Source organism: Streptomyces sp. L2 (genome assembly GCF_004124325.1).
In the GTDB taxonomy this organism is placed as follows: Bacteria; Actinomycetota; Actinomycetes; order Streptomycetales; family Streptomycetaceae; genus Streptomyces.
Window position 1 is genome coordinate 2854076 of record NZ_QBDT01000001.1, and the last position, 115343, is coordinate 2969418.

Genomic DNA, 115343 nt, shown 5'->3' on the forward strand with positions numbered 1-115343 from the left:
TGTCGGTTTCGGGCTCGTAGACGCAGGGCAGGCACGACACGGCCACGCCGTCGCCGATGAGATCGCTCAGGAGTGACTCAATGGCGGGTGAGGGCTTGTCGGCGAGGTAACGCAGCGGCCAGGGCTGCTTGTTCATGAACCACCAGCCGGTGAGCTGCCCGTCGGCCTCGGCCTCGATCAGGGTGGGGCCGAGGCGTTCGGCGATGGCGCGCCGGGCCATCTCGCGGTTGACGAAGATGATGTTGTGCTGCTGCCAGCGGTCGGGAGGCATTGAGGTCCTTCGGTCGGTGGATCAAGCGAGGAGGAGGCATGCGTCCCAGGCGGACCGGGGAGGTGCGGTGGTGCTGGGCGCGAGGAGGGCCAGGGCTATGCCGGCGGCGCCGTCGAGGAGGCCCGGGCCGGTTTGTTCGTCGCTTAGGAGCGCCGTGGCCATGAGTTCGGGGTCGTTGCCCGGCGGGATGACCGCAGTCAGGAGTGCCGGGATGGCGGCGCGGAGTCTTCCCGCGGTCGAGGGGTGGGCGTCGTCGGCCGTACGCGCGGCAGCGTGGGCGAGGCCGGCGAATCCGTGGCAGAGGCCGTTGTCCGTCGTGGCCTTCAGCTGCTCCGGGTCGGTGAGGGCGGCCACAAGCGCATTCTCCGCGTCGATCTGGCGGCGGGTGTCGCCGAGGGCAAGCGCGGTGAGTTGCTGGGCGCGGGCGAGGCCGGCGGTGCCGTAGCACCAGGACGGCCGTCTGGGCGCTGGCGAGCCGAGACTCCCCCTGCGCAGCTCTGCCTGAGTGACCCAGTAGGGCCAGACCGGACCGCCGTCGGCCTTCTGCTTCCAGCGGTCCAGCCAGGCCCGGATGGTGCGCAGTGCGGCATGGTGCCCATCGGTGACGGCCCCGTTCCGAGCGGCAAGGGCCAAGAGCGCGAGGACGCCGCCGATACCGTGGGCCACACCGGTGTTGGCGTGGCCGCCGGGGAATCGGTCGTCCGAGGTGCCCGAGGGACCGGTCTCCGCCCACCAGCCCGGCAGGGTCTCGCCGTGGTGGGTGATCGGTTCGGTGAGGCGCACGCAGTAGTCGAGAACGACGCGCGTCGTGGAACTGCCGGGGTCTCGGCGCAGGAGGTAGGCGCCGTATCCGGTGAGGCCCCGAATGGCGTCGAACTCCACAAGCTGCGGCAGGCGTCCGGCGTCGATGCGGCGGTGTGCGGCGTCGAGACGGCGCTCGACGTCGACCGCGATCTGGGCGTCCATCGCGTCGAGGGCACGGTGGTAGGAGCCGGGAACGTGGTCGGCCGCACAGGACAGGGCGTGGGCGAACGCCGGCACTCCGTAGAACGGGTAGCTGTCCGGGCCGCTGGTGAGCGGCTGCCGGGAGGCGGCGGCGAGCCAGTCGTGGGCGCGCTGCCACGGGCCGAGGCCGAGCGCAGCCAGCTCGATGTGCAGGAGCGCGATTCCAGGAGGACCGTACGCAAGGTGCTGCCGGTACAGCGTTCTGAAGTCGAGGGGCATGGTCTCGGGGTCGTCGAGCTGGGCCGCGATGGCGTCGACCAGGCCGAGCGCAGGGTGGGCGGTCATGACGCCCTCCGACCAGTGCGAGCCGTCCAGGCAAGGGCGGCGGCACGCGCCAGGTAGAGGCACACCTCTTCCTCCGGGAAGTTCACGGCGACATGGCGCACGAAGTGGACGTGCAGCAGGGAGGCCAGGACGTCGTCGAGGACGATGCCCTGAGTGTCCGGGCCGGGCAGGTGCGGCCGGTACGCGGCGAGTGCCGCTTCTCGGTCGGCCCATCCCGCCACGATGGCGTGTCCGCCTGGGACCGTGCGAAGGGCCGCCCAGCCGTCACTCGGGTCGGCGAACCGCACGGCCTCTTCGAACTGCGGGCGTGGAACCGGTTCGGGGGCTGTCGGCGGGATGCGGTCGATGAGCCACCGCATCCCGGCGTCCGTACTGCCGAGGAAGGCGGAGGTGATGGCGACCATGTGGGCCGCCACCAGCGTACGCCGACCCGGACGCTGGGCCTGCGCAAGTTGCGCCAGGACGGCGCGCGAGTCCGACCGGAACACCTCCTCGGCCGCCTCCCATGCGGTGCCGGAGCCCCAGCGGCCCATCTCCCGGTAGGAGGTGGGATAGCGCACGTCCGACAGCAGGCCATTGCTTCGTAGCTCCTCGGCCCAGACGCTCACCGCTCGGGCCGTGTCGGCGAAGGCTTCCGGGTCGGGGAGGGCGATGCGTACGCGGAGATGTGGGTCCGGGTCGCGGAAGCGGATGAACCACCACGGCGGACTGCCGAGTTGTTCGAGGAGGCGGGGCAGGTGGCGGAAGAGCACGACGTCTTGGCGGCGGGGATCGACGTACAGGGCGGCCAGAAGGACCGAGGAAGCGGCAGGCGTCTGCATCTGGGTCGCGGACAGGGCACGGGCCCGGCTGGGGGCTGGCAGTGGGGGCCATGCCGACGGCCTGATTGCTTTCAGTGGCACCACGACCTCATGGGCTCGCCCACCGCACCACCCGTACGCCTCCGGTTCCGGGGCCTCGACGAGCACGGCCAGGCGCGCATGGTCGAGGTGCCGGCGCAGGAGCGCACGCTGGCCGGCCTCATCGAGGTCAAGAAAGAGGCGCCGGTCGTCCTCCACGAGGTAGACGCGTCGCGGCAGCCTCCGCCGAGTACGCCAGTCGCTGAGCGAGGCCTCCCATTCAGTCCGAGGGCAGGCACGGCCGGGCAGTTCGGGCGCCTCCAGCCGCCAGCGCGCCGGGGCCAGCACAGTCCGGCCGTACCGCAGACGCGGAAGGAACGGCATTGCTGCTGCGACGCCCCAGTCGAAGACTGTGACCTGCGCGCACTGGGCGCGGGACAGTTCGGTGAGGAACCGCACCAGTGGCGGGGTGTGGGTGCGCAGGTTCAGCGCGTGCATCCCTACGGCTTCCACGCGGTGTCCGCGCTCGGGGACAGCGAGGTACATGCGGCGACCGTCGCACGCCACAGCCAGGTCCTCCGGGGTGAGCACGGTGTCCTGCGGGGCGCGGTGCTCCTGAAGGCTGATCACGGTGGGCAGAACCTGTGGGGAGCGGGTGACGTGGGCACTCTCGGGGAGCAGGGGCGGGAAGGACAGCTGCGCGGGCACGGTGTTGCCGTCGGCGGCCGGGAGGTCGGCCAGTTCTACGATCAGGGCCTCCCGGTCGGCGGGGGCCAGCACGCTGAGGAATCGGCCCGTGGAGACGCCGGCGCCACGGGACACGCTGACGACCTCCAGCCGGAACCGCCCGCGCTGCAACTCCTCCAGGTCGCACGCGTGCACCCGCACCCCGATCTCCAAGTGCGGTGGCAGCCGAAGCTCGTCGGGGCCCACTTCCAAGGCCTCGATCTGTTCTTCCGTGAGGATCACTTCGTCGCGGCCGTCGAGCGCGGCGGCCTGTGCCAGCCGTACGAGGACGTCATCCCGAGCGGAGACGCGCGGTCTGTGTGCGCCGGCCGGAGCGCCTGGGTAGCCGTCGGGATATCCGGTGCCGCTTTCCGCCACGGCCTCTGCGAGCGGCACCATCGTGCCGATGCCGTACCTCTCGTAGAACCGCTGGTGGTACTTGTTCCAGGCGGTGGTGCCGTACGGGCGCGTGCTCAAGCGGGTCAGGATGAGAGCGGCGCGCTCGATCTCGCGGGCGACCGCTTCCGGCAGAACGAACCGCGCGTCCAGTCGGAGGTCGAGCGCGACGGGGTGGCGACGCAGGCCGGGGACGAGGTCTCGCATCCGCGTCTCGACGCTGTGCCAGCTGGCACCCGTGCCGCACTCCTCCAGGCCCGCTCGGACCGCGTGGAGTTCGCGTACGGTCCCCGCGACCGGGGCGAGGCTTCCGGCGTCGATCGTGTCGAGTTGGCCGAGCAGATGTCCGAGGGCGTCAGTCTGGGTGCCCGGAGCGTGCAGGCACGTGATCAGCACCCGTCGCCGGAGCAGCTCCGCCGGCAGTCGACGCGCCTTCTCGGGACCGGCGTCGGGAAACTCCGCCTGGAGCTCGTCCACGAGAGTGCCGAACCGGATCGGCAGTCGGCTCGCGGCAAGGACCGCGCGCACCGGTTCGGTCAGGACCACAGACGCCTCCACCGCGCGATTCCGATCGCCCTGGACGTCGTTCTGGAACGGCACGATGAGCCGGTCACCCTGGTACGTCACGGTGTTGTTGATGACGACGGGCAGCCGTTCGAGGAGGTCCGGGCACGATTCCAACCGTGCGACCAGTGCCGCCAGCCACTCTGCCCCCGCGCGGCCGACGGCCACGTGGTCTTCGCCCCAGTCCGCCCGCGCCTGCGGGCCGAACTCCGCGGTGGCCACGCCGGCGAACAGACCGAAGGGTGTCGCCCTGTGCTGGGCGCGAAGGAGGTAGCGGGCCACGGACAGCGCCGCGCGTTGCACATCCCGGCGGGCAGGGTGCTCGGCCGTGCACAGGTGCCGGACCCGCGCGGCCAGGACCGGGGAGGAGTGCCGGAGTGCCTCGGCGATGTCCCTGTCCGCCCAGACCGCGCGTAGCCACGCCACACGGGCAGACAAACCACTGGGCGAGCTGTCATCGAGGTCAGGACTTGGAGGAAATGTCAGGGCGGGCCGGGCCACGGCGCGCACGAGAGCAGTGGAACCGGCGCGGAACGCTGCGGGCGGAGCAACCACCAAGTACCTCCGTAGGTGAGGGGCGGGGGTGGTGCCGCCGCGCGGAGACGCGGCGGCACCCGGCCGGGTTACCTGGGGTCCAGGTCAGGCGACGTTGGTGGTGCAGGCGCCGCAGGTGGAGCCGCAGTTGTCGTCGGTCAGGTTGACCAGGCCCGCGGGGTCGGCGATCTCTACGAGGGAGACGTCCAGGTCGAAGCCGTCCGATGCCCCTGGGATCTGCGGGCTCATTTCGGTGCGGTCGGGAACTACTGTGCTGCGCGTCATTCGTCAACTCCTCTTGGTTGTGTCGTGTTACTGGGCGGGAGCGCCCACCAGGTGCAGTCACGGAAGCGGTTGCTGACAGCTGCTTCACGGACGGGCCCCTGGCCACCCGGCACGAAGGGGCGGGCTGCGCGCAGGAGGTTCCTCGCGGGCCGCCTGCCTCATACCGGGAAGTCGTGTTCCGGAAGTCCGATTGCCTCTCTCAGGCGGTCGGGTTGGTTCGATCCGGCGACCTGGCATTGGGGAGCACAGGCCCAGAGCTGGAACAGAAAGCCCCGGTGGCGTACCTCGCCCAGCCTCCGACCACTCGCTCCCAGGCGGCGGGCGCAGAGGGCGCAGTCCATGGCCATCTGCTGGCGCGGCCTGAGGCGCGCCAGCTCCGGAAGGGGCGAGGGGGCCGCGGCCAGGAATTTCACTTGCCACCCTCGGTACGGAGTTCCGCCCAGACCTCTTTGCCCCAAGGACGTCTGTCCGAGCCGTGCAGGTCGTAGCCCCAGCGCTCGGCGACGGCGTCGACGACGAACAGCCCGCGACCAGACTCGTCGTCGTCAGCCGCGCGGCTGAGTGCGGGAAGTCGCGACGGTTCCCGGTCCACGACCCCGACACGCAGTCGAGTCGCACTCGGTCTGCCAACCGTGAGCCGAATCTCCGGGCACGGAGTGTGCCTGGAGGCGTTGGCGATCAGCTCAGTCACGATCAGCGCCGCACGGTCGGCGAGGCCGTCGAGACGCCACACACCGAGAACGCCTCGGACGAGTTCGCGGCCGAGCTCGGCCGTGGACGGCTCGCACGGGAAGGTCTGGCTGTACGTGGGGCAGCCGGCGGCGAAAACCTCAACTGGTGTTTCAGGAGTCGTCATTGGCGTGGAACCTTCATCTCGTCTCGGCGCCCGTACCACCCCGGTCGGGGGAACCTCAGGGGCGGATCGGGCCGTCAACAGCCACCCGCCCATGGGGCGCGGCGGGCGATCAGTACCTAGCCAACTCCCTTGCTGGCCAGGTTGGTTAGGGTGTTCAGGCGCTCAGTCGAGGGGCCGATCTAGGGTGTTTTGACCCCTGCTTTGCCTCGCGGGTGAGGATCGCGCGCGCTACCGTGCCCGCATGGACACCACCCGCAACAGCGTTCTTGAGGCGTGGATGACCGAACACGGCTACAGCTCCAACGGCCTCGCCGAGGCCGTGAACAGAGCCATCGAGCAGCTGACCGGACGCCCTGGTGGACTCGACGGATCGTCGGTCCGCGCATGGAAGGCGGGCCGGGTCACGTGGCCAAAGTCAGCTGCACGCAAGGCGCTTGAGGATGTCACCGGACTGCCCGCCATCGCCTTGGGGTTCGTGCCACGGAGTCGACCTCCGTCCACCCCGGACCCGCAGCAGGAGGAGCCCAACATGAAGCGCCGCACCCTCGTCGGCAGCATCGCTGCGGCTGCCGCAGCAGCAGCCGCACCCGGCGCATCGCCGCGCCGCATCGGCATGAGCGACGTCAACCGCCTCAACAAGCGCTTTGCCGAGATCGTCGCCAGCGACCACCGCCACGGCGGACAACTCGGCATCGAGCAGCGGGCCGCCGCCCTCGCCGACGAGGCACTCAACCTCCAGAACGCCGGCAACGCCACCCAGCGCGTACGAAGCAACCTCTACGCGTCCGCAGCCGCCTTCCGCTCCTCCGCGATGTGGGCCGCCATCGACGGCCGGCGCTACGACGTCGCCAAGGCCCACATGCGCGAAGCCCAGGCCCTCGCCGAGATGTCCGGCGACCAGGCGATCAAGTTCCGCATCTGGAGTCACGCGGGGACCATGTATCGCCACATGGGACGACCGGCGGACGCGGTCGCCGCCAACGACGTCGCCCGCAATCTGCACATCACGCGCCGTGACCCGCTGTTCGCTTCCCTCGGTCTGGCCCGACAAGGTGCCATCCACGGCGCAGCTCAGGAGCGCACCTGCACTCGCCGCGCGTTCGAGCAAGCTCAGGACGCCATGCTGCGCGCCGACCCTGCCGACCACCGGCCTGTGTGGATGCTCGCCTTCTACGACCAAGCCGAGTTGGACTCTCTGGCCCTCGCCGCACACTCGGCGCTCGGCGACTACTCGACCGCGGAGTACCACGCCCACCGTTGCCTGTCCGCGCTCCGGCCCCACATGGTCAGGTCCCGCGCCATCACCACCACCCGGCTCGCCCACGCACAGCTGGCCCAGGGCGCCCCCGACGCCGCCACGGCCACAGCGATGAAGGTCCCCTCCGAAGCCGCCACCCAACACGCCCGGGTCACGCGCATGTTGCAGGAGTTCGGGGCCGCACTGCGCGCCACCGCGCCGGGCAGTTCCATCGTGCAGACCTGGACCGAGCACACCGCCACCTGGAGGACAGCCGCATGACCACGGCTCCCGCCATCGAACTGCGCACCTTCACCACCCTCGACACCATCCGCGGCGACCTCCTCGACGTGTACGCCGACGTACGCGCCCCCCTCCTTCACCTGCCGAACTACGCCGTCACCTCATTCGGCGAACGCCTCGACCGCCACGGCGTCGAACCGGGCTTCACGGCGGTGCTCGCATACGCAGACGGTCACCCGGTCGGCTACGCCTACGCCAACGCCATCGAGCACGGTGACCGCTACTGGCAGCGCACCAGCCCGACGCCGGCCGAAAAGTACACCGAGCGCTCGGCCATGGCCCTGAAGGAGATCGGCGTCCGGCCGGCCTGGCGCAAGACCGGCACGGCCCGCCGCATCCACGACGCTCTCCTGGCCACCCGCGACGAGCCCTACGTGACGCTCATGGTCAACCCGGCCGCCGGAGACGGAAAGGTCCACGCGCTCTACAAGTCGTGGGGATACGAGGACATCGGACAGAGCCAGCCGTCACCGACCTCACCGGTCCTCGCCGTGATGATCCGCGCTAGTGACTTCGGCTCGTCGGGGTGAAATCGGGCGCCTTGGTCTGGGCGCGGGTGTGTGCCGTGCTGTGTAACTAGAATTGCCCCGCGTGACAGTCACCGGGATGGATATCACGCAGGAACTCGTCCGGGGTCTGCTGTGGGAGCAGTGTGCGGACCTGGCGGATCGGCCGTTGAGGCTCGGCGCGGTCGGGTGGGACAACCAGGTGTGGCGGCTCGGGGACGACCTCGCGGTCCGGCTGCCGTGGGCCACGGAGTCCGCGGATGCCTTGCTGCGCAAGGAGTTCGCCTGGGTGCCCCGTCTCGCTCCGCACCTGCCGCTGCCGGTCCCCGTGCCGATGCGCCTCGGTGAGCCTTCCGGACGGTTTCCGCGGCCCTGGCTCGTCACCACCTGGGTGCCGGGCGAGCCCGCCGACCGTGCGCCCGCGACGCGCCCCGAGGAGGCGGCCGTCGCACTGGCCGGTTTCCTGACCGCCCTGCACCGCCCGGCTCCTGACGAGGCGCCGGTGGGACGGGACCGGGGCGGACCGCTGAGTGACACCGCAGAGGCGTTCGCCCGGGGGCTGGCCTCCGCCACCGAACTGGGGCTCGTCGGCGACCCCGACGCGGTCCGTGCCGTCTGGGAAGACGCCGCCGCCGCGCCGGGCTGGTCAGGACCCCGTCTCTGGCTCCACGGCGACCTGCACCCGGCCAACGTCCTGACGGCGAACGGCGCCTTCTGCGGAGTGATCGACTTCGGTGACCTCTTCGCCGGAGACCCGGCCTGTGACCTCGCCGCCGCGTGGATCCTGCTGCCCGACGGCGCCGTCGACCGCTTCCACGCGGCCTACCGGCCCGCCCCGGACCCCGCGACCCTGCGCCGCGCACGCGGCTGGGCGGTACTGCGTGCCCTGTCCTGCCTCCACATCGGACACGCCGGTGTCCACGGCCGCCCCGGAGGGAAGGCGACCTGGGGCCCGCCTGCCCACGACTCCCTGCGACGCCTGACCGCATGACCTCAGGGGAGGACTCTGCACAGCGCCTCCAGGGTGGCGGGCCAGGTGCTGTCCGGTGGGGTGGCGTAGCCGACCACCAGGGCGTCGGAGTGGGGGGTTCGGGAGTGGGGGTGGCGGTGGAGGGAGAGGCCATGGAGGGCCAGGCCCTGCCAGGTGGCTGCTTGGACCACTGACTGTTCGGTGCCGGGGGGCAGGCGGAGGACGGCGTGGAGGCCGGCGGCGATGCCCGTCACCGTGACGGACGGGGCGGTGTCGGCCACGGCCGCCGTGAGGGCGTCCCGGCGACGGCGGTAGCGCAGGCGGGAGGCGCGGACGTGGCGGTCGTAGGCGCCGGACGTCAGGAACTCGGCCAGGGTGAGCTGGTCCAGGACGCCGCACGTGTCGATGCGGCCCTTCGCCGCGAGCGCCTCCTCGGCCAGGGACGGCGGCAGCACCATCCAGCCCAGGCGCAGGCCCGGCGCGAGGGACTTGCTGGCGGTGCCGAGGTAGACCACCCGGTCGGGGTCCAGGCCCTGGAGCGCGCCGACGGGCTGGCGGTCGTAGCGGAACTCGCCGTCGTAGTCGTCCTCCAGGACCAGTCCGCCGGTGCGCCGCGCCCAGTCGACGACGGCCGCCCGCCGGTCGGGGTGGAGCGGGGTGCCCATGGGGAACTGGTGGGCGGGGGTGAGGAGGACCGCCGCGGCCGTGTCGTCCAACGGGCGGGTATCGGTGCCCAGTTCGTCGTACGGCAGGGGTGGCGTGCGCAGGCCCGCCTCGCGGAGGAGTGACCAGTGCACGTCCAGGCCGTACGACTCGACCGCCACCGTCCGCGCCCCGCGCGCCCGCAGCACCGTGCCGAGGATGCGCAGGGCGTGCGCGAAACCGGCGGTGATCACGATCGTCGCGGGGTCGGCGCGGACGCCCCGGGCGCGCGCGAGGTAGCCGGCGAGGGCGGTGCGCAGTTCGGGCCGGCCGCGCGGATCGCCGTAGCCGAGGGCGTGGAAGGGGGCCGTGGCCAGGGCTCGGCGGGCGGCCTTGAGCCACTCGGTGCGGGGGAAGGCCGCCAGGTCGGGGGTGCCGGGGATGAGGTCGAGGGTGGGGCGGGCGGGCTCCCGCTGCCGGGGGGCGCCGGCCTCCGGGGGGACCACGGCCCGCTCCGGCACCCGGGTGCCCGAGCCCTGGCGGGCGGTGAGCCAGCCCTCGGCGACCAGGTCGGCATAGGCCTCGGCGACCGTGTTGCGGGCGATGCCCAGGTCGACGGCGAGGGCGCGGGAGGACGGCAGCCGGGTGCCGGGGGCGAGCCGGCCGGTGCGGACCGCGTCCCGCAGCGCGTCGGTGAGGCCGCGGCGCACCCCACCCGCGGCGGACGGTTCGAGATGCAGGTCGATGCCCAAAGTGGCCCATGATTCCACCATGGGAATGGACCATACTCCTGGGCAGCCTGGCTCGTAGGGTCGAGAGCATGAGCATGGACGAAACGGTCGAGTACGCCCCCGAGCACGCCCCCCGCCTGCAGTGGGCCCAGCACGCCCCCGAGGTCTACAAGGCGATGATCAGGCTGGAGGCGGCGGTCCGGAAGGGCCAGGACCCCAAGCTGTACGAGCTGGTGAAGATCCGCGCCTCGCAGCTCAACCACTGCGCCTTCTGCCTGGACATGCACACCAAGGACGCGCTCGCGGCCGGTGAGAGCGTGGAGCGGATCGTGCAGCTCAGCGCGTGGCAGGAGTCCCGGCACTTCTACACGGAGAAGGAACTGGCCGCCATCGAGCTGACCGAGGCGGTCACCGTCCTGACTGGGGGCACCTCCCGGACGGAGTCTGGGGGAGGCTTCGTGCCGGACGAGGTGTACGAGCGGGCCGCCAAGCTGTTCGAGGAGGCCGAGCTGGCCCGGCTGATCGCCGCGATCACGGTGATCAACGCCTGGAACCGGTTCGGCGTGACCACCCGGATGACGCCGGGCCACTACCAGCCGGGGCAGCACGCGTGAGCGAGGTGGACGTCTTCCGCGCGCTGCACCTGGGGCGCGCTCCCGGCGATCCCCTCGTGCTGCCCGGCCCGTGGGACGCGGCCAGTGCCCGTACCTTCGTCGAGGCGGGGTTCCCCGCGCTGGCCACGCCCAGCGCGGGCGTGGCCGCCGCCCTCGGGTACGCGGACGGGTCGACGCCGGCCGACGAGATGTTCGCGGCGGTCGCCCGGATCGTACGAGCGGTGGACGTGCCGGTGTCGGCGGATGTGGAGGGCGGCTACGGCCTCCCCGCGAAGGAGCTCGTCGAGCGGCTGCTGGAGGCGGGGGCCGTGGGGTGCAATCTGGAGGACTCGGGTGCGGGGGGTGTCCTGAAGGACCCGCGTGAGCAGGCCGAGTTCCTCGCGGAGGTGCGGGCGGTGGCCGGTGACCGGCTGTTCGTCAACGCCCGTGTCGATGTGTTCGTGCACGGTGACGGGGATGCCGGGAAGGCGATCGAGCGGGCCGCGGCGTATGTGGCGGCCGGGGCCGACTGCGTGTATCCGATCTTCGCTCCGGCGGAGGTGCTGCCGGTGCTGCGGGAGGGGATCCCGGGGCCGCTGAACATGCTGGCGCGGGTGGGGGGTGAGGGCCCCGGGCTCGCCGTGCTGGGCGAACTCGGGGCTACTCGGGTCACGTTCGGGCCTGCGCTTCAGCGGGGGGCGCTGGCCGCTTTGAGGGAGCTTTGCCTGGGGCTCCTCTGACAGTGGCCTGTGGTGTCGTTCCTCGGCGGCGGCGCCGTCGTGGCTGGTCGCGCCCACGCGGCGGAGCCGCATATGAACACAGCCCCGCGCCCCTTTGGGGCGCGTCCAGGGCGCTGCCCCTCGCCGGAGTCATGACTCGACGGGGTTACGCCTCGCGGTGGGCGGTCCTCGGGCGGAAGCGGCGGTAGAGGACCGCTCCTGCTGTGAGGGAGGCGAGGCTTGCGGCGGCGGGGATCCACGGGTTGTCCGCGCCGGTGTGGGCGAGCATGGGGCCCGTCCGCTCCCGTACGACGGTGGTCCGGTGGGCCTTGGTGGTGTGGTGGGCCCGCGACTTGGTGGGCTGGTCGGCGGGGCCGTTGACGGACTCGTTGCCGAAGACCGGGTTGCCGACGCCCACCGCGTTCACGCTGTTGCCGCTGAGGTTCACGGGCAGGTGGACGGGGAGCTGGAGGCCGTTGCCGGAGAGGATGCCCGGAGAGTCCTCGGTGACGCCGGAGGCCGAGGCCCCGCCCGACGTGGAGGAATTGCCGTCCCTGGACGTCGGGGAGCCGTGGTGCCCGGACGAGCCATGGTGCCGGTCCCGCGAGGGGCCCTGGTGCCCCGTGGCCGAGGACGCCTTGTCCCCGCCGGAGTCGCCGCCGTGGTTGGCGCAGCTGTTGCCCATCGCGGGGTTGAGCAGACCGACCACGTCCACGGTGTTCCCGCACACGTTGACGGGGACGTCCAGCGGCACCTGGACACTGTTGCCGGAGAGGACCCCGGGCGAGCCGCTCGCGGAGCCGTCCGCGGCGGAGTCGGCGTAGGCCGACCCCGCGACCGCCATCGCACCGGAGGCGACGGCCATGGCGATCACACTGTTTCGGGTAGCCCGTTTCATGGGTTCCCTGCCCTTCCAGACGTGGCGCGGGCACTCACCCGCGCCAGGTCAAACGCAAAAGAAACGAAAAAGTGGTGGTTTGTCAGCCGGTGAGGTCAGAAGGCCCCGTTGTTGCAGCCCATGTCGGAGCCGAGGTGGCTCTGCTGGGCGCCCGGGTTGCCCTCGCCGTTCAGCACGTTGCCCGCGAGGCCGGTGAGGGCGCCGACGCTGCCGAGGACCTCGATGTTCATGTCGTGCGAGCGGCACTCGGTGCCCTGCGTGACGTCGATGTCGTGACCCGGCTCTCCGTGGGCGAGGGCGGTGCCGGCGCCGAAGGAGCAGACACTGCCGAGGACGGCGCCCACGAGGACTGCCTTGTGGAGCTTGCGCATTGGTTCTCCGTTGGTCTAGCGGTTGGTCGAAAAGGGGATGCGGGCGGAGCGGGGGGTTGCGGGGCCCCGGTCAGCCGAGTCGGGGCAGGCCCAGCTGGCCGACGGGAGGCGCCGCGATCTGGCCGAGGCCGACCGGGGAGAGCTGCGGCACGCTCGGCTGGCCCAGCACCGGGTTGATGAGCGGGTTCACCTGCGGGTTCAGCTGGGGGTTGACCTGCGGGGTGACCTGCGTCGGGCCCGACTGGGGGGCGAGGCCGGGGGGCATGGCCACCTGCGGGGCGACCTGCGGCATGACCTGGGGTACGACCTGCGGCACGACCTGCGTCGGCGCGGCCTGCGGCTGGCCGTAGGCGGGGGCCGGCTGCTGGTACTGCGGAGCCGGCGCCATCTGCTGCTGCGGGTACGGCGACGTGGTGGCCTGGGCGGTGCCCTGCGAGGAGGCCGAGGCGGCGGCGTACCCGGTCTGCTGCGGGTACTGCGGCGCGGGGGCGTACTGGGGCGCGGGCTGCTGGTACTGCGGCGCGGGGGCGGGCTGCTGGTACTGGGGTGCGGGCTGCTGGTACTGCGGGGCCGGCGCGGCCTGCGGCTGGCCGTAGGCGGGGGCCGGCTGCTGGTACTGCGGCGCGGGCTGCTGGTAGACGGGGGCGGCCGTGGCCCGGGCCGTGCCCTGCGAGGAGCCGGCGGCGTAGGCGGCCTGCTGGGGAGCGGGCGCCTGGGGTGCGGCCAGGGGAGCCGGCTGCTCCGGAGCCGGCGCCGGCGCGGGACCGCCATATCCCACGGGGGCGTCGGCCTGGCTGACGCCGGCGCCGATGGCGGACAGACCACTGGCCGCTGCCAGCACGATCGCGGCCTTGTGAAGCTTGCGCATGGAACCCTCGGCCCTTCAGTACCTGAATGAGGAAGTCGACTGGGAGCCGACAGCGTCCGCTTCACTTACCGCAGGTCCGCGTCCACTGCCCTCTCCCCGCTGAAACGAGGATTGTCCGGCCGGGGTCACGGCCGCCCAAACGTGCGTCACCCGTTTGCCGCCCCCGGAGCGCGTGTCGCCGCCCGTACGGCGTGCGGCAAACGGGTGACCACGGCGCGGCGGCCGTATCCGAGTCCGCGCGAATGTCGTTCCCCCACGGGGCGAGGACGATGGTCCGTCGCGGCCTTTCACTGTCATTGCCATTCAGGGCCACGGCGACAGCACCACCCGCGCTGCCTCATAAGTCATTTCATCAGTTTCCCTGCACAGGTCAATGAAGGGCCGAGGATTCCATGCGCAAGCTTCAGAAAGTCGCGCTCATCGTCGCAGCAGCCGGTGGTCTGGCCGGAGTTGGCGCCGGTCCCGGCTCCGCCGCCCCGCTCTATCCCGGCACCGCGCCAACTCCCCTCTCGCAGCAGGACGCCCAGGCGGCCTCGGCCACCAACGCGCAGGCGAGCGTGCAGTCGTACGGCACGCCGGCCCCGGAGCAGTCGCGCGGCACCGAGGTCGCGCCGCAGGTGAACCCCCAGCTGAACCCGCAGATCAGCCCCCAGATCTCCTCGCCCGCCCCGGCGCAGCAGACGGCGCAGAACGGGCCCGTCGGCCAGGCCAACCTGTTCCGCCCCTACCAGGAGTGCAGCCCGCAGACGCTGCTCGGCGCCAACGTCCCGGTGGCCCTGCTCGCCGCCGCCGAGACCCGGGGTGTCGACTGCACGCAGGCGAACAGCCAGTCCAACTCCTTCGCCAGCGCGCAGTCGCAGACGCAGTACCAGGGCTGACGGCCCCAATTCGCCGTCGTGCACGGGCCTTTCGGCAGGCATGGCCGAGAGGCCCGTTCGCTGTGCGATACGACATTGGGGTGTTTTTGACGCGCCGTCGACCGAGCGGCGTGCCGCTGCCCGTTTTTGGCGTATTTCCTACTAATCTCCCGTGTCTGTAAAACATCGATCTGTCACAGATCGCACCACTCACTCCCCCGGAGATGACATGCGCAAGCTTCGCAACGTCGCCGTCCTCGTCGCCACCCTCGGCACGATCGGGCTCGCCAGCGGTACCGCCTACGCGGGCGGCATGGGCGGCGAGCACGGCGGCGACCACGGCGACCGCTTCAACATCACCCAGAGCTCCCAGTGCCGGTCGCACGACCTGAACCTGGACGTCCTCGGTGAGGTCGGCCTGCTGAACGGTGTTCTGGGCAACGCCCTGAACGGCGAGGGCAACCCGGGCGCCCAGGCCACCAACCTCGGTTCGACCATGGGCTGCAACAACAGCGCGTTCTGAGACCTTGTCCGGCGCTGCGGCGCGGGACGGTGAATGGTCCCGGCACCGGGCCTGCGGCCGGGTGCCGGGACCATTTGTGTGCGCCGGAATAGCCGAACCCGTCAAACGCAGTGAAAAACAATCGATTTCGGCGCGTCGCACGATATTTTCGAGAATTTCGTATCAGCCTTTATGGCACAGCTGGCGATTTCGCAAAGATCGCACCCACCTCATTCCACCGGAGATCACATGCACAAGCTCCGCACCACCGCCGTTCTCCTGGCCGCGTTCGGAAGCCTCGGCCTCCTGGGCGCCGGAACCGCCTATGCCGGCCAGGGCGGGGGCCACGGTGACGAATTCCAGATCACGCAGAGCAGCACCTGCCGGTCGCACGACAGCAACGTCGACATCCTCGGCGAGGTCGGCATCCTCAACGGCCTGGGCGGCAACCTGCTGAACGGCGAGGGCAACGCGGGTGCGCAGCAGTCGTCCCTGGGTTCGAGCATGGGCTGCAACAACTCGTTCAAGTAGGACGAGCGCGGCACACAGGGCCGAAGAACGACGGTCCCCGGTGCTCCGACCACTGGTCGGGACACCGGGGACCGTCGTCTGTGCGGGCGGTCCGCGGGGGTGCTCACCACTCGATGTGCGGCTTCTTGAAGCCCTTGGGCAGCTTGGCCGTGTTGGAGCAGTCGATGTGCTCGCCGACGCTGGTGGAGCCGCCGTCCGTCAGCCGGTCGTCGGGGAACACCACGCGCGGGCGGTCGGACGTGGAGCAGTCCTGCGCCTGCCTGATGATGTGCTTGCCGTCCTTGTCCTGCCGGGTCTCGCTCTTGTGCACGCAGACCGTGCCGCCCTGCGCGGTGGTCTCGCAGCCGTCCGTGGGCCCGGCGGCGTACGCGTGTCCGGCGCCGACGCAGAACGCGGCGAGGCTGCCGACGAGCCCGGTGACCGTGGCGATCTTCCGTGTAGTGAACATGAGTTGTCTTCCTTCGCGGCGAGAGTTGCTTCGGGAGTTACGTGGGGTGTGACGTCGGGAGTACGAGGGAGCCCGGGCGCGCGTACCGTCGCCGGCCGTGCGCCCGGGCCGCAGAGGTCCGGACAGCGCCGCGGCCCGGACGCCCGCCCCCGACAGGGTCGACGTGCGTCCGGGCCGCCTTGGGTGCGTGCTTACTGGTCACCCTGGTTCTGCTCGTAACCGCCCTGCTCCGGACCGGCGTTGCCCTGCACCTGCGGCTGCGCCTCGGGCTGGGCCTGCTGCTCCTGGGGCTGGGCCTGCTGCTCCTCGGGCTGCATCTCCGGCTGGGGCGCCGGCATGTTGTAGAGGTAGTCGCCGCCGGTGGCCACGGCGTTGGCCGTCGAGTTGGCCACAGCGGTGATCTGCGGGGGCGCGTCCTCGCCGCCGGCGGCGGAGCTGACCCCGGCACCGAGGAAGGAGATCCCCGCGACGGCCGCCGCTACGACTGCAACGCGCTGAAACTTACGCATGGAAAGACCCTTTCGTGTCCGGGCGAACGCCCGGCCTGACTACTTAGTGTGAGCATATACACACAATCCGTAGTTACCGAGGATCTGGCCACGCTCATGCGGCGCGTATGCCCCGTCTGCCGTACCGGAGTTACGGTGCCCCGACCCGAGTCAGGGTGCCTCCACCGGAAGGATCCGGCCCATGGGGCGCATCGCCGCGTCTCCGGCCCAGCCCGGCTCGTCGGCCCTGAGCGGCGCCACACCCATCGTGGGCTGCGCCGGGGCGACTCCCATCGTGGGCTGCGTGGGAGAGACCCCCACCGTCGAGGGGTTGCAGGTCACCGTGGGGCCGTACAGCTCCGAGCCGTTGCCCAGGACGGCGGGCACCCGCACCGGCTGCTGCTGCTTGCAGGTGTCCTGGTGCGGCAGGCTGCCGCCCTCGGGAACCTCGCCCTTGATCCGCTGCGTACAGCTGAGGTTGCCCAGGAGGTCGCGCGTACAGGTTCCCGGGTCTGCGGCGGCGTGCGCCGCGGTGAGGCCGAGGCAGGACGCGGCGAGGCCGCCGACGAGTCCCGAGACGGCCGCGATCTTCTTCCTGCTGAACATCTGGGTGCGCTTTCCTTGGTAGGGATGCCCGGACGACGCGGCCGGACTCAGCCGCCGAAGGCGTTGTTGTACTGGCCGCAGGTGGTGTCCAAGGTGTCGGAGAGGCCGAGGACGGCGAGCGGGACGTCGTTCTCGGACACCGTCTGCGGGCTGCACTCCTGGTAGGGGCGGTACTGGTCGGACACCTGCGGCTCACTGCCGTAGGCGTCGGCCATGGCGGGGGCGGCGCCCACGGCGGACAGTCCGCCTGCGACCGCCACTGCTGCGATCACGACCTGCTGAAGCTTGCGCATGGAACCCTCGGTCCTTTGCTCATACGGCGAATTGATGGCCCAGTGCGGCTGCACGCGCACTGGCGGTGGTGGTGAAACCCGCTTCGTACGGACTATCCGTCACAAGTGGGATGTGGTTACCCGGAATCACCCGTTGGGTGTCAACTGGCCTCAACCAGCCACATCAGATGACGAATCATCCGGCGGCGGCCGAGCGGCGGGAACGGGCGTCAGGACAGCGCCGGCTCCGCGAGCAGCGGGCGCTCGGGGGCGGGCACGGAGAGGATCAGGTCGCGCAGCCTTTCGACGTACCGCCGTACGTTCTTGTACGCGATGTCGGTGTCCGGGTAGCGGCAGGCGAACCACAGGCCCTCGTTGAGCCGGTTGACCCAGGCGCACAGCTGGTCGCCGTACGACACCCGGATCAGCCCGTACGCCTTCTGCTCGGCCCAGTCGGCGGCGCCGGGGATCAGCCGGGCGTCCACGTACGAGATGATCGAGTACATGTCGGGCGAGGTCGGCCGGAAGTCCGCGCCGAGCAGCCGCAGGACGCGCGCCAGCGGAATGCGCGCCAGCGTCCGGTTGGCCCGCAGCTCGGCACGGACGGTGCTGAGCGCGGTCTGCAGGTCCGGCGCCGCGGGCACCTCGATCGGCGCTCCGCCGACGTACCAGCCGACCGAGTCCGACCACGCGGACTTCAGCCGGGTGTGGAACGGCACGACGGTGCGGTAGACCGGCTGCCCGCCGAGCTCGTGGACGATCAGGCTGGTCGCGGCGAGGATGCCGACGAGGCTGCCGCCGTAGGGCCGGCAGTACGCCTCGAACGCGGCGGCGGCGTCCGCGTCGACGAGCGGCTCGCACACCAGCTTCTGGGTGGGCAGCTCCCCGCCCGGCCGCAGACCGAGGTCGACGGGGAACTCCGGGAGCCGGCCGTCGCAGCGGGCGATGAACTCCCGCCAGCGCGCGACGATCGCGTGGGTGTCGTCGATGCCGTCCGCGTTCGCCCGCTCCTGCTCGCAGAAGTCGACGTAACTGCCCACGGACGGGCTGCTGACGGGCACGCCGGTGACGTCCGCCGTGTACAGCGCGGTGATCTCCTCCGGGATGCGGTGGATCGAGTAGGCGTCGACGTTGGTGTGGTCGAAGGCCAGGTACACGCTGGTGGTGTCGTCGCGAACGACCGCCGCGTAGATGAGGTTGGGCCAGCCGAGCGCGTCCGCGGTGGCGTCGAACCGGTCCTGGAGATAGCGGACCAGCGCGGCCGGGTCGGTGAAGTCGCCGACCTCCTCGCGGTGCAGGGACACGTCGTTCTCGTCCAGCGTGAACCGCTGCATCTCGTCCCCGGCCCACCTGAAGCCGCTGCGCAGCGTCTCGTGCCGCAGCGTCCAGCCGCGCAACGCCCGTTCCAGGGCGTCGAGGTCGGCCCGGCCGGGCAGGTCGAAGGCCGCGCCGAGCCAGGTCGGTACGAACAGTCCGTCCTCCCGTACCGACCGGGCGGTCCTGATGTGCGACTCCTGGATGTACGCCGGCGGCCGCGGATCCGGTGGCAGCGCCGCCGCGGCCGCGATGGTCGCCGGGCTGAACCTCCACTCGACGAGCCGTCCTGGCCGGACCTCGCAGCGCTGGATGTCAGAAATTCGCACGGTGGCGTCTCCTTCGCAGAAGACACCAGCTTGCTGAAGGGCGGGCCGTACGCGCGCCACGGGCGCGGTGGAGGCCCGCTTTTCAGCGGGATGTGTGATACCTCGAACGAGGAAGCGAGGCACCACGCCCGTGCCGCACGGTTCAGGACAGCGGAATCAAGACAGCCACTTCTTCCAGACGGACGGGTGGCTGTCCACCCACTTCTTCGCCGCGTCCGCCGGTTTCATCTTCTTCTCGGCGATCATCAGCGAGACCTCGTTCTGGTCCTGGGTCGTCCACTTGAACTTCTTCAGGAACTGGGCCGCCTTCCCGCCCGACTTGGCGAAACCGGCGTTGAGGTACTTCTGCAGCGGGGTGCGCGGGTAGGCACAGGCGACCTTCGCCGGGTCGGCGTCGCAGCCCTCCTTGTACGGCGGCAGCTTCACCTCCGTCATCGGCACCTTCTCGAACAGCCACTGCGGGGCGTACCAGTACGACAGGAACGGCTTCTTCTCCTTGGCGAACTGCTTGATCTGGGTGATCTGCGCCGCCTCGGAACCGGCGAAGACTACCTGGTAGTTCAGCTTCAGGTTCTTCACCAGCGCCTTGTCGTTGGTGACGTACGACGGGGAGCCGTCCATCAGCTGGCCCTTGCCGCCGCTCTCCGCGGTGCGGAAGAGGGAGGCGTACTTGTTCAGGTTCTTCCAGTTCGTGATGTCGGGGTGCTGCTTGACCAGGTAGGTCGGGACGTACCAGCCGATGTGCCCGGTGACCCCGAGGCCGCCGGCGGGCGCGATCGTCTTCTTGTCCTCGACGTACCGCTTCTCCTGGTCGGGGTGGCCCCAGTCCTCCAGGATGGCGTCGACACGGCCCTGACTGAGCGCGTCCCAGGCGGGCACCTCGTCGACCTGGACGGTGTCGACGCGGTAGCCGAGCTTGTGCTCCAGGATGTACTGGGCGACGGCCACGTTGGACTGGGCGCCGACCCAGGACTGCACCGACAGGGTGACGGTCTTCGAACCCCGCGCGTTGGCGAACGGCGAGGCCTGCTTGGTCATGTCGGCGGCGCCGCAGCCGGTGAGCAGCGTCAGCGCGGACGCGGCGGCGACGGCCACCGGGACGGTCGTACGGATGTGGGTGCGCGTACGCATGTCAGGCTCCCTTCCTCGCGCGGCGTTCCGTCGGCTGCGTCACCCGGTCGAGCATCAGGCCGAGGCAGACGATGGCGGCACCGGCGACCAGGCCGGTCGCCAGGTCGCCCTGGGCCAGGCCGAAGACGACCTGGTAGCCGAGCGCGCCACCGCCGACCAGGCCGCCGATGATGACGACGGCGAGGACGAGGACCACACCCTGGTTGACGGCGAGCAGCAACGAGCGGCGGGCCAGCGGGAGTTGCACCTGCCAGAGCTGCTGGCGGCTGGTCGCGCCGAGCGAACGCGCGGACTCCAGCGCGGCCGGGTCGACCTGCCTGAGGCCCTGCGCGGTGATCCGGACGACGGCCGGCAGCGCGTACACGACGGCCGCCGCGGCGGCGGGCGCGCGGCCCACGCCGAACAGGGCGACGACCGGGATCAGGTACACGAACTGCGGCATCGTCTGGAAGACGTCCAGGACCGGGCGCAGCGCGCGGTCGACGCGGTCGCTGCGGGCGGCGGCGATACCGGCCGCGAAGCCCAGGACGAGGGTGACGGCGACGGCGGCCAGCACCTGCGACAGCGTGTCCAGGGACGGCCTCCACACGCCGAGCACGCCGATCGCGGCCATCGCGAGCACGGCCGTCAGAGCGGTGCGCCAGGTGCCGATCAGCCAGGCCAGCGCGGCGACGACCAGCAGCACCGCCCACCAGGGCAGCCCCTGCAGGCCGGAGCGGACCGGGTTCAGGACCCAGGTGGTGAAGTGGCCCGCCCAGTCGGCGGTGCCGCCGACGACCGGGACACCGGAGTAGAGGTGGGAGGTCATCCAGTCGACGGCCCGGTCGACGGGCGAGGCGATGTCCACGGTCCAGGAGGCGGGCCAGTCGGGCCGGCCCAGGAGCCGGGCGGCGAGCGCGACGGCGACGGTGCCGCCGAGGACCGCGGCGAGGGCCACGGCACGGGCGTACGGCCCCCCGAGCGGGCCGGGCTGCTCGTGGCTGGACCGCCCACGGCCGGACTGCTCGCGGCCGGCGCCGGCCGCGCCGGTCACGCGGTCCAGGACCACCGCCAGCAGCACGATCGGGATGCCGGCGGCGAGGGCCGCACCCACGTCGACGGAGGCGAGGGCCTGGTAGACGCGGTCACCGAGGCCGGCGGCGCCGATGACGGAGGCGATGACGGCCATGGACAGCGCCATCATGATCGTCTGGTTGAGGCCGAGCAGGAGTTCCTTGCGGGCCAGCGGGATGCGGGCGGTCAGCAGCCGCTGGCGGGCGGTGGTGCCGAGCGACTCCACGGCCTCCAGGACCTCGGGGTCGGCGCCGCGCAGGCCGAGCGCGGTGAGGCGGGCCATCGGCGGGGCGGCGTACACGACGGTGGCGAGGACGGCCGCGGGGACGCCGATGCCGAAGACCAGGACGACGGGGAGGAGGTACGCGAACGCCGGGAGCACCTGCATGGTGTCCAGCACCGGGCGCAGGGCGCGGTCCATCCGGTCGGAGAGACCGGAGGCGAGGCCGAGGAGCGCGCCGACGGCCACGGAGACGAGGACGGCTACGACCATGAGGGCGAGGGTCTGCATCGTGGGCACCCACATGCCGAGCGCGCCGCAGGTGAGGAAGGCGGCGGCCGTGCCTGTGGCGAGCTTGATGCCGCCCAGGCGCCAGGCGAGGAGGGCGCCGAAGGCGGTGACGCCGGCCCAGCCCGCGGCGAGGAGGGTGAGGTAGACGGCGCGGACGGCTATGACGACGGCGTTGCTGATGTAGCCGAAGAAGTAGAGGAAGAGGGGGTGGCTGTCGCGGTTGTCGATGATCCAGTCGTTGACCTTGCCGAGGGGGTGGGAGAGGTCGACGGTGAGGGCGTGCGGCCAGGCGCCGCTGCCCCAGTGGGTGTTGAGGATCGGGGCGAGGATCGCTGCGGCTAGGGCTAGGACGAGGAGTTTGCGGGTGGCCCGGGATTTCAGGAGGGCCGGGGTTCTCGTACTGGACGTCGTCGCTGTGAGCGTTGCCATCAGACGGCCTCCGGGGTGCTCGGGCCCGGGGGTTGGGTCGCTTCCCGGCGCTGTGCGGGTGCCGCTGCGCCCACCCGTGCCGCCCCAGCGGCACGACTGCCCGCAGCTACGTCGGCGGCGGCGTCCGCGTCCGCTGCAGGGTGGGCTGCCGCCCCAGCGGCACGACTGCCCGCGGCTACGCCGGCCACTACTCCGAGCAGTTGCTCGTGGTCTACCACTCCCAGGCATCGGCCCTCGGTCATTACTCGGGCCGGGGTGCCGGTGCGGGCTACTGCTTCTATGGCTTCGGAGACTGTGGTGTCGGGGGTGACGGCGGGGCCGTCGGTGGTTTCGGCGGGGGTGGCGGGGCGCATCGCGGTGCGGCAGGTGAGGACCTGTTCGCGCGGGACGTCGCGGACGAACTCGCGAACGTAGTCGTCGGCCGGGGAACCGACGATCTCCTCCGGGGTGCCGAGCTGGACGACCTGGCCGTCACGCATCAGGGCGATGCGGTCGCCGAGTTTGAGGGCCTCGGAGAGGTCGTGCGTGATGAAGACCATGGTGCGGCCCTCCTCGCGGTGGAGGCGGGTCACCTCGTCCTGCATGTCGCGGCGGATCAGCGGGTCGAGGGCGCTGAACGGCTCGTCGAAGAGGAGCACCTCGGGGTCGACGGCGAGGGCGCGGGCGAGGCCGACGCGCTGGCGCTGGCCGCCGGAGAGCTGGCCGGGGCGGCGCTTCTCCATGCCCTCCAGGCCGACCTTGGCGACGACCTCGGCGGCCCGTGCGCGCCGCTCGGCCTTGCGGACGCCCTGGACCTCAAGGCCGTACGCCACGTTGTCGAGGACCGTGCGGTGCGGGAGCAGGCCGAAGTGCTGGAAGACCATAGCGGCCCGGTGGCGGCGCAGTTCGCGCAGCCGGGAGCGGTCCATGGCGCGGACGTCCTCGCCGTCGATGGCGATCGTGCCGGCCGTCGGCTCGATGAGGCGGGTCAGACAGCGGACGAGGGTGGACTTGCCGGAGCCGGACAGGCCCATGACGACGAACACCTCGCCCTTGCGGACGTCGAACGAGACGTCCCGGACGGCGGCCGTGCAGCCGGTGCGGGTGCGCAGCTCGGCGGGGTCCAGGGCGGCCAGTTCGGGGTCGGCGGGGACGCGGTCGGCCTTGGGACCGAACACCTTCCACAGGCCGTCGACGGAGAAGACGGGCGTGCCGGACGCGTCGTCGGTGGGGGGCTTGCGGGTGGGGACCGTGAGCGCCATCAGGCGTCACCTCCTATCAGGTCGACGGCCTTCTCCCCGACCATGAGGACGCCGATCATCGGGTTGACGGCGGGCATGGTGGGGAAGACGGACGCGTCGGCGATGCGGATGCCGTCGAGGCCTCGGATCTTCAACTGCGGGTCGACGACGGCGAGTTCGTCGTCGGCGGCGCCCATCTTGCAGGTGCCGGCGGGGTGGTAGACGGTGTGGGCGACCTTGCGGGCGTACTCGCTGAGTTCGGCGTCGCCGAGGATCTCCGGGCCGGGGCAGACCTCGCGCTTGAGCCAGCCGGCGAGCGGTTCGGACCTGGCGATCTCGCGGGCGATGCGGATGCCGTCGACGAGGGTCCGCGCGTCGTAGTCGTCCTCGTCGGTGAAGTAGCGGAAGTCCAGGGCGGGCTTCACCGCCGGGTCGGCGCTGGTGAGGTAGAGCCGGCCGCGGGACTTGGGCTTGGGGATGTTCGGTGTCATGGAGACGCCGAACTCGGGCCGCTGGTAGCCCAGTCGCTCGGGGTTGTCGGTGAACGGGATCTGGTAGAAGTGGAACATCAGGTCGGGGCCGGCGTGGCCGGGGTCGCGGCGCACGAAGAGGCCCGCGTCGGAGTCCATCGCGGAGTTGTCGGGGATCGGCCCGTTCGTCTCCCAGACGATGACCGACTCGGGGTGGTCGAGCAGGTTCTCGCCGACGCCGGGCAGGTCGTGGACGACGGGGATGCCGAGCGCTTCGAGGTCCTGGCGGGGCCCGATGCCCGAGTGCAGCAGCAGACGCGGGGAGTCGACGGCGCCCGCACACAGGACGACCTCGCCGCGGGCCCGTATCAGCAGGTCCTCGCCGTCCTTGGTGCGCACGTGCACGCCCTCGGCGCGGGTGCCGTCCAGCTCCAGCCGGTGCGCCCAGGTCTCCAGGAACAGGTGCAGGTTGGGGCGTTCGTCCATGACCGGGTGCAGGTACGCCACCGACGCCGAGGACCGCTTGTTGTCCTCGGGGTGGTAGGCGAGGTCGAAGAATCCGACGCCCTCGCTGAAGGGTTTCCGGTTGAAGCCCTCGACGCGGGGTACCCCGAGTGCCGTCTGGGCGGCGTCGACGAAGTCGCGGGCGATGGCGTTCCGGTCCTTCTCGTCGACGGGGACGATGTTGTTCTTCAGGCGGGCGTAGTACGCCTCCATGGGCACCGCGCCCCAGCCCTTGGCGCCGGCGGCCTCCCACTCGTCGAAGTCGGAGGGCAGGGGCTTGAAGGCGATGAGGGTGTTGTGCGAGGAGCAGCCGCCGAGGACGCGGGCGCGGCTGTGCCGGATGTGGGAGTTGCCGCGTGGCTGCTCGGTGGTCGGGTAGTCGTAGTCGAGGTCGCCGCCGAGGAGGCCCATCCAGCGGCGCAGGGTGAGGACGTCGTCGCGGCCGACGTCGCTGGGGCCGCCCTCGATGACGGCGACGGTGACGTCGGGGTCCTCGGTGAGGCGGGAGGCGATGACGGAGCCCGCCGTGCCGCCGCCGATGACGACGTAGTCGTAGACGTGGGGGGTCTCGGACATGAGGGTGTTACTCCAGAGAGGCCTGAGGGGTCAGAGAGGTCGGTCGGAGAAGAGGGAGGGCGGGTGGGCTCAGCCGGCGAACCAGCGCACGGGCTCGGGCGCGAGGTTCTCGTACACGTGCTTGGTCTCGCGGTACTCGGCGAGCCCGGCGGGGCCCAGTTCGCGGCCGGTGCCGCTCTTGCCGAAGCCGCCCCACTCCGCCTGCGGCAGGTAGGGGTGGAAGTCGTTGATCCAGACGGTGCCGTGGCGCAGGCGGGCGGCGACGCGGCGGGCGCGGGCGGTGTCGGCGCTCCAGACGGCGCCGGCGAGGCCGTACTCGGTGTCGTTGGCGAGGAACACGGCCTCGTCCTCGGTGCGGAAGGTCTCCACGGTGAGGACGGGCCCGAAGACCTCCTCGCGTACGGCCTTCATCTCGCGGTGGCAGCCGTCGAGGACGGTCGGCTCGTAGAAGTAGCCGGTGGCGGGGCGTTCCGCGGAGGGCTCGGGCCGCTTGCCGCCGCAGCGCAGCAGGGCGCCCTCGGCGAGCGCGGAGGCGACGTACGCCTCGGTCTTGGCCCGCTGCTGCTCGGAGACGAGGGGCCCGCACTCGACGCCGGTCTCGGTGCCCCGGCCGAGCCTGATCCTCTGGGCGCGGCGGGCGAGTTCGGTGACGAAGCGGTCGCGGACGGACTCCTCGACGATGAGGCGGGCGCCGGCCGAGCAGACCTGGCCGCTGTGGATGAACGCGGCGTTGAGGGCCTGGTCGACGGCGGTGTCGAAGCCGTCGTCGGTGGCGCAGGCGTCGGCGAAGACCACGTTCGGGTTCTTGCCGCCGAGTTCGAGGGCGACCTTCTTGACGGTGGGCGCGGCGGCCTGGGCGACCTTGACGCCGCTGACCAGGCCGCCGGTGAAGGAGACGAGATCGACGTCGGGGTGTTCGGCGAGGCGGGCGCCGACGGTGTGGCCGGGGCCGGTGACGAGGTTGGCGACGCCTGCGGGCAGGCCCGCCTCCGCCAGCAGCCCGATCAGCGCGATGGTGGTCATCGGGGTGATCTCGCTGGGCTTGACGACGAAGGTGTTGCCGGCGGCGAGGGCCGGAGCGATCTTCCAACTGGCCTGGAGGAGCGGATAGTTCCAGGGCGTGATGAGGGCGCACACGCCGACGGGTTCGTGCACGACGACGCTGTGGATGCCGGGCGAGCCCGCGTCGACGACCCGGCCGGGCGCCTCGGCGGCGACCAGGTCGGCGAAGTAGCGGAAGGCGTCGGCGACGCAGTCGATGTCGACGCGGCCCTCCTCGACGGTCTTGCCCGCGTCGCGGCTCTCCAGCAGGCCGAGTTCCTCGCGGTCGCGGACGAGGAGGTCCGCGACGCGGCGCAGCAGTGCGGCGCGTTCGGCGACGGGTGTGCGCGGCCAGGGGCCGGTGTCGAAGGCCTGCCGGGCGGCGGCCACCGCCCGTTCCGCGTCCTTCTCGTCGCCCTCGGCGACGACGGCGAACGGCAGGGCGTCCGCCGGGTCGACGATCTCGCGCGTGGCGCCGGAGACCGCGTCCAGCCAGTCCCCGGCGACGTGGACCGTCGCCCGGGTGTCTCGTTCCGTTCTGTCCGCCATCATCCGTATTGCCTTCCGTTCCAGTTCCGTACCCCTCTGTCACACACGTGACCCACTCGGGGACCGTGACCGCCTGCCCGGCCACCCGAATCGCATGCGCGATCGGTGACCGAAAGTGCGGGGGGTCACTACTAGTTCGGAAGAAATATGATGAAACCGGACATTTCGTCGACGCTGAGAGGGGTCCAGCTCCTCAGACCTGGAAGCCGGCGGGCGGGTCCTCCCCCACCCGCCCGTCCACACCCTCCCTGAGCAGATCGGCGTGGCCGGCGTGCCGGCCGTACTCCTCGATCATGTCGACGAGCAGCCGCCGCAGGCTCGGCGACTCCCCGGTGCGCGAGACGTACGCGGCCCGGTACCCGGCACCACCGTCGGCGACGGCCTCGGCCACATGCTCGCGGGAGCGGGCGACGGCGTCCCGCCACAGCCCGCACAGCGCCTCCGGGCTGTCCGTGGCGGCCGACCGCCACTCCCAGTCCGGCTCGGCGTCCCAGTCCACCGCGTCCCACGGCGCGGGCATCGGCCGCCCGAGCAGCCGCCGGGTAAGGTACTCGTCCTCGACGAGCGCGAGGTGCTTGAGCAGCCCGCCCAGCGTCAGCGAGGACGTGGACAGCCTCGCGCCCAGCCCGGCCGCGTCCAGGTCGGCGCACTTCCAGGCGAACGTCCGCCGCAGCCGCTCCAGGGACCCTATGAGCGTGTCGGTCTCGGTGCCGGCCACGGGGGGTTCGTACAAGGGGAGTTCGGTCATGGGCGCGACAGTACGCCGCGCCCAGCTCCCGGGTCAGCGGCCGTTGGTCAGTTCGGCTACGCCGGCGCCCGCGAACTTCTCGTCCAGGTCGCCGGAGGGGGCACCCGCGACACCGATGCCCGCGATCGGGGTCTTCCCGGCGTCCACGGGTGCGCCGCCGGCCAGGAAGAGGGTGCCGGGGATGTCCTTGAGGTTGGGGGCCTGCGCCAGGCGCTCGGCCAGTTCGGAGGTGGGGGCGTTCCAGGCGACGGCGGTGTAGGCCTTCTTGACCGCCGACTCGTACGACTGCGGGCCGGCGCCGTCGCCGCGCAGGGTGACGACGGTGTTGCCGTCGCGGTCCACGACGGCGACGGTGACGTGCTGGTTCTCCTTCTCGGCGGCGTCCAGCGCGGCCTGCGCGGCGTCGGTGGCTGCCTCGATCGTGAGGCGCGTGGAGGTGGTCGTGGTCTTGGCCTTCAGGGCGGCCGAGGAGACGGGGGCGGCCTGGGTCGCCTGGGCGGCCGTCTGAGGTTCCGCGGAGGCGGAGACCGCGCCGCCGATGGCCACGCCGGCGACCGCGAGGGCCGCGGTCGCGGTGACGGTGACGAGCTTGGCGCGGGTGGAGGACTTCTCGGCCTTGTGCTGCATGGTGTGCGACGTCCTGTCGTGTGGTCGGTGCATCGTGGCGGGCTGCCCGGCCGGGTGGCCGGACGGACCCCGGGGCACGTGGTGCGCCCTGCCTCCACCCTCCGGCCGCGACCCCCTCACTCCCGTCGGCACACCGGCTCGTCCCGGCGCGCGGGACGGACGACACGAGGGTCATCCGATCGGTTGACCCACCCGCGCTCGGCGCCGCGCCGCCGAGCGTCCGCCCACCCCGCCGCGCTGACCTGTTCCGACCCACCGGGCCCGCCCGCTACGGCAGCAGCCTCTGCTCCTTCGCGACGGCGACCGCGCCGGACCGGGTCTCCACGCCGAGCTTGGCGTAGATGCGGCCCAGGTGGGTCTTGACCGTGGCCTCGCTGATGAACAGGGCGCGGGCGATCTCGCGGTTGCCGAGTCCCTGGGCGAGCTGGGCCAGGATGTCGCGCTCACGGTCGGTCAGGGTGGGGCGGCCCGCACCGCGCATGCGGTCCATGACACGGCCGGCGACCGGCGCCGACAGGGCCGTACGCCCCTGGGCCGCCGCGTGGATCGCGGCGAAGAGCTCCTCGGGGCGCTCCGCCTTCAGCAGATAGCCGGTGGCGCCGGCCTCGATGGCGCGGGTGATGTCGGCGTCGGTGTCGTACGTCGTCAGCACCAGGACGTGGACGTCCGGCGTGGCGATCCGCCGGGTGGCCTCGACGCCGTCGATGCCGGGGCCCAGCTGGAGGTCCATCAGCACGACGTCCGGCTTCAGCTTCGCGGCCGTCGCGACCGCCTCCTCGCCGCGGCCGGCCTCGCCGACGACCTCGATCCCGTCGGCGCTGCCGAGCAGGGCGAGCAGTCCGGCGCGGACGACGGCGTGGTCGTCGCAGAGCAGGATCCGTACGGTCACTCTTCGTCCTCCTCCTGGGGCCCTTGAGTCCGATGGGCCTCCCGGGTCTCCCGTACCTCTTGGCCCGTCAAGGGGATCGCGGCGGACACGACCGTGCCCTCCCCCGGCCCGGACTCGATTGTGAGGGTGCCGCCGAGCCGGCGTACCCGGGCGCGCATGGCGGGCAGTCCGTGCCCGCGCCCGTCCGCCGTCCGGGCGTGGCCCGGCTCGAAGCCGCTGCCGTCGTCGGCGACGTCGAGGACGATCTGGTCGCCGAGGTAGGTGAGGGTGAGCGCGGCGGACCGTGCGGCGGCGTGCTCGCGGACGTTGGCCAGCGCGCCCTGGGCGATCCGCAGCAGCGCCGACTGCACCCCGTCCGGCACTGGGACGGGGCTGCCGTCGACCCGGAAGCCGGCCGACTCGCGGTCGGCGAGCAGCCGTAGCGCCTCCGTCAGGCTGCCGCCCTCGGCGAGATCCGCGGGCGCGAGGTCGTGCACGAAGCGGCGGGCCTCGGCGAGGTTGTGCTCGGCGATGGACTCGGCGGTGCGTACGTGCCGGCGTGCGGTTCCCGGGTCGCTGTCCCAGGTGCGGTCGGCGGCCTGGAGCAGCATCCGCTGGCTGGACAGGCCCTGGGCGAGGCTGTCGTGGATCTCCATGGAGAGCCGCTGCCGCTCGGCGAGGGTGCCCTCACGGCGCTCGGTGTCGGCCAGTTCACGGCGGGTCCTGATCAGGTCGTCGATCAGGGCGCGCTGCCGGCCGGCCTGCCGCTCGGCGTGCACGTACACCGCCGTCGCGAGTGCGGCCACCGCGGGTGGCGCGACCAGCAGGTTCGGGTCCCAGCCGCCGTGCGACAGCTTGACCTGCGCGGCCACCACGAACACGGTCAACAGGGCGACGAGGACGAGCGCGGCGCGTGGCCGGAGGGTGCGCAGGCCGGTGTAGAACAGCGGTACGGCGCACCAGGCGAAACTCGGGGCCAGCACGACCAGGACCGCCCATACCGCGACGACCGTGACCAGCCAGGCGATCCTGCGCGGGGCCGCGAGGGTACCGAGGGCCGGCCCGAGGACGTACAACGCGGCCAGCGCGGCGGACAGGACGATGATCCAGGGGCTGCGGCCCTGCCAGGGGTGCCGCAGCAGGAAGCGGAGCAGCGAGGCGCCGAGCAGCAGGAAGAACGCGAGGTGCATGACGCGCGCCAGCCACCGGGCGTCCGGGTCCCGCTCCATCCTTCGTCCTCCGCAGCACATCCGACCTGGTCGTACGGCTCCATGGTGGCCCCTGCGGACGACGGCGGCATCAGCCGATCGGTCGACCCCCGGGGGATGCGCGCCCGGACCTCACCGGCTCGCCGAACGCACCGGTTCGCGTTCCGTGCCGGCGGTGACCAGCCGCGACCGGCGACCGCCGCCGTAGCCGAGGACCACGAGTGCCGTGGCCGCCAGGACGATCAGGGCGACGACGCGCAGGGAGGGGCCCATGCCGTGGGTGAGGTCGGTGTGGGTGGACAGGATCGTGCCGGTGACGGCGACGCCCAGCGCGGCGCCGGTCTCCCGGGCGGTGGTGCCGAGGCCGGAGCCGAGGCCCGCCTGGTGGGGCGGGAGGGAGGTGACGACGCCGAGGGTGAGGGCGGGCATGGACAGGCCGGTGCCGGCGGAGATGACGAGCAGCCAGCAGGCGTAGCCCCAGTAGGGGGTGCCCGCGTCGGCGGTGGAGGCGCCGAGCAGGCCGAGACCGATCAGGCCGAGCCCGCTGCCGATGACCGCGCGGGGACGGCCGGACCAGCGTGCGGCGAACCGGGGCACGAGGAACATGCCGATGGTCAGCGGCATGATCGCGACCCCGGTGAGGGCCGCGCCGTAGCCCTTCACGCCTTGCAGGTACTGCGAGTTGAGGAAGAAGAGGGAGAACAGGCCGAAGAACCCGGTGGCCGTGCCGAGGCAGGTGGCGCGCAGCCGGGGCGAGGCGAAGACGCGGGGGTCGAAGAGGGGGGCGGGCGAACGCAGGGCGTGGACGGTGAAGGCGCAGATCAGTACGGCGCCTGCCACGAACGCGCCGAGGATGCGGGCGGAGGTCCAGCCGTACGACTGGCTCTCGATGATGCCGAACAGGACGGCGGCCAGACCGCCGGTGAGCAGGAGGGTGCCGAGCGGGTCGGGGTGGCTGTGCGCGGAGCGTTCGGTGCGCGGGGTGGTGACGGCGACGGCGGCCGCGAGGAGCACGGCGAGCGGGACCATGACGGCGAACAGGGCGCGCCAGGACAGGAACTGGCCGACGAGGCCGCCGCCGATGTTGCCGGCGGCGCCGCCCAGGCCGAGCGCGAGTGTCCAGGCGGCCATCGCGCGGGCCCGGTGTTCCGGCGTGGTCAGCTGCATGATGATCGAGAGGGTGGCCGGGGTGATCAGGGCCGCTCCGGCGCCGGACAGGCCCCGGCCCGCGATGAGGACGGCCGGGGTGGTGGCGAGGGCGCTGGTGGCGGCGCCGGCCGCGAACAGGGCGAGGCCGGTGAGCAGGGCGCCCTTGCGGCCGTTGCGGTCGCCGAGCGCGCCGGCGGGGACGAGGAGGCCGGCGAAGACGATGACGTACGCGTCGACGGTCCACAGGATCTCGCTGTGCGAGGGGTGCAGGGAGGACGAACTCAGTTCCGGGATCAGCAGGTTGATGGCGGCGACCATGCCCTGCGCGACCATGACGCAGGCGCACAGGGCGAGCAGGGTGGAGCGTTTCAGGGCGTGCGGGGGCACGGCTCCTCCTGGAAGCTAGGCGGTTGGTGTGGGATGCCCACGGGACACTCGCGGGCTGTCCGTGGGCTGCCCTGTCACCGTAGGCTCGGCAATGACCTGCTTTCCAGTGCAACCTTTGCAAGGGATACTTGCGCGTGACGCAATCCAATGAGGAGCCCGGTGCGGCGGCGGACGCCGGGGCCGTCGACCTGAATCTGCTGCTCGCCCTGGACGTGCTCCTGGAGGAGCAGAGTGTGCGCGGTGCCGCCCGCCGGCTGCATCTGTCGGAGCCCGCCATGAGCCGCACGCTCGGCCGGGTCCGCAAGGCGCTCGGCGACCCGGTACTGGTGCGCGCCGGACGCCGGATGGTGCCGACGCCGCGCGCGCTGGCGGTGCGGGCCGAGGTGAGCGCGGTGGTGGAGCGGGCCCGTGCCCTGTTCGCCGCCGGTCAGGACGCCGATCTGCGCACGGTGAGCCGGACGTTCACGATCATCGGCCACGACACCATCGCCGCCGCGCTCGGCGCCGCGCTCTTCGCCCGCGCCGCCCGCGACGCGCCCGGCATCCGGCTCCGCTTCCTGTCCGAGAGCCATGTCGACGGGCCGTTCCTGCGGCAGGGCACCGCCGACCTGGAGGTCGGGGTGATCGACGCGGTCTCGCCCGAGGTGCGCGTGGAGCGCCTGCACGAGGACCGGATGCTGGGCGTCGTACGGCCCGGACACCCGTTGCTGGACGGCGAGTTGACGCCCGAGCGGTTCGCCACCGTCGCCGAGCACCTCATCGTGTCCCGGCGCGGCCGGCTGCGCGGTCCCATCGACGACGCGCTCGCCGGACACGGGCTGGAGCGCCAGGTGACGGGCAGCGTCGGCACCTTCCCGGGCTCACTGTTCGTGCTGCGCGAGACCGACCTGATCGGCCTCATCAGCTCCTGGTTCCGCCCCCTGGCCATCACGCTCGGCCTGGCCGTCTTCGAACTCCCTCTCCGACTCCCCGCGATCGAGGTCGGTCTGGCCTGGCACCCACGCCACGACGCCGACCCGGCGCACGCCTGGCTGCGCTCCTGCGTGCGGGAGCTGATGGCCCAGTGGTCAGCCGGCGACCCCGGTTCCGGCACCCTCGCCTGACAGCCGCTTCTCGAACCAGTGCCCGGCGTACGGGTTGTCGTCGTAACGCGGGATCTCGGTGTACCCGCACGCCCGGTACATCGCCTGCGCCTCGGTGAGCACGGCGTGCGTGTCCAGCCGTACGACGTCCAGACCGCGCTCCCGGGCCTGTCCCTCCAGCCCGTCCAGCAGCCGCCGGGCCAGGCCCAGCCGGCGGGCGCCCGCACTCACCCACACGTGCCGGATCTCGCCGACGCCAGGCTCCAGCCGGCGCAGCGCCCCGCAGCCGACGGGCCGCCCCTCCTCGTACGCCACGAGGAAGGCACCGGCGTCCCCGGACACCTCCTCGGGACGGACGAGCGCGGCCTTGTCGAAGCCCTCCGGGAAGCGGGCGTCGAGATCGGCGGCGTAGGCGTCCAGGCAGGCCAGCGCGTCGGGGGCGCCGCCCTCGACGACCTCCACCCGGATCCCGGCCAGCCGCAGCAGGCGCTCCGCCGTCGCCATCGCCCCGGTCAGCTCGGCCCGCTGCGCCGGCGTGAGCCCTCCGAGCAGCCCGGCGACCAGGGCGTCGGACCTCCGGTTCTGCTCACCTATCTCGACCCGCCCGGCCGGCGTCGGCTCGATCGTCCGCTGCCGGTTGTCGTGCGCGGCCACCCCGACCCGGACCAGGTCCTGCGCCTGCAACGCCTTCGCCATCCGGCTCAGATACCCCGCGTCCAGCCCGAGCCGCCCGCGCAGCTCCCGCAGGGACACCCCGGCCCCCTCCCCGATCTCGAACAGCAGCCGCGCCTCCCCGAGCGGCCGGTCCTGGCCGAGGTAGTGCTCGTCCAGGGCCCCGATGCGCCGCGTGAAGTACCGGTTGAAGCGACGAAAGGCGGCGACCTGCTCCGCCGGGACTGGTTCGGTCATTCTTTGACTTTAGTCAAAGAACAGTGACTGAGCTAGGCGGCGCAGGACGCGTTCGTCGGGCAGAAGGAGGACAGGGCGGTGGTGAGGGGGGTGCGGATCTGGTCGGCGGGGAGGTCTTCCGGGCCGCTGGAGCGGATCGCGTAGAGCGTGCCGTCGGGTGCCTGGAAGCGGTGGTCGATGACCTGCCGGGCGCCCTTGTCCTCGTCGTCGTAGCGGTACGACAACTCCGCCCAGGTGTCCCCCGAGTCGCTGCCCCGGGCCTGGAAGCCGGGCTCGTGGGCGTAGCCGTAGCCGGGGTCGTTCTCGGCGAGGTCCAGGGACTCGGACGGGGTGGACTCGGACAGCTCGAAGATCTGCAGCTGGCGTCCGTCGGACGGGGAGTCGTAGTACACGACGGCCGCCTTCTCCCCCTGCTTCTGCCGCCGCGTCCAGCCCTCCGGGACGGCGAGGGTGTAGCCGACGGGGTCGGTGGTGAGGCGGTATCCGGCGGGGGTGGTGGGGGCGCCCGATGTCGTGGGGGCGCCCGGCGTGGTGGGGGTGGCTCCGGGGGTGGGGGTGCCGGCCGGCTCGCTGTCCGGTGCGGTGGTGGCCGTGACGGCGGTCGGCGGGGCGGAGGCACCGGTGGTGCCGCTGCCGCCGCCGTGGTCCCGGCCGACGTACCAGACCCCGAGCCCGGAACCGAGGCCTACGACGACCATGGCGACGAGGAGCGCCGTAAGGCGGGCGTTGGCTCGGGCGCGGGTGGGAGTGGGGGCGGGGGCTGGCGCGCCGGGCTGGGGCGGGGCGTATGCCGGCGGTGGGGGCGGGGGTGGGCCGACGTAGGTGTTGGCCGTGGACCAGCCGGGTGGGGGCAGGGGCGGAGCGTTGACCACGGTCGGGTCCGGCGCGGGGGGTGGCGGGTCGCCTCGGCGACGGTCGGCTTCGGCCGGGGTCGGCGTACGGGGCTGGTGCAAGGGCGGGGGCGGGATGTTGGTCAGGGGGCTGGTCGCCTTCGTCGTCTCCGTCTGGGGTGCCCTCTCCGCCTTCTCCTTGTCCTCCTCGGTGGGGGCGTGGCTGTCGACGACCGCCTCACCTGGCCGTTCCTGTCGGTCCCCGTCGTTTGCGTCATTCCCGTCGCTCATCGCGAACCCCCCGAATCACCGTTCCTGTGCTGCTTTTCGACGGTAGCGGCGAAATCGGGCGGGGGACCCTTCGGGGACGAAACCGGAGCGGACCGTTCGCGGGCGGGGCTGGAGTGAAGTGGGGTGGGGGTGCGGGAACTTGGGGGGTGATTACCCATCCCGGCCGGGTGCGCCGATGACATGGTTCAGGGCGTGAGCGAGCAGCGGACAGCCCTGAAGAGCGCGCCGTCACCGGCCGGCGTCGGACCGGTGGTGGTGGAGGACCCGGCCGGACTCCGGGACGTCGTCCTCGACGCGGTGCCCGAGGAGCCCTCGGCGCCGGACCCGGCCGACACCGGCACCCTGCGCCAACTGGCCTACCCCTTCCGCTCGCTCATCGCGGAGGCGGGATCCCTCGTGTGCCGACGGCCGCCCGCGGACCCCGGGGTCGATCTCGACGCGGTGTGGGCGGGCGTCGCGGGCGGTCTCGCCGAGCGGCTGGCCGATCTCGCCGGCCGGGTGCTGGTGCGGGAACTGGACGAGGCCCGTGCGGCGGGGCGGCTGCGCGGGCGCACCGCACGGGAGCGGTACCTCGACTTCCTCGGCGGTCTCGGTGGTCGCACCGCGCTCACCCGCCTCTTCGCCAGCTACCCGGTGCTGCCCGGCCTGCTCGCGCGGGAGGCGTACGGCACCGCGCAGGCCCTGGCCGAGCTGCTGGACCGGCTGCGTGCGGACCGGGCGGTGCTGGAGCACGGGCTGCTTCCCGACGCCGGCACCGCGCGGCTGACGGGGGTGGACCTCGGTGCCGGGGACCGGCACGGGGGCGGCCGTTCGGTGGCGGTACTGCGGTTCTCCGACGGGCGGCGCCTGGTCTACAAGCCGCGTCCGCTCGGACTGCACCAGTGCTGGAACGGCCTGCTGGACTGGTTCCGTACGGCCCTGCCGGACCTCGCGCCGCGCGGCGTGACCGTCCTGCCCCGGGGCGACTACGGCTGGGCCGAGTTCGTGACGCCCGCGCCCTGCGCCGACGAGGCCGAGGTGGCGCTGTTCTACCGGCGTCAGGGTGCGCTGCTGGCACTGTGCCACGCCATCGACGCGACCGATCTGCACGCGGAGAACGTCATCGCCTGCGGCGCGCACCCCGTCGTCGTCGATGTGGAGACGCTGTTCCATCCGGCCTGGCAGCCCCGTACCGACGTCGGTGACGATCCGGCGCCGGCCGCCCTGGACGACTCGGTCGCGCGGACCGGGCTGCTGCCGTGGCTGCTGTCGACGGACGCCGGGGACGTGGACGTGTCCGCGTTCGGCGGGGGCGGCCCGGACGCTGCCGCGCTGAGCGTGCGGGACTGGGCCGGGCTCGGCACGGACACCCTGCGCCTGGTACGGCGGCCCGCTCCCGCTCCCGGCGGCGCCAACCGGCCCACACTGCACGGCCGTACCGTCGAACCACTGGACCACGGCGACAGCCTGCGCGCCGGCTTCGCGCTGGGCTACCGCGCGGTGCTGGCCGGCGCCGAGGAACTGACCGGTGCGGACGGCGTACTCGCACGCTTCGCCGGGCAGCCGACGCGCGTCGTGATGCGCCCTTCGCACGTCTACGCCACGATGCTGGCCGAGTCCGTCGCCCCGGAACACCTCGCCTCCCGCGAGGCCCACGTCGCCGCCTTCGCCGGCCTCACCGCCGAGACCGGGCTCCCCCACCTGCGGGAACTGGAGCCGTACGAGCGTGCCGACCTCCTCGGCGGCGACCTGCCCCTCTTCACCGGCCGCACCGACGGCCGCCTCCTCACCACCTCCCGCGGCGAGCCCCTCCCCTTCACCCCGGCCGCCTCCGGCCTCGAAGCCGCCCACGCCAAGATCGCCCGCATGTCCCCGTCCGACCTCGCCCAACAGGACTGGGTGATCGCGGCGACCTTGGCGACAAAGGGGGACAGGGAGTGCCGGCGCCTGACAACCCTGGCCAAGGACAACTTCCCTAGGGGCGCGGGGCAAGACATCATGCGGCTCCGCCGCGCGGGCGCGACCAGCCACGACGGCGCCGCGGCTACCCGGCACACCCCAGCCCAAGACGCCCTGGTCCTAGCCCGCCAACTCGCCGAAGGCCTCCTCACCCGGGCCGAACACAACGCGACCCGCACCAACTGGATCGGGCTGGAGACCCTGGACGACGGCGCCTCCTGGACCGTCGCCCAGCTCGGCGGCGGACTCGCCGACGGCTACACCGGCACCGCCCTCTTCCTGGCCCAACTCGGCGCGCTCACCGGCGTAGAGCGGTACAGCGCCGTCGCCGCGCACGCCGCACGGGCGCTGCCGGACCTGGTCGGCGCGCTGGCCCGGTACCCGGTGCTGGCCCAAGGGGTCGGCCCCGGCGGCTACTTCGGGCTGGGCGGTATCTGCTACGGCCTCGTCCGGCTGGCCGGACTCCTGGACGACGACGCCCTGCGCGCGGCGCTCCGGCCGGCCCTGGCCGCCCTGGCCGCGGCGGCCGACGCCCCCGACCAGGATCTCGGTGTGGGCAATGGTCTGGCCGGCGGACTCGCCGCGCTGCACGCCGTGCACACCGAGACCGGTGATCCCGAAGCCGCCCGCCTCGCGGACAAGTTCGCCGCTCGGCTGGCCGAGGCCGTGGACGCCGGGCAGGGTGACGGGGAGCCCGGCTTCCTCAGCGGCGCCGCGGGGGTGCGGTGGGCGCTGGGGCTGCGGGAGGGGGGCGGGATACGTCCCGGCGGCGGGCGCGGAGCTTCCCGCGCCGGCGCCGGGACACCGTCGGCCGCGTTCACTCGTCCGGGGGGCGACCCGGACGAGTGGGCGGCCGACGGCGGGGGCTCGGGGGAGCTGGGCTGGTGCCGGGGGCGGGCGGGCGCGGTGCTCGCCCTGGGCGGCGAGGCGGCGGGTACGCCCCTGGCCCACCGGTTCCTCGGCGCGGTCGCCGACCGGCCTCCCCTGGCCGACCAGTCGCTCTGCCACGGTGAACTCGGCGTGGTGGAGGCTCTGATCGAGCTGGAGCAGTCCGGCCGGCCGGGCGCGCGACGGCTCCGTCTGGCAACCGGCGGGCGCCTGATCGAGGCGGTCGAGCGGGACGGCGCGCGCTGCGCCACCCCGGACCACGTTGCCACGCCCGGCCTGCTGTACGGCACGGCGGGCATCGGCTACGGCCTGCTCCGGCTGTACGACCCCGGGGAGGTCCCCTCGGTCCTCCTGCTGCGCCCCGGCCGCCCCCACTGACGTACCGACAACTACCAGCACACGGACAACACACGCACATAAAACCGGAAGGAATCGCCATGGACGAGAACATGATGAACGAGTCGGAGTACACCCCGGCCGAGGAGTCCCTCGACGAGGCCGAGGCGGGGAACGGTGCCGGGACAGAGGCCGCGGCGCGCAGGCGGCGGTCGAGAATCCTGGCCGGGCTGACCGTGGGGGCGTGCGTGCTCGGCGCGAGCGCGGCCGGCTTCCCGACCCCGACGATCGTCAGCATCCGCTGAAAGGGCTCAGCACCACTGAGAAGCTTCGGCAGCCGCTGAGGAGTTCCAGTAAGCCGTTGAGCGCCACGCAGCCGCTGAAGAGTCCCAGCATCCGCTGAAGACGCGGCAGCGGCACACGCACGGCACCGCGAAAGGCCCCGGCAGGTCCGGTCTCCACGGAGGCGGGACCGCCGGGGCCTTCGCCAACCCCGGGAATTGTGGCGGACGTTACAATCCGCGCATGCGTACCCGTGCAGCCGTCCTGGTGGGACGGTCGAGTGAACTCGCGACACTGGGCACGTATGTGGACGACGCCCGGCGGAGCAGGGGCGGTGCCGTGTTCCTCGCGGGCGAGCCCGGTATCGGCAAGTCCCGTCTGCTGCGGGAGGCGCTGGACTCGGCGTCGGCCGCCGGGATGCCGGTGCTGCGGGGCCGGGGCAGCAGTACGGGGCCGGCCGTGCCGTTCCGGCCGCTGGCCGAGGCCCTGCTGTCGGCCACCCGGGGCGGCCTGGACCCGGCCCGGTGGGCGGACCTCGGCCCGTACCGTCCCGTTCTCGGCAGGCTCGTACCGGAGTGGGCCGAGCGGGAGGAACCGCGCGGTGACGCCTCGCTGGTGGTGCTGGCGGAGGGAATCCTGCGCCTGACCACCCTGGCGGGCCGGGAGCACGGCTGTGTGCTGGCCCTGGAGGATCTGCACGAGGCGGACCCGGAGACCCTCGCCGTCGTCGAGTACCTGGCCGGGAACCTCGCCGGGCAGCCGGTGCTGCTGCTGGCCACGCTGCGCTCCGGGGCGGGCGGCGCGGCGGTGCTGGCCGACGAGCTGACCCGGCGCGGCGACGGCACCGTACTGACGCTTCCCCGGCTGGACCGGCCGCAGGTGCACGCGTTGATGGCCACCTGTCTGGAGACGCGCCCGGAGTGCCTGTCCGACGGGGCGTCGGAGCGGGTGTGGCAGGACAGCGGCGGCAACCCGCTCATGGTCGAGGAACTGCTGCACAGCATGATCACCTCGGGTGACCTGGTGGACGACGAGGGGGTGTGGCGGCCGGCCGGGACCGCCGTGGCCGCCGTGCCACCGACGCTGCTGCGGGTGATCGGCGCCCGCGCCGACCGGCTCGGGGACGAGGTCACCCGCCTGCTGTCGGTGGCCGCCCTGCTGGGCCGGCGGTTTCCGCTCACGCTGGTCCGCCGCGTCCTGGGCCTGCCGGACCACGCGCTGCTCGGTGAGGTCCGCTCGGCGGTCGAGGCGCAGTTGCTCGTGCGGGACGAACACCAGCCGGGCTGGTACGCGTTCGCGCACCCGCTCGCCCTGGAGGCGCTGCGCGGCCGGCTCGCCGCGGACGAACTGACCGCGCTGGCACGGCGGGCGGCCGAGGAGACGGAAGCCGCGCATCCCGGCCTGCCGGGCGAGTGGTGCCAGTTGGCGGCCCGGTTGCGGGAGTTCGCGGGTGAGCCGGTGGAGGCGGCGCGGCTGTACGTCGAGTGCGGGCGCCGGGCGACCGCGGATGGGGCACCGGGTTCGGCGACGGCGGTGCTGCGGCGGGCCCGGGCCACCCTCGCGCAAGCTCGCGGCGGCAGCGCGCACCACGAGGTGCGGCGCGATCTGCTGGAGGCGCTGCTGCACGCGCTCGCCGAGGACGGCCAGTTCGAGCAGGCGGTGGGTGTGGTCGACGAGCTGACGCTGTACGCGCCGGGCGACCGCGCCCGGCGGATCGACCGGCACATCCGGCTGGCCTGGGCGGCACAGGTCTCCGGGCACTGGGCGGAGGGGCACGCGCAGGTGACGGCGGCCCGCGAGCTGGCCCCCGGGGTGGCCGGCCCGGAGCAGCTGGCCGCGCTGGACGCGGTCGCCGCCTACCTGGCGATCCTGAGTCCGGCGCCCGACCGGCTCGACCAGTGCGACCGGCTGGCGCGCAGCGCGGTGGAGCTGGCGGCGGGCGTTCCGCTGCCGTCGGTGATCTGCCAGGGCTGGTACGCCATCGGGTACGCCGCCCGGGAGCGGGACCTGGCCGAGTCGGACGCGTGTTTCCGGCGGGCGCTGGAAGCGGCGGTGGCACACCGGCTGCCGATGTGGCGCAACTACGCGCTGACCGGTCTCGGCGGGAACGCCTGGCTGGCCGAGGGGGACGCCGGGCCGTTGCGGCACGCGCACGCCGAGATGCTGCGCTGCGGTGCCATCGGGCTCGCCCAGAACGCGGCGGCGGTGCTGGGCCTGAGCGCCGTCCTGGCCGGTGAGTTCGAGCGCGCCGAGCGGGAGCTGGCCGCGTGCCTGGCGGAGAGCCGGCGGCTGCAGCTGGTCGCGGTGACCCACTACGTGCTGACCTCGCGGGTGGTCCTGGCGGCGCACCGGGGGCGGCGGGAGGAGATGCGGGCGGCGCTCGACGAGTTCACCGCGCTCGCCGGGGACGAGTCGGCGGAGGCGTCGCAGGTGCACGGGCTCGGCGCCGCGTTCTGCGCCCTGCTGGAGGAGGACCGGCCGGCGGCGGAGCAGGAGCTGGCCCGGGTGACGGCCGAGCGGAGCCGCCGGCAGACCCCGTTCCACCTCGACGGACAGCACGGCCTCGGGGTCCTGCTCGACGTGCTCGCCGGGCGGGCCGGCGAGGAGCGGGTGCGGTCCGTCGCGGCCACCAACAGCGGCCGGATGCGGTGGAACCGGCACTTCCTGGCGCTGGCGGAGGCGGTGCTGGCCGGCCGGGGCGGGCAGGCGGAGGCGGTGACGGCGGCGATGGCCCGCGCCGGCGCGGCGGGCCGGGTGTTCGGCATGGCGCGCTGCCTGGGGCTGCGGCTGGTCGCCGAACCGGCGGCGGTCGAGGGCTGGGGCGAGCCGAAGGCATGGCTGCGGGAGGCCGAGGAGCACTTCCACCAGGCCGGCGTGGGCCCGGTGGCCGCCGCCTGCCGCACCCTGCTGCGCCGGCTCGGCGAACCGGTACGGCAGCGCCGGTCCGGCACCGAACGCATCCCCGAGCCGTTGCGCCAACGGGGTTTGACGGCACGGGAGTACGAGGTGCTGGAGCTCATGCCGGAACGCCTCGGCAACAAGGCGCTGGCCGCCCGTCTGCACATCTCCCCGCGTACGGCGGAGAAGCACGTGGCCAGTCTCCTGCAGAAGACCGGCCTCCCGGACCGGGACACCCTCTTCGACCGGGCCCGCGAACTGCTCTCGCGCGGGGTGCCGGGGGCCTCTTGAGGACCTGCTGACCACGGCGGCCCGAATCTGGGGCCAGTTCCCCCATGTTTCGGGGGGCGGTGCGCCGGAGGATGGACGCGTCCGAAGCGCAGGGACGGGCAGGGACGCGTAGGAGGGGGCTGTCGTGGCACTCGGCGAGACGGTGGGGTTGTGGCCGGGCAGGCGGGGACTGAGGGGGGCGCGGCCGGGCACGCTCGCGGCGCCGCCGTTCCCCGATGTCCGCGATTTCCGGCCGCGGACCGCGCCCCCGGCCCACCGGGCGGCCGTGGTGGACCTCGCGCTGTGGACCGTGGGCGCCGGCCGGGACGCGGTGGCGCCGAGCGTCGCCGGCCGCGCTGTGCCGGGGGCGCTCCCCGACCCCGCCGGCCGCGTCGGCCACGCTCTGCCGGGGGCGCTTCCCGGCCCCGCAAACCCCGCCCATCCCGCATGCCCCGCCCATCCCGCATGCCCCGCCCATCCCGCATGCCCTGGCGCCCCGCTCGACGCGGCCCGGGAGGCGTTGCGGCGGGGCCGGTACGCCGAGGCCGCCGCGTCGGCACGGCGGGCGCTGTGGACCGGGCGGGAGCCGGAACGGGCCGAGGCGCTGTGGACCGGGCGGGAGCCGGAACGGGCCGAGGCGCTGCGGATCCTGGCCGTCGCCCTGTGGCAGGGCCCCGAGCCGGTGTCGGCCGCCGTGTTCCGGCTCAGGACCCTGTGGGCGGAGCACGCCGACGGCCGGCCGGCGGCCCGACTGGTCCTCGCCGGCCCACTGGCGATACTGCACGCCATGCGGGAACGCGGACCCGAAGCGCGGGCCGCGCTGGCCGAGGCCCGCGCCGCCGCGGCGGAGGTCGACTGCGCGGGCGGAGCCGTCCTGCTGCCGCTCCTGACGGCCGAGGTCGAATCGCTGGCCGGCCACCACGACCGCTCCCTCCACCTGCTGGAGGAGGCGGCGCAGGCAGCGGCCCCGCTCGGCCTCGAACGCCTGCGGCAAGCGGTGGACCGTGCGGTCGTACGACGGCGGGGGGAGCTGTACCCGGAGGGCGTACGGCGGGTGGAGGACACGGCCCCGGCAGGCGTACAGCGGCGGCCTGTGGACGTGGCCTCCGTGGGCGTACGACAGTGGGACGCGGACCCGGCCGGCGGACGGCAGCCGGTGGAGATGGACCCGGGAGGTGTACGGCGGCTCGGGGACGGCTGCCGGCCCGGGGAAACCGGTGGGGCCGAGCGTGAGGTGGGCCGGGGTCGGCTCGCGGAGGCGGTCGCGGCGGCGGACCGGGCCGTGGCCGAGGCGGTGGTGACCGATTCCCCGGTCGCGGAAGCGCTGGCCCGGCTGGACCGGGCGGAGGCGCTGCGGTGGGCCGGCCGCCCGGAGGACGCGCGCCGGGAGGTGTGCCTGGCCGGTCTGTGTTTCGCCCGCAAGGGCCACGTTCCCGGGGTGAGCCGGGCGGCGGCGCGGCACGCGGCACTGGCGTCCGCCTGACCGGCTGACCGTATTCACACCTACCTACGCACGCTTGAGGGGCAGGAGGCCTGTCGGCCCTCCTGCCCCTCAGTGTTCGTCGCCCCCCGGTGGCGCCCCGTCGGCTAGACGCTGACGGTCGCCACGGTGCCGGTGCACGTCGTGGTGACGTACGAGAAGATCGAGGTCGTCGGCAGTTCCCGCTCCGCAGAGGCCGCGAGTTCCGCGACGTCCACGAAGTACCGGTAGCCCTCGATGAGTTCCTGCTCGCTCACGACTTCTCCTCGAACTCCGTGTGGTGGTCGGTCAGCAGGTGTGCTCGGCGGTGAGCGAGACGCTGACGCCGCTGATGAAGCTGAGGCTGAGGCCGATGCTCAGGGACGCCTCCTCCTTGGTCACCGTGGTCGCCTGCGCGGCCAGCTCCTCGACGTCGGTGTAGGCGGCGAAACCGTTCATCAGGTCCTGAGCAGACATGCGAGTCTCCTTCGTAGTGTCGGAATGCCCGTCGCCCGGGCACATCTCATTTCTACGGGCATGACAATCAAGAGTCAAGAGCCATGACAACATCTGTCAGATTCTCTATACCGGCCGACCTCCCGGGAACGCCAAGCAGGGGCAGAGAGCCTGATGGCTTCCTGCCCCTGCTGAGGGAATGCGCTGGATCGAGCACTCACATGACGGCGCCGGCTAGTTGCTGATCGTCGGGGTCGCGGTCGTGGGATAGCTGATCGTGAAGATGGTGGTCGTCGGGAGGTACTCCCCCGCCGGAGACGCCGCGAGTTCCTCGGCGTCGGCGAAGGTGCGGTACCCCTCGACCAGATCGTGTGCGGTCATGGCTCAGGCCTCCTGGTGCGGGCGGCGGGCTCAGCAGCCGGTGTCGTAGGTGTGCACCACGCTGATCGTCACGAGAGTGATCGCGAGCGACATCGACTGCTCCTCCTTGGTCACCGTCGTCGGCTGGGCGGCCAGCTCCTCGGCGTCGGTGTAGGCGTCGAAACCGTTCATCAGGTTCTGGGCGGACATGGGTGTCTCCTTCTGACGTCGGAACAGTGGTGAGGACCCGGCCCCCGGCAACCCCGGCGGGCCGTGCACCACTTTTTTACGCCCCATGACATCTCAGAGTCAAGTTTCGTGACTATATTTGTCATCACAATGCGAACCGGAGGGCTGGCGTGGCCGTCGTCGCCGTAAGCTGGCTCCCACTCCTTGACACGGACGCGGAATGGACGGCGCATGGAACTGTTGGGCCAACCGGAGTTCGGCCGGCTGCTGCGCAGGCTGCGGGTCGAGCGGGGCTTGTCACAGGCGGACCTCGTGGGCCCCAAGGTGTCCGCCAGCTACGTCTCGCGGCTGGAGTCGGGCGGCCGGGCCGTCACGCCGCAGGCGGCCGCGCATCTGGCGGAGCGGCTGGGGATCGCGGTGGACGTCTTCCGCATCTCGCCCGGCACGGCGGCCACCGACCGGGCGCCCGCCCTGCTCGCGGCCGCGGTCGCCGCGCTCGACGACGGCGCGCCCGCCGAGGCCGTACGGCTGCTCACCACATGCGCCGCCCTGCCCGACGTCTCCCCCGCCTACGCCTGGCAGGTCCTCTGGCACCTGGCCCGCGCCCACGAACGGCTCGGTGACGTGCCCGCGCGACGGGACGCCCTGGAGCGGCTGCGGCCGGTCGTCCAGGAGGCGGGGATCACGCATCTGCGGGTCCGGGTGCTGGCGGCGCTGTCCGGTTGCGACCGTGTGCTCGGCGACACGGAGGCGGCCGTCGCTGAGGGCCGCGAGGCGCTAGCGTCCGCGCAGGGCGCGACGGCGGCGGACCAGGCCGAGGCGCTGGCCGCGCTCGCGGCTGCGGAGGTCGAGGCGGGACGGCTCGGCGAGGCGGACGAACACGCCGGCCTGCTGCTGGAACACGTCGAGGGGGCGTCCGGGGGGCGCAGGGTGCGCGCGCTGTGGACGGCGGCGACGGTCCACGCGGCGCGGGACGCGCACGACAGGGCGCTGCCGCTGCTGGAGGAGGCGCTGCGGGCCGCTGACGCCCGCGCCGACCTGCTGCTGTGGGCGCGGCTGCGGCTGGCCGCGGTGTCCGCGCACCTCGAGGTGCGCGGGGAGGTGACGGCGGAGGCGGAGGGCTGGTGCCGGGAGGCGGAGACGGCGCTCGCGATGATGGACGGGGCGGCCGGGCATCCGGCGGAACTGCGGGCCGTTCAGGCGCGGATCGCCTTCCGGCGGGGTGATGTGGCCGGCGCGGCCGGACTGTGCCGGGAAGCGCTCGCGGAGCCAGGGACCATGAGCCACCACGACCGCGTCCGCACCGAGATCCTGCTGCACGAGGCCGAACTGGCCGCGGGCGCGGGGGAACCGGCGGCGGCGGAGCTGCGCCGCATCGCCGAGGAGGCGACCCGCTCCGGCAACCTCGACGTCGCCGCCCGCGCGTGGAAGGCGCTCGCGGAGGCAACGGTGAAGGGGGCCTAGCCGGCCTGAGCGGATGAAAAAGGCCTGCCTGTGCGGCACTTGCCGAGCGTTCAGCGGTCGGACTCGACGGCCACGCGGAGCGGATGCAAGGGGCCTTGTCTGGAGGGCACTTGCCGAACGTTCAGCGGACCGGCGTCGACGGCCCCGCGGAGCGGATGCAAGAGGCCCTGCCTGGACGGAACTTGCCCAGCGCTCAGCGGACCGGCGTCGACGGCCCCGCGCACACGCGCACGGCGTCCCAGGCGCTCCGGGTTTCCGGTTTCCCGGTCGTCTCCTCGGCGGCGTCCATGGCCTCTGCCACGAGGTCGAGGTAGACGAGCAGTTGCTCGTGCCAGACGACGTACGAGGCGAAGTCGTGGGCGTGGGTGAGGCTGCGGATGACGAGGGCGCGGTGGGCGGCGACTGGGGAGGGCTGGGCGCCGTAGCCCTCCAGCAGGGCGCGCGCCAGCGCCGGGTAGTCGGCGGGGCCGCACACTCCCCAGCGTGCGCCCGCGGCCATCTCGGCGATCTCGGCGAGCTGCCAGGCGAGGTCGAACTCCCAGCAGCCGAGGGTGAGTTCCTCGCCGGTGAAGAGCGCCGGGCGCCCGGAGCCCGTCGGCAGGACCAGGTTGCCGAAGGCGGGGCCGCCGTGCAGCAGGACGCGTGGTCCCGGTCCGTGCGCGGCTTGCTCGCTCCACTCGGCGATCAGCCGCAACCGCCGGTCCCCCAGGCGGGACCGGGCCGTGGCGTGCAGACGCGGTGCCTCGCCGGGGCCGGTTCCGGTGCGCAGCCACCGGGCGAGCCGGGCGGGGGCCGGCGGCACGCCGGGCGCCTCGGGCTCCGCCCCGGGCGGCGGGCTCGCGTGCAGCAGCCGCAGGGTCGCACCCAGTCCGCGTACGGCATCCCGTACGGCCCGCTGGGCGTCCGGGTCCCGCTGGTCCTCCCGGAGCACCGTGGCGACCGACCGCGTTCCAGGCGCCCGATACCGCAGGACGCCTTCCTGTACGGCATCGGGGGCGGCCAGCGCGAGCCCCACCGGCGCCGCCGCGGACACCGCCCGCACCCGCCCCGCCCAACTCTCACCGGGCAACCCCAACGGCGCCTCCCGCGCCGCCCCGGGCCGACGCGCCCACACATACCCACCCCCGGGCACTGCCACAACAGCCGTGACGACACGCCGAGTCCCCAACTCCCGCACCAGCCGCTCCCCCACCCCGACCCGCACCCCGCTACCGGGAGCGACCTGAGGCGTGGCCGCGCCGGGCCGCACCGGGGCGGGGTCAGCGACGACGGCCGCCGAGCCGGACAGCGCCGGGCCAGGGGCGGGGGCGGCAGCCGCCGGGCCGGACCTCGGCGAACAGGAGTCGGAGGCCACCGCTGGGCCGGGCCGGGTCGAACCACGGGCCGACGCACGCGCGAGTGGCACGGGGCCGGCCGGCGCCGTACCAAGAGCGGGCGCGGACGCCGCCGCACCGGACCGCGCCGGGCCAGGGGCGCCAGCCGCCGGGGCGGCGGGCTGCGAAGTGGGGACGGGAGGGTCAGGCTGCACCGGCATGGGCTGGGTCCTTCAGGGGGTGGGGGCGGGGGTGGTGGGTGGTGATGAGGTCCCAGAGGGTGGAGAGGGGGGCGGCCACCGAGGCGTCGTCGCGGCCTGTGGAGGCGCTGCGGCCGGGGTGCGGGGGTGCGATCAGGACGTTGTCGTACCGGCTCAGTGTCTGGAGGTGGGCGCGGTAGGCGGGGTTCGCCTCGGCACCCGGGGGCAGCGCGGGGGCGATGCCGATGACCGCCCGGGTGCACTGGAGTGCCATCAGGACGGGTGTGTCGGCGAGGCCCTGGGCGAACCGGCCGATGAAGTTCAGGCCCGCCGGGTGGACGGCCACCGCGTCGGGCCACTGGGCCAGTTCGACGTGGTCCACGGGCGGGGTCGCGGCGTCGGCCGTGGTGCCCGGCCAGGCGTCCAGCAGCACCTCGCGGCCCAGGATCGCCGTGAGCGCGGGCCTGCTGACGAAGCGTTCGGCGCTGCGGGTGACCGCCACGCGGACCTCGGTGTCCGGGTGGGCGATGCGCAGCCAGTTCAGCCAGTACGGCAGGAACGCCACGCTCAGCGCCCCGGTGCCGAACAGCAGCAGCCGGGCGGGCGCGGAGGGCACGTCATCCGACGGCCCGGCCCCCGGTTCCGGCCCGGCGGCGGCCGGCGGCCTCGGCTCGGGGACGTGCCCCGGGGGAACGGCGGCCGGCCTCGGCTCGGGGGTGTGCTCCGAGGGAACGGCGGCGGGCCTCGGCTCGGGGGCGTGTTCCGGGGGGACGGCGGACGGTCCTCGCCCCCGCCCCGGGCCGGTGCCGGCTGCCGTCCGGGCCGTACCCTCCCGGGGTTTGCCGGCGGCTCCCTTGCGGGCGGTTCGCGGCTCAGCCATGGAGTTCCTCCACCGCGGTGAAGACGTCCTCCAGGTCCCTGATGGCCTCCTCGGGGCTGTGGACGAAGTGGACGCCGCCGACGTTGAGGATCAGCTCGTCGATGCCGGCCGCGCGGTACCGGGCGAGTTCGCGGGCGATGTGCGCGGGACTGCCGTAGACGAACACGCCCTTCTCGACGAGCTGTTTGGCCTTGGCCAGCAGGTCGTCCTCGCGGCGCACGTTCAGTCCCGCACGGCGCAGCATGTCGAGGTAGTGCGGGGCGGTGAGGTGTCCGGCGGACATCTTCGCGGCGAGGGCGGCCGGGTCGCGTCCGGGTCGGTCGACGGCCAGGTGGACGACGGTCGCCACGCGCGGCGGCCGGCGGTCCCCGGCTCCCTCCTCCAGCGCGGGCAGGAGGACGTCGCTGACGTATTCGGTCGGGGTGAGCCAGGTGATGGCGACGTCGGCCACGCCGGCGGCGGACCTCGCCATGGCGGGGCGCAGCACTCCCGCGCCGACCTCCACGAGCGGGTGCGGCCGGGTCGGCGGCAGCTCGACGCGCATGCGGAAGTATGCGCCGGGCTCGGTGGTACCGCCGTCGAGCAGGGTGCGGGCGGCCGTGAGGAACTCCGTGGCGGCGGCGCGCGGGCTGGCGTACGGGGCCCCGTTGATGGAGGCCACGAAGCCGGGGGTGGCGGGGCCGTAGCCCATGACGACGGGCCGGCCGGTGATGTGCGCGAGGGAGCGGGCCTGCAGCGCGGCGTCGAACGGGGTGCGCAGCGCCGTCAGGGACACGCCCGTGCCGACCGGGACGCGCAGCCCGCGGCCGGCGAAGTGCGCGAAGAGCTGGAGGCTGTCGATGTGCAGCGACTGCCCGGTCCACAGGCGGCGGGCGTGTCGGCGGACGGCGAGTTCGGCGTAGGGCAGGACGTCGTCGACGCCCTCCGGCTGGTAGGGGATCATCACGGCGGGCGTGGCCCGCTGGGGCATGGCCATGGCTTGGGTCCAATCGGGGGTCAGCGCCCGGCGGCGGCGAACGGCTGCGGCAGGCCGGTGAGCAGGGGCGGCGCGACATCGTCGTACGGCCGGGTGCGGGTGGCGGCGGTCGCCGGCGGCGGCAGGATGCTGCGCGGCGAGGTGGCGTTGTGGGCGGGATCGGCGGGGTCGATGCCGGCGTCGCGCAGGCTGTCGTGGACGGCCTGGTGGAGGCTGCGGGCCGTGGGGTCCTCGGCGTGGGCGACGAGGCCGGAGGCGACCGCCGCGGCCCGGTGCTCGCCGAAGCTGACCCGCCGCATGCCGGGGCGGTCGTCGGCGGGTTCCCAGGCGGCGCCGACACCGGGGGCGAGTTCGCGTACGAAGTCGGAGACGGTGCCGCCGAGTCCGGGCAGGCCGCGGGCGGTGTCCGCGAGGAGTTCGGCGGCGCCCCAGCTCTCGGGGCCCAGGTAGACCACGCAGGCGTCCTGCCGGGGGTAGCCGTTCCGGGAGGAGGCGATCTTGGCGCGGTACGGCAGCTGTTCGGCTTCCAGCAGGCCGAGTACGGCGGACCAGACGGCGGGCGCGGCGTCGGGGCCGGTGACGTGCAGGTAGACGCGGAGGGTGCCGGTGGAGCGGCCGCGCGCGGGGACGGTGCCCTCGCAGAGGAAGAAGCCGGGGGACACCGCCGGGCGGGCGGCGTCCAGGTGCACCCGGAGTCGGCCGTCGGTCCGGATGCGGGTGGTGTCGACGCGTTCGCGGTCCATCGACACCCGCACTCCGTCGAGTACGACGGGGACGTGCCGGTCGTCGCCCTCACCGGCCTGCTCCACGACCCGGGTGAGCCTGCGGTGCGGCATGGCGTCGAGCAGCCGCGCCTCCAGGGCGGTGTCGCGCAGTTCGCGGGGGGCGGTCGGCTCCTCGTCGGTGCGGCCCATGTGGTGGCGGCGGTAGAGCTCCGAGGCGAGGGCGGCGCGCAGCGCGCGCGGGTCGTCGGCGGTCACGTCCCGGCCGCCGGCCACGGCTGCCGTCGCGCCGGGGGCGACGGTCGTGTCGGCGAGGATGCGGAGGATGCCGGGGGCCAGGAGGGCGGGGTGGGGCGCCGCCGGTGCGGTCGTGAGCGCCGCGGTTTCGGTGGCGGCGGTCGCTGTGGCTGTAGTTGGGGCTGTCACTTTGGCTGTGGTTGGGGCTGTGGTCGTCGTTGGTGCTGCGGCTGCGGCTGTAGCTGTGGTGGCGGCGGCTGCGGCTGTGGTGCCTGCGGCTGCGGCCGTAGCTGTGGTCGCGGTGTTCATGCCTGGGTTCCCTCCCAGCCGAGTACGGAGACGAAGGCCGCCGGGGAGAGCAGGGCGGTGCGGCCGATGCCGGCGGCGGCGCGCTCGGCGGCGGAGAGGCGTGCGCTGTGCTCGGCGGAGGCGAGGAGCCGGTCCAGCAGGTGCCAGCCGGCGAACGCGGTGGCGCGGGCCAGCAGGCCGGGGTCCAGGGCGGCGGCGCCGGGGCGCACCTGGCCGTAGCCGCGGTGGAAGGCGCCGATCAGGGGGGTCACCCGGGCCAGTTCGGCGGTGCCGGTGGCGACGACCTCCGCGTGGGAGACGGGGACGCCGGGCGCCTGGGCGAGGCCGGAGGGCACCTTCAGCACCGCGCGGTAGAGCCAGTCGCCGGCGAACGCGCCCAGGTCGCGGGCCGGGTCGCCGTGGCGGAACTCCTCCCAGTCGGTGAGCAGCATCGGGCTCCCGGGCGCGGTGAGGAACTGGTCCAGGCGGAGGTCGCCGTGGACGGGGGTGCGGGGGGCGCGGGACTCGGCGGCCCGCAGGTCGTGCAGCGCCTGGTGCAGCGCGCTGTCGCCCTGCAGCAGCCGCCAGGCCTCCAGGGCCCCGGCGCTGGCCCGGACGTACGCGGCCCAGGGCAGGGCGCGCAGGTGTCCGAGCGGTGGGAGCGGCGCGGGCGTGTCCTCGATGCCGGTGCCGTCGGCGGGGCGCAGCGCGTGCAAGGCGCCGACGATCCGGCCGGCCTCGTGGGCGAGGGTCTCGTCGAACTCGTCCCGGCTCGCCAGGTCGCTGCCGGAGACGGAGTCGGCGACCAGTTCGAAGGCGAGGAGCCGGGTCGCCTCGTCCGAGCCGATGAGCTTCGGGCGGGGCATCGGCACGCCGTCGGCCCGTTCGTCGGCCGCGGCGGCGGCCCGCTCGAAGGCGAGCACGCGGCGGAACCGGCGCAGGGACTCCTCGGCGGGTCCGCCGATGTGCTTGACGAAGACCGAGCGGTCGCGGGTGGTGGGGCCGGCCCAGTTGTCGTTGCGGCCGGGGAAGGCCTGCAGCGCTTCCTCGGTGAAGTCGCCCAGGTCCAGCCGGTGCAGGAGCGCCGGTACGGCGGGGAAGTCGGACAGATCCGCTGGGGCGAGCCGGCGGCGGGTGCGCTCGTCCGGCGGCGCCATGGTGTCAACCGTCATGACTCAGGACCGTAGCCGCGCACCGGACTACCTTGTCAAGAGAAATGACAAAGCTGACATGAGACTTGACATGACTGCCGCGTGGCCGGTTATCTCGGTTCCCGTACCGGCCACGCGTTCGCCGTGGCGGCAGCCGACCCCGAGGAGCAGCCATGCCGGCCGAACAGATGCGCTCGAAACCGCCGCGACCCCGTCTGCGTGTGCTGCGTCAGGTGGTAATGGACGGCCGGAACACCGTCCCGGCCGTGCTGCTCGCGCTGGCCGCCACCGGCGCGACGCTCGCGGTGCCGCTGGTCGTGCGCCGGGTCGTCAACGGCTTCGCGGAGCACCGGGCCGTGACAGGATCTGTCATGCTGATGACCACCCTGGCGCTGTTCGGCGCGGTGGCCTCCGCCCTGTCCTCGTTCCTGCTGGCGCGGGCCGGCGAGAGCATGGTGCTGAGTGTCCGGCAGCGGGTGGTGGCCCACGCCCTGCGGCTGCCGCTGCCCGGCGCCCGCCGCCTCGGCTCCGGTGAGCTCGTCGCCCGGGTCACCTCGGACTCCTCCCAACTGCGCTCAGTGGTCGACATCGGGGTGACCCAGCTGCCGATGGCCGCCCTCACGGTCACCGCGACACTGATCATCATGGGCCTGCTCGACTGGGTCCTGCTGCTCATCGTGGTGGGCACGTTCGCGGTCGCGGGGCTGGCGATCGCGGTGTTCATCAAGGGCATCCGGCACAGTACGGCCGCCCAGCAGGAGGCCATCGGCGAGCTGGCCCAGCGCTTCACCTCCGCGCTCGGCGCCCTCGCCACGGTGAAGGCGTGCCGCGCGGAGACGCAGGTCACCGACGCCATCGCCGGGGACGCCACGAACGCCGCCGGTTCCGCGGTGAGCGCCGCCCGGCGGCAGGCGTTCGTCACCCCGATCATGGGACTCGGCCAGCAACTGGCCCTCATCGGCGTGGTCCTGGGCAGCGGGGCCCGGCTGGCCTCGGGCGCGCTCAGCGTCGCCGGGTTCGCCGCGTTCCTGCTGTACCTGCTCCAGCTCGTCGCCCCGCTCACCCTGGTCGCCAACGGCGTGTCCCGGCTCCAGCTCGGGTTCGCGGCACAGTCGCGCATCGAGGAGGTGCTGGCGGAGGAGCGGGAGGACGCGGTGTCCTCGCCGGAGGGGGAGGCGGAGGCCACCGGTGCGGCGTGTCCGGCCGTACCCACCGGACCCACGCAACTCACCGGGCCCGCCGTCGAGTTCGACCAGGTCGTCTTCAGTCACGACGGCGAACGCCGGGCCGCCGACGCGCTGTCCTTCACCGTGCCCCGGCGCGGCGTCACCGCCCTGGTCGGCCCGTCCGGCGCCGGGAAGACCACGGCACTGAACCTGGTCGAACGGTTCCTCGTGCCCGGCGGCGGTGCCGTACGGGTCCTCGGCCGCGAGACCGGCCGCTGGCCCCTGCACGAACTGCGGGCCCACGTCGCCTACCTGGACCAGGCGTTCACCCTGCTCGAAGGCACCGTACGGGAGAACCTGCTGCTCGGCCGGGCCACGTCCGTCGACGACGACGCGCTGTGGACGGCGCTGGCGGCGGTGGGGATCGACGAGGCCGTGGAGCGGCTGCCCCAGGGCCTGGACACCACCGTCGGGCGGGGCGACGACCTCTCCGGCGGCCAGCGGCAGCGGCTGGCGCTGGCCCGCGTGCTGCTGACCGACGCGTCCGTGGTGCTGCTGGACGAGCCGACCTCCCAGCTCGACAGCATCAATGAGAACCGGCTGCGCGAGGTGGTCGACCGGCTGTCCCGGGACCGTGCGGTGGTGGTCGTCGCGCACCGCATCTCGACCGTGCGCCAGGCCCACCGGATCGTCGTCCTGGACGAGGGACGCTGCCTGGACGCGGGTACGCACGACGAACTCCTCGACCGCTGCGGTACGTACGCCGAACTGGTACGCGGCCAGCGTCTGGGACTGCGGGTGACGGCGGGTGTCTGAACGGACGGCGGCAGGCGGGGGCGGGGGCACGGCAACGGCGCCCCCCGCCGGGTCGGGGGCGCCGGCAGCCGCCCCGCTCTCCCGCTTCACCCTGCACAACGGTCTCCGCGTGGTCCTCGCGCCCGAACGCGGCACCGGGGTGTGCGCGGTCGGCGTGCACTACGGTGCGGGGTTCCGGGCGGATCCGCCCGGCCGGGCCGGGCTCGCGCACCTGCTGGAGCACCTGATGTTCCGGCGGCGCACCGGGCCCGGCGGGACCACGGGCGGCGCGCCGGCCGGGGGCTACGCCAACGCGGCGACCAGGGCGGACTCCACCGACTTCCACCAGGTGATCCCGGCGACGCTGCTGTCCGACGCGCTCGCCGCCGAACGCGACAGGATGGCCGGGCCGCGCCCGACGGCCGCCGACCTCGCGGCGGAGTTGGACGTCGTGGCCGAGGAGATCCGGCGCAACGTGACCGGCCGGCCGTACGGCGGCTTCCCCAAGGTCCCGCTGCCCCCGCTGCTCTACGGCGACTACGCCAACACCCACGACGGGTACGGGGACCCCGACGTACTGCGCCGGGTCGGGCCCGAGGAGTGCCGGGACTTCTTCGACCGGCACCACGCGCCCGGCAACGCCGTGCTCACCGTCGTCGGTGACGTGTCCCCCGAGGCGGCCCGGGGGCTGATCGAGAGGCGGTTCGGCGACCTGCCCGCGCGGCCGTTCACGCCCACGCCGGTGCGGGACGAACCGGCGCCGGACAGCGACCGGTACGGCCGGCACACCGACCCCCTCGCCCCGCTGCCGGCGGTCAGCGTCGGCTACCGGCTGCCCGACCCCGCCGTCGACCTGCCCGGCTACCTCGCGCACGTCCTGCTCGCCGCGCTGCTCGAACACCGGCTGCGCGCACGGCTGGTGACGCGGGAGCGGGCGGCGGTGGCGGTGACCGCGGACTGCGGCCTGGTCGGCGGCCCCTTCGCCGCCCGGCACCCGGTGACCTTCGCCTGCACCGTCACCCACCCGGAGACGACCCGCACCGAGACTGCCGTGGACGCCCTGGACCTTGAACTGCACGCACTCGCGTCCGAAGGCCTCGATCCCGGGGAACTCCGCCTGGTCGCACGCCGATGGATCAGCGGGCTGCTGCGCGGCCACGACGCCCCGCACGCCCGCGTGCGCTCCCTCGGCGCCTTCGAACTGCTCCATGGCGACGCGTCCCTCCACCACCGAATCCCCGCCCTGCTCGCCGCCACGACCCCCACGGACACCGCCCAAGCCGCCCACCACCTGCGCAACACCCACCGCGCGATCCTCACCCTGACCCCGGCCCGCCACGCCACCTCCCACCCGACGGAGGCCCGTCCATGAGGCCCCCCGCTGCCACACCCCGCCCACGCCAAGCGAGCCACGACGAAAGCCGACTCCGTCCACCCCGCCCCGAACGGCCGGCCCGTCCGCACGCCACCCGCCCGGAGGCCCGCCCATGAGACCCCTCGCAGCCGCACTCCGCCCGCACGAAGCGAGCCACGACGCGGGGCGCCCCCGCCCGCGCACCGCCCAGCCGAGGGCGCACGCACCCGACGAGAACCGCCCCCGACGGCCGGCCCGGCCACACTCCACCCGCCCGGAGGCCCGCCCATGACGTCCGTCGACCCGGCCACCGACTCGCTCCCGGCCTGCGCGGACGTCCGGTTGGCCGGTGGGCTGCGAGTCACGGCGGTGCGGCTGCCGACGGTGCCGCGGGTGGAGGTGCGGCTCACCGTGCCGCTCGGCACCGCCACAGCCACCGCCACCAGCCCCGGCGCCGGTCCCGCCACCAGCCCCACCGCGGGTTCCGCCGCCGACCCCGCGATGCACGCGACGGCGGCCGTGCTCGCCGCGTGTGTGCTGCGCGGCACCACCGGCGCGGACGGCACCCCGGTCGATCAGGCGCTCGGCACGGCCGGCGGTGACGTCGTGCCGCTCGCCGGGGCCGGGCACCTGGTGTTGCGCGGCGGGGTGCTCGCCGACGGTCTGGGCCCCCTGCTGCGGATCCTCGCCGGTGCGGTGGCCACGGCCGCGTACACCGACGACGACGTGGCCGCCGCGCGCACCGTGCTGGGCGGGCAGACCGCGGTGGCCCGGATGACGCCCGCCGTGGCCGCGCACGCCCTGCTGGAGCGGCACGCCCCCGGCTGGACGGCCGGGCCGCAGGAGCCGCCGGCACCCGAGGACATCGCCGGGGTCACCCCCGAGCGCGTACGCGCCCTGCACGCCGGGGCGCTCCTGCCGTCGTACGCCAGACTCGTCCTGGTCGGCGACCTGGACCCGGACGCGGCGACGGCGGCGGCACGTGCGGCGTTCGCCGGGTGGACCGGGGCCGGGGCACCCCGGCCGCAGGCCCTCTCCCCCGCCCGGCCCCTCCGGTTCACCCCGGGCGTCCTCGCGCTCCACCCCGCCGTACGGCCCGGCACTGCGCAGATCCGGCTCTGCGCCGTACGGGACGGCGAACCGCTCGGGCCGGCGACGCGGCTGGCGGCCCTGGTGCTCGGGGGGTACCCCGGGTCACGGCTCGGCACCCGGCTGCGGGAGCGGCACGGGTACACCTACTCCGTGCGGGCCTGGGCGGAGGAACGGCCGTGGCGGCAGCCGTACGGCGACGGCGGCGGGCGCGAGGAGGGGCACCGGCTGCTCGTGGAGGTGGACACCGCCCCGGAGAAGGCCGCCGCCCTGCTGGACGCGCTCGGCGACGAGCTGGCGCGGATGGCGGACGAGCCGCCCTCGGCCGGTGAGGTGGCCGCGGCCCGCGCCCACTTCGCCGGGGCCTCGCTGATCGCCTGGTCCACGCAGTCCGGCCTCGCGGACGCGCTGGCCGACCCCTCGCCCGGGGCTCCCGGCAGCCCCGCCGAGCTGCGCGAGCCCGTGGACGCGCTGCTCCGTACGTCCGCCGCGGCCGTCGCCGACGCGGCGCGCACCGCCTGCGCCCCTGGCGGGTTCGCCGGGGTGGTCCTCGGCGCGGCGGGCGACCCGCGCCCGGCCCACTGGACGGTCGTACCCCCGGCCGTACCCCCGCTCGCGGCTCCGCTCGCGTCCCCGCTTCCGGCGGCCGTGTGACGCGACGGCCCCGGGCGGTCGGAACCGCCTGGGGCCGGGGGACGCGGGTGTACGGGCCCGAGGCGGGCCCGCGTTCACATCAGGGGATCAGATGAGGCCGAGACCGCGAACCGCCTCGCGCTCCTCCGACAGCTCCTTGACGGAGGCGTCGATGCGGGCGCGGGAGAAGTCGTTGATCTCCAGGCCCTGGACGATCTCGTAGGCGCCGTCCTTCGTGGTGACCGGGAAGGAGGAGATGATGCCCTCCGGCACGCCGTAGGAGCCGTCCGACGGGACGCCCATGGAGGTCCAGTCGCCCTCGGCCGTGCCGTTGACCCACGTGTACACGTGGTCGATGGCGGCGTTGGCGGCGGACGCGGCCGACGAGGCGCCACGGGCCTCGATGATCGCGGCGCCACGCTTGGCGACGGTCGGGATGAAGTCCTCGGCCAGCCACTTCTCGTCGTTCACGGTCTCGGCGGCGTTCTTGCCGGCGACCGTGGCGTGGAAGATGTCCGGGTACTGGGTGGCGGAGTGGTTGCCCCAGATCGTCAGGCGCTTGATGTCGGCGACCGTGGTGCCCGTCTTCTTCGCGAGCTGGGTCAGCGCGCGGTTGTGGTCGAGGCGGGTCATCGCGGTGAAGCGCTCCGCCGGTACGTCCGGGGCGGCGGCCTGCGCGATGAGGGCGTTGGTGTTGGCCGGGTTGCCGACGACGAGGACCTTGATGTCGTCCGCGGCGTGGTCGTTGATGGCCTTGCCCTGGGGCTTGAAGATGCCGCCGTTGGCCTCCAGCAGGTCACCGCGCTCCATGCCCTTGGTACGCGGGCGGGCGCCGACGAGGAGGGCGACGTTGGCGCCGTCGAAGGCCACGTTCGGGTCGTCCGAGATCTCGATGCCCTGCAGCAGCGGGAACGCGCAGTCGTCCAGCTCCATGGCCGTGCCCTCGGCCGCCTTCAGCGCCGGGGTGATCTCCAGCAGGCGCAGCTTGACCGGCACGTCCGCGCCGAGCAGCTGGCCGGAGGCGATGCGGAAGAGCAGGGCGTAACCGATCTGGCCGGCCGCGCCGGTGACGGTGACGTTCACGGGAGTGCGGGTCATGGCGTTCTCCGTATGACAGCTGGCGGTGGGGCGTCCCCGCCCCGTGCGGTTTGATCGATCTCTTGGCATCAAGAGATCTCCACACGTCAGGCTATCGCGCATCCGGGATACGAGATGTCCCGGGCTGTGTGGCTCAGCCCACAAGGCCGCCGGATGGGAACCCGCACCGGAGCGGGCCGGGGCCGGGGAGGGCAGCAAGCGGCGGCCGCCCGTCCGGGAGAGGGGGGACGAGGACGGCCGCCGGTCGGGGATACCGTTTCCGGACTCCCGTGGGGGTACGTTTCGCGTGCCCGGTATCAGGGCGGGCATGCACGAGCGGACGGGATTTCCCGGATTACCTACGAGGGCGCCTACGAGTTCCTACGTGTGCCTCCCACGGCCCCCGACCCCCGCCCCCGTTACCTGGTGCAGCCCGTCCGGCCCGAGGCGAGCGTCGCGCAGGCCTTGGCCTGGGCCGCGCTGCCGACGGCCACCATCGGGGTGTACGCGATCGTGTCCCCGGGCGCGGTGATGTCGCCGCTCTGCCGCGTCTTCCCGCCCGTCAGCACCCGCACCCGGTCGCCCTGGGCGGCGCCGGTGATCCGGGCCCAGGCCGTGCCGCAGGTCTTGCTGTAGCGGACCTCCAGGATGGTGGTGCCGACGGCGACGGACTTGACGGTGGTCACCAGGTCGCCGCTGCACCCCATGGCCTCGGCGTCCTTGCCGGTGCAGCGGGAGCCGGCGCATTTGACGCCGGCGGGCAGGTCCGGGCGGCTGTCGGCGCTCGGGGAGGTGGAGGCGGCGGTGTCCTTGCCGTGCGCACCACCACCCGCACGAGTGAAGAAGAAGACGGCGCCGATGACGACGAGCACGCCGACGACCCCGGCGAGGAACATCGTCAGCCGCTGCCGGCCCGGTCCTCCGAGGCCTCCAGCGCCTACGGCCCCTTCGTCACCCGGGCGCCGGTCCTCCGGGGTTGGACCATACGGAGCGGGGACGGAGGCCTGAGTCCACCCCGGCCCGTCCGGAACGGCAGCCCCGGACGCCCCGGACGCCCCGGACGCCCGCGAAGGCGAAGACGAGGACGCAGGGGATGCGCCCGACGGCGAAGGCCCCCGGTATCCGGCCATCCGCCATGAGTTGCCCGCGGCACCACCGCCACCCCCGCTTCCCCCACCCTGCCCGCCGCCACCCCCGCTTCCCTCACCCTGCCCGTCACCCCCGCTCTCGACGTGCCCCTGCTCCTGCAAGGCCGCGCGCGCCTCCGAGACGCGGTTCGCCTCCATCGTCCGGTCGTGCCGCGTCTCCGTGCGGTGCCAGGCGCGTTCGGCCAGCTCCCAGAAGGTGGTGAGGTGGGCCGGATGGACGCCGGTGACCTCGGCGAGCGCGACGACCGCGCCCTTGGGCGCGAGGAGCCGTCCGCCCAGGTACCGCTCCCAGGACGTCTTGCCGTAGCCCGTGCGGTCGGCCAGCGCCGCGACGCTCAGGCCGCTGCGGTCCACGAGCCGCCGCAACTGGCCGATGAACTCCCTGATCTGCGGATCCAGTTCGTCCGGCAGCGCGTTCCACTTCGGCATCGCCACCCCCCGGCTTCCACCTTAGGGATGTTTGTCCGAACTGTCAGCGTCTCGGCAGCGCTACGGCGCCGGGCTGGGCCCTGTGGCAGGGCGCGGACACCGTAGCGGAACGGTCACTTCCGTGCCACAGCGCACGGACAGGCGTTGAACAGGCGGTTCCTGGCACGGAACGCTGGTTCCCGGCGGCGGTCCGCCCCTCCTCGGGGGAGGGGGCGGGCCGCCGTCACACCTCTCCCCGCTCCCCACGCACCCTCGCGCCTCAGCTGCCCTCGAACCCGCCCCCGCCCCCACCCGGTACGACCAGTCCCGTCTCGTAGGCGATCACCACCGCCTGCGCCCGGCTGCCCAGGTCGAGCTTGGTCATCGTGCGGTTGAGGTGGGTCTTGACGGTGGCCTCGCTGATGTAGAGGCGTTCGGCGATCTCCAGGTTGGACAGGCCGCGGGCGGTGAGTTCGAGGACCTCGACCTCGCGGGAGGTGAGGACGCCGAGGTCGGGCGGGGCCCCGCCGTCCGAGGCGGGCGCCTGCCGGAGGGCGAAGGCCTCGACCAGGCGCCGGGTGACGCTGGGCGCGAACAGGGCGTCGCCGCCGTCGACGGCGGCCACCGCGGCGAGCAGCCGTTCCGGCCCGGAGTCCTTGAGCAGGAACCCGGCGGCTCCGGCGCGCAGGGCGCCGTAGACGTACTCGTCGAGGTCGAAGGTGGTCAGCACGAGCACCCGGGGCGGGCGTCCGCCGGCCTGGGCGAGGATGCGTTCGGTGGCCTCGATGCCGTTCATGCCGGGCATCCGGATGTCCATCAGGATCACGTCGGGCAGGGTTTCGGCGGCGAGCCGCACCGCTTCCTCGCCGTCACCGGCCTCGCCCACGACCTCGAAGCCGGGCGCGGCCTGAAGCAGGCCGACGAGTCCGGCGCGGATGAGGAACTGGTCGTCGACGACGAGCACTCTGGTCATCTCGTACGGTCGTCCCCCCGCCGTGCGTCGGACGCGGAGGTGGGCAGGGTCAGATGGACCTGGTAGCCGCCCTCGGCGCGTGGGCCGACGCTGATCGTCCCGCCGTAGAGCTTGGCCCGTTCGCGCATGCCAATCAAGCCATGACCGGTGCCCGTCGGCACTCTGTCCGGATTCACCCCCTCTCCGTCGTCGGTGACGCGGACGCTCAACTCGTGTGCGCCATAGCGGAGTTCCACGTGGGCGTGGGCCGGTCCCGCGTGTTTGAGGGCGTTGGTGAGGGCCTCCTGGACGACGCGGTAGGCGCACAGTTCGACGCCGGGCGGCAGCGGGCGTCCGGTGCCCTCGACGGTGAGGTCGACGGGCAGGCCGCCGGCCCGGACCCGGTCGAGGAGGTCGGTGAGCCGGGCCAGGGTGGGCATGGGGGCGCGTTCGGGAGCGGACGGGTCCTCCTCGCGCAGCACCTGGAGCATGCGCCGCAGCTCCTCCAGGGCCTCGCCGCTGGTGTCCGCGATGGTGCCGAGCGCGCCGCGCGCCTTGCCGGGGTCGGAGTCGAAGACGAACCGGGCGAGGCCCGACTGCACGGAGATCACCGACATGTGGTGGGCGACCACGTCGTGCAGTTCGCGCGCGATCCGGCCGCGTTCCTCGGCGACCGCCCGGCGGGCCCGTTCGGCCTGCTCGGCGCGGAGCCTGCGGGTGAGTTCGGCGGAGCGGCGGGCCAGCTGGCCGAACCACACCAGCACCGAGGTGTAGAGCAGCGCCTGCCCCACGACGGACGCCATGGACGGACTGTCGCTGACCACACCGGCGTACACCCAGACACCCGCCATGCAGGCCGCGCAGACGAGGGCGGTGCGCGGTGGGCGGACCGAGGCGACGGTGTAGAGGGCGAGCATGGAGCCGAAGGTGGACACCACCGGCCAGTAGCCGAGGCTGACGTAGACGACGGCGGCCGCCTCGACGGCGCCGAAGACGGCGAGCGGCCACCGGCCACGCAGGGCGACCGGGAGGTGCGCGAGAGCGACCAGGACGTAGGCGCGGGCGTCGAGTTCCGGCCAGCCCTGGGACCGTGACTCCCGGCTCAGGAGTACGGCGACCACCGCCATGGCGACCGCGATCAGCGTGTCGACGGCGAGCGGGCGGGGGGTCCTCAGTCGCATCGCCGCAGGGTAACGCCGGAACCGGAGTGACGGAGTCAACCCTGCGCGGTACCGCGGAAGTTGCAGGGCGCGACGGGCAACCACCCGTGGCGGTAGGGCGGTTCCGCCCGGGGTGGGACGCGCGGGCGGGCGTACGGCCGTACCGTCGTCGGCGCCGGGGGGTACGGCCGGTGGCCCGCGCCCCCGGGGGAGACGCGGGCCACCGGCCGTTCGGTTGCACCACTCGCCGAGCTGCTTGCCGGCGGCTGTCTGGCGGATGTCTGGCGGCTACTTGGTGAGTGTGAAGTGGAGGGTGTCCTTCAGCACAGGGACCTCCAGCAGCGGTTTGGGCTGGGCCATCAGCGCGAGCAGGACGATGGCCAGGCCGAGGATGCCGTAGGTGACGATGTCCGTGAAGCGCGAGCGGACGGCGAGCATGCCGACGCGGGGCAGGACCCAGCGCATCACCGCACCGGCCAGCAGGGCGGCGCCGATCAGCACCATGCCGTAGCGGAACACGCCGAGCGCGGTCAGCAGCAGGCCGAGCGCGACGGTGGACAGCACGAGGAGGATCGGCCACTGCCGGGCCGGCGCGGGGGCGTCGCCGGGGGCCGCCCGGCCGCCGCCCTCGGGCCGCGCGGTGTCCCGCGTGCTGTGTCTTCCGGGGGGTGCCCCCCCAGACCCCCCGCGCGGGAAACGGCGGGTGGTGCGACGCGGGCGCCCCTGCGCGTCGGGGGCGCTGACGGCGTCGCGGGCGGTGGGCGGCTCGGCACCGGTCTCGGCGGAGGCGGAAACCTGGGAGTGGTCGCCGTCGACCGCACCGTCGACCGCACCACCGGCCGGCACCGTGCCGTGAGCCCCGCCGGGCCGTCCAGCCTCGGCCGGCTTATCGCTGGGCACCGCGTTCCGCCGCCTCGACGACGTTGACCAGCAGCTGCGCCCGGGTCATCGGGCCCACGCCGCCGGGGTTCGGGGAGATCCAGCCGGCCACCTCGGTCACGTCCGGGTGGACGTCGCCGACGATCTTCCCCTCGGCGTTGCGGGAGACGCCGACGTCGAGGATGGCGGCGCCCGGCTTCACGTCCTCCGCGCGGATCAGGTGCGGGGAGCCGGCGGCGGCGATGATGATGTCGGCCCGCTTGAGGTGGGCGGACAGGTCGCGGGTGCCGGTGTGGCACTGGGTCACGGTGGCGTTCTCGCTGCGCCGGGTGAGCAGCAGCGGCATGGGCCGGCCGATGGTGACACCGCGTCCGACGACCACGACCTCGGCGCCCTTGATCTCCACGCCGTGGGCGCGCAGCAGGCTGAGGATGCCGTTGGGGGTGCAGGGCAGCGGGGCGGGCTCGTTCAGCACCAGTCGCCCGAGGTTCATGGGGTGGAGGCCGTCCGCGTCCTTGTCCGGGTCCATCAGCTCCAGGACGCGGTTCTCGTCGATGCCCTTGGGGAGGGGCAACTGGACGATGTACCCGGTGCAGGCCGGGTCCTCGTTCAGCTCGCGGACGACGGCCTCGATCTCGTCCTGGGTCGCCGTGGCCGGCAGCTCCCGCTGGATCGAGGCGATGCCGACCTGCGCGCAGTCGCGGTGCTTGCCGGCGACGTACTTCTGGCTGCCGGGGTCGTCCCCGACGAGGATCGTGCCGAGGCCGGGCGTGACGCCCTTCTCCTTCAGCGCCGCCACGCGGGCGGTCAGATCGGACTTGATCGCGGCTGCGGTGGCCTTGCCATCGAGAATCTGGGCGGTCATGACCCCATACTCCCGGATGACCGCCCCCCGATTCCAATCCGGGGGCCCACCGTCCGGCACCTGGAATCCACCGGACCCCCTCGCCAGGCCGCCCCGGATGTCCGGTCATGATCGATGATGTTGCACTTGCACAACACATGCCGAATGCGACTGGACAAGAACTTGCCTCTCCAACGACGATGAACGGCGCAGTCTCGCGGTTCGGGTGGGGGGCAAACCGCTCAATTCCTGACGTTCCTCCGTGCCTTCCGCGTCCGTCCCCGCAGGTACAACGGAGGAAACACGCCATGAGTTTCGGCGACCCGAACAATCCTTACGGTCAGCCGCAGGGCCAGCAGCCCGGTTACGGCTACCCCCAGCAGCCCGGCTACCAGCAGGCCCCCCAGGGCGTCCCGCAGCAGGGCTACGGCTACCCGCAGCAGCCCGACTACCGCGGTTACCCGCAGCAGGGCTACGGCATGGAGCCGTCGTACGCCAACTGGGGCCAGCGCTTCCTGGGCACCCTGGTCGACGGCCTGATCTTCCTGGTGCCGTACATCCTGATCTTCGTGGGCAAGGACGTCGTGGCGCTGTCGCTGGTCGGCTTCCTCGCCCTGCTCGGCATCGCGATCTGGCAGCTGATCCAGGAGGGCCGCACCGGCCAGACGGTCGGCAAGAAGGCTCTCGGCATCCGCCTGATCAAGGAGGACACCGGCCAGCCGATCGGCGTCGGCATGGCCTTCGTCCGCCGCGTCGCCCACTTCATCGACAGCGTGGCCTGCTACATCGGGTGGCTCTGGCCGGCCTGGGACGCCAAGCGCCAGACGTTCGCCGACAAGGTCTGCGGCACGATCGTGATCCGCACCCAGTAACCCGCGACCCGCTCACCCGAACACCGAGGGCGCGCCCCCCTTCCCGGGAGGCGCGCCCTCGCGGCGTCCGGAGAACGGCTCAGCCGGGGACCGGCCATTCGGAAGCGGCCCGGGACCGACTGGCGGCGCACGGCGTCACCTTGCCGTCGCCCGGGACGGGAACCGCACTGCGGCGACTGCCCGGACGCCGGCGGAGGTGTTGCGGCGCATCGTGGGCGGGGGCGTGCGGCTGGAGTTGTCCGGTCCCGATCCTTGCGCATGGCTCGTACGGCGAAGCCCCGGTCCGGATGAGGCGTCCGGCCGGGGCCTGCTGGTGGTCGGGGCCGTGGCCCGGCGGTGGGGTGTGGAGCGCCGGGGCGGTGGCGAGACCGTGTGGTGCGAGGTGGGCGCCGGGGCGCCCCGCCTCAGTGGAAGAAGTGGCGGGTGCCCGTGAAGTACATCGTGACGCCGGCCTTCTGGGCCGCCTCGACGACGAGTTCGTCGCGGATGGAGCCGCCCGGCTGGACGATGGCCTTCACGCCGGCGGCGATGAGGATCTCGGGGCCGTCGGGGAAGGGGAAGAACGCGTCGGAGGCGGCGTAGGCGCCACGGGCGCGCTCCTCGCCGGCGCGTTCGACGGCCAGCTTGCAGGAGTCGACGCGGTTGACCTGGCCCATGCCGACGCCGACCGAGGCGCCGTCCTTGGCGAGCAGGATCGCGTTGGACTTGACCGCGCGGCACGCCTTCCAGGCGAACGCCAGCTCGGCCAGCTCCTCGGCGGAGAGCGCCTCGCCGGTGGCCAGCGTCCAGTTGGCGGGGTCGTCGCCCTCGGCCTGGAGGCGGTCGGCCTCCTGGAGGAGGACGCCGCCGTCGATCGCCTTGACCTCGACCGGGTTGGCCGGGCCGTTCGCGGCCTTCAGGACGCGGATGTTCTTCTTCTTGGTGAGGGCCTCCAGCGCCCCCTCCTCGTAGTCCGGCGCCACGATGACCTCGGTGAAGATCTCCGCGACCTGCTCGGCCATCTCCTTGCTGACCGGCCGGTTCACGGCGATGACACCGCCGTACGCGGAGACCGGGTCGCAGGCGTGCGCCTTGCGGTGCACCTCGGCGACGTCCGAACCGACCGCGATGCCGCACGGGTTGGCGTGCTTGATGATCGCGACGCAGGGCTCGTCGTGGTCGTACGCGGCACGGCGGGCGGCGTCCGTGTCCGTGTAGTTGTTGTACGACATCTCCTTGCCGTGGAGCTGCTCGGCCTGGGCCAGGCCGGCGCCCTCGGCGTCGACGTACAGCGCGGCAGGCTGGTGCGGGTTCTCTCCGTAGCGCAGGGTGTGGGCGCGCTGCCAGGTCGAGCCGAGGAAGTCGGGGAACCGCGAGTCGTCGGCGGGCGCGTAGGAGGACGCGAACCAGCTCGCCACGGCCACGTCGTACGACGCCGTGTGCTGGAAGGCCTCGGCGGCCAGCCGCTTGCGGGTGGTCAGGTCGAAGCCCCCGGCCTGGACGGCGGCGAGGACGTCGGCGTAGCGCGCGGGGCTGGTGACGACCGCGACGGAGGGGTGGTTCTTGGCGGCCGCGCGGACCATCGACGGGCCGCCGATGTCGATCTGCTCCACGCACTCGTCCTCCGAGGCGCCGGAGGCGACGGTCTCGCGGAACGGGTAGAGGTTGACGACGACCAGGTCGAACGGCTCGACACCCAGCTCGGCGAGCTGGCGCCGGTGGTCCTCCAGGCGCAGGTCGGCGAGGATGCCCGCGTGGACCTTGGGGTGCAGGGTCTTGACCCGGCCGTCCAGGCACTCGGGGAAGCCGGTCAGCTCCTCGACCTTGGTGACGGGGACGCCGGCGGCGGCGATCCGGCCGGCCGTCGACCCGGTGGAGACCAGCTCGACACCGGCCTCGTGCAGGCCGCGCGCGAGGTCTTCCAGCCCGGTCTTGTCGTAGACGCTGACGAGCGCCCGGCGAATGGGGCGCTTCGTGCTCTCGGCGGTGGCGGTCACTGGATAACTACCTTTCGTCCCTCAATGCGATAGCCGTTGCGGGCGAGCCGCCCCACGACCTCGACGAGCAGCCTTCGCTCGACTTCCTTGATGCGCTCGTGCAGCGCGCTCTCGTCGTCCTCGTCCCGGATCTCGACCACGCCCTGGGCGATGATCGGGCCGGTGTCGACGCCGTCGTCGACGAAGTGGACGGTGCAGCCGGTAACCCTGGCGCCGTAGGCGAGCGCGTCGCGGACGCCGTGGGCCCCGGGAAAACTGGGCAGCAGGGCAGGGTGGGTGTTCACGAACCGGCCGCCGAAGCGGGCCAGGAACTCCTTGCCGACGATCTTCATGAAACCCGCGGAGACCACGAGGTCGGGCTCGTGGGCGGCCACCGCCCCGGCGAGGGCCGCGTCCCACTCCTCCCGGGTGGCGTGGTCCTTCACCCGGCACACGAACGTCGGCAGACCGGCCCGCTCGGCGCGGGCGAGCCCCTCGATGCCGGTGCGGTCGGCCCCTACGGCGACGATCTCGGCGCCGTACGCCTCCGTGCCGGTGCGCTTGATCTCGTCCAGGAGCGCCTGCAGGTTGGTGCCGGATCCGGAGACCAGCACGACGAGGCGCTTGACCGCTGGGCCAGCGGGGGTGGCGGCCACAGTGGGGCCCTTTCTCGGAGAAGCGGTGTGAAGCGATGAAGCGATGTGAAGCGGTGTGTTCAGGCTGCTGGTTTTGTACAGTCGTACGAATGCTTCGCGCCCCGGTATACGGGGAAGTCTACGAAGCGGCCGACCGCCAGCAACGATACCGGCACTCCGGACGGCCCCCACGGGACGGGTGCGTGGCCGGAAGGTAGCGTTCGGGAGGAACCGAGACGTGCGACCGCGTGCGGCCTCGGGAACGCGTGCGGAGTGCGGTGCGTTTCCTGAGTGGAAGCCGATGTGGAAGCCGATGTGGAAGCCCGTGCGGACGCTCGTGTCGGACGGCCGCACTCACCTAGGGGAAGACGCTCTTTTGATGCCGGACCGCAGCCTGCGACTGCTCACGTTCCCGACGCGCTCGGACCTCGGCGGCGAGCGGGGAGGGGAGCGTGGCGCCGTGCTGCTGCGGGAGCGGCCGTCCTCCCCGCCGCCCGAGGCGCCCCCGGGCGGGCAGGGTCGGCAGGACGGACAGGACCGGCCCGGTGGCGCCGGCGCCTCCGGCGGCGGGGAGCAGGACCACAACCCGTTCGCGCCGCCGCCCGAGGGGACTCCGGACCGCCCGTGGCAGCCGCGGCGGCCCAAGGGTGCCGGGGGCTCTGGTGGCTCTGGTGGCTCTGGTGGCTCTGGTGGCTCTGGTGGCTCAGGGGATGCCGACGGCTCGCGCGGTGATTCGCCGTGGGGCAGTCAGTGGAGCGACCGGCAGCCCGGCCGCTCCCCCGGCGGCTTCGGCGAGCGGCCCGGCGTCGGCCCCGGTGGGCCCGGCGGACCGAACGGCTCCCCTGGCCCCGGCGGCGCCGGCGGTTCCGGCATGCGCTGGGATCCGACGGACCCGGCCCAGCGCCGCGCGCGGTACGCCCTGCTGTCCGGCATGTGGGCCGTCTTCTTCGCCCTGTTCACCTGGCCGTACGTGGCGCTGCTGCTGGGTGCGCTGGCCCTGTACTGGTCGATCAGCTCGCTGCGCGCCAAGCCGCGCGGCGGCCAGGACCCCGACAGCCCCGCGCCCGCGCAGCCGCAAGGCCGGCCCCAGACCACGGCGGCGGTCGGCGGCCTGGTCACCGCGTCGCTGGCGCTGGCGCTGGTGGCGGCGAGCTTCACGGTCCAGTTGGTGTACCGGGACTACTACACGTGCGTGGACGATGCGCTGACGCATGAGGCGAAGCAGACGTGCCAGCAGTTGCTGCCGCATGAGCTGCGGGGGGTGCTGGGGGCGGCCAACGAGTAGGTCCAGTGGACGGCGTTGGGTGGGCACCCGGCGTTGGTCGCTGTGCCCACCCTCCCCCATCGCCCTGCGGAACGCCTGCCCACAGCGTGGGAGGGCACGTCGTGCGGCTCAGGGCGTGGGGTCTTCTGGGTCCTTCGAGGCTTCTCTTAGGGCTGCCCAGCGGGATTCTCGGGAGAGGTCGTCGTGCCAGGGGAGGGTGGTCTCGGGGTCTGCCGGGAGGAAGTCGTACAGCTCGTCCTCGGAGCGTGGGCCACTCGTCGGGCCGGGTTCGCTTGTAGCCGCCTTCGCAGGTGAGGCGGGCGCCGGGTGGTTCGGCTGGTCGGGCTTGCCCTTAGCCTCCTCCTTGCCCTTGTCCTTCGCCTTGCGCGTCCATGGCTTCCACCATCGACTGGCCGGTGTCGGCTCCGGCAGCCCTGGCTGCGGCTTCGGCTCCGGCTTCTCGTCGGCCTTCTTTCCCGTGTCCGGCGTGCCGGCCGCCTGGAGCGGGATCGCGCGGGCCGCCTTGCGCCGGCCCCGCAGTCGCCAGGCCCGGACGCACACCGCGACGGGCAGCGCGAAGACCACCGTCCACACGAACGCCGCCCCGCCGGTCTGCCACCACACCGGGCCGAAGTGCGCCAGTGCCGCCACTCCCAGGGCCCCGGCCGCCGCGCCGGCGAGTACGGCGAGGAGCAGGGCGAGGACCGCCGCCGCCAGTACGACGACTCCCGCCGTCCGGCCCACCGACCAGCGCACCACGGGCGCCACCGGGACCACGGGCTTCCGCTGCTCGGGTCCTTCACCCCGCTTGTCGCGCCGCTGGCGCCGTACCGCCGCCCGTGCCACGAACCAGCCCACCGTCGCCCCGGCCGCCACCGGGACCGCACCGGCGGCCCAGTTGAGCGGGGTGCCGGGGCCCGGGTCCGGGACCGCCGCCAGGAGGGGGAAGGGGGGCAGCAGCGGCGCGGGGTCGGAGGCGAAGGCGTTGACGGCGTGGCCGGCGCCGAGGGTGAAGCCGGGGCCGAGGGCGTAGGAGGCCGACCACAGGGCCGCGTTCGGGATCAGCGCGATGCCGACGAGCAGCACGGCGAACCGGCCGCTCCAGCCCTCCGTCAGCTGCAGGAAGGATGTTCGCGCCGTGTCCCCGTGCCACACCAGGGAGACCGCGAGGAGCAGCGCTCCGCCGCCGAGGAGCACGGCCGTACCGGCACCGGCGGCGCGTATGGCCGTACCCAGCCGGGCGCGTGCGTCCGTTCCGCTCAGCCGCCGTAGCCGCGCCGGGACCGCACGGACCAGGGGGTCGCGCGGACGGCCGTAGCCCGACCAGACGCCGGCTGCGGCCGAGCAGGCCGTGACGAGCGGCAGGCACAGGACCACGGTGGTCCATTCGGGGCGGAGTTCACCGCCGGAGCAGTAGAGCGCGGCGGCGGTGCCGACGGCGAGGTAGCCGAGGACGACGCCCGTCCAGGCCGTACGGGCCCGCACCGGCGGGGGGCCGTCGGGGTCGGCGGAGGCGTCGGTCGCGTCCCGGGCCGCCCGGTACAGCAGCCAGACGGGGAGGGCGAGCAGCAGCAGGGGCGTCACGTGGACCGGCATGGGCGCGCCGGACAGCGTCTCGGTGCGGACCAGTCCGGCGCCGTGCGCCAACAGCCACAGCGCGGCGGCGATGTGCAGGGCGCCGGCCGGTCCGCTGTCGGGGTACGGCGAGCTGATCCACAGGCCCAGCACGAGTACGGCGAGGGCGCCGAGCCCGAGGCCGGCGGCCAGGGCGCCGCTCAGGAGGCTCGCGCCGAGGCCGGGTGAGCGGTCGCGCAGCCGGGTGAGCAGGGGCGACGACGACGGTCGGCGGGCGGTCATCTGGGTCACGCGGCCATGCTCCCAACGACACGCGCTTTCCCGTCGTAACAGGCGAACCCCGGAAGTGTCGCTCAATATACGTTTATGTTCTTTTTCGTACAGAGGGGTGAACTGTGACGCAGGTACCGGAGACAGTCGCCTCGGCCGTCCGCCCGCCCGTCGGCCCGTCAGTCGGCCCGGGGAAGCAAGTGCCGCCGTCGCCGTCCTCCCTGACGCCCGCTCAGGCATTCGACGCGCTCTACGCCTTCTGCGCGCCCGCCCTCGTACGCCAGACCTATCTGCTCTGCGGGCGCCGCGAGCTGGCCCGGGAGGCCGTGGAGCGGGCGTTCCAACTCGCGTGGCAGCGCTGGCCGGAGGTGGCCCGGGACCGGGATCCGGCGGGGTGGGTGCGGGCGGCGGCGTACGACTGCGCGCTCTCCCCGTGGCACCGGTTCCGGCCGCGCTACCGGCATCCGGAGCCGCCGCCGGCCGACGCGGGCCACCGGGCGCTGCTGAGCGTCCTGCTGACGCTGCCTCCGTCGTACCGGCGCACGCTCGTCCTCTACGACGGTGTCGGGCTCGACCTGCCCGAGACGGCGGCGGAGACGGAGGCGAGCACTCCGGCGGCGGCGCGGCGGCTCACCCATGCGCGTGAGGCGCTGGCCGCGCGGCTGCCGGAACTGGCCGATCCGTCGGCACTGCACGCGCGGTTGCTGGAACTGGCGTCCACGGAGCGGTTGCAGGCGGCGAAGCCGCCGGTGGTACGGACCGGTGGGGAGCGGCGCAGCATCTTCTGGACGCGGGCCGCCATCGCGTTCACCGTCGCGATCATCGGGGCGACGGCGCTGACGCTGCGGACGGCGCCGACGCACTACTCGGCGCCGATCGGGCCGGCCCAGGCGGTGCAGGGCGTGCCGCCGCCGGCCGCGCTCGGCCCCCTCTCGCGAGAGGAACAGACCCTCCGCGACAAACTCCGCTCCGCGGAGGCGAGTGGCCCGGAAAGGTTGTCGCCGGGGGCCTGGTGACGCCCTGTCCGGCGCCCCGCCGTGGGGCTGGGGGTCCGACCCCGGCTGCGGACCGTCGTGGCTTGTCGCGCAGTTCCCCGCGCCCTTACGGGGCACGTCCTCACGTAGCTGCGGGCAGCGAGCGGCAGACGGCCGCGCGCCGAGCCCACCCACGTAGCTGCGGGCATGCGTGCCGCTTGGGGCGGCACGGGTGGGCGCGGCGGCACCCCGCAAGCGCTGGTGAGTGGAACGGCGGTAGGCCCGTCCCCGGGTGGGGGGCGGGCCTACCGGTGATGCAGTGAGCCTCGCTCAGCCGGCCAGGATCTCGCGGGCGAGCTTGGCCGTCTCGGTCGGGGTCTTGCCGACCTTGACGCCCGCGGCCTCCAGGGCCTCCTTCTTGGCCTGGGCCGTACCGGAGGAACCGGAGACGATGGCGCCGGCGTGGCCCATCGTCTTGCCCTCGGGCGCGGTGAAGCCCGCGACGTAGCCGACGACCGGCTTGGTCACGTTCTTCGCGATGAAGTCCGCGGCCCGCTCCTCGGCGTCGCCACCGATCTCACCGATCATCACGATCAGGTCGGTGTCGGCGTCGGCCTCGAATGCGGCGAGCGCGTCGATGTGCGTCGTACCGATGATCGGGTCGCCACCGATGCCGACGGCCGTCGAGAAGCCGATGTCACGCAGCTCGTACATCATCTGGTACGTCAGCGTGCCGGACTTCGAGACCAGGCCGATGCGGCCCGGCTTGGTGATGTCGCCCGGGATGATGCCGACGTTCGACTGGCCCGGCGTGATGATCCCGGGGCAGTTCGGGCCGATGATCCGGGTCTTGTTGCCCTTCTTGCCGGCGTACGCCCAGAACGACGCCGAGTCGTGCACGGCGATGCCCTCGGTGATCACGACGGCCAGCGGGATCTCGGCGTCGATGGCCTCGACGACCGCGTCCTTGGTGAACTTCTCCGGCACGAAGATGACGGAGACGTTCGCGCCGGTCTTCTCGATGGCCTCCTTGACGGTGCCGAAGACCGGTACCTCGGTGCCGTCGAAGTCCACGGTCTGACCCGCCTTGCGCGGGTTCACGCCGCCCACGACGTTGGTGCCGTCACCCAGCATGAGCTTGGTGTGCTTCATGCCGGTGGCGCCGGTCATGCCCTGGACGATGACCTTGCTGTCCTTGTTGAGCCAGATAGCCATGGTGTGTTCTGTCCTCGTCCTGAGTGCTTACTTGGCGGCGTGGGCCAGCTCGGCGGCCTTGTCGGCCGCGCCGTCCATGGTGTCGACGCGCTGCACCAGCGGGTGGTTGGCGTCGGTGAGGATCTTCCGGCCCAGCTCGGCGTTGTTGCCGTCGAGGCGGACGACGAGCGGCTTGGTGACGTTCTCGCCGCGGTCCTCCAGGAGCTTCAGGGCCTGCACGATGCCGTTGGCGACCTCGTCGCAGGCGGTGATGCCACCGAAGACGTTGACGAACACGGACTTGACGTCCGGGTCGCCGAGGATGATCTCCAGGCCGTTCGCCATGACCTGGGCGGAGGCGCCACCGCCGATGTCCAGGAAGTTGGCGGGCTTGACGCCGCCGTGGTTCTCACCGGCGTACGCGACGACGTCCAGGGTCGACATGACCAGGCCCGCGCCGTTGCCGATGATGCCGACCTGGCCGTCGAGCTTGACGTAGTTGAGGTTCTTCTCCTTGGCGGCGGCCTCGAGCGGGTTGGCCGCGGCCTTGTCGTGGAGCTCCTCGAAGTCCGGGTGGCGGAATTCGGCGTTGTCGTCCAGCGACACCTTGCCGTCGAGGGCGAGGACGTCACCGGAGGCGACCTTGGCCAGCGGGTTGACCTCGACCAGGAGGGCGTCCTCCTTGATGAAGGTGTCCCACAGCTTGACCAGGACGTTCACGACCTTGTCGGCGACCTCGGCCGGGAACTTCGCCGCCTCGACGATCTCGCGCGCCTTCTGAGGCGTCACACCGTCGATCGCGTCGATCGGGGTCTTGGCGACGGCCTCCGGACGGGTGGCCGCCACCTCCTCGATCTCCATGCCGCCCTCGACGGACGCGATGGAGAGGAAGGTGCGGTTGGCACGGTCGAGGAGGAAGGAGACGTAGTACTCCTCCAGGATCTCCGGAGCGGTCTCGGCGATCATCACCTTGTGGACCGTGTGGCCCTTGATGTCCATGCCGAGGATGTCCGTCGCGCGGGCGACGGCCTCGTCCGGGGTGGCGGCGAGCTTCACGCCACCGGCCTTGCCGCGCCCGCCGACCTTCACCTGGGCCTTGACGACGGACTTGCCACCGAGGCGCTCGGTGGCTGCGCGGGCCGCCTCAGGCGTGTCGATGACTTCACCGGCCAGCACCGGTACATCGTGCTTGGCGAAGAGGTCCCTCGCCTGGTACTCGAACAGGTCCACGCGCTTCCGTCCCTATCAGTGATCTCGCGGTTCGTTGGATGCGTGGGCGTGCCGCGAAGGGCAACGTGACGACCGCTGTGTGTCACAAGGGAGGCGCACACGGTGTCCGAGCGCGCGGCATGTCCGTCTCGCAGGTTATCGCCGCTCGCGGGGGCTCCCTAAATCGAGGGTCACACCTGAGCGGTGATACCTGTCACATGATGCCCGAATTCGGGGTGCCAGGTGGCACCGCGTGCCGGGGTATGGGCGGGCTGCGGCCGGTGTGCGAGGCCTCACCGGGCTGGGGTTGACCCGGTGAGGCCCTGAGCGGCCCCTGCGAGGGGCCTGGGCGGTTGATCCCCACCCCAATGGGGACCACCCGCCCGTGCCGCGGGTCACAGCCGGACCGGCCGACGGCGTTCGGCCGTCCGGGTCCGTCCACCCCGCGGAGCCGGTCGCGGCCGGCGGCCTTGCGCGCAGGGCGGGGGCAGGGGCGGGCAGAGCGGACAGGGGCAGGACCGACCGCGGGTCACCGCCGGCGCGCCGACCGAGGGAGAGCAGGATCCTCGCACGGCCCGCCCGCGGTAGCGCAAGCCCCGTGTTACCGATGGGTAGTCATGTCCCTTTTGCAGCCCCTTTCCGGCGCCATTTCGTGGTCCGGCGCCATTTCGTGGTCCGGCGGCATTTCGTGGTCCGGCGGCATTTCGTGGTCCGACGGCTCGCGACGTGCCCGGTCCGGTGTCACGCCGGGTCCGGTATCGGCAGCGGCCGCTTCTCGATCGCCGCCGCCATCACCTCCGGGAACAGGTCCGGCGTGCAGGCGAAGGCCGGCGCCCCGAGAGCGGCGAGCGCGGCCGCGTGCTCCCGGTCGTACGCGGGCGCGCCCTCGTCCGAGAGCGCGAGCAGCGCCACGAACTGCACCCCGGACGCCTTCATGGCCGCGACCCGCTTGAGCATCTCGTCGCGTATGCCGCCCTCGTACAGGTCGCTGATCAGCACGACCACCGTCTCGGCGGGCCGGCTGATGTGCGCCTGGCAGTAGGCGAGGGCCCGGTTGATGTCGGTGCCGCCGCCGAGCTGGGTGCCGAACAGGACGTCGACCGGGTCGTCCAGCTGGTCGGTGAGGTCCACGACCGCCGTGTCGAAGACGATCAGCCGCGTGTCGATCGACCGCATGGAGGCGAGCACCGCCCCGAACACGGACGCGTAGACCACGGACGCCGCCATCGACCCCGACTGGTCGATGCAGAGGACGACCTCCTTCTTCACCGACTGCGCCGCCCGCCCGTACCCGATGAGCCGTTCCGGCACGATCGTGCGGTACTCGGGCAGGTAGTGCTTGAGGTTGGCCGCGATCGTGCGGTTCCAGTCGATGTCGTGGTGGCGCGGCCGGCTGACCCGCGCGCTGCGGTCGAGAGCACCGCTGAGGGTGGCCCGGGTACGGGTGGCGAGCCGCTTCTCCAGGTCTTCGACCACCTTGCGGACGACGGCCCGCGCCGTCTCCTTGGTCGTCTCCGGCATCGCCTTGTTCAGCGACAGCAACGTGCCCACCAGGTGGACGTCGGCCTCCACCGCCTCCAGCATCTCCGGCTCCAGCAGGAGGGAGGCGAGCCCCAGCCGCTCGATCGCGTCCCGCTGCATGACCTGGACGACGGAGGAGGGGAAGTAGGTGCGGATGTCGCCGAGCCAGCGGGCCACGGAGGGCGCCGACGCGCCGAGTCCCGCCGACCGGTCGCGCCCCGGCTGCGATCGGTCACCGCCCTTGCCGTAGAGCGCGGCGAGCGTGGCGTCCATCGCGGCGTCCCGCCCGGACAGCGCGCATCCGGTGCCGTCGGCCTGGTCCCCGCCGAGCACGAGCCGCCAGCGCCTGAGCCGCTCCCGCGCGGGATCGGTTGCCGGGGTGGGAGCGATTCCGGCTGTTGCCTCGGTTCCCACGGCTGCGTCGATCGTCATCCGCGTGCCTCCTCGTACGGCAGCTCGCGCCGCTCCCGGCGCTCCCAGAGGGGGATCACCGGAATGGTTGTTTGGTGGCCTTCCGTCCAGAGCCCCTGCACCGGCCCGGCGTCCCTGTCCCGGGCCCTCTCCCTCTGGTCCCGCAGCGTGTCCGTTGTCATGGCGTCACTCCCACCAGTTCCTGGCACGCGTCCTCGTCCGCGTCGTCGAGCCCCAGCAGCAGCCCCAGGACGGGCAGTACGGCGTCGGCGCGACCGGCGTCCGGGTCGGAGGCGAAGCCGGGGGGCTGGGAGCCGGTCGCCGCCCGGTCCGGCCGCTCCCCCGGACCGCGCCGGACCCGTTCGCCGAGTGTTCTGCGCACGCCCGGCTCGTACGCCGAAAATGTGCGCCTGAGCAGCGGCAGTACGTCCGTGAACGCCTCCACCGGCACGCCCGTCAGCCAGGTGTCGACCAGGCCCAGCAGCCGCTCGTCGTGGACGAGGAGCATGCCGCCCCCGCCGCCGACGAAGCCCTCGATCCAGGCGGCCCCGTCGGCCGGCGGTGTCCCCCGGGACAGGACCAGGCCCATCAGCCGGGCGGCCTCGTCGGGCCCGAGTTCGCCCTCGTCCAGCAGCAGGCGCACGGCCCGGCCCCGGAGCACCCCGGGCACGGTGTCCCTCAGCGACAGGTTGCGCAGCACCGCACGCCAGCGACCACGCAGGCCGGGCGGCCCGAAGGAGCCGCCGGAATGGTCGGAGCCGTCGGAGCCGTCGGAGTCGGCAGAGCGGTCGGCGTCGGTCCGGTGGTCTCCGTGGGGGCCGGTCTCCGGCAGGAGCCCCACCGCCGTGTGAACCGCGTCCACATGGCCCCGCATCTCCTCCGCCGCATCCGCGTCCAGCGTGGCGCAGGCCGGCGGGAGGCCGACGAAGACGCGCTCGGCGAGGCCCGCCGCGAGGTCGGCGAGGGCGTGGGTGTCGGTGCCGCGTACGTCGCCGTACCGCAGGGAGCGGACCAGGGCGGGCAGGGCCTGGGCGAGCCGGCCGACGTCCGCGTCCAGTGCCGCCCGGTCCGCGAGCGCCTGGAGGACCACGGGCAGCGCGTCCGGCAGCCCGGCGAGCAGGCAGTGTTCGGCGAGCGCGGTGACCTCGGCGAGGGTCTTCGCCGCCGTCGCGTCCGCCTCGGCCCGTGCGGTGGCCGCGGCGAGCACGGTCGTCCCCCACACCCCCGCCTCGGCGACCCGCACCGACAGCTCGGGCTCCCAGCGCAGCCGCCAGGTCTCCCGGAAGGTGCCCGTACTCCCCCGCGACTCGGCCGGCTCCCCCCAGCGGACGCCGAGCAGCCGCAGCCGGTGCAGGAGTCCGCTCCGGGCGGCGTCGGTGTCCTTGCGCAGGTCGAGTTCCAGCTCCCGCTCCAGCGCCTCCGGCTTGAGTCGCAGCCGGCGCTGCTCCCGGACCAGGTCGCGCTGCAGCGGCACCGCCGGCGAGGCCTCCGGGACCTCGCCCAGCACGTCCCCGACCACGAGCCGGTCGTGCACCAGCGCCAGCGGCACGTCCGAGCCGTCGCACATCACCGCACGCACGGCATCCGTGGTCTCCCCCAGGCCCGGCAGCGGGCGTCCGCGCATCGCGGCCAGGGTCTCGGCGAGCCGTACCGCCTCGATGACGTGCGCCGAGGACACGATGCGCCCCTCCTCGCGCAACAGGCCCGCCACCTTCGTCAGCCACCGCTCGACGGGCCGGTCCGACGACCGGAACAGATGCCCGTACCAGCCGGGTGACTCGATCCCGGCGCCGTACCCGCTCGTGCGGGCCAGCCTGCGGTGCGTCCACGGCACCCACGTCAGGTCCGCCTTGACCTTGGGCAGGCCCTTCAGCAGGGCGCGGTCGGCGGCGACGGTGGTCTTCTGCCGCAGGGCCGGCACGTGCCAGGCACCGCAGACCACGGCCACCGCGTCCCCGCACTCCCGCCGGGCCGCGCGCACTTGGAGCCGCATCTGCGCCTCACGCACCAGGTCCCGCGACCGCCCCCCGACGCCGTATCGCTCCCGCAGCGCGGCCATGGCCTCCGCCAGGGCGTCGAACGGCGCGAACGGGTCCCCCTTCCCGGCCCCCCGGTGCTCGACGGCGTCCTCCCACCACCGCTCGGGGTCGTCGTACCCGGCGGTCTCGGCCAGCACGGCGAGGGGGTCGATCCGGACCTGGTCCTCGGCCCCCTCCGGCGGCTCCTCGCCCGGCCCCTCCCAGGCCAGGGTGTGCGTGGCCGGGAGGTCGATGAAGCGGGCCGGGACCCGGTGTTCCAGGGCCCAGCGGATCGCCACCCACTCGGGGCTGAACTCGGCGAACGGCCAGAAGGCCGAGCGGCCGGGCTCGTCCACCGCGTGGGCGAGCAGCGCCACCGGGGGCCGCATGGCGGGGTCGGCCGCCAGCGGGACGAGCGCGTCGGCCTCGGGCGGCCCCTCGATCAGGACGACGCCGGGCCGGGCGGCGTCCAGGGCAGCCCGCACCGCGCGGGCCGAGCCGGGCCCGTGGTGCCGTACGCCGAGGAGCAGTGGCCCCGCGTCGAACGCCCCGGGCCGGACGGAGTCGTCGGTCATACGCTCACCTCCCGGCAGGCGCGGTAGAAGTCCTTCCAGCCGTCGCGCTCGCGGACCACCGTCTCCAGGTACTCCTGCCAGATCACCCGGTCGGCCGCCGGGTCGCGGACGACGGCGCCGAGGATGCCGGCGGCGACGTCCCCCGGGCGCAGCACGCCGTCGCCGAAGTGGGCGGCCAGGGCCAGGCCGTTGGTGACGACGGAGATCGCCTCCGCGGTGGAGAGCGTGCCGCTGGGCGACTTCAGCTTCGTACGTCCGTCGGCGGTGACGCCGTCGCGCAGTTCGCGGAAGACGGTCACCACGCGCTGGATCTCCTCGATGCCGTCGGGTGCGGCGGGCAGGTCGAGGGAGCGGCCGATCTGGTCGACACGCCGGGTGACGATGTCGACCTCGGCGTCGGCGCTCTCCGGCAGGGGCAGCACGACGGTGTTGAAGCGGCGGCGCAGGGCGCTGGAGAGGTCGTTGACGCCGCGGTCGCGGTCGTTGGCGGTGGCGATGAGGTTGAAGCCGCGGACCGCCTGCACCTCCTGGCCCAGTTCCGGTATCGGCAGGGTCTTCTCGGACAGGATCGTGATCAGCGTGTCCTGGACGTCGGCCGGGATGCGGGTCAGTTCCTCGACGCGGGCGGTCATGCCCTCGGCCATGGCGCGCATGACGGGGCTGGGCACGAGGGCGTCGCGGCTGGGTCCGTGGGCGAGGAGCCGCGCGTAGTTCCAGCCGTAGCGGATCGCCTCTTCCGGCGTTCCGGCGGTGCCCTGGACGAGCAGCGTGGAGTCGCCGCTGACGGCCGCCGCCAGGTGTTCCGACACCCACGTCTTGGCGGTGCCGGGAACGCCGAGCAGGAGCAGGGCGCGGTCGGTGGCGAGCGTGGTCACCGCGACCTCGACGATGCGGCGCGGGCCCACGTACTTCGGTGTGATCACCGTGCCGTCCGCGAGGGTGCCGCCGAGCAGGTAGGTCGCCACCGCCCAGGGCGACAGCTTCCAGCGGGCCGGCCGCGGGCGGTCGTCCTGGGCGGCCAGCGCGGCGAGTTCGGCGGCGAAGGCGTGCTCGGCGTGCGGCCGCAGCGTGGCCCCGTCCGGCGCACGGGACGCCGGCGCCACGGAGTTCGGGTCCCCGGACACGGAGTTCGGGTCGACCGACGCGAGGTCGACGGACTCGGAGTCGGCGAACTCGGAGTCGACGGACCCGGAGTCGACGGACTTCGGGTCTACGGACGTCGGTTCCACGGACACAGTCATGGCTGAGGCCCCCTCCAGCTCGGCCGGTTCGGATCTGGTGTCCACCGTGCACCACGCCACTGACAATCGCTCTGACCTGCACAAACGTGCGCACCGGGGTGATTGTCAGTGGTGGGATCTACCGTCGTTGGCATGACTGAGCACGGGGTGCGCTGGACCACGGAGCAGGTGCTGGCACTGGCGCCTGACGCTGCGTCACGCAAGGCGGGGAGCAAGCTGGGCGCCGCCGGGCCGTGGTCCGGGGCGGGCGGCAGCGGCGAGGGCACGGTGTGGGGGCTGTGCAAGGGCAGCGGCAGCAGGCCGTACCAGACGGTGGTGGACCTCGCGGACGCCGCGGGGCCCGCGTACAAGTGCAGTTGCCCGAGCCGGAAGTTCCCGTGCAAGCACGCGCTCGGGCTGCTGCTGTTGTGGGCGGGCGGCGCCGACGCGGTGCCGGTGGCGGAGCAGGCGCCGGACTGGGCCGAGCAGTGGCTGACGGGCAGACGCGAGCGCGCACAGGCCAAACAGGATGGAAACGGGGGAAGTTCCCTGGCCGCTGACCCCGAGGCGGCGCGCCGCCGGGCGGAGCGGCGGGCCGAACGGGTCACGGCGGGGGCGACCGAGCTGGAGCAGCGCCTGGCCGACCTGCTGCGCGGCGGCCTGGCCGCGGCGGAACAGGCCGGATACGGGCTGTGGGAGGAGACGGCGGCTCGCATGGTCGACGCACAGGCGCCCGGACTCGCCTCGCGAGTGCGGGACTTGGGCTCCATACCCGGCTCCGGGCCGGGCTGGCCGGTGCGGCTGCTGGAGGAGTGCGCGCTGCTGCACCTCCTCGACCAGGGCTGGCTGCGCCGCGACCGGCTCCCGGCCGGCCTCGCGGCCACGGTCCGGTCCCGCGTCGGCGTGCCGGCCCAGGCCGACGGTCCGCCGGTGAGCGACCGCTGGCTGGTCCTCGCCCAGTACGACACGGCCGACCCGAAACTGACGACGCGCCGGATCTGGCTGTACGGCGCCGAGTCCGGCCACACCCGGCTGCTCCTCTCCTACGGCGCGGCCGGCCGGGCACCCGAACTGTCCCTGCCGGTAGGCTTGGCCCTGGACGCCGAGCTGTCCGTGTTCCCCGGCACCGGCCAGTCCCGGGCGGCCCTGGGCGAGCGGTTCGCCGCGCCCGCGCCGGCTGCCGTACGCCCACCGGGGCTGAGCCCGGCCGAGGCGGCGGCCCGCTACGGCGAGGCGCTGGGCGAGGATCCGTGGCTGGAGTCGGTGCCGGTCACCCTGGCCTCGGTCATACCGACCCCGGACGGCGACACCTGGCAACTCGCCGACCCCGCCACCGAGTCGGCGCTCCCGCTCACCCCGGCCGCCCGCAGCCGCCCCGGTCTGTGGCGCCTGGTCGCCCTGTCCGGCGGTGGCCCGGTCACGGTCTTCGGAGAGTGCGGCCACCACGGCTTCACCCCGCTGACGGCCTGGCCCGAGGGCCCCGGCGAACCGGTGACGCTGTGCTGAGGGCGCGCTCTCACCGGGGCTCCGTGGCGTTGTCCCCGGGGCCGAAGACCACACCCTGTTCGGTTCACCTCCGCCGAGCCACATCCGCCAACCCACATCCGCTGGACCACATCCGACAGAAGGGAACCTCATGGGCGGCACCTCGGCAGCCGTACGGAACCCGGCGCTCGTGACACCGACGGGCGCCCCGGACCAGCGCACGTCACCGGATGGCGCACACGCACCGGCGGCGCCCCGGCCGGCCGCTTTCGCCTCCACCGCCTGGGAAGACCTCGTCACCACCGCGCTCCTCGGCACCGACCGGCGCCCGCCTGGGCGGACCGGGGCCGGACGAGCGGCGCCCGTGGCACTGCTGGACGCCGCCGCCGTGGCGACCGTACGGCGGCGGGCCGGGCTGCGGGCCGGTCGGGCCGCGCGCCGGCCGGAACCCGCGCCCGCGGACCCGCGCCCGGCACTGCCCGGCGCGGCCGCTCGACGGCTGGCGCTGCTGCTCGCCGACCGGGCTGGGGGTGCGGGCGGCGGCCGCCGGGGCAGTTCGCCGGACCTCATGGAGCTGTTGCCGCAGTGGCTCGCGGCAGCGAACGCACGCGGCTACGCGGCGCCTCCGCAGACGCTGCCCGCACTGCTCGACGCCGCACGCGGGCGCACCGACCTGCGCCCGGCGGCGCTGGCGTTCGCGGGCCCGCGGGCGTTGTGGCTGGCCCATCTGAACCCGGACTGGCGGTTCGCGCTGCGGGCCGCGCCGGGCGGCGCCTCGGCCCTGCCCGATCCCGAGGACGGTGAGGGGCTGCGACGCCTGTGGGATGAGGGGCTGTTCGCCGAGCGGGTCACGCTGCTTACCGCACTGCGGTCCCGTACACCCTCCGCGGCCCGGGAGTTGCTGACGTCGACCTGGCCGACGGAGCGGGCGGAGGACCGGCTGATGTTCCTCGACTCGCTGCGCACGGGGCTGGCCGCCGAGGACGAGCCGTTCCTGGAACAGGCCCTCAGCGACCGCAGCCGCAACGTCCGGGCGACCGCGGCCGAACTGCTGTCCGCCCTGCCGGACTCGGCGCTCGCCGCACGGATGGCGGTGCGGGCCGCTGTGTGTGTCGCCGTCGACCGCACCGGCGAGCGGCCCGGACTCGTCGTGGAGGCACCGCACGAGTGCGACCCGGGCATGGAGCGGGACGGCATCGCGGCCAAGCCCCCCACAGGACGCGGGGAACGGTCCTGGTGGCTGGGCCAGCTGGTCGAGGCGGCCCCGCTCACCGCCTGGCCGGACCGGCTCGGCGGCCGTACACCGGAGCAGATCGTGGCTTTGCCGGTCGCCGACGGCTGGCAGGGCGAGCTGCACGCGGCCTGGTGCCGGGCGGCGGTACGGCAGCGGGACGCGCGGTGGTCCCGGGCGCTGCTCGGGTCGCCGTCGGCTCCGGAGGCGGGTGGACCGGGCGCGGTGTCCCTGGCGGAGCGGGCCAAGTTGCTCGCCACGCTGGACTCCGCCGAACGGGCCGAGTGGGTGGCGGGGTTCATCGCGACGCACGGCCTGTCGGAGGCGTTCCAGCTGCTCGGGATGTGCGCGGTGCCGTGGGCTCCGCCCCTGGGCCGGGCGGTCGTGGACGCCCTCGACATCGCCCGGGACGCGGGCAGCTACCCGTGGAGCTTCAGCGGGGTGATGGGTCTGGCCGAGCGCTGCCTGGACACGGCGGAGGCGTCACGGCTGGACGCGCTGCTGGCGATACCCGACGAACGGGAGGACGCGTCGCCGGGGGCGGGCGGGTACTGGGCGGAGGCGTTCCAGCGGCTCGTCAGCACGTTGCGCTTGCGCGCGGCTATGGCCGAGGAGCTTTCGTAGCGGGGCCGCGCTGGAAACTGCGCTGGCTGTGGTGGCCGGACCTGGGGGCTGCCGCCCCCAGACCCCCGCTTCGGCCTGCGGCCTCGTCCTCAAACGCCGGACGAGCTGGACGGTGTGCGGACGGGCTGTTCAACAAGGGCCGTACTACGCCCCCGCCGGCTGCCGCACGTTGCTCCGGACCCACTCCACGATGGACGCGGTCGTGGCGCCCGGGGTGAAGATCTCGGCGACGCCCTTCTCCTTCAGGGGCGGGATGTCCTCCTCCGGGATGATCCCGCCGCCGAAGACGAGGATGTCCGCGGCGTCGCGCTCCTTGAGCAGCTCTATGACGGCGGCGAACAGCGTGTTGTGGGCGCCGGAGAGGATGGACAGGCCGATGGCGTCGGCGTCCTCCTGGATGGCGGTGCCGACGATCTGTTCCGGCGTCTGGTGGAGCCCGGTGTAGATGACCTCCATGCCGGCGTCGCGCAGCGCCCGCGCGATGACCTTGGCCCCGCGATCGTGACCGTCGAGCCCCGGCTTGGCGACCACCACGCGGATCGGACCGGCTGCCACACCCATCACTGCCTCCATGAAGCGACTACAGAAGGACTACAGAAGCGACTGCTTCCGCCCGTATCGACAAGTACCGCATATTCCGGGCGGCCCGTCACCGTCGCGAAGTGAACGAACGTTATCTCCAGCATCCCGCAACCGGCAGTTTTACGGTGCGGACCGAGGGGGAAATCACATGGTGGGACATGAGGGCACACGGGGGACGGAGCCGTCCTCCCGTGCGCCGACAGGAGGTCGGCCATGAGGGTCACCGGTGCATTGCCGCTTTTCCTCCCGCTCTACCACCGCCTGTGGCCCGGCAGACTCGCCGGTCTGTCGGTGGCCCTTCTGAAGGCCACCGCCCTGGAGGCGGCGATCCTGGCCGGTCACATGCTGCTGTACCCCACCGGTCTGCTGCAGGAGAGCCGGGCCCGCGCACTCCCGGCGCGGGAGGGTACCGCCCGGCTGCCCGTCGAGTCCCGTCCGCCGGTCGTCCTGCTGCACGGCTTCATCGACAACCGCTCGGTCTTCGTCCTGCTGCGCCGCAGCCTCGCCCAGCAGGGCAGACAGCGCGTCGAGTCCCTCAACTACTCTCCGCTCACCTGTGACGTCCGCACCGCGGCCGAACTGCTCGGACGGCACATCGAGGAGATCTGCGAGCGCACCGGAAGCGACCGCGTCGACATCGTCGGCCACAGCCTGGGCGGCCTGATCGCCCGCTATTACGTGCAGTGCCTCGGCGGCGACCTGCGGGTGCGCACCCTCGTCACCCTCGGTACGCCGCACTCGGGCACCCGTGCGGTGCCGCTGGCCAACGCTCACCCGATCGTGCGGCAGATGCGCCCCGACTCGGCGGTCATCGAGGAGCTGACCAGGCCCGCGCCCGGTTGCCGTACCCGTTTCGTCGGCTTCTGGAGCGATCTGGACTCGGTGATGGACCCGCTGGACACGGCCTGCGTCGACCACCCCGACCTGATCGCGCAGAACGTCCGGGTGACCGGGATCGGCCACCTCGCCCTGCCCGTGCACCCCGCCGTCGCGGCCGGGATACGGGACGCCCTCGCCACCCCCCACCCCGCGGACCGGGTCACCGGCGGTCTGACGGTCGCCTGACGCCACTCACAGGCGCGACGCACAGGTGACGCACAGTCACTGCACATCGAACGGCATTCGAACGCAAAGCCAAACTCGCGTCGGGCGTCCCCCGAAAGACGGGCGAATGCCCGTTTCCGGCCAACGCGAAACCAGCCGAAGATTGTCGCGCCCGTGTACTGCCGGGTACAGTCGCCGCACTGCTCTGGCAGCCCCTGTTGTCGAGGCGAAAGAGAAGTTGGTGAACGACCGTCACCCGTCGGGGAGCGCAACCGCCCCGGCCCCGGCTTCCGACGTCTCCGCCGCGCACTACGCGCCCTACGGCGGGCAGGAAGCCCAGTACGGCGACTTCACCACGTACGGCGACTACGCCGCCACCGGTTTTCCCGCCCCGGCCACGTCCGCCACGGCCTTCGACAACGACCCCCTCTTCGGCAGCCTCCCGGGCACCGGACACGCCACCGCCGCCTACGACACCGGCCAGTGGCAGACGGACGGCGTCGGCCACGGCTTCGCCCACGACCCGTACGCCGCCCAGCAGCACGCCCAGCACACCGGCTACGGCTCCGGTGCCTACGACACCACCGCCTGGACCGTCCCCGCGCAGGCCACCGGCAACGACGTCAGCGGCCAGTGGGACGCGAGCGCCTGGCTCCAGCCGGAGCCGGCCGCGAACGCCGACGCCACCCAGCAGTGGGCGTGGGGCACCCAGGCGTTCGACACGGGTGCGTACGACGCCACCCAGTGGAACTCCGCCGGCTCCGTGGCCACGGAGTCCGCACCGCAGTCCGGAGAACCGTTCGACGAACCGTTCGACCAGCAGGCCACCGCGACGTTCGGGCACGTGGCGTACGAAGAGGCCGGCGCCGAGCACGCGTACGCCGAGTACGGAGCGACGCCGGACGGGTTCGGTGAACGTGACGGTGACGGCGGCGAGTTGGCCGCCACCGGTGAGCTGCCCGCCGTACCGGACCTGTTGGACGACCGGGAAGAGGCCGTCCCCGTCCCCTCTCCCCGCGCGGGCGGTTCCCGCAGCACCGGCCGGTCCCGTCGCCGTACGCCCCCCAAGCGGTCCGCGCTGCTGACCATCGCGGTGCCGTCGGCGTGCGTCATGGGTGTCGCCGGGATCGCGGCCGCCTCGGTCGGCAATCTCACCGACGACGGCGCGGACACCACCGCCTCCGCCTCGGACGCGCACGCGGTGAAGCCGTCCGTCGCCAACAACAAGCTGGACACGCAGCTGCGCAGCCTCTCCGCCGGCGCCGACGACTTCGCCGACCGGGCCAGCCGGACGCAGGAGCGGATCGACCTCAAGACCCAGCAGGCGGAGGAGAAGAAGAAGGCGGCGGCGGAGGCCGCGCTCAAGGAGCGGCTGCGTCCCAAGTTCGTCCTCCCCGTCACGCAGAAGGGGCTCAGCGCCTACTTCGGCCAGGCCGGCGTCAACTGGATGTCCGTGCACACGGGCATCGACTTCCCGGTGTCGTACGGCACCACGGTGATGGCCGCGACCGACGGCGTCGTGTCCACGAAGTGGAACAGCGCCTACGGCAACATGATGATGGTGACGGCGAAGGACGGCACCCAGACCTGGTACTGCCACCTCTCCCACTACCGGGTCGCCCCCGGCACGACGGTCAAGGCCGGCGAGCCGATCGCCTACTCCGGCAACTCGGGCAACTCCACCGGCCCGCACCTCCACTTCGAGGTGCGCCCGGGCGGCGGCGCGGCCATCGACCCGCTGCCGTGGCTCCGCAGCCACGGCCTGGACCCGACGTAGCGCTGACCGCTGGCTGAGCCCGCGTCTACAACTGCCCCGCCGGCTACAGCTTCTCCACCGGTGCGTACCGCAGCAGCAGCCGCTTCGGCTTGTCGTCGCCGAAGTCGATCGTCGCCTCCGCGTTCCCGCCGGTGCCCTTGACGGCGACGACCGTACCGAGGCCGAACTGGTCGTGCGTCACCCGGTCACCGACGGCCAGGGCGACCACCGGCTTCTCGGCGGTGCGCCGCGTCGCGAAGCCGGACGCGCCCGAGGCCGAGGACCGCGAGCGGGTCGAGGACAGCGAGGCCGCGATCCCGGACGCGGGCCCGGAGGACGCCGGCGCCGTAGCTCCCGTCCGCTTCCACTCCACGTGGGTGGCCGGGATCTCCTCCAGGAAACGGGACGGCGGGTTGTACGACGGCTGCCCCCAGGCGCTGCGCATCGCGGACCGCGTCAGGTACAGCCGCTCCCGCGCGCGCGTGATGCCGACGTACGCCAGGCGCCGCTCCTCCTCCAGCTCCTTGGCCTGGCCGAGGGCGCGCATGTGCGGGAAGACGCCGTCCTCCATGCCGGTCAGGAACACCACCGGGAACTCCAGGCCCTTGGCGGTGTGCAGGGTCATCAGCGTGATGACACCGTCGCCGTCCTCCTCGTCGGGGATCTGGTCGGAGTCGGCGACCAGGGCGACCTGCTCCAGGAAGTCGGAGAGGGTGCCCTGCTCGCCCTCGGCACGCTCCTGCTCGAACTCCAGGGCGACTGCGGCGAGTTCCTGGAGGTTCTCGATGCGGGTCTCGTCCTGGGGGTCGGTGGAGTTCTGCAACTCGGCCAGGTAGCCGGTGCGTTCCAGTATGGCTTCCAGGACGGTCGCCGGTCCGGCACCGGACTCGACGATCGTGCGCAGGTCTTCCATCAGGGTGTTGAACCGCTTGACCGCGTTGGCGGACCGCGCGGCCATGCCGTACGCATCGTCGACCCGCTTGAGCGCCTGCGGGAAGCTGATCTTCTCGCGCTGGGCGAGGGCGTCGATCATCGCCTCGGCGCGGTCGCCGATGCCCCGCTTGGGCACGTTCAGGATGCGGCGCAGCGGCACCGAGTCCTCGGGGTTGGCGAGGACCCGCAGGTAGGCCAGGACGTCCCGGACCTCCTTGCGCTCGTAGAAGCGGACGCCGCCGACGACCTTGTAGGGCAGGCCGACGCGGATGAAGATCTCCTCGAAGACACGGGACTGGGCGTTGGTGCGGTAGAAGACGGCGACGTCTCCCGCGCGCGCGTCGCCCGCGTCGGTGAGGCGGTCTATCTCCTCGGCGACGAACTGCGCCTCGTCGTGCTCGGTGTCGGCGACGTAGCCGGTGATCCGCGCGCCCGTGCCCGCGTTGGTCCACAGGTTCTTCGGGCGGCGGGACTCGTTGCGCTCGATGACCGCGTTGGCGGCGGACAGGATGGTCTGCGTGGAGCGGTAGTTCTGCTCCAGGAGGATCGTCGTCGCGTCCGGGTAGTCCTCCTCGAACTGGAGGATGTTGCGGATGGTCGCGCCGCGGAAGGCGTAGATCGACTGGTCGGCGTCGCCCACCACGCAGAGTTCGGCGGGCGGGAGGTCGTCCGGTCCGGGCGGTACGTCCTCGTCGTGCGCGCCGGTGCCGACCAGTTCCCGCACGAGCGCGTACTGCGCGTGGTTCGTGTCCTGGTACTCGTCCACCAGGACGTGCCGGAAGCGGCGGCGGTAGTGCTCGGCGACGTCCGGGAAGGCGCGCAGCAGGTTGACCGTGGTCATGATGAGGTCGTCGAAGTCGAGCGCGTTGGCCTCGCGCAGCCGCGACTGGTACAGGGCGTACGCCTGCGCGAGGGTCTTCTCGAAACCTCCCCCAGACTCCGTCTGGGAGGTGCCCCCAGTCGCCTGGGCCGCGAAGTCCTCCTCGTCGATCAGCTCGTTCTTCAGATTGCTGATCTTGGCGCTGAAGGACTTGGGCGGGAAGCGCTTGGGGTCGAGGTCCAGGTCACGGCAGACCAGGGCCATCAGGCGCTTGCTGTCGGCGGCGTCGTAGATCGAGAACGAGGAGGTGAAGCCGAGCTTCTTCGACTCCCGGCGCAGGATGCGCACGCACGCGCTGTGGAAGGTCATCACCCACATCGCGTTCGCGCGCGGGCCCACGAGGTGCTCGACGCGCTCCTTCATCTCGCCGGCGGCCTTGTTGGTGAAGGTGATCGCGAGGATCTGGCCCGGGTGCACGTGCCGCTCGGCGAGCAGGTGCGCGATGCGGTGGGTGAGCACACGGGTCTTGCCGGAGCCGGCGCCGGCGACGATGAGCAGGGGCGAGCCGGCGTGCACGACCGCGGCGCGCTGGTTGTCGTTCAGCCCCTCCAGCAGCGCGGCGGTGTCGATGGCGGGGCGCGGGGCGCCGTCGCGGTAGTACGCGTCCCGGTCCGGGGGTACGTCGAACTTCCCGCTGAACAGATCGCCCGGAAGCGGCTCCGGAGCGTGATCGTCCTCGGGCGGTGGCGGGGGTTCCTCCTCGTGCCCACGGGGGGGCTGGAGGGCCGCCAGGAAGCTGTCGTCAAAGAGGCTGCTCATCGCTCTCCGAGTCTAGGGCGCCCCACTGACAACCGGTCGCCGACCCGGGAACATGGCCGGATTCCCGAAGAGTTGATCTACCCGCCTCGCGGGCCGTTCATTCCCTCACGCTGCGAACGTGCCTGCTGGACGGTGTGTGACCGCCGCGCGGGGCAAGCGCGTTCATCCTCAGAGGTAACGAAAATGTATCGGACATATCACGCATCGACCTTCACAGAAGTCACACGAGTTGGCTAGGTTGCGTTCGGGCCGCACGACCCCTTCCGGTGAACCTCGCCGGGCCGGGCGGCCCCCGCCGAGTCCGGCAGCCCCCGTACAGCGGGGCCCGGAGCCGGGGACCCACCGATCCTGGGGTGAATCGCCCTGTCCCGTCCGGGCCAGGGCCGTAGGGCAGCCTTCCGAACCATCCGCCCGAACCCGACAGCTAACCCGGTAGGCGGCACATTGGAAGGAGTCGCCACCCTTGGCGTCGCACCGCAAGCCGCGCCCCGCGGGGGCGCGCGGAGCAGGTCTCCGCACCCCCGCACTCGCCACCGCCGCGCTCACCTCCGTGGCCGTGCTGTCCCAGACGGCCGACGCCGCGCCCGCCGCCTCCGACGACGGCAGGCCGAGCCGGGAGGAGATCGAGAAGAAGGTCGACGACCTGTACCGGCACGCCGAGTCGGCGACCGAGAAGTACGCGGAGAGGCAAGCGGAGAAATACGCCGAGAAGTACGCGGGGACGTACGACGCGCCGAAGTACAACGCGGCCAGGGAACGTGACGGCCGGCAGCGCAGCAGCCTCGACGCACTGCGCGAGGAGGTGGCCCGGCGCTCGGGCCGCCTCAACAAGCCCCGCGCGGACCAGGTTTCGCCCGCCGACGACTCCGCGCCCGTCCGGAGGCGGCTGGACGCCACCCCCGCGGTCGACTCGCCGGCCACGTCGCAGAACGACCTCCAGACCGCCAAGTCCGCCGTCCAGCACAAACTCGCCACCGCGCGCGGGATGCTGTCCCGGCTGACCGAACAGGGGACGGCGCGGCCGGCGGCAGCCGAACGGCACGGCTGGCAACAGACCTGGCACAACCCCGGCCCGGCGCCGACCCTGCAGCCCGACACCACGACACCGAGCGCAGGGTTGCCCGGGAACGTCGAGCCGGCAGGGTTGCCCGGGGTGGTCGAGGCCGGCGGGTTGACCGGATCGGTGCAGTCGGCCGGCCTTCCCGAGGCAATGGGGTCGGCCGGACTGCCGGGGCCGTTCGAGTCGGCCGCCTTGCCCGGGATGGTGGCGTCGGCCCTGCCGGGTTCGGTCGAGCCGGCCGGGCTGCCCGATGGAACGGGGTCGGCCGGGCTGCACGGTGTGCTGGAGTCGGGCGGGTTGCCCGGGGTGGTCGAGGCCGGCGGCGCTCTTGGGGCGGGGGGATGGGCCGGGCCGGGCGGGTCGCGGGTCACCAAGGCCGAGAAGGCGCTCGCCTTCGCCCGCGCGCAGATCGGCAAGCCGTGCGTGTGGGGTGCCTCGGGACCGGGCTCGTACGACTGCTCCGGCCTCACCCAGGCCGCCTGGAAGGCCGCCGGAGTCGCGCTGCCCCGCGCCACCCGGGACCAGGTCCACGCGGGCAGGAGGGTCGCCCTGGCCGACGCCCGCCCCGGTGACCTGGTCTTCTTCCACGGCGATGCCGGACACGTGGGCCTCTGGCTGGGCGACGGCATGATGATCCACGCCCCCAAGCCCGGCACGTACGTCCGCGAGGAGTCGGTCCACTACGGCGGCGAATCCATGATCCACAGCGTGGTACGACCGGCCTGACGGACGCGGCTACGGCGCCGTACCGCGGCTTCTCCCGGCCGCGCCGGACTTTTCCGGCCGCCACGCGCGCGTGCCCCGCGCCCACGGCTCGCGCCGCTCCCTAGCATCGGGCGCATGCCCCCTCTCTCCGCCCTGCTCGTCTGGTGGGCGTCGCGGCCGCCCGCCGCCGGGGCCGCCGTGATGGCGACCGGCATCCTGTCGATGGCGCTGCACCTGACGGGCCGCGAGACGCTGTCGCTCGTCGTGCTCGCCATGGCCTGCGTCGGCTGGGTGGCCCTGGCCGCCGACTTCGTCCTACGGCTGCTCCGGGAGCGCCGGCGCTGGGTGGCCGAGGCGGAGACGCCGGGCGCGCTGACGGCCGTGGCGGCGACGACGGTGCTGGGGTCCCGGTTCGCGGCGCTCGGCTGGCCGGACCTCTCCAACGCGCTGCTGGCCCTGGCTGCGCTGCTCTGGCCCGTGCTGCTCGTGCTCGTCGTACGGCACTGGGGGCGGCGCATGCCGGGCGCGGTGTTCCTGTGCTGCGTGGCCACCGAGGGGCTCGCCGTCCTGTCCGCCACGATGGCGGCGGCGGAGACGGCGGCGTGGCTCGCGCGCGTGGGCCTGGTGTTCTTCTGGCTGGGCCTGGCCCTCTACGCGCTGGCCCTGACCCACTTCGACCCCCGGCAGCTGGCCCAGGGCGCCGGGGACCACTGGATCTCGGCCGGCGCGCTCGCCATCTCGGCGCTGGCCGGGGCGAAGCTGCTGCTCGCCGACAGCGCGCGCCTGTACCTGTGGAACAACGACGACCGGGATGTCCTGCGGACCGTGACGGTCGTGCTGCTCGCCATCGTCCTGGCCGCGTGGCTCGTGCTGATCGTCACCGAGGTGGTGTGGCCTCGGTTCCACTACGACGTGCGGCGGTGGTCGACGGTGTTCCCGCTGGGGATGACGGCGGCCGCGACGCTGTCGGCCTCGTCCGCCGTCGGCATCCCGTGGCTGAAAGATCTGGGCCGGGCGCTGGTGTGGGTGGCGGCGGCGGCCTGGCTCGTGGTGGCCCTCGGCGCGGTACTCGCGGCCCGCGCCGAGTTCAGGAAGAGCAGCTGAGGACGCCGGGAGCGGAGCGCTCAGGGGGCTCCGGGCCTCCCCTGGGGGTCACGGCCTCGGGTCACGGCCTCCGGGTCACAGCCTCGGGTCACGGCCTCCGGGTTGCGGCCTCCTGGTCACGACCACAGCACCGCGATGAAGATGTTCGCCATGGTCAGCCCGCCGACCAGGGCGAACAGGCCCTTGTCGATCCGCTCCTCGTCGCGCTTCGCGTAGACCAGTCCGAGGATCACGATCAGCACGGCCAGCTTCACGCCCATCTTGACGGCGTTGACGTGGTGGTCGTCGGCCTGGTTGAGGCCGATCAGGGCTACGCCGGTGACCAGCATGGTCAGCGCGCCGTGCAGCATCCCGGGGACGAACCGGGCGGTGCCCTGGCCCATCGCCTTCATCTGGGTGAGGAAGCCGCCGAGGAGCGCGGCGATGCCGATGATGTGCAGGCCGACGAAGAGATGGATGAGTACGTCCATGAGCCCGGAGCCTAATCAGTGGGCTTCGGACCACTTGTCACCGGACCCATAGCACCGCAGGGCTCCCGCTCGCCCCAGGTCGGTCGCTTCGGTCAGCACGCCGCGTGAAGGGAAGCACTCCCGTCACGCCATGCGGTCACATGCGGTCACCCGGCGGTCCAGGACAGCCAGTTCCGTACACGCGTTACCAAGCCGTCACCATTCGGCCTAGCGTCCTGCTCCAGATGACCGGGCCTCGGTCGTCCCAGCCGTACGGAAGGACGTGACGGTCCAGGTGGCAGCGCACCGCAAGCCCCGACAGCGCTCGCTCAGCGGCACGACGGTCCGGACGGCCGCCACGATAGCCCTGGCGGGCGCGGCCACCGCGACGGCGTTCGACGGGACCGGGCAGGCCGCGCCGCAGCTGACACCGGCGCAGGTGAAGGCCAAGGTGGACAAGCTGTACCGGGAGGCGGAGACCGCCACCGAGAAGTACGACGGGGCCAAGGAGCAGGCCGACAAGGCTCAGCGGCGGCTGAGCTCGCTGCAGGACGAGGCTGCCCGCCGCCGGCTGAAGCTGAACTCGGCGCGGGACGCGCTGGGTCTGGTCGCGGCCGCCCAGTACCGCGACGGCGGCATCGACCCCGCCTGGCAGCTCGCTCTGTCGAGCGATCCGGACCGGTACCTGGACAACGCCTCGTTCGCGGAACGCGCCGGCCATCGGCAGGCCGGGCAGGTGGCCCGGGTGCGCCGTCAGCTGCGGGAGATCGAGCAGTTGCGGGGCGCCGCCCGCATCGAACTGACCTCGCTCCGGTCGCGGCAGGCCGAGCTGAAGCGGCAGAAGAAGACCATCAACGGCAAGCTGGACGAGGCCCGGCGGCTGCTGGCGCGGCTCAGTCCGCAGCAGCGGGCGCAGGTCACCGGCGCCGGCGCGGGGACCGACCGCGCCTCCCGGTCCGCCGCGGACGCCCGCACCGCCCTGGAGGGGGCCGGTTCCGCCACCGCCCCGAACTCCCGTGCCGCGGCGGCCGTCGCCTACGCCTACAGCAAGCTCGGCAGCCCCTATGTGTGGGGCGCGACCGGCCCCGACGCCTTCGACTGCTCGGGGCTGGCCCAGGCCGCCTACCGCTCGGCCGGTGTCTCCCTCCCCCGCACCACCTACGCCCAGATCAACGCGGGCCGCCGCGTCTCCCGCTCCGAACTCCAGCCGGGGGACCTGGTGTTCTTCTACTCCGGCATCAGCCACGTCGGGATCTACGTCGGCAACGGCCAGATGATCCACGCGCCGAACCCCTCGGCCCCGGTCCGGCTGGCCCCGATCGATTTGATGCCGTTCGCGGGGGCGACCCGGGTGGCGTGAGGGGTCGCCCGTGAGGGTCGCGACCGCGCGTGCCGCCGGGTTCAGACCAGGCGGCGTGCCGTCGCCCAGCGGGTCAGCTCGTGCCGGTTGGACAGCTGGAGCTTGCGGAGCACCGCCGACACATGGGACTCGACCGTCTTCACCGAGATGAACAGCTGCTTGGCGATCTCCTTGTACGCGTAGCCGCGGGCGATCAGGCGCAGCACCTCCCGTTCCCGCTGGGTGAGCCGGTCGAGGTCCTCGTCGACGGGCGGGGCGTCGGTCGAGGCGAAGGCGTCGAGGACGAACCCGGCGAGGCGCGGGGAGAAGACGGCGTCGCCCTCCTGGACCCGGAAGACCGAGTCGACCAGGTCGGTGCCGGTGATGGTCTTGGTGACGTAGCCGCGGGCGCCGCCGCGGATCACGCCGATCACGTCCTCGGCGGCGTCCGAGACGGACAGCGCCAGGAAGCGGACGGGCCGCTCGGCGTCCGCCATCAGCGGGGCACAGCGGCGCAGGACCTCCACCCCGCCGCCGCCGGGCAGGTGCACGTCGAGGAGGACCACCTCGGGCCGGGTGGCGGTGATGACCGTGACCGCCTGGTCGACGTCGGCGGCCTCGCCGACGACCTCGACACCGGTCCGGTCGGTCTGGCCGATCTCGGCCTGGACGCCGGTGCGGAACATACGGTGGTCGTCGACGAGCACCACACGCACCCGGCGCCCGCCCTCGCCCTCGCCCACGGGCAGGCCGGACCCGGCCGCCTCCGCGGCCCCCGCCGCCGTGCCGCTCGCCTCGGTCGCGTCGCTCATGACGTCTTCTCCGCCCTCTCCATCTCCAGCTCGACCTCCGTGCCACCGCCCGGCACTGCCCGCAGCCGGGCCGTGCCGCCGTTGCGTTCCATACGGCCGATGATCGATTCTCTGACGCCCATGCGGTCGGCGGGTATCGAATCCAGGTCGAACCCGGGGCCGCGGTCGCGGACGGACACGAAGACCGTCCTTCCCTCGACCTCGGCGTAGACCTGTACGGCGCCGCCCTCGCCACCGTACTTGGCGGCGTTGACCATCGCCTCGCGCGCGGCCTGCATCTGCGCCGCGGTCCGCTCGTCGAGGGGGCAGTCGCCGACCACGACGACCTCGATGGGCGCCCCGTGCTTGTCCTCGACCTCGGCGGCGTTGCGGCGCACCGCCTCGGCGACCGTGTCCGGCTCGTCGGCCTCGTCCTTGCCCGTGCCCTCGGGCTTGTACAGCCAGGTGCGCAGGTCGCGCTCCTGGGCGCGGGCGAGGCGCCGGACCTCTCCGGCGTTGTCGGCGTTGCGCTGGATCAGGGTGAGGGTGTGCAGCACGGAGTCGTGCACGTGCGCGGCGACCTCGGCCCGCTCCTGGGCGCGGATGCGCATCAGACGCTCCTCGGACAGGTCCTGCGTCATCCGCACCAGGTAGGGGCCGGCGAGCAGCGTGATGCCGACCAGGACGGCGAGCGCGGCCTGGAGGACCGCGCCGAGGTGGGCGGCCGAGCCCTGCATGACGAAGATGGCGGAGACGCCGGCCGTGACCAGCAGGACGCCGCCGCCGGCCCGCAGGAGGCTCAGGGTGCGGCGCCGGCGGCCGGCTTCGACCCAGCGCGCCCGCCGGGCGTTGTCCGCCTGGCGCCAGACGAGGGCGACACCGGCCGCGACCAGCACGGCGGGGACGAGGTACGCCTTGGCAGCGCTGCCCAGGTTGACACTGCTGACGAAGACCATGGACACGATGACCATGAGCAGCAGGGCGGCCAGCTGTCCCTTGTCCGGCTTGCGGGCCACGAGCCTGCGGCGGCCGTCCGGCGCGGTCTCGGTGCCGACGAGCGAGGGCGGCTTGTGGTCGCCGACGCCTCCGACACCGAGCGGGACGAAGAACCAGAACGCGGCGTAGAGCAGCGCGCCGAGTCCGTTGGCCATGAACAGGCCGACGAACACGAGCCGGACCCAGACGACGGGCAGCCCGAGATGCCCGGCGAGGCCCCGCGCCACTCCGCCCAGCCAGCGACCGTCGCTGCTGCGGTAGAGCTTGCGCGGCGGCCGCGGGTCGTCGAGGGGTGTCGCTGCGGCTTCCGGCATGCCATCGATGTTCACATGGCCGCCGGATCCGAGGCATCAGGGTCGACCCCCGAGACTCCCCTGATCTTCGATTCGACGGCGGTGATCGAACATCTCCCTCGGCCGTCTCAGGGCCGATTTCAGGGTTCGCCCAGGGTCGTCCCGGCTCCCGTCACGGCTGCCGGGCCGTCACCATGGACGCATGACGGATCACGAGCACGCCGCGACGGGTCCGGGACCCGGCACCGGCCCGCGCCCGGCCCCGGGCTCCGGACCGACGGATGCCGCGCCCGCCGCGACGGACAGGACGGGAGCGCCAGGCGCCTACGCGGAGAAGCGGAACAACCGAGCGGGCGCGAAGAAGGGGACGGGCGCGGGCAAGGAGACGGGCACAGACAGAGGAACGGGCACGAGCAGGGGAACGGGCGCCGGCAAGGCGACCGGTGATCCGGGCGACGGAACGGGCGGAATAGGAACAGGCGGAACCGGCGGCATCGGCGGAACCGGCCGTCCGGGGCGCGGCGCCGGAGAAACCGGCGCTCCCGCCGACCCCGGTGGTCCGGGCGGCCCGGGCGGCCCCGGCGGTCCGGGCGGCCCCGGCGGTTCCGAGCCGGACGCCTCCGGCTCCCCTCAGCCCTTCCTGCGTGACCACCGGCACCGGGTGATCGCGGGCGTGTGCGCGGGGCTGGGGCGGCGGACCGACCTGGATCCGGTGATCTTCCGCATCACCCTGGCCGTGCTGGCCGCGACCGGCGGGATCGGCCTCATCTTCTACGGGTTCGCCTGGCTCCTCGTGCCGTACGAGGGCGAGGAGGAGAACGAGGTCCGCAAGCTCCTGACGGGCCGGGTCGACGGCCAGGCGCTGGCCGCCGTGCTGTTCGCACTGGTCGGCTGCGGGGTGCTGCTGACCATGATCAAGAACGGCGGGGTGCTCGCCTTCGCCGTGGTGCTGTCCGTGCTGCTCGCCGGCGCCGGGTACTGGTCGCAGCGGCGCGGTGCGCCCGACCCGGACCCGGTGGCCGCGCAGGCCGCGGCCGACGCTCCGCCGGAGGCCCAGGCGCCGCCGGTGGTCACCAGCTATCCGTCCTGGTGGCGGGACCCGATCGTCAAGGACGGCACCCATGTCGGCGGCACCGGCTATCTGTGGGGTCCCGGTGACGCCCGCGACCGGGAGGTGGCGCCGGTGATCGACGCGGCTCTCGCCACCCCGTGGACGCACTCCGGCACCCTGGGCGCCACGCGGCCGGAGCCGCCGAGACCGCGGGCCCCGCGCGGTCCGCGCTGGATCGGGGGCTGGGTGTTCCTGCTCGCCCTGCTGGCCCTCGGCCTGGGAACCGGGCTGACCTGGGACACGCGTCCGCTCGGCACGAGCCTGCAGATCGGGCTGGCCTGCGCGCTCGGGGTCTTCGGGCTGGGCATCACCGCCAGCTCGTTCCTGGGGCGTACGGGCGCGGGGTCGGTGTTCCTCGCGGTACTGACGGCGGCGCTGCTGGCCGGGGCGTCGGCGCTGCCCAAGGACATCACGACGCACTGGAGACACACGGTGTGGCGGCCGGCCGCCACGGCGGACCTGCACCGCACGTACGACCAGGGCACCGGCGTCGGCACCCTCGACCTCAGCCGGATGCACCTGGCCAAGGGACAGAGCGCGGGAACGGACGCCCATGTGGGCGCGGGGCGGCTGAGAGTGATCGTCCCGGCGGACGCGACCGTGCGGATGAGCATCGACGTGGGAGTGGGCGACATCCAGTTGCCCGGGGAAGGGAAGGGCGACGTGGACGTGCAGCCTGGCAGGCACAAGGACGTGACCCTGTCGCCGGTCAAGGGCGGCAAGGACACCGGAACTCTGCGGCTCGACCTCCGGGTCGGGGTCGGACAGGTGGAGGTCAGCCGTGCTGCGTCATGAGTTCCAGCCCGGGAAGCTGGTCGCCGGGCTCTTCCTCACCGCCACCGGAGCGCTGTTCGCCGGGGACGCGGCCGGCCGGTGGGAGACCCCGTGGTTCGCGGTCGTCCCGTTGATCGTGGGCGGCCTGGTGCTGGCCGGCGTCACCGCCGCCCTGACCCGGGGCATACGCCGGCGGCGTGGCACCGCCGGCGCCGCTCCCCGCTAGGGCCTCACCGGCCGGTCACCGGTAGCCGGCCGCCCGTTGCCGGCGTCGGGCCCGCCAGGCCGCGTCCACGGAGAGGTAGGGGGCACCGGCGAGGACGAGGGGCAGCCAGGCCATCAGGTAGGCGAGGTCGTTGCCGTAGTAGTAGGGCGTGGAGGCCCAGCTCACGGTCAGCCACAGGCTGAGCGAGATCAGCGCGCCGCCGAGGGCGGCCAGCCGGCCGAGGACACCGAGCAGGGTGCCGATGCCGACGGCCAGTTCCCCGAGGGCGATGGCGTACCCGAAGCCGACCGGGCTCTTCAGGGCCAGATCGACCAGGGCCGGGATGGCGGCGGAGCCGCGCACCGAGTTCATCGTGTCACCGATGGAGCCGGCTCCTCCGGCCTTCAGGAACGAGCTGTCGGTGAGTTTGTCCAGGCCGGCGTAGATGAAGGTGACGCCGAGGAAGATGCGGAGCGGAAGGAGGGCGTAATGACCAGCGGTGTCCCGCCAGGTGCGGCCGCCACTCAGATGGGAGGTGTGCGTGTCGGTCCGAATGCCATGAGTCATCGCTACTGGCCGCCTCTCGCCCGCTGTCTGGAGACCGTCACCCGACGATACGTACGACACCCGTTCCCGGTTCAATCCCGTCGCTGCTGTTTTTCCGGGTTTCGTCCGCTGTTCTCCCTCTTCGCACCGTTCTCCCTGTTCTCCCTCTGCTCCCCCTTCTCACGGCTCTCCTGGTCCTCACGGCTCACGCCGCTCTCGCCGCCCTCACTCCGTGATCTGGACGATGCAGCGGTTGGTGGCCACGCCGGCCGCGGTCACCACCTGGATCTCCACGGAGCCGGGCTCCACCTCGGCGGGCACGGGGACGGTCAGCACCGTGTCCGTGGGGTTGCTGAAGCCGCCGGTGACGGGGACCAGCGGGACGTGGACGTCGACCGGGCCGATGCGGACGACCATCCGGGCCAGCCGGTCGGCGCTCCGCGCCCCGGGCGGGACGAAGCCGGTGCCGCGGATCTCGATGTCGTCGCCGGTGCGGATCGGCCCGTCCAGGTCCCCGGGCTCGCGGCTGCGGACCACGGAGAAGATCACGGCACGGCTGCCCTCGGCGTACTTGCCGGCCAGGTAGGTCGCGGCCGAGACGAGCACCAGCACCGCCAGGCCCCAGGGCAGGTCGGGCAGCCGGTCCGGGCGGCGGGCCAGCCGTACGGCGGTGAACAGCAGCGCGGCGGCGTGCAGGGCGACGTACTGGAGGTCGGCGAAGGCACCCCGGCCGGCGTCGTCCGTCAACAGGTCGGCGGCGTACGGCCGGTGGGCCGGGACCTTCTGCAGCCGCTGGGTGAGGACGCGCAGTCCGACGACCCGGCGGACCAGCACGGCGACGCCGCAGACCACGGCGAGGACGGTCACCAGGCCCGCCCCGCGCGCGAGGCCGAGCCCGGCGAGCAGCGCGTCGCGTTCGGCGGGGTCGGAGGCGACGGCCAGCCGGGCCGCCAGCAGCAGGACCGTGTAACCGGCGAACAGCGCCCAGCACGCGGCGACCGTACGGGAGGTGGACATCCGGTTGTCCTCGCCGATCACCGGCGCCAGTGCCCCGCCACGGGCCCGGTGGAACCAGGACGCGGCGGTCAGGGCGGCGCCGGTGACGAGGGCGGCGAGCAGCGCGGCGGTGCGCGCGTGGCTCCAGCCCGCGCCGATCGCGGTGAGGGCCTCGCTGATCAGCAGGACGACGACGGCACCCCAGACCGCGCAGGCCGTGCGCGGCCACAGCCGGGCGAGCCACGCCTCGCCCTCGGTCCGGCCGCGCTCCGCGACCGCGTCCGCCCGCTGGGTCAGTTCCTCCGAGACCCACTGCCGGGACGCGGAGGCCGAGTGCGCGACGGCCGCCGGCAGGCCCTGTCCGGCCGCGAACTCGTCGCGCCGGCGCAGGAACGCGGCGACGGCCCGCCGATGCCCCTCCCGGGCCCCGTGCGGACAGTCCCCGCAGGTGCAGCCGCCCTTGTGGGTCCGCTCGGCACCTGTCGCCGCATCCTGTCTCGCCTCCTGCACCGCCACGCCCGACGCCCGCCTTCCCCTCGACCCGAGTCACGGCGGGCGACCCGTTCGGCGGGCCGCCTCAGCGCCGTGCAACTCCCCTGTGACGAGAGCGCATTGTGCCCTACACCGGGGTGCCCGGAACGGCCGGTCCGGGTCAGGGCGGGTGAAGGCCGGGCCGGCGTGTTGACCCGGCTGGGAGAATTCCCGTATGGCCGAGATCATCCAGCGGGACGGGACCTGGGCCTTCGACGGCAGCACGATCCGGATCGCTCCAGGACTCCACCGCTCCGTCCCGCTGTTGCGGCAGACGTACGGGGAGATCGCCGTGCCCCTGGAAGCGGTGTCGGCCGTCTGCTTCGAACCGGAGCGCAAACGCGGCCGGCTGCGGATGCGGCTGCGCGAGGGCGCCGACCCGCTGTTGCAGGCGACGGGCGGCCGGTTGCCGGAGGCCGCCGACCCCTACCGGCTGACGGTGGACGCGGACCGCTCCGGGGTCGCGGAGTACGTCGCGGAGGAGATCCGGCACGCGCTGTTCCTCGACCAGGTGCCCAAGGAGCCCACGGCGGGCTATCTGTTGCCGGGCCCGCCGGTGCCGGTCTCGGTGCGGTCCTCCGACGGCACGGTCTCCTTCGACGGCACCCAGGTGCGCATCGACTGGGCGGACACCTCCGACCGGGTCAAACGCGCGACCGGCCCGCGGATCATCGGCCTCGGCGACCTGGTGCAGGTCGAGTGGCTGCCCAACTCCGGCTACGAGGACGGGTTCCTGCGGTTCGTGACCCGCGAGACGATGTTCTCGAAGCTGCCGCCCGAGCGGGACCCCTTCACCCTGGACCTGTGGGGCAGCGTCCGGCGCGATCTGCTGACGGCCCTGGTGGCGGCGGCCGTCACCCACCGGCTGCCGCACCCCTCCACCCGTACCGGCGAGGCGTACGCCGTCCCGGACCGCCCCCAGACCCCCGTGCCCGGGCCGTGCGGGCAGGCTGGGCTGTGCGGGCCGGCAGGGCCGTGCGCGGACCATGACGTGCTGCTGCGCCGGCTGCGGGAGCTGGGCGAGCTGCGCCGGGACGGAGTGCTCACGGACGACGAGTTCGCGCTGGCCAAGGCGGCCGTGCTCAAGGGGTTCGGCTGAAGGCCTGATGGCCGGACGGGTCAGCTGAGCAGGTCGGGTTCGCCGCGGCTGATGTCCTGCCAGAGCGGCTGGTAGTTGATCCAGGCCACCAGGTCGCCGCCGAGCTGCTCCCGGGTGGCGACGGCCTGCCGGTGGTCGATGAGGACCGGGCGGCCGGCGGCCCTGGCCAGCAACTGCACCTGGCAGGACCGTTCCAGGGACAGGAACCACCAGGCGGCCGCGTCCACCGAGTCCCCGACGGTCAGCAGCCCGTGGTTGCGCAGCACGAGCGCCTTGCGGGAGCCGAGCGCGCCCGCGATGCGACGGCCCTCGCCGGCGTCGACGGTGACGCCGCTGTAGGCGTCGTACAGCGCGAGGTCCTCGTAGAAGGCGCAGCTCTCCTGGGTGATGGGGTCGATCAACTCGCCGAGGGCGGCCAGGGCGCGGCCGTGCACGGAGTGGCAGTGGGCGACGGCGACGACGTCGGGGCGGGCGGCGTGGACCTGGGCGTGCACGGTGAACGCGGCCTGGTTGACGTGGTAGCGGCCCTCGACGACCTGTCCGTCCTGGTTGGCGAGGACGAGATCGCCGACGGTGACGTGCCGGAACGGCATGCCGAACGGGTTGACCCAGAAGCAGTCGGTGAATTCGGGGTCCCGGGCGGTGATGTGCCCGGACACGCCGTCCTCGAAGCCGGCCCGGCCGAAGATCCGCAGGGCGCCTGCGAGGCGTTCCTTGCGGTGGCGGCGTTCGTCGTCGACCGAGTCGTGCATCGGCGGCATGGCGAACTGCAGCTGGTCGGTGGGCAGCGGCAGCGGTGGGGTCGGCCCGTGCATCGGTCCTCCAGCACTGGGTTTGCTGTACGGTCCGGAAGTTACCGTCGGTCAGCCCAAATGGGCAGGGCTGTGGTGTGAAGAAAGAGGTGGAACCGCCGTAGCCGTTCCACCTCTGTGCACCCGTTCTCGTCGCCGAGGGGGCGCGCGCCTCAGGCGGGCCGGGCCCGCCCGAGGGTCACTCCCACTCGATGGTGCCCGGGGGCTTGGAGGTCACGTCGAGGACGACGCGGTTGACGTCCCGGACCTCGTTGGTGATGCGGGTGGAGATCTTCGCCAGCACCTCGTGCGGCAGCCGGGACCAGTCGGCGGTCATGGCGTCCTCGGAGGAGACCGGGCGCAGGACGATGGGGTGGCCGTAGGTGCGGCCGTCGCCCTGGACGCCGACCGAGCGGACGTCGGCGAGGAGGACCACCGGGCACTGCCAGATGTCCCGGTCCAGGCCGGCCGCGGTCAGTTCCTCGCGGGCGATGGCGTCGGCCTCGCGGAGGAGGTCCAGGCGCTCCTTGGTGACCTCGCCGACGATGCGGATGCCGAGGCCGGGGCCCGGGAAGGGCTGGCGCTGGACGATCTCCTCGGGCAGGCCCAGCTCCTGGCCGACCATGCGGACCTCGTCCTTGAACAGCTTGCGCAGCGGCTCGATGAGCTGGAACTCGAGGTCCTCGGGGAGGCCGCCCACGTTGTGGTGGGACTTGATGTTGGCGGTGCCGGTGCCGCCGCCGGACTCGACGACGTCCGGGTACAGGGTGCCCTGGACGAGGAACTCGACGGCCGGGCCGGCGTCGGCGATGATCTCGGCCTGCGCCTGCTCGAAAACGCGGATGAACTCGCGGCCGATGATCTTCCGCTTCTCCTCGGGGTCGGAGACCCCCTTGAGGGCGGTGAGGAAGCGCTCCTCGGCGTCGACGACCTTCAGCTGGACACCGGTCGCGGCGACGAAGTCCTTCTCGACCTGCTCGGTCTCGCCCTTGCGCATCAGGCCGTGGTCGACGTACACGCAGGTCAGCTGGGAGCCGATGGCCTTCTGGACGAGGGCGGCGGCGACGGCGGAGTCCACGCCGCCGGACAGGCCGCAGATGGCGCGCTTGTCGCCGACCTGCTCGCGGATCGCGGCGACCTGCTCGTCGATGACGTTGCCGGTCGTCCAGTCCGGCTTGAGGCCGGCACCGCGGTACAGGAAGTGCTCCAGGACCTGCTGGCCGTGCGTGGAGTGCATGACCTCCGGGTGGTGCTGGACGCCGTACAGCTTCTTCTCGTCGTTTTCGAAGGCGGCGACCGGGACGACGTCGGTGGAGGCGGTGACGGAGAAGCCCTCGGGGGCGGCGGAGCAGGCGTCGCCGTGCGACATCCACACGGCCTGCTCGGCGGGGGTGCCCTCGAAGAGGGTGGAGGAGGTCCGGGAGACGTGCAGGTCGGTGCGGCCGTACTCGCGGGCGCCGGTGTTGTCCACCGTGCCGCCCAGGGTCTGTGCCATCAGCTGGAAGCCGTAGCACATGCCGAAGACGGGGACGCCGGCCTCGAAGAGGGCGCGGTCCAGGCGGGGGGCGCCTTCCTCGTAGACCGAGGAGGGGCCTCCGGAGAGGATGATCGCCGCGGGGTTCTTGGCGAGCATCTCGGCGACCGGCATGGTGCTCGGCACGATCTCGCTGTAGACCCGCGCCTCGCGGACGCGACGGGCGATGAGCTGGGCGTACTGCGCGCCGAAGTCGACGACCAGGACGGTGTCGGGAGTGGCGGCAGCGGGGGTCGATGACACGGGGTGCCTGGCCTTCCGGCGGTCTGGGCGGGGTCTGTGTCTCCGATTCTAACGGGCCGGGCGGGCCGCCCATGCTGCGGCGTCGTGGCATACTGTGCGCCATGCTCACGCACTCGACCTTCCTCTTTACCTATGGCAACCGGCTCGCCGGCTGCCATGGTCGAGCTGCTTGAGCGAACGCCAAGCGACTTCCCAGGCGCCCCGGGCCGACAAGGTCCGGGGCGCCTGGCGTTTCCGGGCTCTGTCGCTTCGGGGCAGCCGTCAGCCGTACTCACCAGGAGGCCCCGACATGACCACGACCACGGAAGACATCACCGAAGGCAGCACGGAGGACATCAGGGCCGGCGCGTCCATCGCGGACGCCCGCGCGCGGATCGACGCGCTCGACGACCGGATCATCGGCCTGATCCAGGAACGGATGGCCGTCTCGGCCGTCATCCAGGAGACCCGTATCGCCTCCGGTGGCCGGCGGGTGAGCCTGTCGCGGGAGATGGAGGTGCTCGGCCACTTCCGGGACGCCCTGGGCAAGCCGGGTACGGCGCTGGCGATGACCCTGCTGGAGCTGTGCCGGGGTCGTATCTGAGTTCGGGACCGCTCTCACCCGTACGGCGCCGTGACCGGCCGGCGCACCCCTTCGTTGAGCCAGGTGTCCGTGCCAGCCAGGGGCGGGCCCGACAGAACCACGCGTGGCTCGCTGGGGCGATGAGGCGTACGGGTCGTGCCGTACGCCGTGGGACCTCGCTCCAGGACGTGACCGGACGGCAGGGGACAGCAGCCCGGTCATCCAAGAGAACGGCCGGCTCCGGGGACGCCCGGGGCCGGCCGGCGGAACCGTTCAGCACCGATGCGCAGCAGCTCCCCGAGTCCCCGCGCAGACGGATCGAGCCCCTCCACGACGCCCACCGTACGACGCCCACGAACCCCGCACGACCCCGGCACGACCACCCACGACCATCCACGCGGCGCACCTCCCCCCGGCGCCGCTCCCCGGGCACCGGCGCACCCCGACGCCGGTGCTGACGAAAGAAGGGCCCCGCGGCCGGCACTGCCGCGGGGCCCTTCGTCGTGCGCAGGCGAGGCGTATGTGACGCGGGACACACGAAGAGGTGTCGGAGGCCGTGCAACCTTCCTGTGTTCTCGCTGATCAAACCTGCTACCGGATCACAAAAACGGTAAGACCGAGGGACCTGCGTTCGGAGGGGGACGCAGGTCCCTCGTCGTGGCCCTTCACGCGCCGACGGCCGGCCTCCCGCACCCGTGGCCCCATGCCCATTCCGGCCCCTACGCCCCCGCCGGTCTACTCCTTGGGCGGCACCGTCGGCATCCCCAGGAAGGGCAGGCGCAGCGCGCCGAACGCCTCCGCCGGGACCGCCGGCCGCAGCGGCTCGACCGGCTTCAGCCGCTCGTACGCCGCCCCCGGCGCCGGACGCGGGTCCTCCTCGCCCTTGTTCGGCCAGTACGACATCGCCCGCTCGGCCTGCGCCGTGATCGTCAGCGACGGGTTGACGCCCAGGTTCGCCGACACCGCCGCACCGTCCACCACCGAGATGCCGGGGTGGCCGTACAGCCGGTGGTACGGGTCGATCACGCCGGTCTCGGCACAGTCGCCGATGGGGCAGCCGCCGAGGAAGTGCGCGGTCAGCGGGGTGCCCATCAGCTCGCCGACGTTGCTGCCGGCGAAGCCGTTGATCTCGTCGGCGAGGACCGTGGCGGCCTCGGAGGCGGCCTTGATCTGCTTGGGGTTGGGGGCGCCGTGCCCCTGCCGCGCGGTGAGCAGGCCCTTGCCGACGCCGCCGGGCTTCAGGTAGGTCGTCAGCGAGTTGTCCAGCGACTGCATCACCAGGCCGATGATCGTCCGCTCCGACCAGCGCCGGTTGGACAGCGAGCGGGCGACCAGCATCGGGTGCCGGGCCGCGTTCGCCAGCCAGCCGAGCACCCGTGAGGAGCCCTCGGCGTACGGCACCTGGAGGATCGACAGGCCGCCCATCGAGTTGGAGCCCTTGCCGTACCGGACCGGCTCGATGTGGGTGTTCTCATCGGGGTGGACGGAGGAGGTGATGGCGACGCCGCGCGTGAAGTCGGCCCTCGGCGCGCCGGTCGCCTTGCGGTAGCGGCGGTTGTCGGTCTGCGCGCCGACCAGGGCCTCGGAGTTCGTGCGGGTCAGGTCGCCGAGCCGGGCGGAGACGTACGGCAGCTGGCCGCCCGCCTTCATCCGGTGCAGCAGGGTCTGCGTGCCGTAGGTGCCGGCCGCGATGACGACCTTGCGGGCGGTGAGGATGCGGTCCTTGCCCTTCTTCTTCTGGTCCGTGGGCAGGGTCGCGACCGCGAAGCCGCCGCGGGAGTCGTCGGTGACCGACACGACGGTCGTCATGGGGTGGACCACCGCGCCCGCCTTCTCGGCGAGGTAGAGGTAGTTCTCGTTGAGGGTGTTCTTCGCGCCGTGCCGGCAGCCCGTCATGCACTCCCCGCACTCGGTGCACGCCTTGCGGGACGGCCCGGCGCCGCCGAAGTACGGGTCGTTCACCTCGCCGCCCGGCCTGGCCTTCGCCTTGCCGTCGGCGTCCTTGCCGTCGCCGAAGAACACGCCGACGGGTGCCATGTGGAAGGTGTCGCCGACGCCCATCCGCTGCGCCGCGGCCTTCAGGTGCACGTCGGAGGGGGTCATGGTGGGGTTGAGCCGGACGCCGAGCATGCGCTGGGCCTGGTCGTAGTACGGCTTCAGCTCCTCCTGCCAGTCGGTGATGCCCCGCCACTGGGGGTCGTCGAAGAAGGCCTTCGGCGGGACGTAGAGGGTGTTGGCGTAGTTGAGCGAGCCGCCGCCGACGCCCGCGCCGGCCAGCACCATGACGTTGCCGAGCAGGTGGATGCGCTGGATGCCGAACATGCCGAGCCTGGGGGCCCACAGGTAGTTCTTCAGGTCCCAGGAGTTCTTGGGCAGGGTGTCGCGGGTGTAGCGGCGGCCGGCCTCCAGGACGCCCACCCTGTAGCCCTTCTCGGTCAGGCGCAGGGCGGACACGGAGCCGCCGAATCCCGATCCGACCACGATGACGTCATAGTCGTACCCATCGTCGTACGCGTCCTCGTCCCGGGTCTGGACGGACTTCTCCTGCGACACGTGCTCTCCTCGTCGGGACGGGGGCCGGCCACCGGACGGTGACCCGGTTGGTGGCTAGCGGAACCGGAGTGCCTTCATGGCCCTCAGGCTCGTGCTCATGAAGCGGGCGTACCCCTCGTCCGACATGCCCAGGGAGGGCGCCATCGGCAGCAGGCGCTGGTGGGCGATGGTCTGGGCCTCGGTGTACTTGAGGATGCCCTCGGAGCCGTGGCGGCGGCCGAGGCCGGAGTCCTTCATGCCGCCCATCGGGGACTGGACGCTGCCGTAGGCCGGTGCGTAGCCCTCGTTGACGTTGACGGTGCCGGTGCGCAGGCGGGAGGCGACGTCGCGGGCGCGGCGGGCGCTGCTCGTCCACACGGACGCGTTCAGTCCGTACGGCGTGGCGTTGGCGCGCTCGACGGCCTCGTCGTCGCTGCCGAATCGGTAGACGGAGACGACCGGTCCGAAGGTCTCCTCCTCGCAGACGGCCATGGAGTCCTCGACGCCGTCGAGGACCGTGGGCTCGAAGAAGTAGGGGCCGATGTCGGGCCGGGCGGTGCCGCCGGCGAGCACCTTGGCGCCCTTGGCGACGGCCTCCTCGACGTGCCGTTCGACGGTCTTCAGCTGCCGTTCCCCGACGAGCGAGCCCATGTCGGCGCCGTAGGCGAGGGAGTTGCCGAGCCGCATGGCCCGGGTGCGGGCGGCGAAGCGCTCCAGGAAGGCGTCGGCGACCGACTCGTGGACGTACAGCCGCTCGATGGAGATGCACAGTTGGCCGGCGGAGGAGAAGCAGGCCCGGACCGCGCCCGCGGCGGCCTTCTCGATGTCGGCGTCGTCGAGGACCAGCATGGCGTTCTTGCCGCCGAGTTCGAGGGAGACGCCGACCAGGCGGGAGGCGGCGCCGACGGCGACCTCGCGGCCGGTGCGGGTGGAGCCGGTGAAGGAGACGTAGTCGGCGTGCCGGACCAGTTCGGGGCCGACGACCGGGCCCTCGCCGAGGACGACCTGGAAGACGTCGGCCGGCAGGCCCGCCTCGACGAGCAGGTCGCGGGCCCACAGGGCGGTGAGGCAGGTCTCGGTGTCCGGCTTCATCACGACGGCGTTGCCGGAGACGAAGGCGGGCAGCGCGTCGCCGACGGACAGTTCGAGCGGGTAGTTCCAGGGGGCGATCTGGCCGACGACACCGCGCGGATGGCGCAGTTCGGTGACCTTGGTGAGGGTCGGGATCGCGCCGGTGTGCCGCTTGGGCCGCAGGTAGGCGGCGGCGCGGCGGCCGTAGTGCCGGGCGGCGACGGCGACGGCCTGCACCTCCTCGTGCGCGTGCAGGCGGGCCTTGCCGGTCTCCAGCTGCACGAGGTCGAGCACCTCGGCCTGCCGCTCCAGCAGCAGGTCGTGGAAGCGGAGGAGGACGGCGGCCCGCTGCCGTACCGGCGTCTTCGCCCACACGGACTGGGCGGCGCGCGCGGCCTCGAAGGCCCGCTGGACGTCCTCGGGGGTGGACTCGGGCAGGTCGGCCAGTTTCTCGCCGGTGAACGGCGTGTGACTGGCGGTACGGCCGGAGCCGACGACGCCCTTGGTGAGCTGCGCCACCAGCTCGGGCGTGACCACGTCGGCGGCGGTACGGGCGCCTTCCGGCGCGGGCGCGAGGGGGTTGCTGCCGGTGCCCGTCTTCTCCGGGGCCTGCGAGTCCGTCATGAGGCGCAGGGTATGCCGCGACGGCCCGTTTGTGTACCCGTCGGTAACAGGGATTCACCGACTGCACACACAACGCCAGTGATCACTGGCAGCGAATGCGCTGATCAGCGGGTTGTCGAGGGACGATCACTCGCTCCGGGTTTTCTCGCGGAGAGCGGGTGGGGAGCGGAGAAGGCGGTACGAGGTTCCGGTCCGTCGTGCTCTGATATGCGGTGCGGGTGTGGAACCGGGGCCCCGGTACTATGCACCCCATACCAGAGGCGCTCCCGTCCGCGGCCTGTACTACCCGACCGACTTGACGGCGCGGTTCGGACGGGGTCATTGCCGAGGCGTCCACGCACACATGTGCTCGCACTGTCGTCACGCGAAGCGTGCGGTACACGAGTGACTCGGCTAACGTGCGCTGGCTTGGAGTTCACAGGCACGTTGAAGAAGGGCGTTGCTCATGGCGCAGTCTCTCGCCGATCTCGCGTCGGCCAGGGTACGGGGGATCCTGCGGTTCTTTCCCGAAAGCTCGCAGGACGAGCGCGAGGAGTTGCGTGCCGCGGCGAGGGAGCTGCTCGACACCCATGGCGAGGGGGCGCTCACTGACCTCCCTCCGCTCGAGCGCGTCATATGGCATCTCGCCGCCGAGGGGCGTGCTGAGGATCTTGTCGAGGTGGTCCGGTACCAGCGCAGGAACCCGAACGCCTTCGTCGTGGCAGGCGCCCGGCACCCCCGGCTGACACTGCCGGGACTGCCTCGCCTGACGCTGCCTGAACGGATAGCCGCGCTCACCCCTCCCGACCTGCCGGTGACGGCGCAGCTCACCTCGGTCGGCTGGCGCGGCGACGATCTGGTGTGGGAAGGCTACGCGTTTGTCGCGAACCTGCCGCGTCCCTCGGGCCGCATCGTCGGCCGGTTCGCGGTACTGGAGGACGGCGAGACCGGCCGGCGCGTCAAGCTCCGCATGCGACGCACGCGCAGCGAGCAAGCCACCGTCGCCTCCGGGCAGGCCCTGCACTGCTACGACCGCACGGGTTTCGAAGTCGTCGTCTCCGCCCGTCGACTGCGCGAGCTCGCCGAGCAAGGTGCCGGCCAGTGGTTCCTGTACATCGGGATCCCGGGACCGGGCGGGCCCTACGGCGCGCGGGTGCGCCAGCGGGACGCGGGCAGCGCCGGTCACAACCAGGTGCGCCATCTCGCGGACGGTTCACGTCTCGTGATCGGCTTCACCCAGAACGCCGTGAGCATCACGGTGCAGGAGCCCTCTGTCGAGGTAGAGTCCTGCACCGTCGCGGACGGCGAGCTGCGCCTGGTCACGAGGGCACGGAGCGGCGCCAAGGCCCCCACGGCCGTGAGCATCGGCGAAGGCGAAGCCAGACTCGACAGCCCACTCACTCCCCTGTCCGGTTCCCCTGACGCGTTCCGGCGCTACGAGTCGGTCTTCGATCTCGCCCAGGTGACCGCCGACGACCTGCCGGGAACCAGGACCCGGCAGCTCAAGGTGGCCTTGAGGGGAGCCGACGGCCGGGGCCAGGCGGCTCTGCTCGCCGAGGGCTTCACGACCAGCAGGCACGTGATTTCCTCCGGTCGCGAGCTGGCCGTCCACCGCGACGGGCCCGGCAAGCTCCAGCTCGCAACGCGCGCCGTCCGACCCGTGGTGGATGCGATGACCGTGACGGAGTCGGGGGAGCTTGTACTCGAGGGGACGTATCCCGGAGAGGAAGCGGCCGGGAAGAAGGTCATCCTGCGCCACGGGGTCCGCTTCGAGGAGAAGGAGCTGCCGGTCGAGCTCGTCGACGGGCGATTCACGGTCCGAGTCGACCCCGAGGCGGCCCCGCAGGCGAACGGCCCCGAGCTACCCCTGTGCCCCGGCCGCTGGTACCTGTTCTTCCGCGACGCGGACGCCTGGGACAAGTCCGCGGACGTACCGGTCACCTTGCGTCCGGAGCAGGTGCAGGAACTACCCCTGACCTTCAGCAGCCCGCAGCGCACTTTCACCGTCGACCGCCGCTACTTCGACCGCCTCTTCATCGAGCCGGAACGACTGCTCGGCCCCGATGAGCACGGCGCCTACCGGCAGCGCATGCTGCGCGAGATCTACTTCAACGAGCAGCGCAAGCTCCCCCTGCGCGACGCCGTGGTCTACATGAGCCTCGAGGGCAGGCAGTTCTCGGACTCCCCGCGGGCGGTCTACGAGGAGCTGGTACGCCGGGGGGTCGAGGTCGAGCACGTCTGGACCCAGGACGGGGGCCTGCCCGAGATGCCGGCGGGAGCGCATGCGGTGAGCATGGGCAGCCGCGAGTGGTACGAGGCACTGGCGCGCAGCCGCTACGTCGTCGTCAACACGATGATCGGCGACTGGTTCCTCACCCGCCCCGGGCAGCGGGTCGTGCAGACCTGGCACGGCACGCCGCTGAAGAAGATCGGCAAGGACCTCCTCGGTACGGCGCAGTCGAGTCCCGCCTACATCGCCGGACTGCCGCACAGCTACCGGCAGTTCGACTTCGTGGTGTCGCCGAACGCGTACACCACGGAGATCATGCGCAGGGCGTACAGCATCGAAGGCGACATGCTCGAAAGCGGCTATCCGCGCAACGACGCCTTCCACGCCGCTGACCGTGACGCACGGGCCGCGCGGGTCAGGGAGCAACTCGGCCTGCCCGAGGGCAAGAAGGTGGTGCTCTACGCCCCGACCTGGCGGGAGGACCAGCGGCACGCGAGCAAGCTGTACAAACTCGATCTGCGCATCGACCTGGCCGCGGCCCAGGCCGAACTCGGTCACGACCATGTGCTGCTCGTCCGCAAGCACCCGAGGGTCCACGACAACGTACCGGGCGCCGGCCAGGGCTTCGTGTGGGACGTCACCCGCTACCCCGACATCGCCGACCTTTACCTCGTGACCGATGTCCTGGTCACCGACTATTCCTCGGCGCTCTTCGACTTCGCGCACTCGGGCAAGCCGATGCTGTTCTTCACCTATGACCTGGAGCACTACCGGGACTCACTGCGCGGCTTGTACTTCGACTTCACCACCCGAGCACCCGGTCCACTGCTGGAGACCTCCGAGGACCTGGTCAAGGCGCTGCGCGACGTCAATGCCGTCGAAGCGGAGTACCGGGAGAAGTACGCCCAGTTCGTGCGGGACTTCTGCGAGCCCGGGGACGGCCTCGCGACAGCGCGAGTCGTAGACCGCATGCTCGCCGACGGACCGCACGCCACACCGTGACCGACGGCTGACCTCGCCGCGCAGGGCCGGATGACACCGGCTCTGCGCGGGTTTGACGTGCGGCGCGAGGGCAGGAGACGTTCGTTGAACGGGACGCTGGATCTTGGCGGACGCGTCTCGGCTCAGTGAAGCTGTGTGTTCGCCATGTCGCTGAACTGGGGTTGCACAGACCGCCCGAAAAGCCACCATTATGAAATGAGTGGGTCGACCAGACTTCCCTCTGGGTGGTCTTGCAGGTCGAGGCGTATTGCTGGTCGAGACCGTCCGCAGGGCCAGCTTGGCCACGGCGATATCAACGGCGCTGACGCACGCGGAGGAAGGCTCGGGCGGCACACGATCCGGGCAAGATCCTGCTAAACCTGGCCCTGGCTGTCGCACTGGATGGAGACCGAGCTGACCCCAGTCTGATGGAGTCCCTGAAGCAGTCTTTATGGTCCCGACGTCGGTCGTCGGCTGCGTGACGAGCGACCCTGGAATTCTACGGAGTGCCGCCGATCGTGGACTCCGCAGCCACGCGATAGCGCGGGTGAACCGGTCGCAGAGACTGGCGGCAAAATCCGACGACCCCTGGGGCGCTGAACTCGCCGGCGGCGTTCTGAACGGCTACCAGTTACCCCGAGGACTTGCGGCTCATCACCAGGAAGAAACGGCCGCACCCCGAAACCAGTTGCGGCTCCGCTCGCCACCAACACCATGGCGGGCCGATCGCCGAGCTTGAGCTACCCCACCGGTTACGGACCGGGCCGAGAACCGCATCCACCGCCCGGACCACTTCGACTTGCCGGCTTGGATTCCGATACTCGCTTTGACTGGAAAAGCCAGGGTCTGAGAGCACCGTCGACTACAACTAAAAATTGCTCTGACAGCTGAAGCGGCCCGCCATCATTCAATGGCGAGCCGTTCCGAAAGACTAGAGATAAGCCGCCCTCATGCCACGCCAACGGGCTAGAGGAGCTCACTTCCACCAGTTCAAGGGCGTGACACCGTCCTTCTCGTCATAGACATTCCCGTAATACCATTCGACACCAGAGTGGTCTTCTGTCACTGAATTCAAAACTCTTTCCAATTCCGTGAATCCACCTGCTGCGGAGATAGTGAAGATCCAGAGGCCGGACTTGTGACCATCTAGCCACCCACCAAGCGTCTCAATTTTCGAGAGCAGGGAATCAGCAGCCGCCTGAGAGCCGTAGAACTGGATGGAAACGTTCCCACCACGAGAAAGGATCTCGAACGTACCCGAGCCTTCATCCACTCTCAGGCGGTCCCCTGCCGCGACACCCAGTACGAGCCCTGGCGTAGCAAGCACTCTGAACTCGTTGCATCCGTCAGGAGCATCACCCAGAACACTCTCGAAGACCGGCTCTCCGGAAGTCTTCTTCCCTGCCAGTAGGCGGACGGTCCGCCGATTCCTTGATTCCACTAGGAGGACACTCCTAATCACTTCTCCCATACGGTGCGCCGCAGCTTCCTCGCTCGGCACATGACCTACCCGGTTTGGCACCACCGCGATTGTTTGCACTGAGGTTACAAGCGGCACCTTCTAGGCAGACGTTGTCGTCCGCAAGATTTCCACCGCGCGACGTCGGAACATTCTTGTGCCCGAGATGCATATTGCCTGGATTGCTTGTACGCATCCCGCACCTCCAGCATTGATAATCTCCGTCTGCTGCATCTAGTAGCTCTTGCCTCTTGTCGGCCTGCCCGACTCGGGTCCCCCCGCCGGGCGTGCTGTTTGCTATTTGTGCAGCAGAAGAGGTCTCACCGTCTTTGAGTACGAAGAGCGGCAGTTGGCACGCATCACCGTTGGCATTATGAACGAGGACTGACGTAGGCCCCGCCAGCACATAGTACGTGTGCAGCTCACTGATCGTGAGGTTGTGCACCGTCGCTGTCAGGACCGTCCAGCGGGTGACCGCGGTGATCTGGACCCGTGTGCCGGCGCTCGTGCGCAGCCACTCGCCGGACTTGAGGTCCGTAGCGCGGAGCCAGGCGTGGAGTGCCGGGACCCAGAACGGGTGGCCGTCGGTCGCGGTGACCGACGCCGTCTTGGATCCCTTCTTGCCGTCGGTGTCGACGGTGACCTTGACCAGGTGCTTGAGGCCGGTGCCCTTGATCTCGGCAGTGACGGTCTCGGTCTTGGTTTTCCCGGTCTCGGGGTCGGTGGCCAGGACCTTGTCGCCGATCCTGATGTCCGCGATCTTCTTTTTGGACCCGTCGGCCATCAGCACCAGAGTTTCTGGTGTGAAGCTGTTGGCCTCCTTGCATCCCTTGGCCGCCTCTTCCAGAGCCTTCGCTTCCTTGCGGCTCTTGCGCCAGTCCTTGAAGGCGCCTATCAGGTCCTTGCCGAGGTTCACGATGCGCTTGGCCAGGGCTGCTGCCTTGTCCCAGCGGAAGAGGTACTTCTTGGCCAGTTTGGCAAGCGGGCCGCCACCGAGGAACGAGGACGCGACGTTGATGGCCGTGTTGCCGCATGCCCCCAGGGCGCCTGTGGTGAAGCAGTCCAGGGCGTCCGTGATGCCGAGTTCGTCGGCGACGATCTTGCCGAGTTCCTTGGCGACCGCGATCGCCTTCTCCTTGGCGCTGTACTCGTCGAACTTGGCGGCGTCGGCCTGGGCCTGCGCCGGCGTGTACGTCGTGCTGCCGCCTGAACCGCTGTCGTCGAAGCCGGCCGTGTTGTCAACCCACTCGCCCCGGTGCTTCGACTTCCCAGGCCCGCACTGGTACCAGCCGCCGTGGCAGTTCGCCGCCCGCAGACCCGACGCGTCGTTGTACGTCACGGGGCTGTTGTTGGCGTAGGCGTAGCCGTTGATCTGCTGCGGGTCGGTGTAGTCGACGATCGGGTCGGCCGAGATGAAGCGGCCCGTGTCCGCGTCGTACTCGCGTGCGCCGAGGGTGATCAGGCCGGTGGACGCCTCGATGGTGCCGCCGACGAAACCCTTGTCGTTGACCCAGCCGGAACCGGAGGACGAGGACTCGTCCCGCGCGTTGCCGAACGGGTCGGAGCGGCGGCGGGTGGTCGCGCCCGTCTTGGCGTCGACGGCCAGATCGGCCGTGCCCTGGTGGTCCGAGGCGAGGAAGTGAACGCCGTCCGCCTCCCGCATCGCCACCGTGGTGTCGCCGAAGCTGTAGTAGCGCGTCGCCGTCACCTTGGACGTGGACTTGTCCAGGTCCAGTTCCATGCCCGGCAGGTAGAACGTCTTCCCGGTCGGGGTGTCCCGGAGGATCCGGGTGCCCGCGGCGTCGTACTGGTACGTCGTCACCGAGTCGTCGGCGTTGGTGACCGTGGTCAGCTCACCCTGCTTGTCCCAGGCCAGCGACTGGGTGTCGCCGTCCAGGACGCGCTTGATGGTGTTGCCGGTGGCGTCGTAGCCGTAGGTGTCCTGGGAGGTGACCTCCGGGGTGGTGGCCGTGGCGTCCGTCTTCTGGACGATCGACGACACGGTGTGCGGACCGGAGTCCTGGCCGTTTGGTCCCGAGCCCTTGCCGTACGCGTACGTGCGGCTGGAGGTCGGGGTGCCGTTCAATCCGTGCCGGACCTCGCTGGTGCGGTTGCCTATCGAGTCGTAGCCGTAGTCCGTCCAGTAAGGCGTGACGCCCCCCACCGTGGACGGCGAGGCGCCCGACGCGCAGGACGTGTCCGTGCTGCCCGTGCCCTTCGCGTCGTTGGACGCCACGGAGGACGTCCAGGACGAGGACATGCGTCCGAGACCGTCGTACGCGAAGCACTGCACGTCACTCGTGCCACCGGTCGGGGTGTCGCCGATGGAGAGGATGTCACCGGCGTCGTCGTAGGTGTAGTTCGCGTCGTAGGCGACGCTCGACGCGCCCTCGACATCCACCCGCGAGTTGGTCAGCCGGTCGGTGCCCGCCTCGAACGAGTTCGTGATCCACGTCTTCGGAGCCCCCGAGATACCGGTGGACAGCTCCAGCTGCTCCAAGTTCGAGGTGGGCGAGTAGGACGCGTCGGTGACGTAGCTCCCGCCTGCGAGCGAGGTGTTCACGCCGGTCAGGCGCTGCAGGCCGTCATAGACGTACGAGAGTGCCTCGGCGGGCAGGTCGCCCGCGGCCGGAAGTCCCTCGCCCTGGACCGTGCCGTCCCGGTTGTACTGGTTGGTGTACTGGTAGGTGCCGCCCAGCTGTGGTTCGGCCGTCGTGGACAGGTAGTACTTGGTCGAGATCGGCTTGTAGTCGTTGTTCGGGTCGAGGACCGGGTAGGTCGTCGACGAGTAGACCGCGCCGTTCTTGTACGTGTAGACGCCGTACAGCTCGCCCTTGTCGACCGTGTCGTACTTGGTCACGGACAGCTTGGTGCCGGTGTTCGCCTCGCCCTGCCAGGTGGAGACGGCACGGCCCAGCTCGTCGTAGACCGTGGACGTCTTGTCCCCGTTGACCGTGGCCGAGGTCTGCCGGTCCATGGCGTCGTACGTGTAGGACGACGAGCCGGTGTCGGGATCGGTTGCTGTCTTCTTGCGGCCCAGCTGGTCATAGGTGTATGTCCAGTTGTTGCCCTTGTCGTCGGTGACCTTCGTGAGCCGGCCGGCGGCGTCGTAACGGTAGGACGTGGTGACGGCGGCGCCGTCGGCGGGGTACTGGATCTGCGCCGTCGTCTGCCCGCGGGCATCCGTCACGGCCGTGGTCTTGACCCCTCCCTTCGGTGGAGTCGTCGTGACGCGGTCGCCGCCGTATGCGTAGGTCGTCCGGAACTTCTCCGTTCCCTGGACCTCGGTGATGGCCGCCGTGGTGCGGCCCGCGCCGTCGTACTGGGTGACGGTCTGCGCGTCCAGGTCGGCGTTGAGTGGCTTGAACAGCGTCGAGGAAGGGGCACCGGAGGTGTAGTAGGTGTCGTTGACCTTCACCACTCGGCCGGAACCGTCGTACAGGGTGTCCGCGACCATACGGCCGCCGCCCGGTCCGTCCGTCTGCTGCTGGCGTGGCCGCAGGAAGCCGTCGTACAGGGCCCATTCGCTGCCGTACGTGCTGCCGTCGGCCTGGATCTTCTGGGTGTGCACGGCGGTGGGGCCGGCGTCCGAGCGGATCAGGTACTCGTACTTGAGGGACGGGCTGATGCCGGACGCCTTGGGGCGGTCCGGCAACCAGACCGAGACCAGGCGGCCGAGGGCATCGTAGGCGAGGTCGGTGCGCCTGCCGTTCTCATCGGTCTTCGCGGTGGGCAGACCCCACTGCGGAGCGTACTCCGTCGTGGTCGTCCAGCCGTCGACATTGGTGACGGTCGACTTGGTCGCCAGGCCGTAGGTGTCGGTGTACGCCGTCGAGGAGGTGTACTTGGTCGAGGACGAGGCGGTGTCCGCGTCCTTCATGACCAGCGGCCGGCCGTAGTCGTCGTACGTGCTCACGGCGGTCGTCTGGTAAGTGGCCGTCGTGCCGTCGTGTGCCGACAGCCGCTTGGTCATGGTGACATCGCCCTTGGTGGGGGCGGTGGCCAGCGTC

The 115343-nt window shown here is 72.6% G+C and carries 95 protein-coding genes, 1 pseudogene and 1 riboswitch (2 of these 97 running past the window's edge); of the genes and pseudogenes, 33 read left to right on the top strand and 63 right to left on the bottom strand.

What is annotated here, in order from left to right; all coding sequences use genetic code 11:
* The 5 genes from fxlM to DBP14_RS12185 form a co-directional block, all read right to left on the bottom strand.
* Positions 1–271, bottom strand: partial view of a methyltransferase, FxLD system gene (gene fxlM / locus DBP14_RS12165; RefSeq protein ID WP_129307259.1) — the beginning only. Its footprint begins 1811 nt before the window's first position; 271 of the gene's 2082 nt are visible here — the first part of the coding sequence; its start codon is at positions 269–271; the stop codon falls past the left edge of the window.
* A 21-nt stretch (positions 272–292) separates the two neighbouring features.
* Positions 293–1561 (bottom strand): lanthionine synthetase C family protein, encoded by a 1269-nt coding sequence (locus tag DBP14_RS12170; RefSeq protein ID WP_129307260.1) that lies wholly within the window; start codon positions 1559–1561, stop codon positions 293–295.
* A complete protein-coding gene (locus tag DBP14_RS12175) occupies positions 1558–4512 on the bottom strand; it encodes a lantibiotic dehydratase (protein ID WP_129307261.1) in 2955 nt (984 codons plus the stop codon). The genes DBP14_RS12170 and DBP14_RS12175 overlap by 4 nt, the downstream gene beginning before the upstream one ends.
* A gap of 213 nt (positions 4513–4725) precedes the next feature.
* Complete coding sequence (locus tag DBP14_RS12180) at positions 4726–4905, bottom strand: FxLD family lanthipeptide (RefSeq protein ID WP_129307262.1); 180 nt, start codon at positions 4903–4905, stop codon at positions 4726–4728.
* 409 nt (positions 4906–5314) lie between these two features.
* The gene (locus DBP14_RS12185) at positions 5315–5761 is read right to left on the bottom strand and encodes an ATP-binding protein (protein WP_129307263.1); all 447 of its coding nucleotides are present in this window, start codon (positions 5759–5761) and stop codon (positions 5315–5317) included.
* A gap of 241 nt (positions 5762–6002) precedes the next feature.
* Here DBP14_RS12185 and DBP14_RS12190 point away from each other — a divergent pair, with 241 nt between their 5' ends.
* The 3 genes from DBP14_RS12190 (at position 6003) to DBP14_RS12200 (ending at position 8798) form a co-directional block, all read left to right on the top strand.
* The gene (locus tag DBP14_RS12190; RefSeq protein ID WP_129307264.1) at positions 6003–7280 is read left to right on the top strand and encodes an XRE family transcriptional regulator; all 1278 of its coding nucleotides are present in this window, start codon (positions 6003–6005) and stop codon (positions 7278–7280) included.
* Entirely contained in the window at positions 7277–7831 is a 555-nt protein-coding gene (locus DBP14_RS12195; protein ID WP_129307265.1) for a GNAT family N-acetyltransferase, read from the top strand. The genes DBP14_RS12190 and DBP14_RS12195 overlap by 4 nt, the downstream gene beginning before the upstream one ends.
* A 76-nt stretch (positions 7832–7907) precedes the next feature.
* On the top strand, positions 7908–8798 hold the full coding sequence (locus tag DBP14_RS12200) for an aminoglycoside phosphotransferase family protein (RefSeq protein ID WP_206739255.1): 891 nt from the start codon (positions 7908–7910) through the stop codon (positions 8796–8798).
* Positions 8799–8800: 2 nt separating this feature from the next.
* On the opposite strand, the gene DBP14_RS12205 is transcribed toward DBP14_RS12200, so the two are convergent.
* Positions 8801–10192, bottom strand: coding sequence for a PLP-dependent aminotransferase family protein (locus tag DBP14_RS12205; protein WP_129307267.1), 1392 nt, complete (start codon positions 10190–10192; stop codon positions 8801–8803).
* Positions 10193–10239: 47 nt separating this feature from the next.
* Between DBP14_RS12205 and DBP14_RS12210 the strand changes: the two genes are divergently transcribed.
* Entirely contained in the window at positions 10240–10764 is a 525-nt protein-coding gene (locus tag DBP14_RS12210) for a carboxymuconolactone decarboxylase family protein (RefSeq protein ID WP_129307268.1), read from the top strand.
* Positions 10761–11483 (top strand): isocitrate lyase/phosphoenolpyruvate mutase family protein, encoded by a 723-nt coding sequence (locus tag DBP14_RS12215; protein WP_129307269.1) that lies wholly within the window; start codon positions 10761–10763, stop codon positions 11481–11483. The genes DBP14_RS12210 and DBP14_RS12215 overlap by 4 nt, the downstream gene beginning before the upstream one ends.
* A gap of 145 nt (positions 11484–11628) precedes the next feature.
* On the opposite strand, the gene DBP14_RS12220 is transcribed toward DBP14_RS12215, so the two are convergent.
* The 3 genes from DBP14_RS12220 to DBP14_RS12230 all read right to left on the bottom strand — a co-directional run bounded on the left by DBP14_RS12220 (position 11629) and on the right by DBP14_RS12230 (position 13599).
* On the bottom strand, positions 11629–12327 hold the full coding sequence (locus DBP14_RS12220) for a chaplin (RefSeq protein WP_277752699.1): 699 nt from the start codon (positions 12325–12327) through the stop codon (positions 11629–11631).
* Between the two features lie 128 nt (positions 12328–12455).
* Entirely contained in the window at positions 12456–12731 is a 276-nt protein-coding gene (locus DBP14_RS12225; protein WP_129307271.1) for a hypothetical protein, read from the bottom strand.
* A 70-nt stretch (positions 12732–12801) separates the two neighbouring features.
* Positions 12802–13599 (bottom strand): hypothetical protein, encoded by a 798-nt coding sequence (locus DBP14_RS12230; RefSeq protein ID WP_129307272.1) that lies wholly within the window; start codon positions 13597–13599, stop codon positions 12802–12804.
* 392 nt (positions 13600–13991) lie between these two features.
* Between DBP14_RS12230 and DBP14_RS12235 the strand changes: the two genes are divergently transcribed.
* The 3 genes from DBP14_RS12235 to DBP14_RS12245 all read left to right on the top strand — a co-directional run bounded on the left by DBP14_RS12235 (position 13992) and on the right by DBP14_RS12245 (position 15489).
* On the top strand, positions 13992–14477 hold the full coding sequence (locus tag DBP14_RS12235; RefSeq protein WP_129307273.1) for a hypothetical protein: 486 nt from the start codon (positions 13992–13994) through the stop codon (positions 14475–14477).
* 208 nt (positions 14478–14685) lie between these two features.
* A complete protein-coding gene (locus DBP14_RS12240) occupies positions 14686–14979 on the top strand; it encodes a hypothetical protein (RefSeq protein ID WP_129307274.1) in 294 nt (97 codons plus the stop codon).
* Positions 14980–15207: 228 nt separating this feature from the next.
* Entirely contained in the window at positions 15208–15489 is a 282-nt protein-coding gene (locus DBP14_RS12245) for a hypothetical protein (protein ID WP_129307275.1), read from the top strand.
* Between the two features lie 103 nt (positions 15490–15592).
* Here DBP14_RS12245 and DBP14_RS12250 read toward each other — a convergent pair whose 3' ends face one another.
* The 15 genes from DBP14_RS12250 to DBP14_RS12320 form a co-directional block, all read right to left on the bottom strand.
* Positions 15593–15937 carry a hypothetical protein gene (locus DBP14_RS12250; protein ID WP_206739256.1) on the bottom strand — a complete coding sequence of 115 codons (345 nt, stop codon included), beginning with the start codon at positions 15935–15937 and terminating at the stop codon, positions 15593–15595.
* Positions 15938–16128: 191 nt separating this feature from the next.
* Positions 16129–16446, bottom strand: a complete 318-nt coding sequence (locus tag DBP14_RS12255; protein ID WP_129307276.1) for a hypothetical protein — start codon at positions 16444–16446, stop codon at positions 16129–16131.
* 150 nt (positions 16447–16596) lie between these two features.
* Entirely contained in the window at positions 16597–17031 is a 435-nt protein-coding gene (locus DBP14_RS12260; protein WP_129307277.1) for a hypothetical protein, read from the bottom strand.
* Between the two features lie 47 nt (positions 17032–17078).
* Positions 17079–17324 carry a hypothetical protein gene (locus DBP14_RS12265; protein ID WP_129307278.1) on the bottom strand — a complete coding sequence of 82 codons (246 nt, stop codon included), beginning with the start codon at positions 17322–17324 and terminating at the stop codon, positions 17079–17081.
* 209 nt (positions 17325–17533) lie between these two features.
* Entirely contained in the window at positions 17534–18946 is a 1413-nt protein-coding gene (locus DBP14_RS12270; RefSeq protein ID WP_129307279.1) for a condensation domain-containing protein, read from the bottom strand.
* A gap of 156 nt (positions 18947–19102) precedes the next feature.
* A complete protein-coding gene (locus DBP14_RS12275) occupies positions 19103–20077 on the bottom strand; it encodes an ABC transporter substrate-binding protein (protein ID WP_129307280.1) in 975 nt (324 codons plus the stop codon).
* Position 20078: 1 nt separating this feature from the next.
* Positions 20079–22070, bottom strand: coding sequence for an ABC transporter permease subunit (locus tag DBP14_RS12280; RefSeq protein WP_129307281.1), 1992 nt, complete (start codon positions 22068–22070; stop codon positions 20079–20081).
* Entirely contained in the window at positions 22070–23311 is a 1242-nt protein-coding gene (locus DBP14_RS12285; RefSeq protein ID WP_129307282.1) for a betaine/proline/choline family ABC transporter ATP-binding protein, read from the bottom strand. The genes DBP14_RS12280 and DBP14_RS12285 overlap by 1 nt, the downstream gene beginning before the upstream one ends.
* Positions 23311–24840, bottom strand: coding sequence for a GMC oxidoreductase (locus DBP14_RS12290; RefSeq protein WP_129307283.1), 1530 nt, complete (start codon positions 24838–24840; stop codon positions 23311–23313). Before DBP14_RS12290 ends, DBP14_RS12285 begins: the two co-directional genes overlap by 1 nt.
* Positions 24841–24909: 69 nt before the next feature.
* Positions 24910–26430, bottom strand: coding sequence for an aldehyde dehydrogenase family protein (locus tag DBP14_RS12295; RefSeq protein ID WP_129311812.1), 1521 nt, complete (start codon positions 26428–26430; stop codon positions 24910–24912).
* Positions 26431–26623: 193 nt separating this feature from the next.
* Positions 26624–27178, bottom strand: coding sequence for a DUF664 domain-containing protein (locus DBP14_RS12300; protein ID WP_129307284.1), 555 nt, complete (start codon positions 27176–27178; stop codon positions 26624–26626).
* Positions 27179–27211: 33 nt separating this feature from the next.
* On the bottom strand, positions 27212–27805 hold the full coding sequence (locus DBP14_RS12305) for a heme-binding protein (RefSeq protein ID WP_129307285.1): 594 nt from the start codon (positions 27803–27805) through the stop codon (positions 27212–27214).
* A 268-nt stretch (positions 27806–28073) separates the two neighbouring features.
* Positions 28074–28694 (bottom strand): response regulator transcription factor, encoded by a 621-nt coding sequence (locus tag DBP14_RS12310; protein ID WP_129307286.1) that lies wholly within the window; start codon positions 28692–28694, stop codon positions 28074–28076.
* Positions 28691–29902 (bottom strand): sensor histidine kinase, encoded by a 1212-nt coding sequence (locus DBP14_RS12315; protein WP_241740880.1) that lies wholly within the window; start codon positions 29900–29902, stop codon positions 28691–28693. The genes DBP14_RS12310 and DBP14_RS12315 overlap by 4 nt, the downstream gene beginning before the upstream one ends.
* Positions 29903–30013: 111 nt before the next feature.
* Positions 30014–31417 (bottom strand): MFS transporter, encoded by a 1404-nt coding sequence (locus tag DBP14_RS12320; RefSeq protein WP_129307288.1) that lies wholly within the window; start codon positions 31415–31417, stop codon positions 30014–30016.
* A gap of 128 nt (positions 31418–31545) precedes the next feature.
* On the opposite strand from DBP14_RS12320, the gene DBP14_RS12325 reads away from it, so the two are divergent.
* On the top strand, positions 31546–32520 hold the full coding sequence (locus tag DBP14_RS12325; protein ID WP_129307289.1) for a LysR family transcriptional regulator: 975 nt from the start codon (positions 31546–31548) through the stop codon (positions 32518–32520).
* Here DBP14_RS12325 and DBP14_RS12330 read toward each other — a convergent pair.
* A complete protein-coding gene (locus tag DBP14_RS12330; RefSeq protein ID WP_129307290.1) occupies positions 32485–33408 on the bottom strand; it encodes a helix-turn-helix domain-containing GNAT family N-acetyltransferase in 924 nt (307 codons plus the stop codon). The genes DBP14_RS12325 and DBP14_RS12330 overlap by 36 nt on opposite strands.
* 32 nt (positions 33409–33440) lie before the next feature.
* Positions 33441–34529: a hypothetical protein gene (locus DBP14_RS12335; RefSeq protein WP_129307291.1), complete on the bottom strand. Its 1089-nt coding sequence runs from the start codon at positions 34527–34529 to the stop codon at positions 33441–33443.
* Positions 34530–34721: 192 nt separating this feature from the next.
* Between DBP14_RS12335 and DBP14_RS12340 the strand changes: the two genes are divergently transcribed.
* The 4 genes from DBP14_RS12340 to DBP14_RS12355 all read left to right on the top strand — a co-directional run bounded on the left by DBP14_RS12340 (position 34722) and on the right by DBP14_RS12355 (position 42624).
* A complete protein-coding gene (locus DBP14_RS12340; protein WP_164992315.1) occupies positions 34722–37733 on the top strand; it encodes a type 2 lanthipeptide synthetase LanM family protein in 3012 nt (1003 codons plus the stop codon).
* 59 nt (positions 37734–37792) lie between these two features.
* Entirely contained in the window at positions 37793–37996 is a 204-nt protein-coding gene (locus tag DBP14_RS12345; protein WP_129307293.1) for a hypothetical protein, read from the top strand.
* Positions 37997–38216: 220 nt separating this feature from the next.
* Positions 38217–41162 carry a LuxR family transcriptional regulator gene (locus DBP14_RS12350; protein ID WP_129307294.1) on the top strand — a complete coding sequence of 982 codons (2946 nt, stop codon included), beginning with the start codon at positions 38217–38219 and terminating at the stop codon, positions 41160–41162.
* 124 nt (positions 41163–41286) lie between these two features.
* Positions 41287–42624, top strand: a complete 1338-nt coding sequence (locus DBP14_RS12355; RefSeq protein ID WP_129307295.1) for a hypothetical protein — start codon at positions 41287–41289, stop codon at positions 42622–42624.
* Positions 42625–42728: 104 nt separating this feature from the next.
* Here the strand turns inward: DBP14_RS12355 and DBP14_RS36005 are convergent, their stop codons facing one another.
* The 4 genes from DBP14_RS36005 to DBP14_RS36020 form a co-directional block, all read right to left on the bottom strand.
* A complete protein-coding gene (locus DBP14_RS36005) occupies positions 42729–42878 on the bottom strand; it encodes a hypothetical protein (protein ID WP_164992316.1) in 150 nt (49 codons plus the stop codon).
* A gap of 31 nt (positions 42879–42909) precedes the next feature.
* Complete coding sequence (locus DBP14_RS36010; RefSeq protein ID WP_164992317.1) at positions 42910–43077, bottom strand: LxmA leader domain family RiPP; 168 nt, start codon at positions 43075–43077, stop codon at positions 42910–42912.
* A gap of 213 nt (positions 43078–43290) precedes the next feature.
* Complete coding sequence (locus tag DBP14_RS36015) at positions 43291–43437, bottom strand: LxmA leader domain family RiPP (protein ID WP_164992318.1); 147 nt, start codon at positions 43435–43437, stop codon at positions 43291–43293.
* A gap of 30 nt (positions 43438–43467) precedes the next feature.
* Positions 43468–43626 (bottom strand): LxmA leader domain family RiPP, encoded by a 159-nt coding sequence (locus DBP14_RS36020; protein ID WP_164992319.1) that lies wholly within the window; start codon positions 43624–43626, stop codon positions 43468–43470.
* Positions 43627–43836: 210 nt separating this feature from the next.
* Here DBP14_RS36020 and DBP14_RS12360 point away from each other — a divergent pair, with 210 nt between their 5' ends.
* Positions 43837–45069 (top strand): helix-turn-helix transcriptional regulator, encoded by a 1233-nt coding sequence (locus DBP14_RS12360; protein ID WP_129307296.1) that lies wholly within the window; start codon positions 43837–43839, stop codon positions 45067–45069.
* A gap of 193 nt (positions 45070–45262) precedes the next feature.
* Here the strand turns inward: DBP14_RS12360 and DBP14_RS36025 are convergent, their stop codons facing one another.
* From DBP14_RS36025 to lxmK, 5 genes are all read right to left on the bottom strand, one after another.
* Positions 45263–46102: a phosphotransferase gene (locus DBP14_RS36025; protein WP_164992320.1), complete on the bottom strand. Its 840-nt coding sequence runs from the start codon at positions 46100–46102 to the stop codon at positions 45263–45265.
* A 484-nt stretch (positions 46103–46586) separates the two neighbouring features.
* Positions 46587–47462, bottom strand: coding sequence for a flavoprotein (locus DBP14_RS12370; protein WP_241740881.1), 876 nt, complete (start codon positions 47460–47462; stop codon positions 46587–46589).
* The gene (locus DBP14_RS12375) at positions 47455–48438 is read right to left on the bottom strand and encodes an LLM class flavin-dependent oxidoreductase (RefSeq protein ID WP_241740882.1); all 984 of its coding nucleotides are present in this window, start codon (positions 48436–48438) and stop codon (positions 47455–47457) included. The genes DBP14_RS12370 and DBP14_RS12375 overlap by 8 nt, the downstream gene beginning before the upstream one ends.
* A gap of 20 nt (positions 48439–48458) precedes the next feature.
* The gene (locus DBP14_RS12380) at positions 48459–49586 is read right to left on the bottom strand and encodes a T3SS effector HopA1 family protein (RefSeq protein WP_129307298.1); all 1128 of its coding nucleotides are present in this window, start codon (positions 49584–49586) and stop codon (positions 48459–48461) included.
* A 116-nt stretch (positions 49587–49702) separates the two neighbouring features.
* A complete protein-coding gene (gene lxmK, locus DBP14_RS12385; RefSeq protein WP_129307299.1) occupies positions 49703–50857 on the bottom strand; it encodes a class V lanthionine synthetase subunit LxmK in 1155 nt (384 codons plus the stop codon).
* Positions 50858–51075: 218 nt separating this feature from the next.
* Between lxmK and DBP14_RS12390 the strand changes: the two genes are divergently transcribed.
* The 3 genes from DBP14_RS12390 (at position 51076) to DBP14_RS12400 (ending at position 55894) form a co-directional block, all read left to right on the top strand.
* A complete protein-coding gene (locus DBP14_RS12390) occupies positions 51076–52818 on the top strand; it encodes an ABC transporter ATP-binding protein (protein WP_241740883.1) in 1743 nt (580 codons plus the stop codon).
* A gap of 109 nt (positions 52819–52927) precedes the next feature.
* A complete protein-coding gene (locus DBP14_RS12395) occupies positions 52928–54169 on the top strand; it encodes an insulinase family protein (RefSeq protein WP_206739257.1) in 1242 nt (413 codons plus the stop codon).
* 270 nt (positions 54170–54439) lie between these two features.
* The gene (locus tag DBP14_RS12400) at positions 54440–55894 is read left to right on the top strand and encodes an insulinase family protein (RefSeq protein WP_129307302.1); all 1455 of its coding nucleotides are present in this window, start codon (positions 54440–54442) and stop codon (positions 55892–55894) included.
* An 87-nt stretch (positions 55895–55981) separates the two neighbouring features.
* Here DBP14_RS12400 and DBP14_RS12405 read toward each other — a convergent pair whose 3' ends face one another.
* The 6 genes from DBP14_RS12405 to DBP14_RS12430 form a co-directional block, all read right to left on the bottom strand.
* Positions 55982–56971, bottom strand: coding sequence for a malate dehydrogenase (locus DBP14_RS12405; RefSeq protein WP_129307303.1), 990 nt, complete (start codon positions 56969–56971; stop codon positions 55982–55984).
* A gap of 398 nt (positions 56972–57369) precedes the next feature.
* Complete coding sequence (locus tag DBP14_RS12410) at positions 57370–58527, bottom strand: XRE family transcriptional regulator (protein ID WP_129311815.1); 1158 nt, start codon at positions 58525–58527, stop codon at positions 57370–57372.
* A 259-nt stretch (positions 58528–58786) separates the two neighbouring features.
* Entirely contained in the window at positions 58787–59479 is a 693-nt protein-coding gene (locus DBP14_RS12415; protein ID WP_129307304.1) for a response regulator transcription factor, read from the bottom strand.
* On the bottom strand, positions 59476–60639 hold the full coding sequence (locus tag DBP14_RS12420; protein ID WP_129307305.1) for a sensor histidine kinase: 1164 nt from the start codon (positions 60637–60639) through the stop codon (positions 59476–59478). Before DBP14_RS12420 ends, DBP14_RS12415 begins: the two co-directional genes overlap by 4 nt.
* 267 nt (positions 60640–60906) lie before the next feature.
* Complete coding sequence (locus tag DBP14_RS12425) at positions 60907–61518, bottom strand: DUF3017 domain-containing protein (protein WP_241740884.1); 612 nt, start codon at positions 61516–61518, stop codon at positions 60907–60909.
* The gene (locus DBP14_RS12430) at positions 61505–62362 is read right to left on the bottom strand and encodes a bifunctional methylenetetrahydrofolate dehydrogenase/methenyltetrahydrofolate cyclohydrolase (protein ID WP_129307306.1); all 858 of its coding nucleotides are present in this window, start codon (positions 62360–62362) and stop codon (positions 61505–61507) included. Before DBP14_RS12430 ends, DBP14_RS12425 begins: the two co-directional genes overlap by 14 nt.
* 287 nt (positions 62363–62649) lie before the next feature.
* On the opposite strand from DBP14_RS12430, the gene DBP14_RS12435 reads away from it, so the two are divergent.
* Complete coding sequence (locus tag DBP14_RS12435; protein WP_129307307.1) at positions 62650–63213, top strand: RDD family protein; 564 nt, start codon at positions 62650–62652, stop codon at positions 63211–63213.
* Positions 63214–63617: 404 nt separating this feature from the next.
* Here DBP14_RS12435 and purH read toward each other — a convergent pair whose 3' ends face one another.
* Together purH and purN are read right to left on the bottom strand one after the other, a co-directional pair.
* The gene (gene purH / locus DBP14_RS12440; RefSeq protein ID WP_129307308.1) at positions 63618–65189 is read right to left on the bottom strand and encodes a bifunctional phosphoribosylaminoimidazolecarboxamide formyltransferase/IMP cyclohydrolase; all 1572 of its coding nucleotides are present in this window, start codon (positions 65187–65189) and stop codon (positions 63618–63620) included.
* Positions 65186–65824: a phosphoribosylglycinamide formyltransferase gene (purN, locus tag DBP14_RS12445; protein ID WP_129307309.1), complete on the bottom strand. Its 639-nt coding sequence runs from the start codon at positions 65822–65824 to the stop codon at positions 65186–65188. The genes purH and purN overlap by 4 nt, the downstream gene beginning before the upstream one ends.
* 358 nt (positions 65825–66182) lie before the next feature.
* On the opposite strand from purN, the gene DBP14_RS12450 reads away from it, so the two are divergent.
* On the top strand, positions 66183–67088 hold the full coding sequence (locus tag DBP14_RS12450) for a hypothetical protein (RefSeq protein WP_129307310.1): 906 nt from the start codon (positions 66183–66185) through the stop codon (positions 67086–67088).
* Between the two features lie 108 nt (positions 67089–67196).
* On the opposite strand, the gene DBP14_RS12455 is transcribed toward DBP14_RS12450, so the two are convergent.
* A complete protein-coding gene (locus DBP14_RS12455) occupies positions 67197–68924 on the bottom strand; it encodes a DUF6350 family protein (protein WP_129311817.1) in 1728 nt (575 codons plus the stop codon).
* 113 nt (positions 68925–69037) lie between these two features.
* On the opposite strand from DBP14_RS12455, the gene DBP14_RS12460 reads away from it, so the two are divergent.
* Positions 69038–69928 (top strand): sigma factor-like helix-turn-helix DNA-binding protein, encoded by an 891-nt coding sequence (locus DBP14_RS12460; RefSeq protein ID WP_241740885.1) that lies wholly within the window; start codon positions 69038–69040, stop codon positions 69926–69928.
* Between the two features lie 288 nt (positions 69929–70216).
* On the opposite strand, the gene sucD is transcribed toward DBP14_RS12460, so the two are convergent.
* The 6 genes from sucD to DBP14_RS12490 all read right to left on the bottom strand — a co-directional run bounded on the left by sucD (position 70217) and on the right by DBP14_RS12490 (position 78055).
* A complete protein-coding gene (gene sucD / locus DBP14_RS12465) occupies positions 70217–71101 on the bottom strand; it encodes a succinate--CoA ligase subunit alpha (RefSeq protein ID WP_129307311.1) in 885 nt (294 codons plus the stop codon).
* Between the two features lie 27 nt (positions 71102–71128).
* Positions 71129–72310 carry an ADP-forming succinate--CoA ligase subunit beta gene (gene sucC / locus DBP14_RS12470; RefSeq protein ID WP_129307312.1) on the bottom strand — a complete coding sequence of 394 codons (1182 nt, stop codon included), beginning with the start codon at positions 72308–72310 and terminating at the stop codon, positions 71129–71131.
* A gap of 720 nt (positions 72311–73030) precedes the next feature.
* Positions 73031–74242 (bottom strand): VWA domain-containing protein, encoded by a 1212-nt coding sequence (locus DBP14_RS12480; RefSeq protein ID WP_241740886.1) that lies wholly within the window; start codon positions 74240–74242, stop codon positions 73031–73033.
* On the bottom strand, positions 74239–74403 hold the full coding sequence (locus tag DBP14_RS36030) for a hypothetical protein (protein WP_164992321.1): 165 nt from the start codon (positions 74401–74403) through the stop codon (positions 74239–74241). The genes DBP14_RS12480 and DBP14_RS36030 overlap by 4 nt, the downstream gene beginning before the upstream one ends.
* Positions 74400–76814, bottom strand: coding sequence for a DUF5682 family protein (locus tag DBP14_RS12485; protein ID WP_129307314.1), 2415 nt, complete (start codon positions 76812–76814; stop codon positions 74400–74402). The genes DBP14_RS36030 and DBP14_RS12485 overlap by 4 nt, the downstream gene beginning before the upstream one ends.
* Complete coding sequence (locus tag DBP14_RS12490) at positions 76811–78055, bottom strand: AAA family ATPase (RefSeq protein ID WP_241740887.1); 1245 nt, start codon at positions 78053–78055, stop codon at positions 76811–76813. The genes DBP14_RS12485 and DBP14_RS12490 overlap by 4 nt, the downstream gene beginning before the upstream one ends.
* Positions 78056–78187: 132 nt before the next feature.
* Here DBP14_RS12490 and DBP14_RS12495 point away from each other — a divergent pair, with 132 nt between their 5' ends.
* Together DBP14_RS12495 and DBP14_RS12500 are read left to right on the top strand one after the other, a co-directional pair.
* The gene (locus DBP14_RS12495) at positions 78188–79540 is read left to right on the top strand and encodes an SWIM zinc finger family protein (protein WP_129307315.1); all 1353 of its coding nucleotides are present in this window, start codon (positions 78188–78190) and stop codon (positions 79538–79540) included.
* A 130-nt stretch (positions 79541–79670) separates the two neighbouring features.
* Positions 79671–81374, top strand: a complete 1704-nt coding sequence (locus tag DBP14_RS12500) for a DUF5691 domain-containing protein (RefSeq protein ID WP_241740888.1) — start codon at positions 79671–79673, stop codon at positions 81372–81374.
* Positions 81375–81518: 144 nt separating this feature from the next.
* Here DBP14_RS12500 and DBP14_RS12505 read toward each other — a convergent pair whose 3' ends face one another.
* Positions 81519–81935 (bottom strand): cobalamin B12-binding domain-containing protein, encoded by a 417-nt coding sequence (locus DBP14_RS12505; protein ID WP_129307316.1) that lies wholly within the window; start codon positions 81933–81935, stop codon positions 81519–81521.
* A gap of 234 nt (positions 81936–82169) precedes the next feature.
* On the opposite strand from DBP14_RS12505, the gene DBP14_RS12510 reads away from it, so the two are divergent.
* Together DBP14_RS12510 and DBP14_RS12515 are read left to right on the top strand one after the other, a co-directional pair.
* Positions 82170–83021 (top strand): alpha/beta fold hydrolase, encoded by an 852-nt coding sequence (locus DBP14_RS12510; RefSeq protein WP_129307317.1) that lies wholly within the window; start codon positions 82170–82172, stop codon positions 83019–83021.
* A 220-nt stretch (positions 83022–83241) separates the two neighbouring features.
* Positions 83242–84777 carry a M23 family metallopeptidase gene (locus DBP14_RS12515; protein WP_129307318.1) on the top strand — a complete coding sequence of 512 codons (1536 nt, stop codon included), beginning with the start codon at positions 83242–83244 and terminating at the stop codon, positions 84775–84777.
* Between the two features lie 43 nt (positions 84778–84820).
* Here DBP14_RS12515 and pcrA read toward each other — a convergent pair whose 3' ends face one another.
* Entirely contained in the window at positions 84821–87328 is a 2508-nt protein-coding gene (gene pcrA / locus DBP14_RS12520; protein WP_129307319.1) for a DNA helicase PcrA, read from the bottom strand.
* A 283-nt stretch (positions 87329–87611) separates the two neighbouring features.
* A riboswitch (cyclic di-AMP (ydaO/yuaA leader) is annotated at positions 87612–87784 on the top strand.
* Between the two features lie 7 nt (positions 87785–87791).
* Here pcrA and DBP14_RS36825 point away from each other — a divergent pair.
* Positions 87792–89114 (top strand): C40 family peptidase, encoded by a 1323-nt coding sequence (locus DBP14_RS36825; RefSeq protein ID WP_241740889.1) that lies wholly within the window; start codon positions 87792–87794, stop codon positions 89112–89114.
* Positions 89115–89228: 114 nt separating this feature from the next.
* Positions 89229–90197 (top strand): tellurite resistance/C4-dicarboxylate transporter family protein, encoded by a 969-nt coding sequence (locus DBP14_RS12530; protein WP_129307320.1) that lies wholly within the window; start codon positions 89229–89231, stop codon positions 90195–90197.
* A gap of 116 nt (positions 90198–90313) precedes the next feature.
* Here the strand turns inward: DBP14_RS12530 and DBP14_RS12535 are convergent, their stop codons facing one another.
* Positions 90314–90667: a hypothetical protein gene (locus DBP14_RS12535; RefSeq protein ID WP_129307321.1), complete on the bottom strand. Its 354-nt coding sequence runs from the start codon at positions 90665–90667 to the stop codon at positions 90314–90316.
* A gap of 274 nt (positions 90668–90941) precedes the next feature.
* On the opposite strand from DBP14_RS12535, the gene DBP14_RS12540 reads away from it, so the two are divergent.
* Positions 90942–92006: a C40 family peptidase gene (locus tag DBP14_RS12540; RefSeq protein WP_129311822.1), complete on the top strand. Its 1065-nt coding sequence runs from the start codon at positions 90942–90944 to the stop codon at positions 92004–92006.
* Between the two features lie 41 nt (positions 92007–92047).
* Here the strand turns inward: DBP14_RS12540 and DBP14_RS12545 are convergent, their stop codons facing one another.
* Both DBP14_RS12545 and DBP14_RS12550 read right to left on the bottom strand, forming a co-directional pair.
* On the bottom strand, positions 92048–92797 hold the full coding sequence (locus tag DBP14_RS12545; RefSeq protein ID WP_129307322.1) for a response regulator transcription factor: 750 nt from the start codon (positions 92795–92797) through the stop codon (positions 92048–92050).
* Positions 92794–94086, bottom strand: coding sequence for an ATP-binding protein (locus DBP14_RS12550; protein WP_129307323.1), 1293 nt, complete (start codon positions 94084–94086; stop codon positions 92794–92796). Before DBP14_RS12550 ends, DBP14_RS12545 begins: the two co-directional genes overlap by 4 nt.
* A 619-nt stretch (positions 94087–94705) precedes the next feature.
* On the opposite strand from DBP14_RS12550, the gene DBP14_RS12555 reads away from it, so the two are divergent.
* Entirely contained in the window at positions 94706–95971 is a 1266-nt protein-coding gene (locus DBP14_RS12555; RefSeq protein ID WP_277752753.1) for a PspC domain-containing protein, read from the top strand.
* Positions 95958–96176, top strand: coding sequence for a hypothetical protein (locus DBP14_RS12560; RefSeq protein ID WP_129307325.1), 219 nt, complete (start codon positions 95958–95960; stop codon positions 96174–96176). Before DBP14_RS12555 ends, DBP14_RS12560 begins: the two co-directional genes overlap by 14 nt.
* Positions 96177–96191: 15 nt before the next feature.
* On the opposite strand, the gene DBP14_RS12565 is transcribed toward DBP14_RS12560, so the two are convergent.
* Both DBP14_RS12565 and DBP14_RS12570 read right to left on the bottom strand, forming a co-directional pair.
* Positions 96192–96722 (bottom strand): DoxX family protein, encoded by a 531-nt coding sequence (locus DBP14_RS12565; protein ID WP_129307326.1) that lies wholly within the window; start codon positions 96720–96722, stop codon positions 96192–96194.
* A 204-nt stretch (positions 96723–96926) separates the two neighbouring features.
* Entirely contained in the window at positions 96927–98213 is a 1287-nt protein-coding gene (locus tag DBP14_RS12570; protein WP_129307327.1) for a hypothetical protein, read from the bottom strand.
* Positions 98214–98403: 190 nt separating this feature from the next.
* On the opposite strand from DBP14_RS12570, the gene DBP14_RS12575 reads away from it, so the two are divergent.
* Positions 98404–99327 (top strand): DUF4429 domain-containing protein, encoded by a 924-nt coding sequence (locus DBP14_RS12575; RefSeq protein ID WP_129307328.1) that lies wholly within the window; start codon positions 98404–98406, stop codon positions 99325–99327.
* Between the two features lie 20 nt (positions 99328–99347).
* Here DBP14_RS12575 and DBP14_RS12580 read toward each other — a convergent pair whose 3' ends face one another.
* Entirely contained in the window at positions 99348–100142 is a 795-nt protein-coding gene (locus DBP14_RS12580) for a class II aldolase/adducin family protein (RefSeq protein WP_129307329.1), read from the bottom strand.
* A gap of 175 nt (positions 100143–100317) precedes the next feature.
* Positions 100318–101895: a glutamine-hydrolyzing GMP synthase gene (gene guaA, locus DBP14_RS12585; protein ID WP_129307330.1), complete on the bottom strand. Its 1578-nt coding sequence runs from the start codon at positions 101893–101895 to the stop codon at positions 100318–100320.
* Positions 101896–102184: 289 nt separating this feature from the next.
* On the opposite strand from guaA, the gene DBP14_RS12590 reads away from it, so the two are divergent.
* Positions 102185–102478, top strand: coding sequence for a chorismate mutase (locus DBP14_RS12590; protein ID WP_129307331.1), 294 nt, complete (start codon positions 102185–102187; stop codon positions 102476–102478).
* Between the two features lie 714 nt (positions 102479–103192).
* On the opposite strand, the gene DBP14_RS12595 is transcribed toward DBP14_RS12590, so the two are convergent.
* Both DBP14_RS12595 and DBP14_RS12600 read right to left on the bottom strand, forming a co-directional pair.
* Positions 103193–105010, bottom strand: coding sequence for a GMC family oxidoreductase (locus DBP14_RS12595; protein WP_129307332.1), 1818 nt, complete (start codon positions 105008–105010; stop codon positions 103193–103195).
* A 54-nt stretch (positions 105011–105064) separates the two neighbouring features.
* Complete coding sequence (locus DBP14_RS12600; protein ID WP_129307333.1) at positions 105065–106684, bottom strand: succinic semialdehyde dehydrogenase; 1620 nt, start codon at positions 106682–106684, stop codon at positions 105065–105067.
* Between the two features lie 445 nt (positions 106685–107129).
* Here DBP14_RS12600 and DBP14_RS12605 point away from each other — a divergent pair, with 445 nt between their 5' ends.
* Positions 107130–109895, top strand: coding sequence for a CDP-glycerol glycerophosphotransferase family protein (locus DBP14_RS12605; protein ID WP_129307334.1), 2766 nt, complete (start codon positions 107130–107132; stop codon positions 109893–109895).
* 232 nt (positions 109896–110127) lie between these two features.
* Positions 110128–110284, top strand: a pseudogene (locus DBP14_RS36830) (IS1380 family transposase); the annotation flags it as partial.
* 566 nt (positions 110285–110850) lie between these two features.
* On the opposite strand, the gene DBP14_RS12610 reads toward DBP14_RS36830, so the two are convergent.
* Positions 110851–111345: a DUF4265 domain-containing protein gene (locus DBP14_RS12610; RefSeq protein ID WP_129307335.1), complete on the bottom strand. Its 495-nt coding sequence runs from the start codon at positions 111343–111345 to the stop codon at positions 110851–110853.
* Positions 111329–115343, bottom strand: partial view of a polymorphic toxin-type HINT domain-containing protein gene (locus tag DBP14_RS12615; protein WP_129307336.1) — the 3' portion only. It continues 2909 nt past the right edge of the window; 4015 of the gene's 6924 nt are visible here — the last part of the coding sequence; its start codon lies beyond the right edge, outside the window; it ends in the stop codon at positions 111329–111331. Before DBP14_RS12615 ends, DBP14_RS12610 begins: the two co-directional genes overlap by 17 nt.

Bases quoted from the DNA above. Each gene is read 5' to 3' on its own strand.
- DBP14_RS12350 (WP_129307294.1), top strand. From the start codon at position 38,217: ATGCGTACCCGTGCAGCCGTCCTGGTGGGACGGTCGAGTGAACTCGCG.
- DBP14_RS12275 (WP_129307280.1), bottom strand. From the start codon at position 20,077: ATGCGTACGCGCACCCACATCCGTACGACCGTCCCGGTGGCCGTCGCC.
- DBP14_RS12240 (WP_129307274.1), top strand. From the start codon at position 14,686: ATGCGCAAGCTTCGCAACGTCGCCGTCCTCGTCGCCACCCTCGGCACG.
- DBP14_RS12295 (WP_129311812.1), bottom strand. From the start codon at position 26,430: ATGGCGGACAGAACGGAACGAGACACCCGGGCGACGGTCCACGTCGCC.
- DBP14_RS12535 (WP_129307321.1), bottom strand. From the start codon at position 90,667: ATGGACGTACTCATCCATCTCTTCGTCGGCCTGCACATCATCGGCATC.
- DBP14_RS12195 (WP_129307265.1), top strand. From the start codon at position 7,277: ATGACCACGGCTCCCGCCATCGAACTGCGCACCTTCACCACCCTCGAC.
- DBP14_RS12500 (WP_241740888.1), top strand. From the start codon at position 79,671: ATGGGCGGCACCTCGGCAGCCGTACGGAACCCGGCGCTCGTGACACCG.
- DBP14_RS36020 (WP_164992319.1), bottom strand. From the start codon at position 43,626: ATGTCCGCCCAGAACCTGATGAACGGTTTCGACGCCTACACCGACGCC.
- DBP14_RS12375 (WP_241740882.1), bottom strand. From the start codon at position 48,438: ATGGCCATGCCCCAGCGGGCCACGCCCGCCGTGATGATCCCCTACCAG.
- DBP14_RS12550 (WP_129307323.1), bottom strand. From the start codon at position 94,086: ATGCCGGAAGCCGCAGCGACACCCCTCGACGACCCGCGGCCGCCGCGC.
- DBP14_RS12225 (WP_129307271.1), bottom strand. From the start codon at position 12,731: ATGCGCAAGCTCCACAAGGCAGTCCTCGTGGGCGCCGTCCTCGGCAGT.
- DBP14_RS12230 (WP_129307272.1), bottom strand. From the start codon at position 13,599: ATGCGCAAGCTTCACAAGGCCGCGATCGTGCTGGCAGCGGCCAGTGGT.
- DBP14_RS12220 (WP_277752699.1), bottom strand. From the start codon at position 12,327: ATGGCCGTCGCCTCCGGTGCGATGGCGGTCGCGGGGTCGGCCTACGCC.
- DBP14_RS12420 (WP_129307305.1), bottom strand. From the start codon at position 60,639: ATGCGACTGAGGACCCCCCGCCCGCTCGCCGTCGACACGCTGATCGCG.
- DBP14_RS12290 (WP_129307283.1), bottom strand. From the start codon at position 24,840: ATGTCCGAGACCCCCCACGTCTACGACTACGTCGTCATCGGCGGCGGC.
- DBP14_RS12610 (WP_129307335.1), bottom strand. From the start codon at position 111,345: ATGGGAGAAGTGATTAGGAGTGTCCTCCTAGTGGAATCAAGGAATCGG.
- DBP14_RS12505 (WP_129307316.1), bottom strand. From the start codon at position 81,935: ATGGGTGTGGCAGCCGGTCCGATCCGCGTGGTGGTCGCCAAGCCGGGG.
- DBP14_RS12430 (WP_129307306.1), bottom strand. From the start codon at position 62,362: ATGACCGCCCAGATTCTCGATGGCAAGGCCACCGCAGCCGCGATCAAG.
- DBP14_RS12370 (WP_241740881.1), bottom strand. From the start codon at position 47,462: ATGGCTGAGCCGCGAACCGCCCGCAAGGGAGCCGCCGGCAAACCCCGG.
- DBP14_RS12435 (WP_129307307.1), top strand. From the start codon at position 62,650: ATGAGTTTCGGCGACCCGAACAATCCTTACGGTCAGCCGCAGGGCCAG.
- DBP14_RS12265 (WP_129307278.1), bottom strand. From the start codon at position 17,324: ATGCGCAAGCTTCAGCAGGTCGTGATCGCAGCAGTGGCGGTCGCAGGC.
- DBP14_RS12565 (WP_129307326.1), bottom strand. From the start codon at position 96,722: ATGACTCATGGCATTCGGACCGACACGCACACCTCCCATCTGAGTGGC.
- DBP14_RS12450 (WP_129307310.1), top strand. From the start codon at position 66,183: ATGCCGGACCGCAGCCTGCGACTGCTCACGTTCCCGACGCGCTCGGAC.
- pcrA (WP_129307319.1), bottom strand. From the start codon at position 87,328: ATGAGCAGCCTCTTTGACGACAGCTTCCTGGCGGCCCTCCAGCCCCCC.
- DBP14_RS12315 (WP_241740880.1), bottom strand. From the start codon at position 29,902: ATGGAGCGGGACCCGGACGCCCGGTGGCTGGCGCGCGTCATGCACCTC.
- DBP14_RS12390 (WP_241740883.1), top strand. From the start codon at position 51,076: ATGGACGGCCGGAACACCGTCCCGGCCGTGCTGCTCGCGCTGGCCGCC.
- DBP14_RS12575 (WP_129307328.1), top strand. From the start codon at position 98,404: ATGGCCGAGATCATCCAGCGGGACGGGACCTGGGCCTTCGACGGCAGC.
- DBP14_RS12250 (WP_206739256.1), bottom strand. From the start codon at position 15,937: ATGTTCACTACACGGAAGATCGCCACGGTCACCGGGCTCGTCGGCAGC.
- DBP14_RS12300 (WP_129307284.1), bottom strand. From the start codon at position 27,178: ATGACCGAACTCCCCTTGTACGAACCCCCCGTGGCCGGCACCGAGACC.
- DBP14_RS12495 (WP_129307315.1), top strand. From the start codon at position 78,188: ATGACTGAGCACGGGGTGCGCTGGACCACGGAGCAGGTGCTGGCACTG.
- DBP14_RS12600 (WP_129307333.1), bottom strand. From the start codon at position 106,684: ATGACGGACTCGCAGGCCCCGGAGAAGACGGGCACCGGCAGCAACCCC.
- DBP14_RS12190 (WP_129307264.1), top strand. From the start codon at position 6,003: ATGGACACCACCCGCAACAGCGTTCTTGAGGCGTGGATGACCGAACAC.
- DBP14_RS12510 (WP_129307317.1), top strand. From the start codon at position 82,170: ATGAGGGTCACCGGTGCATTGCCGCTTTTCCTCCCGCTCTACCACCGC.
- DBP14_RS12405 (WP_129307303.1), bottom strand. From the start codon at position 56,971: ATGACCCGCACTCCCGTGAACGTCACCGTCACCGGCGCGGCCGGCCAG.
- DBP14_RS12285 (WP_129307282.1), bottom strand. From the start codon at position 23,311: ATGGCGCTCACGGTCCCCACCCGCAAGCCCCCCACCGACGACGCGTCC.
- DBP14_RS12255 (WP_129307276.1), bottom strand. From the start codon at position 16,446: ATGCGTAAGTTTCAGCGCGTTGCAGTCGTAGCGGCGGCCGTCGCGGGG.
- DBP14_RS12170 (WP_129307260.1), bottom strand. From the start codon at position 1,561: ATGACCGCCCACCCTGCGCTCGGCCTGGTCGACGCCATCGCGGCCCAG.
- DBP14_RS12605 (WP_129307334.1), top strand. From the start codon at position 107,130: ATGGCGCAGTCTCTCGCCGATCTCGCGTCGGCCAGGGTACGGGGGATC.
- DBP14_RS12235 (WP_129307273.1), top strand. From the start codon at position 13,992: ATGCGCAAGCTTCAGAAAGTCGCGCTCATCGTCGCAGCAGCCGGTGGT.
- DBP14_RS12210 (WP_129307268.1), top strand. From the start codon at position 10,240: ATGAGCATGGACGAAACGGTCGAGTACGCCCCCGAGCACGCCCCCCGC.
- DBP14_RS36010 (WP_164992317.1), bottom strand. From the start codon at position 43,077: ATGTCTGCTCAGGACCTGATGAACGGTTTCGCCGCCTACACCGACGTC.
- sucD (WP_129307311.1), bottom strand. From the start codon at position 71,101: ATGGCTATCTGGCTCAACAAGGACAGCAAGGTCATCGTCCAGGGCATG.
- DBP14_RS12280 (WP_129307281.1), bottom strand. From the start codon at position 22,070: ATGGCAACGCTCACAGCGACGACGTCCAGTACGAGAACCCCGGCCCTC.
- DBP14_RS12205 (WP_129307267.1), bottom strand. From the start codon at position 10,192: ATGGTGGAATCATGGGCCACTTTGGGCATCGACCTGCATCTCGAACCG.
- DBP14_RS12530 (WP_129307320.1), top strand. From the start codon at position 89,229: ATGCCCCCTCTCTCCGCCCTGCTCGTCTGGTGGGCGTCGCGGCCGCCC.
- DBP14_RS12330 (WP_129307290.1), bottom strand. From the start codon at position 33,408: ATGACCGAACCAGTCCCGGCGGAGCAGGTCGCCGCCTTTCGTCGCTTC.
- DBP14_RS12335 (WP_129307291.1), bottom strand. From the start codon at position 34,529: ATGAGCGACGGGAATGACGCAAACGACGGGGACCGACAGGAACGGCCA.
- DBP14_RS36015 (WP_164992318.1), bottom strand. From the start codon at position 43,437: ATGACCGCACACGATCTGGTCGAGGGGTACCGCACCTTCGCCGACGCC.
- DBP14_RS12410 (WP_129311815.1), bottom strand. From the start codon at position 58,527: ATGCCGAAGTGGAACGCGCTGCCGGACGAACTGGATCCGCAGATCAGG.
- DBP14_RS12305 (WP_129307285.1), bottom strand. From the start codon at position 27,805: ATGCAGCACAAGGCCGAGAAGTCCTCCACCCGCGCCAAGCTCGTCACC.
- DBP14_RS12400 (WP_129307302.1), top strand. From the start codon at position 54,440: ATGACGTCCGTCGACCCGGCCACCGACTCGCTCCCGGCCTGCGCGGAC.
- DBP14_RS12360 (WP_129307296.1), top strand. From the start codon at position 43,837: ATGGAACTGTTGGGCCAACCGGAGTTCGGCCGGCTGCTGCGCAGGCTG.
- DBP14_RS12345 (WP_129307293.1), top strand. From the start codon at position 37,793: ATGGACGAGAACATGATGAACGAGTCGGAGTACACCCCGGCCGAGGAG.
- DBP14_RS12260 (WP_129307277.1), bottom strand. From the start codon at position 17,031: ATGTTCAGCAGGAAGAAGATCGCGGCCGTCTCGGGACTCGTCGGCGGC.
- DBP14_RS36030 (WP_164992321.1), bottom strand. From the start codon at position 74,403: ATGACAACGGACACGCTGCGGGACCAGAGGGAGAGGGCCCGGGACAGG.
- DBP14_RS12580 (WP_129307329.1), bottom strand. From the start codon at position 100,142: ATGCACGGGCCGACCCCACCGCTGCCGCTGCCCACCGACCAGCTGCAG.
- DBP14_RS12485 (WP_129307314.1), bottom strand. From the start codon at position 76,814: ATGACCGACGACTCCGTCCGGCCCGGGGCGTTCGACGCGGGGCCACTG.
- DBP14_RS12545 (WP_129307322.1), bottom strand. From the start codon at position 92,797: ATGAGCGACGCGACCGAGGCGAGCGGCACGGCGGCGGGGGCCGCGGAG.
- DBP14_RS12180 (WP_129307262.1), bottom strand. From the start codon at position 4,905: ATGACGCGCAGCACAGTAGTTCCCGACCGCACCGAAATGAGCCCGCAG.
- DBP14_RS12455 (WP_129311817.1), bottom strand. From the start codon at position 68,924: ATGACCGCCCGCCGACCGTCGTCGTCGCCCCTGCTCACCCGGCTGCGC.
- DBP14_RS12245 (WP_129307275.1), top strand. From the start codon at position 15,208: ATGCACAAGCTCCGCACCACCGCCGTTCTCCTGGCCGCGTTCGGAAGC.
- DBP14_RS12185 (WP_129307263.1), bottom strand. From the start codon at position 5,761: ATGACGACTCCTGAAACACCAGTTGAGGTTTTCGCCGCCGGCTGCCCC.
- DBP14_RS12200 (WP_206739255.1), top strand. From the start codon at position 7,908: ATGGATATCACGCAGGAACTCGTCCGGGGTCTGCTGTGGGAGCAGTGT.
- DBP14_RS12590 (WP_129307331.1), top strand. From the start codon at position 102,185: ATGACCACGACCACGGAAGACATCACCGAAGGCAGCACGGAGGACATC.
- DBP14_RS12415 (WP_129307304.1), bottom strand. From the start codon at position 59,479: ATGACCAGAGTGCTCGTCGTCGACGACCAGTTCCTCATCCGCGCCGGA.
- lxmK (WP_129307299.1), bottom strand. From the start codon at position 50,857: ATGACGGTTGACACCATGGCGCCGCCGGACGAGCGCACCCGCCGCCGG.
- DBP14_RS12490 (WP_241740887.1), bottom strand. From the start codon at position 78,055: ATGACTGTGTCCGTGGAACCGACGTCCGTAGACCCGAAGTCCGTCGAC.
- DBP14_RS12480 (WP_241740886.1), bottom strand. From the start codon at position 74,242: ATGACGATCGACGCAGCCGTGGGAACCGAGGCAACAGCCGGAATCGCT.